General features: G+C 39.4%; 106 protein-coding genes, 8 tRNA genes, 1 other RNA gene and 1 pseudogene (2 of these 116 only partly in view). 72 read left to right on the forward strand and 44 right to left on the reverse strand.

Features of this window, described 5'->3' with window-relative positions:
* From ADA56_RS08060 to ADA56_RS08080, 5 genes are all read left to right on the forward strand, one after another.
* A protein-coding gene (locus ADA56_RS08060; RefSeq protein ID WP_192829123.1) for a helix-turn-helix transcriptional regulator crosses the window boundary here: on the forward strand, positions 1-597 show its 3' portion. The gene continues 360 nt to the left of window position 1, outside the view; the window shows 597 of its 957 coding nt (coding positions 361-957); the start codon falls outside the window, past its left edge; it ends in the stop codon at positions 595-597.
* A 58-nt stretch (positions 598-655) separates the two neighbouring features.
* Positions 656-1,546 (forward strand): 5' nucleotidase, NT5C type, encoded by an 891-nt coding sequence (locus ADA56_RS08065; protein ID WP_049370087.1) that lies wholly within the window; start codon positions 656-658, stop codon positions 1,544-1,546.
* Positions 1,547-1,549: 3 nt separating this feature from the next.
* On the forward strand, positions 1,550-2,260 hold the full coding sequence (locus ADA56_RS08070; protein WP_049370088.1) for an SIR2 family NAD-dependent protein deacylase: 711 nt from the start codon (positions 1,550-1,552) through the stop codon (positions 2,258-2,260).
* 77 nt (positions 2,261-2,337) lie between these two features.
* The gene (locus ADA56_RS08075; protein ID WP_049370089.1) at positions 2,338-2,832 is read left to right on the forward strand and encodes an opioid growth factor receptor-related protein; all 495 of its coding nucleotides are present in this window, start codon (positions 2,338-2,340) and stop codon (positions 2,830-2,832) included.
* Positions 2,833-2,846: 14 nt separating this feature from the next.
* Positions 2,847-3,563 carry a hypothetical protein gene (locus ADA56_RS08080; protein ID WP_049370090.1) on the forward strand — a complete coding sequence of 239 codons (717 nt, stop codon included), beginning with the start codon at positions 2,847-2,849 and terminating at the stop codon, positions 3,561-3,563.
* A 56-nt stretch (positions 3,564-3,619) separates the two neighbouring features.
* Here ADA56_RS08080 and rhuM read toward each other — a convergent pair whose 3' ends face one another.
* A complete protein-coding gene (rhuM, locus tag ADA56_RS08085; RefSeq protein ID WP_049370091.1) occupies positions 3,620-4,621 on the reverse strand; it encodes a virulence protein RhuM/Fic/DOC family protein in 1,002 nt (333 codons plus the stop codon).
* 223 nt (positions 4,622-4,844) lie between these two features.
* Here rhuM and ADA56_RS08090 point away from each other — a divergent pair, with 223 nt between their 5' ends.
* The 6 genes from ADA56_RS08090 (at position 4,845) to ADA56_RS08115 (ending at position 12,030) form a co-directional block, all read left to right on the forward strand.
* The gene (locus ADA56_RS08090) at positions 4,845-5,045 is read left to right on the forward strand and encodes a DNA translocase FtsK (protein WP_049370092.1); all 201 of its coding nucleotides are present in this window, start codon (positions 4,845-4,847) and stop codon (positions 5,043-5,045) included.
* Positions 5,042-5,887, forward strand: a complete 846-nt coding sequence (locus ADA56_RS08095; RefSeq protein ID WP_049370093.1) for an SIR2 family NAD-dependent protein deacylase — start codon at positions 5,042-5,044, stop codon at positions 5,885-5,887. The genes ADA56_RS08090 and ADA56_RS08095 overlap by 4 nt, the downstream gene beginning before the upstream one ends.
* Complete coding sequence (locus tag ADA56_RS08100) at positions 5,887-6,639, forward strand: PP2C family protein-serine/threonine phosphatase (protein ID WP_049370094.1); 753 nt, start codon at positions 5,887-5,889, stop codon at positions 6,637-6,639. The genes ADA56_RS08095 and ADA56_RS08100 overlap by 1 nt, the downstream gene beginning before the upstream one ends.
* 38 nt (positions 6,640-6,677) lie before the next feature.
* Positions 6,678-7,988, forward strand: coding sequence for a DUF262 domain-containing protein (locus ADA56_RS08105; protein ID WP_049370095.1), 1,311 nt, complete (start codon positions 6,678-6,680; stop codon positions 7,986-7,988).
* Entirely contained in the window at positions 7,975-9,909 is a 1,935-nt protein-coding gene (locus ADA56_RS08110) for a GmrSD restriction endonuclease domain-containing protein (RefSeq protein ID WP_049370096.1), read from the forward strand. The genes ADA56_RS08105 and ADA56_RS08110 overlap by 14 nt, the downstream gene beginning before the upstream one ends.
* Positions 9,910-9,972: 63 nt before the next feature.
* Positions 9,973-12,030, forward strand: coding sequence for an AAA family ATPase (locus ADA56_RS08115; RefSeq protein ID WP_049370097.1), 2,058 nt, complete (start codon positions 9,973-9,975; stop codon positions 12,028-12,030).
* 43 nt (positions 12,031-12,073) lie between these two features.
* Here ADA56_RS08115 and ADA56_RS08120 read toward each other — a convergent pair whose 3' ends face one another.
* Positions 12,074-12,307 (reverse strand): zinc ribbon domain-containing protein, encoded by a 234-nt coding sequence (locus ADA56_RS08120; protein WP_014065022.1) that lies wholly within the window; start codon positions 12,305-12,307, stop codon positions 12,074-12,076.
* Positions 12,308-12,510: 203 nt separating this feature from the next.
* Here ADA56_RS08120 and ADA56_RS08125 point away from each other — a divergent pair, with 203 nt between their 5' ends.
* From ADA56_RS08125 to ADA56_RS08215, 19 genes and pseudogenes are all read left to right on the forward strand, one after another.
* A complete protein-coding gene (locus ADA56_RS08125) occupies positions 12,511-14,085 on the forward strand; it encodes a carbon starvation CstA family protein (RefSeq protein WP_049370098.1) in 1,575 nt (524 codons plus the stop codon).
* Between the two features lie 209 nt (positions 14,086-14,294).
* The gene (gene mraZ / locus ADA56_RS08130; RefSeq protein ID WP_005696540.1) at positions 14,295-14,753 is read left to right on the forward strand and encodes a division/cell wall cluster transcriptional repressor MraZ; all 459 of its coding nucleotides are present in this window, start codon (positions 14,295-14,297) and stop codon (positions 14,751-14,753) included.
* Positions 14,754-14,837: 84 nt separating this feature from the next.
* The gene (rsmH, locus tag ADA56_RS08135) at positions 14,838-15,806 is read left to right on the forward strand and encodes a 16S rRNA (cytosine(1402)-N(4))-methyltransferase RsmH (protein ID WP_049370099.1); all 969 of its coding nucleotides are present in this window, start codon (positions 14,838-14,840) and stop codon (positions 15,804-15,806) included.
* 1 nt (position 15,807) lies between these two features.
* On the forward strand, positions 15,808-16,128 hold the full coding sequence (ftsL, locus tag ADA56_RS08140; RefSeq protein WP_005696538.1) for a cell division protein FtsL: 321 nt from the start codon (positions 15,808-15,810) through the stop codon (positions 16,126-16,128).
* A gap of 14 nt (positions 16,129-16,142) precedes the next feature.
* On the forward strand, positions 16,143-17,963 hold the full coding sequence (locus tag ADA56_RS08145; RefSeq protein ID WP_049366208.1) for a penicillin-binding transpeptidase domain-containing protein: 1,821 nt from the start codon (positions 16,143-16,145) through the stop codon (positions 17,961-17,963).
* 14 nt (positions 17,964-17,977) lie between these two features.
* Positions 17,978-19,447, forward strand: a complete 1,470-nt coding sequence (gene murE, locus ADA56_RS08150) for a UDP-N-acetylmuramoyl-L-alanyl-D-glutamate--2,6-diaminopimelate ligase (protein WP_049370100.1) — start codon at positions 17,978-17,980, stop codon at positions 19,445-19,447.
* Positions 19,448-19,452: 5 nt separating this feature from the next.
* The gene (gene murF, locus ADA56_RS08155) at positions 19,453-20,823 is read left to right on the forward strand and encodes a UDP-N-acetylmuramoyl-tripeptide--D-alanyl-D-alanine ligase (RefSeq protein ID WP_049370101.1); all 1,371 of its coding nucleotides are present in this window, start codon (positions 19,453-19,455) and stop codon (positions 20,821-20,823) included.
* Positions 20,817-21,899, forward strand: coding sequence for a phospho-N-acetylmuramoyl-pentapeptide-transferase (gene mraY / locus ADA56_RS08160; RefSeq protein ID WP_049370102.1), 1,083 nt, complete (start codon positions 20,817-20,819; stop codon positions 21,897-21,899). Before murF ends, mraY begins: the two co-directional genes overlap by 7 nt.
* A 62-nt stretch (positions 21,900-21,961) precedes the next feature.
* Complete coding sequence (murD, locus tag ADA56_RS08165) at positions 21,962-23,275, forward strand: UDP-N-acetylmuramoyl-L-alanine--D-glutamate ligase (protein WP_049370103.1); 1,314 nt, start codon at positions 21,962-21,964, stop codon at positions 23,273-23,275.
* 14 nt (positions 23,276-23,289) lie between these two features.
* Positions 23,290-24,474 (forward strand): putative lipid II flippase FtsW, encoded by a 1,185-nt coding sequence (ftsW, locus tag ADA56_RS08170; protein WP_049366214.1) that lies wholly within the window; start codon positions 23,290-23,292, stop codon positions 24,472-24,474.
* Positions 24,475-24,482: 8 nt separating this feature from the next.
* Positions 24,483-25,535, forward strand: coding sequence for an undecaprenyldiphospho-muramoylpentapeptide beta-N-acetylglucosaminyltransferase (gene murG, locus ADA56_RS08175; protein WP_049366215.1), 1,053 nt, complete (start codon positions 24,483-24,485; stop codon positions 25,533-25,535).
* Between the two features lie 72 nt (positions 25,536-25,607).
* A complete protein-coding gene (gene murC, locus ADA56_RS08180) occupies positions 25,608-27,035 on the forward strand; it encodes a UDP-N-acetylmuramate--L-alanine ligase (RefSeq protein ID WP_049366216.1) in 1,428 nt (475 codons plus the stop codon).
* A gap of 58 nt (positions 27,036-27,093) precedes the next feature.
* Positions 27,094-28,014 (forward strand): D-alanine--D-alanine ligase, encoded by a 921-nt coding sequence (locus ADA56_RS08185; RefSeq protein ID WP_049370104.1) that lies wholly within the window; start codon positions 27,094-27,096, stop codon positions 28,012-28,014.
* Positions 28,014-28,799 carry a cell division protein FtsQ/DivIB gene (locus ADA56_RS08190; protein ID WP_049366217.1) on the forward strand — a complete coding sequence of 262 codons (786 nt, stop codon included), beginning with the start codon at positions 28,014-28,016 and terminating at the stop codon, positions 28,797-28,799. Before ADA56_RS08185 ends, ADA56_RS08190 begins: the two co-directional genes overlap by 1 nt.
* Positions 28,800-28,826: 27 nt before the next feature.
* The gene (gene ftsA, locus ADA56_RS08195; RefSeq protein ID WP_005697680.1) at positions 28,827-30,101 is read left to right on the forward strand and encodes a cell division protein FtsA; all 1,275 of its coding nucleotides are present in this window, start codon (positions 28,827-28,829) and stop codon (positions 30,099-30,101) included.
* A gap of 86 nt (positions 30,102-30,187) precedes the next feature.
* A complete protein-coding gene (ftsZ, locus tag ADA56_RS08200; protein WP_005696524.1) occupies positions 30,188-31,495 on the forward strand; it encodes a cell division protein FtsZ in 1,308 nt (435 codons plus the stop codon).
* Between the two features lie 41 nt (positions 31,496-31,536).
* On the forward strand, positions 31,537-32,454 hold the full coding sequence (lpxC, locus tag ADA56_RS08205) for a UDP-3-O-acyl-N-acetylglucosamine deacetylase (protein WP_049370105.1): 918 nt from the start codon (positions 31,537-31,539) through the stop codon (positions 32,452-32,454).
* 120 nt (positions 32,455-32,574) lie between these two features.
* Positions 32,575-34,215 (forward strand): annotated as a pseudogene (gene ushA, locus ADA56_RS08210) (bifunctional UDP-sugar hydrolase/5'-nucleotidase UshA).
* Positions 34,216-34,223: 8 nt separating this feature from the next.
* Complete coding sequence (locus ADA56_RS08215) at positions 34,224-35,381, forward strand: chorismate mutase (RefSeq protein WP_049370106.1); 1,158 nt, start codon at positions 34,224-34,226, stop codon at positions 35,379-35,381.
* A 67-nt stretch (positions 35,382-35,448) separates the two neighbouring features.
* Here the strand turns inward: ADA56_RS08215 and ADA56_RS08220 are convergent, their stop codons facing one another.
* Positions 35,449-35,775 (reverse strand): zinc ribbon domain-containing protein YjdM, encoded by a 327-nt coding sequence (locus tag ADA56_RS08220; protein ID WP_049370107.1) that lies wholly within the window; start codon positions 35,773-35,775, stop codon positions 35,449-35,451.
* A gap of 110 nt (positions 35,776-35,885) precedes the next feature.
* Between ADA56_RS08220 and ADA56_RS08225 the strand changes: the two genes are divergently transcribed.
* Positions 35,886-36,446, forward strand: a complete 561-nt coding sequence (locus ADA56_RS08225) for a YtfJ family protein (protein ID WP_049366223.1) — start codon at positions 35,886-35,888, stop codon at positions 36,444-36,446.
* Between the two features lie 33 nt (positions 36,447-36,479).
* On the opposite strand, the gene ADA56_RS08230 is transcribed toward ADA56_RS08225, so the two are convergent.
* Together ADA56_RS08230 and ADA56_RS08235 are read right to left on the reverse strand one after the other, a co-directional pair.
* Positions 36,480-36,647, reverse strand: a complete 168-nt coding sequence (locus ADA56_RS08230; RefSeq protein WP_049366225.1) for a zf-HC2 domain-containing protein — start codon at positions 36,645-36,647, stop codon at positions 36,480-36,482.
* An 11-nt stretch (positions 36,648-36,658) separates the two neighbouring features.
* Positions 36,659-37,207, reverse strand: a complete 549-nt coding sequence (locus ADA56_RS08235) for a sigma-70 family RNA polymerase sigma factor (RefSeq protein WP_049370108.1) — start codon at positions 37,205-37,207, stop codon at positions 36,659-36,661.
* Positions 37,208-37,319: 112 nt separating this feature from the next.
* Here ADA56_RS08235 and ADA56_RS08240 point away from each other — a divergent pair, with 112 nt between their 5' ends.
* Positions 37,320-37,661, forward strand: a complete 342-nt coding sequence (locus ADA56_RS08240) for a hypothetical protein (protein ID WP_049370109.1) — start codon at positions 37,320-37,322, stop codon at positions 37,659-37,661.
* Between the two features lie 62 nt (positions 37,662-37,723).
* Here ADA56_RS08240 and cysS read toward each other — a convergent pair whose 3' ends face one another.
* Entirely contained in the window at positions 37,724-39,103 is a 1,380-nt protein-coding gene (gene cysS, locus ADA56_RS08245; RefSeq protein ID WP_049366230.1) for a cysteine--tRNA ligase, read from the reverse strand.
* A 111-nt stretch (positions 39,104-39,214) separates the two neighbouring features.
* Between cysS and ADA56_RS08250 the strand changes: the two genes are divergently transcribed.
* Together ADA56_RS08250 and ADA56_RS08255 are read left to right on the forward strand one after the other, a co-directional pair.
* A complete protein-coding gene (locus ADA56_RS08250; RefSeq protein WP_005699853.1) occupies positions 39,215-39,724 on the forward strand; it encodes a peptidylprolyl isomerase in 510 nt (169 codons plus the stop codon).
* Between the two features lie 57 nt (positions 39,725-39,781).
* Positions 39,782-40,570 carry a TatD family hydrolase gene (locus tag ADA56_RS08255; RefSeq protein ID WP_049370110.1) on the forward strand — a complete coding sequence of 263 codons (789 nt, stop codon included), beginning with the start codon at positions 39,782-39,784 and terminating at the stop codon, positions 40,568-40,570.
* Here ADA56_RS08255 and nrdG read toward each other — a convergent pair.
* Positions 40,567-41,034, reverse strand: coding sequence for an anaerobic ribonucleoside-triphosphate reductase-activating protein (gene nrdG / locus ADA56_RS08260; RefSeq protein WP_049370111.1), 468 nt, complete (start codon positions 41,032-41,034; stop codon positions 40,567-40,569). The two genes, ADA56_RS08255 and nrdG, sit on opposite strands and share 4 nt — an antisense overlap.
* A gap of 127 nt (positions 41,035-41,161) precedes the next feature.
* Between nrdG and ffs the strand changes: the two genes are divergently transcribed.
* Positions 41,162-41,260: signal recognition particle sRNA small type (gene ffs / locus ADA56_RS09640), an RNA gene on the forward strand.
* A gap of 26 nt (positions 41,261-41,286) precedes the next feature.
* Here ffs and cydC read toward each other — a convergent pair.
* The 9 genes from cydC to grpE form a co-directional block, all read right to left on the reverse strand.
* Positions 41,287-43,017, reverse strand: a complete 1,731-nt coding sequence (cydC, locus tag ADA56_RS08265) for a heme ABC transporter ATP-binding protein/permease CydC (RefSeq protein WP_049370112.1) — start codon at positions 43,015-43,017, stop codon at positions 41,287-41,289.
* The gene (cydD, locus tag ADA56_RS08270; protein WP_049370113.1) at positions 43,017-44,777 is read right to left on the reverse strand and encodes a heme ABC transporter permease/ATP-binding protein CydD; all 1,761 of its coding nucleotides are present in this window, start codon (positions 44,775-44,777) and stop codon (positions 43,017-43,019) included. Before cydD ends, cydC begins: the two co-directional genes overlap by 1 nt.
* A gap of 140 nt (positions 44,778-44,917) precedes the next feature.
* The gene (gene trxB, locus ADA56_RS08275; protein ID WP_005699879.1) at positions 44,918-45,871 is read right to left on the reverse strand and encodes a thioredoxin-disulfide reductase; all 954 of its coding nucleotides are present in this window, start codon (positions 45,869-45,871) and stop codon (positions 44,918-44,920) included.
* A 90-nt stretch (positions 45,872-45,961) separates the two neighbouring features.
* Positions 45,962-46,819: a co-chaperone YbbN gene (locus ADA56_RS08280; protein ID WP_049370114.1), complete on the reverse strand. Its 858-nt coding sequence runs from the start codon at positions 46,817-46,819 to the stop codon at positions 45,962-45,964.
* 113 nt (positions 46,820-46,932) lie between these two features.
* Complete coding sequence (locus ADA56_RS08285; RefSeq protein WP_049370115.1) at positions 46,933-48,249, reverse strand: nucleobase:cation symporter-2 family protein; 1,317 nt, start codon at positions 48,247-48,249, stop codon at positions 46,933-46,935.
* 134 nt (positions 48,250-48,383) lie between these two features.
* Positions 48,384-49,781 carry a DASS family sodium-coupled anion symporter gene (locus ADA56_RS08290; RefSeq protein WP_049370116.1) on the reverse strand — a complete coding sequence of 466 codons (1,398 nt, stop codon included), beginning with the start codon at positions 49,779-49,781 and terminating at the stop codon, positions 48,384-48,386.
* Positions 49,782-49,947: 166 nt separating this feature from the next.
* On the reverse strand, positions 49,948-50,529 hold the full coding sequence (locus ADA56_RS08295) for a uracil-DNA glycosylase family protein (protein WP_049370117.1): 582 nt from the start codon (positions 50,527-50,529) through the stop codon (positions 49,948-49,950).
* 74 nt (positions 50,530-50,603) lie between these two features.
* On the reverse strand, positions 50,604-52,730 hold the full coding sequence (gene nrdD, locus ADA56_RS08300; protein ID WP_049370118.1) for an anaerobic ribonucleoside-triphosphate reductase: 2,127 nt from the start codon (positions 52,728-52,730) through the stop codon (positions 50,604-50,606).
* A 268-nt stretch (positions 52,731-52,998) separates the two neighbouring features.
* Entirely contained in the window at positions 52,999-53,574 is a 576-nt protein-coding gene (gene grpE / locus ADA56_RS08305; RefSeq protein WP_014065056.1) for a nucleotide exchange factor GrpE, read from the reverse strand.
* A gap of 130 nt (positions 53,575-53,704) precedes the next feature.
* Here grpE and ADA56_RS08310 point away from each other — a divergent pair, with 130 nt between their 5' ends.
* The 8 genes from ADA56_RS08310 (at position 53,705) to ADA56_RS08345 (ending at position 61,165) form a co-directional block, all read left to right on the forward strand.
* Entirely contained in the window at positions 53,705-54,595 is an 891-nt protein-coding gene (locus tag ADA56_RS08310) for an NAD(+) kinase (RefSeq protein ID WP_049370119.1), read from the forward strand.
* 77 nt (positions 54,596-54,672) lie between these two features.
* Positions 54,673-56,349: a DNA repair protein RecN gene (gene recN / locus ADA56_RS08315; protein WP_049370120.1), complete on the forward strand. Its 1,677-nt coding sequence runs from the start codon at positions 54,673-54,675 to the stop codon at positions 56,347-56,349.
* A gap of 179 nt (positions 56,350-56,528) precedes the next feature.
* Positions 56,529-57,683, forward strand: coding sequence for a methionine adenosyltransferase (gene metK, locus ADA56_RS08320; RefSeq protein ID WP_005696483.1), 1,155 nt, complete (start codon positions 56,529-56,531; stop codon positions 57,681-57,683).
* A gap of 56 nt (positions 57,684-57,739) precedes the next feature.
* Positions 57,740-58,255: a SprT family zinc-dependent metalloprotease gene (locus tag ADA56_RS08325; protein ID WP_049370121.1), complete on the forward strand. Its 516-nt coding sequence runs from the start codon at positions 57,740-57,742 to the stop codon at positions 58,253-58,255.
* Between the two features lie 50 nt (positions 58,256-58,305).
* Positions 58,306-58,824 (forward strand): opacity family porin, encoded by a 519-nt coding sequence (locus ADA56_RS08330; RefSeq protein ID WP_005696480.1) that lies wholly within the window; start codon positions 58,306-58,308, stop codon positions 58,822-58,824.
* Positions 58,825-58,978: 154 nt separating this feature from the next.
* Positions 58,979-59,323 carry an ArsC family reductase gene (locus ADA56_RS08335; RefSeq protein WP_049370122.1) on the forward strand — a complete coding sequence of 115 codons (345 nt, stop codon included), beginning with the start codon at positions 58,979-58,981 and terminating at the stop codon, positions 59,321-59,323.
* Positions 59,324-59,349: 26 nt separating this feature from the next.
* Positions 59,350-60,483 carry a succinyl-diaminopimelate desuccinylase gene (dapE, locus tag ADA56_RS08340; protein ID WP_049370123.1) on the forward strand — a complete coding sequence of 378 codons (1,134 nt, stop codon included), beginning with the start codon at positions 59,350-59,352 and terminating at the stop codon, positions 60,481-60,483.
* Between the two features lies 1 nt (position 60,484).
* Positions 60,485-61,165 (forward strand): M15 family metallopeptidase, encoded by a 681-nt coding sequence (locus tag ADA56_RS08345; protein WP_049370124.1) that lies wholly within the window; start codon positions 60,485-60,487, stop codon positions 61,163-61,165.
* A 40-nt stretch (positions 61,166-61,205) separates the two neighbouring features.
* Here the strand turns inward: ADA56_RS08345 and rapZ are convergent, their stop codons facing one another.
* The 6 genes from rapZ to yjgA all read right to left on the reverse strand — a co-directional run bounded on the left by rapZ (position 61,206) and on the right by yjgA (position 65,071).
* The gene (gene rapZ / locus ADA56_RS08350) at positions 61,206-62,063 is read right to left on the reverse strand and encodes an RNase adapter RapZ (protein WP_014065069.1); all 858 of its coding nucleotides are present in this window, start codon (positions 62,061-62,063) and stop codon (positions 61,206-61,208) included.
* 31 nt (positions 62,064-62,094) lie between these two features.
* Positions 62,095-62,613: a PTS IIA-like nitrogen regulatory protein PtsN gene (gene ptsN / locus ADA56_RS08355; RefSeq protein ID WP_049370125.1), complete on the reverse strand. Its 519-nt coding sequence runs from the start codon at positions 62,611-62,613 to the stop codon at positions 62,095-62,097.
* Between the two features lie 3 nt (positions 62,614-62,616).
* Entirely contained in the window at positions 62,617-63,342 is a 726-nt protein-coding gene (gene lptB, locus ADA56_RS08360) for an LPS export ABC transporter ATP-binding protein (protein WP_049364392.1), read from the reverse strand.
* A gap of 3 nt (positions 63,343-63,345) precedes the next feature.
* Positions 63,346-63,864 (reverse strand): lipopolysaccharide transport periplasmic protein LptA, encoded by a 519-nt coding sequence (gene lptA, locus ADA56_RS08365; RefSeq protein WP_049370126.1) that lies wholly within the window; start codon positions 63,862-63,864, stop codon positions 63,346-63,348.
* Complete coding sequence (lptC, locus tag ADA56_RS08370; protein ID WP_005699894.1) at positions 63,845-64,453, reverse strand: LPS export ABC transporter periplasmic protein LptC; 609 nt, start codon at positions 64,451-64,453, stop codon at positions 63,845-63,847. Before lptC ends, lptA begins: the two co-directional genes overlap by 20 nt.
* Positions 64,454-64,534: 81 nt before the next feature.
* Entirely contained in the window at positions 64,535-65,071 is a 537-nt protein-coding gene (yjgA, locus tag ADA56_RS08375; RefSeq protein ID WP_005697713.1) for a ribosome biogenesis factor YjgA, read from the reverse strand.
* A gap of 88 nt (positions 65,072-65,159) precedes the next feature.
* On the opposite strand from yjgA, the gene pmbA reads away from it, so the two are divergent.
* On the forward strand, positions 65,160-66,515 hold the full coding sequence (gene pmbA / locus ADA56_RS08380; RefSeq protein WP_049370127.1) for a metalloprotease PmbA: 1,356 nt from the start codon (positions 65,160-65,162) through the stop codon (positions 66,513-66,515).
* Positions 66,516-66,717: 202 nt separating this feature from the next.
* Positions 66,718-67,257, forward strand: a complete 540-nt coding sequence (gene hpt, locus ADA56_RS08385) for a hypoxanthine phosphoribosyltransferase (RefSeq protein ID WP_049370128.1) — start codon at positions 66,718-66,720, stop codon at positions 67,255-67,257.
* A 67-nt stretch (positions 67,258-67,324) separates the two neighbouring features.
* Here the strand turns inward: hpt and der are convergent, their stop codons facing one another.
* The 6 genes from der to dnaQ form a co-directional block, all read right to left on the reverse strand.
* Entirely contained in the window at positions 67,325-68,845 is a 1,521-nt protein-coding gene (gene der / locus ADA56_RS08390; RefSeq protein ID WP_049370129.1) for a ribosome biogenesis GTPase Der, read from the reverse strand.
* Between the two features lie 111 nt (positions 68,846-68,956).
* Positions 68,957-69,033 (reverse strand) — tRNA-Asp (locus ADA56_RS08395).
* Positions 69,034-69,060: 27 nt separating this feature from the next.
* Positions 69,061-69,137: transfer RNA gene (locus ADA56_RS08400), tRNA-Asp, on the reverse strand.
* Between the two features lie 27 nt (positions 69,138-69,164).
* Positions 69,165-69,241: transfer RNA gene (locus ADA56_RS08405), tRNA-Asp, on the reverse strand.
* A gap of 27 nt (positions 69,242-69,268) precedes the next feature.
* A tRNA-Asp gene (locus ADA56_RS08410) sits at positions 69,269-69,345 on the reverse strand.
* Positions 69,346-69,432: 87 nt separating this feature from the next.
* Positions 69,433-70,194, reverse strand: a complete 762-nt coding sequence (dnaQ, locus tag ADA56_RS08415; protein WP_049370130.1) for a DNA polymerase III subunit epsilon — start codon at positions 70,192-70,194, stop codon at positions 69,433-69,435.
* A 59-nt stretch (positions 70,195-70,253) separates the two neighbouring features.
* Between dnaQ and rnhA the strand changes: the two genes are divergently transcribed.
* Positions 70,254-70,715: a ribonuclease HI gene (gene rnhA / locus ADA56_RS08420; protein WP_005699219.1), complete on the forward strand. Its 462-nt coding sequence runs from the start codon at positions 70,254-70,256 to the stop codon at positions 70,713-70,715.
* Between the two features lie 24 nt (positions 70,716-70,739).
* Here rnhA and tesB read toward each other — a convergent pair whose 3' ends face one another.
* From tesB to ADA56_RS08440, 4 genes are all read right to left on the reverse strand, one after another.
* Positions 70,740-71,600: an acyl-CoA thioesterase II gene (gene tesB / locus ADA56_RS08425; protein WP_049370131.1), complete on the reverse strand. Its 861-nt coding sequence runs from the start codon at positions 71,598-71,600 to the stop codon at positions 70,740-70,742.
* A 57-nt stretch (positions 71,601-71,657) separates the two neighbouring features.
* Positions 71,658-72,749: a redox-regulated ATPase YchF gene (gene ychF, locus ADA56_RS08430; protein ID WP_049370132.1), complete on the reverse strand. Its 1,092-nt coding sequence runs from the start codon at positions 72,747-72,749 to the stop codon at positions 71,658-71,660.
* 66 nt (positions 72,750-72,815) lie between these two features.
* Positions 72,816-73,400, reverse strand: a complete 585-nt coding sequence (pth, locus tag ADA56_RS08435; RefSeq protein ID WP_014065080.1) for an aminoacyl-tRNA hydrolase — start codon at positions 73,398-73,400, stop codon at positions 72,816-72,818.
* Between the two features lie 60 nt (positions 73,401-73,460).
* Complete coding sequence (locus tag ADA56_RS08440) at positions 73,461-73,877, reverse strand: EamA family transporter (RefSeq protein WP_049370133.1); 417 nt, start codon at positions 73,875-73,877, stop codon at positions 73,461-73,463.
* Between the two features lie 81 nt (positions 73,878-73,958).
* Between ADA56_RS08440 and ADA56_RS08445 the strand changes: the two genes are divergently transcribed.
* From ADA56_RS08445 to miaB, 6 genes are all read left to right on the forward strand, one after another.
* A complete protein-coding gene (locus tag ADA56_RS08445; RefSeq protein WP_005696455.1) occupies positions 73,959-74,285 on the forward strand; it encodes an RnfH family protein in 327 nt (108 codons plus the stop codon).
* Positions 74,286-74,289: 4 nt separating this feature from the next.
* Complete coding sequence (locus ADA56_RS08450; protein ID WP_049370134.1) at positions 74,290-75,501, forward strand: cupin domain-containing protein; 1,212 nt, start codon at positions 74,290-74,292, stop codon at positions 75,499-75,501.
* Entirely contained in the window at positions 75,501-76,820 is a 1,320-nt protein-coding gene (gene xseA, locus ADA56_RS08455; RefSeq protein WP_049370135.1) for an exodeoxyribonuclease VII large subunit, read from the forward strand. Before ADA56_RS08450 ends, xseA begins: the two co-directional genes overlap by 1 nt.
* Before the next feature lie 159 nt (positions 76,821-76,979).
* Positions 76,980-77,603 carry an ADP-ribose diphosphatase gene (nudF, locus tag ADA56_RS08460; RefSeq protein WP_049370136.1) on the forward strand — a complete coding sequence of 208 codons (624 nt, stop codon included), beginning with the start codon at positions 76,980-76,982 and terminating at the stop codon, positions 77,601-77,603.
* A gap of 7 nt (positions 77,604-77,610) precedes the next feature.
* Positions 77,611-78,435 (forward strand): 3',5'-cyclic-AMP phosphodiesterase, encoded by an 825-nt coding sequence (gene cpdA, locus ADA56_RS08465; protein ID WP_049370137.1) that lies wholly within the window; start codon positions 77,611-77,613, stop codon positions 78,433-78,435.
* A 150-nt stretch (positions 78,436-78,585) separates the two neighbouring features.
* On the forward strand, positions 78,586-80,010 hold the full coding sequence (gene miaB / locus ADA56_RS08470) for a tRNA (N6-isopentenyl adenosine(37)-C2)-methylthiotransferase MiaB (RefSeq protein ID WP_049370138.1): 1,425 nt from the start codon (positions 78,586-78,588) through the stop codon (positions 80,008-80,010).
* Between the two features lie 143 nt (positions 80,011-80,153).
* Here miaB and ADA56_RS08475 read toward each other — a convergent pair.
* From ADA56_RS08475 to ADA56_RS08495, 5 genes are all read right to left on the reverse strand, one after another.
* Positions 80,154-80,229, reverse strand: a tRNA-Lys gene (locus tag ADA56_RS08475).
* 18 nt (positions 80,230-80,247) lie between these two features.
* Positions 80,248-80,334: transfer RNA gene (locus ADA56_RS08480), tRNA-Leu, on the reverse strand.
* Positions 80,335-80,338: 4 nt separating this feature from the next.
* Positions 80,339-80,414, reverse strand: a tRNA-Gly gene (locus ADA56_RS08485).
* A 155-nt stretch (positions 80,415-80,569) separates the two neighbouring features.
* Complete coding sequence (pgsA, locus tag ADA56_RS08490) at positions 80,570-81,127, reverse strand: CDP-diacylglycerol--glycerol-3-phosphate 3-phosphatidyltransferase (protein WP_049370139.1); 558 nt, start codon at positions 81,125-81,127, stop codon at positions 80,570-80,572.
* A 90-nt stretch (positions 81,128-81,217) separates the two neighbouring features.
* A complete protein-coding gene (locus ADA56_RS08495; protein ID WP_049370140.1) occupies positions 81,218-81,820 on the reverse strand; it encodes a peroxiredoxin C in 603 nt (200 codons plus the stop codon).
* A 140-nt stretch (positions 81,821-81,960) separates the two neighbouring features.
* Here ADA56_RS08495 and metC point away from each other — a divergent pair, with 140 nt between their 5' ends.
* The 3 genes from metC to ADA56_RS08510 all read left to right on the forward strand — a co-directional run bounded on the left by metC (position 81,961) and on the right by ADA56_RS08510 (position 85,179).
* A complete protein-coding gene (gene metC, locus ADA56_RS08500) occupies positions 81,961-83,151 on the forward strand; it encodes a cystathionine beta-lyase (protein ID WP_049370141.1) in 1,191 nt (396 codons plus the stop codon).
* Between the two features lie 91 nt (positions 83,152-83,242).
* On the forward strand, positions 83,243-84,598 hold the full coding sequence (gene mpl, locus ADA56_RS08505; RefSeq protein ID WP_049370142.1) for a UDP-N-acetylmuramate:L-alanyl-gamma-D-glutamyl-meso-diaminopimelate ligase: 1,356 nt from the start codon (positions 83,243-83,245) through the stop codon (positions 84,596-84,598).
* 74 nt (positions 84,599-84,672) lie between these two features.
* Positions 84,673-85,179: a DUF2301 domain-containing membrane protein gene (locus tag ADA56_RS08510; RefSeq protein WP_049370143.1), complete on the forward strand. Its 507-nt coding sequence runs from the start codon at positions 84,673-84,675 to the stop codon at positions 85,177-85,179.
* A 111-nt stretch (positions 85,180-85,290) separates the two neighbouring features.
* Here ADA56_RS08510 and ADA56_RS08515 read toward each other — a convergent pair.
* A tRNA-Met gene (locus ADA56_RS08515) sits at positions 85,291-85,367 on the reverse strand.
* Between the two features lie 191 nt (positions 85,368-85,558).
* On the opposite strand from ADA56_RS08515, the gene mltA reads away from it, so the two are divergent.
* From mltA to rlmKL, 4 genes are all read left to right on the forward strand, one after another.
* Positions 85,559-86,686 carry a murein transglycosylase A gene (gene mltA / locus ADA56_RS08520; RefSeq protein WP_049370144.1) on the forward strand — a complete coding sequence of 376 codons (1,128 nt, stop codon included), beginning with the start codon at positions 85,559-85,561 and terminating at the stop codon, positions 86,684-86,686.
* A complete protein-coding gene (gene tcdA, locus ADA56_RS08525; RefSeq protein ID WP_049370145.1) occupies positions 86,686-87,447 on the forward strand; it encodes a tRNA cyclic N6-threonylcarbamoyladenosine(37) synthase TcdA in 762 nt (253 codons plus the stop codon). Before mltA ends, tcdA begins: the two co-directional genes overlap by 1 nt.
* A gap of 168 nt (positions 87,448-87,615) precedes the next feature.
* Positions 87,616-88,596, forward strand: coding sequence for a zinc ABC transporter substrate-binding protein ZnuA (gene znuA / locus ADA56_RS08530; protein ID WP_049370146.1), 981 nt, complete (start codon positions 87,616-87,618; stop codon positions 88,594-88,596).
* Positions 88,597-88,715: 119 nt separating this feature from the next.
* Entirely contained in the window at positions 88,716-90,851 is a 2,136-nt protein-coding gene (gene rlmKL, locus ADA56_RS08535) for a bifunctional 23S rRNA (guanine(2069)-N(7))-methyltransferase RlmK/23S rRNA (guanine(2445)-N(2))-methyltransferase RlmL (RefSeq protein ID WP_049370147.1), read from the forward strand.
* A 35-nt stretch (positions 90,852-90,886) separates the two neighbouring features.
* On the opposite strand, the gene ADA56_RS08540 is transcribed toward rlmKL, so the two are convergent.
* The gene (locus ADA56_RS08540; RefSeq protein ID WP_049370148.1) at positions 90,887-92,791 is read right to left on the reverse strand and encodes a monovalent cation:proton antiporter-2 (CPA2) family protein; all 1,905 of its coding nucleotides are present in this window, start codon (positions 92,789-92,791) and stop codon (positions 90,887-90,889) included.
* Positions 92,792-92,958: 167 nt separating this feature from the next.
* Here ADA56_RS08540 and ADA56_RS08545 point away from each other — a divergent pair, with 167 nt between their 5' ends.
* From ADA56_RS08545 to dcuC, 6 genes are all read left to right on the forward strand, one after another.
* Complete coding sequence (locus ADA56_RS08545) at positions 92,959-93,411, forward strand: DUF441 domain-containing protein (RefSeq protein ID WP_049370149.1); 453 nt, start codon at positions 92,959-92,961, stop codon at positions 93,409-93,411.
* On the forward strand, positions 93,412-93,795 hold the full coding sequence (locus tag ADA56_RS08550; protein ID WP_049370150.1) for a DUF423 domain-containing protein: 384 nt from the start codon (positions 93,412-93,414) through the stop codon (positions 93,793-93,795).
* Between the two features lie 2 nt (positions 93,796-93,797).
* The gene (gene hrpA, locus ADA56_RS08555) at positions 93,798-97,709 is read left to right on the forward strand and encodes an ATP-dependent RNA helicase HrpA (RefSeq protein WP_049370151.1); all 3,912 of its coding nucleotides are present in this window, start codon (positions 93,798-93,800) and stop codon (positions 97,707-97,709) included.
* A gap of 11 nt (positions 97,710-97,720) precedes the next feature.
* Complete coding sequence (locus tag ADA56_RS09935; RefSeq protein ID WP_239658994.1) at positions 97,721-98,707, forward strand: KAP family P-loop NTPase fold protein; 987 nt, start codon at positions 97,721-97,723, stop codon at positions 98,705-98,707.
* 237 nt (positions 98,708-98,944) lie between these two features.
* The gene (locus tag ADA56_RS09940; RefSeq protein WP_239658995.1) at positions 98,945-99,715 is read left to right on the forward strand and encodes a hypothetical protein; all 771 of its coding nucleotides are present in this window, start codon (positions 98,945-98,947) and stop codon (positions 99,713-99,715) included.
* A 235-nt stretch (positions 99,716-99,950) separates the two neighbouring features.
* A complete protein-coding gene (dcuC, locus tag ADA56_RS08565; RefSeq protein ID WP_049370152.1) occupies positions 99,951-101,309 on the forward strand; it encodes an anaerobic C4-dicarboxylate transporter DcuC in 1,359 nt (452 codons plus the stop codon).
* Positions 101,310-101,362: 53 nt separating this feature from the next.
* Here the strand turns inward: dcuC and folK are convergent, their stop codons facing one another.
* The 3 genes from folK to dksA form a co-directional block, all read right to left on the reverse strand.
* A complete protein-coding gene (gene folK, locus ADA56_RS08570) occupies positions 101,363-101,866 on the reverse strand; it encodes a 2-amino-4-hydroxy-6-hydroxymethyldihydropteridine diphosphokinase (RefSeq protein ID WP_014065105.1) in 504 nt (167 codons plus the stop codon).
* Positions 101,866-103,224: a polynucleotide adenylyltransferase PcnB gene (gene pcnB / locus ADA56_RS08575; RefSeq protein ID WP_075874938.1), complete on the reverse strand. Its 1,359-nt coding sequence runs from the start codon at positions 103,222-103,224 to the stop codon at positions 101,866-101,868. Before pcnB ends, folK begins: the two co-directional genes overlap by 1 nt.
* A 235-nt stretch (positions 103,225-103,459) precedes the next feature.
* Complete coding sequence (gene dksA, locus ADA56_RS08580; protein WP_049370154.1) at positions 103,460-103,897, reverse strand: RNA polymerase-binding protein DksA; 438 nt, start codon at positions 103,895-103,897, stop codon at positions 103,460-103,462.
* Positions 103,898-104,159: 262 nt separating this feature from the next.
* Here dksA and ADA56_RS08585 point away from each other — a divergent pair, with 262 nt between their 5' ends.
* From ADA56_RS08585 to ADA56_RS08615, 7 genes are all read left to right on the forward strand, one after another.
* Positions 104,160-106,562, forward strand: coding sequence for a DNA internalization-related competence protein ComEC/Rec2 (locus ADA56_RS08585; RefSeq protein WP_049370155.1), 2,403 nt, complete (start codon positions 104,160-104,162; stop codon positions 106,560-106,562).
* A gap of 52 nt (positions 106,563-106,614) precedes the next feature.
* Positions 106,615-108,363, forward strand: coding sequence for a lipid A ABC transporter ATP-binding protein/permease MsbA (gene msbA, locus ADA56_RS08590; RefSeq protein ID WP_049370156.1), 1,749 nt, complete (start codon positions 106,615-106,617; stop codon positions 108,361-108,363).
* A 53-nt stretch (positions 108,364-108,416) separates the two neighbouring features.
* A complete protein-coding gene (lpxK, locus tag ADA56_RS08595) occupies positions 108,417-109,397 on the forward strand; it encodes a tetraacyldisaccharide 4'-kinase (protein ID WP_049370157.1) in 981 nt (326 codons plus the stop codon).
* A 17-nt stretch (positions 109,398-109,414) separates the two neighbouring features.
* On the forward strand, positions 109,415-109,594 hold the full coding sequence (locus tag ADA56_RS08600; RefSeq protein ID WP_005696424.1) for a Trm112 family protein: 180 nt from the start codon (positions 109,415-109,417) through the stop codon (positions 109,592-109,594).
* Positions 109,595-109,603: 9 nt separating this feature from the next.
* Positions 109,604-110,362 carry a 3-deoxy-manno-octulosonate cytidylyltransferase gene (gene kdsB, locus ADA56_RS08605; protein ID WP_049370158.1) on the forward strand — a complete coding sequence of 253 codons (759 nt, stop codon included), beginning with the start codon at positions 109,604-109,606 and terminating at the stop codon, positions 110,360-110,362.
* 9 nt (positions 110,363-110,371) lie between these two features.
* Positions 110,372-112,198, forward strand: coding sequence for an excinuclease ABC subunit UvrC (gene uvrC, locus ADA56_RS08610; RefSeq protein ID WP_049370159.1), 1,827 nt, complete (start codon positions 110,372-110,374; stop codon positions 112,196-112,198).
* A gap of 69 nt (positions 112,199-112,267) precedes the next feature.
* Entirely contained in the window at positions 112,268-112,987 is a 720-nt protein-coding gene (locus ADA56_RS08615; protein WP_049365379.1) for a TerC family protein, read from the forward strand.
* Between the two features lie 38 nt (positions 112,988-113,025).
* Here the strand turns inward: ADA56_RS08615 and ADA56_RS08620 are convergent, their stop codons facing one another.
* Together ADA56_RS08620 and ADA56_RS08625 are read right to left on the reverse strand one after the other, a co-directional pair.
* Complete coding sequence (locus ADA56_RS08620; protein ID WP_049370160.1) at positions 113,026-114,078, reverse strand: ABC transporter ATP-binding protein; 1,053 nt, start codon at positions 114,076-114,078, stop codon at positions 113,026-113,028.
* 13 nt (positions 114,079-114,091) lie between these two features.
* Positions 114,092-115,343 carry the 3' portion of an ABC transporter permease gene (locus ADA56_RS08625; protein WP_049370161.1) on the reverse strand. 269 nt of this gene lie beyond the right edge of the window, so 1,252 of the gene's 1,521 nt are visible here — the last part of the coding sequence; its start codon lies beyond the right edge, outside the window; it ends in the stop codon at positions 114,092-114,094.

The raw sequence follows: 115,343 nt of genomic DNA on the forward strand, positions 1-115,343 counted from the left end.
TTGGCTTATGGCAAAAATCAGAAAAAGGAAGCCTCTGAGTGGTTGAATAAAGCCGGGATAGCTCCAACTAGCCAGCCATTATTACCTGCAAAGATTGATCCTGAAGTATTCAATAAAGTAAGTATTGCTCTTTATCATAATAAATACATTAACATGAGCTATCGTAAGAATGATGGAGATATACGTGATGCTCAAGTTAAACCCCTTGCATTAGTGCAGCAAGGTCCAAGTACTTATTTAGTGGTTCAATATGAGAGTGGAGCGATTAGACATCTTGCATTACATCGATTTATTTCAGTTAATGTCAGTACGATGCAATTTGAGCGCCCGAAATTTAGTCTAAAAGCGCATATCGAAAGTCAAAACTTTGGCTTTAGTTCAGGTAGAAAGATTCGTTTAACTTTCCGTATTGATAAACAAACAGGAGGCTTTTTGACAGAAACCCCGCTATCAGCGGATCAACGCGTAAAAGATTGCGGTGATGAATATGAAATTTCAGCCACCGTGATTGAGAGTGCCATGCTAGAGTGGTGGATTGCCCATTTTGGTGAAGATTACCAAGAAATTGACCGCACTTATTTAGACGAAAATGCTTAACGACATGAATTGTCGCTTCATCTTTTATCATTAAGCCATCAACAGAGAGGGCATTAAAATGAAGAAAATTGTTTATATTGATATGGATAATGTGATGGTTGATTTTCCGTCTGGTATTGCAAAATTAGATGAGAAAACCAAGCAAGAGTATGAAGGGCGATATGATGAAGTTGAGGGCATTTTTAGCTTAATGGACCCCATGCCGAATGCGATTACTGCCGTTCATAAATTGATTAAAAAATACCATATTTACGCACTTTCTACCGCTCCTTGGCATAATCCATCAGCTTGGAGTGATAAAGTAAAATGGATTCAACGTTATTTCGGCGAAGAAAAAGGCTCGGCATTATACAAGCGGTTAATTTTATCTCACCATAAAAACCTGAACCAAGGCGATTATTTAATTGATGATCGCACTAAAAATGGAGCAGATAAATTCGAAGGCAAACACTTACATTTTGGTACTGAACAATTTGCTAACTGGAACTGTGTACTATCTTACTTAGATTGTGGCCCTTTTACGCCAAGTGATATTTTGCAAGATTGCTTGAAGAAATCAGCCGCACTTGTGCAAGTTGAAAATGAGGAGCAAAGCCGAATCATTGGTGCTTTTGCAGATCGCTATAAATGGCAAGTGTTTAATTTGGCATGTGTTTATGCGGATGAAACAACAACCGAACACAAAACGGTCTATTTAATAATCAGCCCTTATCTCAGTGATGAATTTAAAATACGTATTGAAGCAATGAGTGCCCATATTCAAGCTGAATATGACGTGTTATTACGCTCAAAATCACAGCTAAAACAATATTTCCAACGCCTTTCAGAGAAGCCATTCTTGCATATTGAAAGCTATGCTTATCAACTGCTTTATAAAGCGGGGAATATATTTGGCATGATGGCTAGAGATAGACAGATTGATGAAATTTTACGACAAAAAGGAGCCTGAAAAATGACTTTGGAAAATAAACCAATTTGCGTGGTATTAACGGGCGCTGGAATTAGTGCCGAAAGTGGTATTCCTACTTTTAGAGCAGAAGATGGCTTGTGGGCTGGGCATAAAGTAGAAGAAGTTTGTACACCCGAAGCCTTAAAGAAAAACCGTGCAAAAGTATTGGCGTTTTATAATGAACGACGTCGTAATGCTCAAGCTGCAGAGCCTAATGCTGCACACTTGGCGTTGGTTGAATTGGAAGAGTTTTATGAAGTTCATATAATCACTCAAAATGTAGATGATTTACATGAGCGAGCGGGGAGTACTAACGTACTCCATTTACATGGTGAATTGAATAAAGCTCGTAGCAGTTTTAATACCGATTACATTGTTCCATGTTTTGGGGATCAACTATTAGAGGATAAGGATAATCACGGTCATCCAATGCGTCCACATATAGTCTTTTTTGGGGAAAATGTACCCATGTTTCCTAAAGCAGAAAAGTTAGTGAAAAAGGCAGATATTGTGATTGTTATTGGCACTTCATTACAAGTTTATCCAGCTAATGGATTGGTAAATCTCGCTCCATATGGTTCACTTATCTATTTGATCGATCCTAATCCCAATACAGGGTTTGTTCGTAAGAAAGTGATTGCAATCAAAGAAAAAGCGGGTGAGGGCGTACCGAAGGTAGTAGCAGAGTTATTGGAGAAAATTAAAAAATCATAGAAAACAGCCGCACTTTTTAAATAGATAGCGAGTTTTATATCGCTATACTGTATGACTGATGAATTAACGGGAAACGCATGCATCCAGTAATTGAATTTTATTTAGAACAAAGAAAAAGCCAACATAATTTATCTTTGCAAGATATGTGGGCAATGCCAAAAAGAATGGTTGGTGATGCTTATTTATATATTCCTTGGCTTTTACCCGTTACTGAAAGTTCCAAATGGAATCGTTCAGTGCCAGTTTTTAATGAGGAAGACCGAATATTTTTTATTGAAAATGAAGCTATTCAAAAGAAATTTTTACATTCTATTGATTTTATTCTGGATTACTTCTGTTTATATCGTGAAGATAATAAAATATTCCCAAAACCTGAATTGAGTGAACGTAAAGTTTGGCTACGTAATATCGGGCATGAAAGTAAGAAGATTTCTCGCATCATTCGTAGTTTAAATTATTGTGGTCATCCTGAGTTGGCTAAAAGTTTACAGCAACTGGCAATAAAATTAGGTCAAGAAAAAGGCGTAATTCAAGAAGAAACCATAGAGATTTGGACAAATCTACTTAAATAATGAGGATAAGAATAATGGTAACAGAAGAATTTAAAAAAATAGCGGTATCTTTCGCAGGAGGCGATGGTGGAAATCCTAAATCAGAAGTATGGTTTTGTGGATTAGAATGGGGAATAGGTGATGAAAGCTCGCCAGATGATTTTTATGAGAAATTTAGTTTAAGTCCTAAATTAATACCGCATTCTTGGGTAGAGGATGATTTTGATGGTAGTTGGACTACTCAATATAATAGAAAAATATGTTGGTTTTTGTGGTACTACTACAATTTAGATTGGAAAAATGGAGAAAGTGCGGAGCATTTTGTTAAAAAATACGATGTGTTTTACCCACAAGGTATTGGTTTCAAATTAAATATGCTACCAATCAATTTTAAAAATAGATCATCAATTAAATGGAATGATCAATTCATTAAGATGACAGGATTTGAAACATTCAATGAATATAGAGAGTGGTGCGTTGAAAATCGAGGTGCTTTTTATCGTCAACTTATAGATGAATGTCATCCTAAAGTTATTATTTGTACGGGAGTCACTGAAAAAGATAACTTCTTTAAGTTTTTTACTGGAGATACTGTATATGAAACTAAAGCATTAAAAGAATTTAATATCTTCTATCGCAAGTACAATGATACCTTAATTTGTGTTTGCCCATTTTTTGGTGGCCCAAATGGCATTAATTCTTACGACAAAATGGAAGTATTAGTAGAGTCAGTAAAAGAATTATGTAAATAATTTTTTATTAAGTTTAACGTTGATAGATAAATAGCGACTTCGGTCGCTATTTATCATTACTTATCTTGCTTATGTTTAAGCATATGCATAATAAGCCTAATAAGCGTTTCTTTTTGTTTCGGATCAGATTCAGCAACTAATAAAGTGAGTGCTGCAAGCCCCGTATCATTGATAACAGGGTGTCCATCATGATCAAACAAACGCCCATTTCTATGTAAGAAATCCACAAATAAAAATGCGCCACTACGTTTATTACCATCTGAAAAAGGATGGTTCTTAACGACAAAATAAAGTAAATGTGCCGCTTTTGCTTCAATGCTTGGATAAGCAGGTTCACCAAATACACTTTGATCTAAATTGCCTAGAATCGCAGATAAGCCATTATCTCGTTCACGTCCAAACAGATCACTTGCTTCACCTTTTGCCATCAGCTGTGATTTTAACTCTGCTAGTGCAGAACAGGCTTCGGCATAAGTTGGTAACGTACCGCCTTGCTGTGTTTGTGGTTCGGCAAGTAAACCCTCATCATATTGTTGTAGCCATAAAAAGGTATGCGTATAACGGCTGACAATATCCACTAATCCTCGACCACTTTCTAGCGTTAATTCCGATGAATTTGCCGTTTTTTGAATAAGTGCAAGTGCTTGCTCTAATTCGTGAGCATTTTGCTGTAAACGTTTTTGGTTAATGGTATAGCCTTGAGTCAGATATTCTTTTAAACGTGCAGTTGCCCAACGGCGGAAACTAATGCCTTGTTTAGATTTTACTCTATACCCAACAGAGATAATCATATCTAAATCATAATGCTCAATTTCACGATTGACTTGGCGTTTACCTTCTTGGCGAACTATCCGGAATTTCCGGATAGTTGAGTCTTTCTCAAGTTCTTCGTCATCAAATATATTGGTAATGTGCTCATTGATGGTGCGAATATCTTTACCAAATAACATTGCCATCTGCGCCTGAGAAAGCCAAACGGTATCATTTTCAAATCTCACTTCCACTTGCGTTGTGCCATCTTGAGCTTGGTAAATTTCAATTGGATTTTGATGATTCATATTCTTTTCCCTAATAAATTACATGTATATATAAACAGATAAATATGTATATTGCAATACAGATAATCTTATTTGCAAAAAATCTCCTAAAAATAACCGCTTGTAATATTTGCTAATGACACGAATTGTCGCCTCCTTCCATATAATTTTTCCATAAAAGAGAGTTTTTTACCTCTTACAACACGCTTAAGCCCTTTTATAGAAACAACACAGGAGAAAAATTATGGCAATGAAAGTCACTTTTAAACGAGATCCGCTTTTTGAGGATGTAAAAAAATTCGTGCAACAAGAAAAATTTACATCTGGTTCACGGATTCAACGCAAATTTAGTTTAGGCTTTAATCGAGCTGCGAGAATTGTAGAACAACTAGAAGAAGCAGGCGTTATTTCATCAATGAAAAATGGACAGAGAAAAGTATTATGAAAAATGATTTAAATTATGCAGTGGAACTTATCCGAAAGGCCGATGGCATTTTAATTACTGCTGGGGCAGGAATGAGCGTGGATTCAGGTTTGCCGGATTTTAGAAGTGTCGGCGGGTTTTGGAATGCTTACCCAATGTTTAAAGGCCGCAATATCAATTTTGAAGATATTGCGACACCATTGGCTTATGAAACCCATCAAGAGTTAGCTTATTGGTTTTATGGGCATCGCTTATCGCAATATCGCGCAACAATCCCGCATGAGGGCTACCAAATTTTAAAACGTTGGGCAGATAGCAAACCGCATGGTTATTTTGTTTTTACAAGTAATGTGGATGGGCATTTTCAGAAAGCGGGATTTGAAGAAGGGCGTATTTATGAAGTGCATGGCACACTAGAGCGTTTGCAGTGTGCGCATAATTGCCGTGATTTAAGTTGGTCTGCAAAAGAATTTCAACCTGTTGTGGATAACGAAAACTTGCGCTTATTGAGTGAGCCACCTCGTTGCCCTTATTGTCAGCGTTTAGCAAGACAGAATGTACTTATGTTTGACGATTATTTTTACAGCAGTAATTATCAAAATTTAAAACGAAATAAGCTCGATTTATGGTTAAAAGAAGTGCAAAATCTCGTCGTCATCGAACTGGGGGCGGGGAAAGCCATTCCAACTGTGCGTCGCTTTTCTGAACGTACGGCGAAAGCAAAAAAAGGTGGATTTATCCGTATTAACCCACAAGATGCAGGCGTGCCAAAAATGCACTTTTTAAGTCTCGAGATGAAGGCGTTAGATGCGCTAAAAGCGATTGATTGCCTGCTAAATCCTTCTCAACAAGCGGTTGAATAATGGAAAATTTTTGTGAAATAACCTTCTGCCAACAAATTGGCAGCAACAAGCGACACAACCAAGATGCCCTTTTTAATGGCGAGGCGGTGTTTCAATATAAACTCAAAACGGCTGAAAAACGCCTTGAAAACCGACCGCACTTTATTGCGGGCGTGGCAGATGGTATTTCCAATAGCAACCGACCTGAAAAAGCGAGCAAGTTGGCAATGCAATTATTAAGCCAAATGGAAAGCATAAGTCGTCAAACGATCTACGATTTACAATCCAGTTTATCAGCAGAATTGGGTGAAGATTATTTTGGCTCAGCAACCACTTTTGTGGCGGCTGAAATTGATCAAATAACTCGTAAAGCCAAAATTCTCAGCGTAGGCGATAGCCGTGCTTATTTAATTGACGCTCAAGGAAACTGGCAACAAATTACCCAAGATCATTCTATTCTGTCTGAATTATTAACTGATTTTCCCGATAAAAAAGAAGAAGACTTTGCCACAATTTATGGCGGAGTTTCTTCTTGTTTAGTCGCGGATTATTCCGAATTTCAAGATAAAATTTTTTATCAAGAAATTGAAATTAAACAAGGGGAAAGTTTATTACTGTGTTCTGATGGATTAACAGATGAGCTTTCTGCTGAAGTAAGAGAAAAGATTTGGAAACAATATGATAATGATAAATCTCGATTGACGGTGTATCGTAAATTAGTTGCAAAACAAGGGTTTTATGATGATTTATCGGTTATAATCTGTGCATTTTGATTTATATTATAAAAATATTCTAAGGAACCCAAATTATTATGAGTGAAGAAAAAGCAAAAATACTCAAGATTAAAGATGTATTTGATTTGAAGTTGAGCATTCCTGATTATCAAAGACCATACAAATGGACAGTTAAAAATGTTCAACAGCTTATTGATGATTTACTTACGCATTTCCGTGATAGCAAAGTTTATCGAATCGGTACAATTGTTTTATATAAAAATGATGGTAAGTCTGAAATAGTTGATGGACAACAGCGACTTACTACGCTATCGCTATTGCTTCATAAATTAGGTAGGAACGATATTTTATTTTTGCAGGAAAAGTTAAGTCATAGCATTAGTAAATTTAATATTATAGAGAATTATAAATTTATTAATAGTTATAATTTCCCTTTAGGATTTGAGGAGTACATCTTAAAAATATGCGAAATGGTTCGTATTGAACTTGATGATTTAGATGAGGCCTTCCAATTTTTTGACTCACAAAACTCAAGAGGGAAACCTTTAGAATCTTATGATTTGCTGAAAGCTTATCATTTACGAGAAATGAAAGATAAATCCAAAGAGATTATTCATCATTGTGTTGAACGTTGGGAGAAATCTGCACTTTCTCAAGAAATCAATAATTTAGATAAAATTATCAACTATATTCTTTTTAGATTACGCCGATGGCACTATCAAGAAAGCGGAGAAGTTTTTACATCGGACGAGCTAGAGACATTTAAAGGCGTATCAGAAAGTACTAACTATCCTTATCTTAGCCCTCTGTTTGCAACAAAGGTTGTAGAGAAATTAGCACAACAAAATCCTATGTTTTATCATCCAAGATTTGTGAAAACAAATTTTCAAACGATACAAACGTTAATAAATGGTGAGCAATTTTTTGATTATGTTCAGTATTATGCTGAAAGCTATGAAAAATTATTCAAAGAAGGAATTGGACTTGTTGATAAAGTGACAAAAATTAACGGTAAAGATCTAGGAAAAGGTGTAAATACTTTTCTCAATAATCAAGATTATTGCTATCGAGTAGGTGATAAGTATTTAAAAAATTTATTTGAATGTATAGTGTTATTCTATTTTGATAAGTTTGGTGAAATATATTTAGATGAATTTATAAATAAAGCATTTTTATGGGTTTATCGAATTCGTTTTGAATATCAGCGTATTACTTTCAAAACTATAGAAGATGAGACTCACTCAAAAAATGGATTATTTAATCATATAGAGAAATCTTCTACACCAATACAAGTGCTGAGATATACCTCAGCAATACGTGAAGATAAGTTTAGAAACATAGACAATAAAATAAAGGAAGTTTTTGAGGTAAAAGATGAGCAATGCTAAAGAATATGTAAAAACATTAACCATATCTGATTTATTTGATGATAAGAATAAATGTAACTATATTATTCCAATCTACCAACGTAATTATGCTTGGGGCGACGATGAAATTCGTTCATTGCTTCAAGATATAAAAAATGCTTGTGAAAAAACTAAAAAACAAGATAAAAATTATTATATTGGAAGCTTAGTTGTTTATCGCCGAGAAAATGGTGATTTTGAAGTAATTGATGGACAGCAAAGACTAACAACACTCACGTTAATAATGCATTATCTTGGTGAATTAAGTTTTAGAAATGTTTCTTTTGAACATCGAGATGAATCTGAACAAGCATTATCCAATCTTAATTCTAAAAAATTACCAAGTAATTTTTCACAAGCATTAGAAACAATTAAGAAAGTAATTGATGAATGGGGAAATAATAAAGATGAAATTGTAAAATTCCTTTTGGATAAAGTTGAAATTATCCGAACTGAAGTGCCAGAAGGTACAGATTTAAACCATTATTTTGAAATTATGAATACCCGTGGAGAGCAGCTTGAAAAGCATGAAATTCTAAAAGCCCGTTTGATGGAGAAATTATCTGAAGGTATTGAACAATTATTATTTGCCAAGATTTGGGATGCCTGTTCTGATATGAGTCGGTATGCTGTAATGGGGTTTGACTCTGAGTTAAGAGAAGTCATTTTTGGTAATGATTGGCAGAAAACACCTAGAGTTTTTAGGAAGGAAATTTTAAGAGTAGCCGATGAACTTAATAAAGGTAAAGGAAAGAAAGAAGAGGACGGAAAGAATGGAGAGAAAATCGTAGATCTTCTTAATAGCAAGAAAAAAATAGAACTAAAAGATGGACATTTAGAAGATAAATACGATGGTGCATTTACTTCAGTAATTGATTTCCCTAATTTCTTAATGCATGTTTTAAGAATTTATTTAGAAGGATCTTATGATGGTAGATTCCAAAATGTTCCATTAGATGAAAAAGAGCTGTTAAATGATTTTGGTGACCAATGGAATAAAGAAAAGGTGATTAAATTTATAGATGTTCTGTTATCTTGTAGATATTTATTTGATAAATACGTGATTAAATCAAGCACTCTACGTTCAGAAGATGAACATTGGTCTTTATGGTGTGTTTTCAAAGGAAATTCAAGTAATTATTACTATAAGAATACTTTTGGTAGTGATAAATCTGAATCAAATGATACAGATGCAAATGAACAAACAAAAAATGCAATAATGTTACTTTCTATGTTCCATGTTTCTAACCCATCTCGTATTTACAAAAACTGGTTGTATGCTGTATTACGTTGGTTATTTAAGAATAAGGATAATATAACTTTTGATAGCTATGTTGATTTTCTAAAAGAGCTTTGCGATAAATTCTATTTTGGTAATAACTGTCAAGGAAAAGATATTACAGCGATTATATTAGAAAAGGTGAAATTTGAATTAAATTCAGGAGATAAAAAAGATTGGGATGATGGAGTAAATGTTCCTAACTTTGTATTTAATCGACTAGATTATCAATTATGGAAACTGCCTGGTGAAAAAGTAAAAGATTTTCTAAAAAATGATGGGTGGTTAACTGAGAATACTAAAGATGCTATTTGGAAAAAATTTAGATTTACCTTTAGAAGTTCGGTAGAACATCATTATCCACAACATCCTATAGATGGTCATACAATTAAAGAAATTGATATGTTCGGCAATTTGTATTTATTATCTCAAAGTAAAAATTCTCGTTTAAGTAATTTAACTCCTGTAGCAAAGCGCGATATTATTAAAACATGGAAGAATTGCGATAGTCTAAAACAAGTCATAATGATGAGTCATGATAAATGGGGGGAAGACGAGATAAAAGTGCATGGAGAAAAAATGCTCACAATTCTAAATCAACCTTTATCCAAAACTGATTCTTAACGACACCTTTTGTCGCACCCATCACTAAAATACTCCTTACCAACCCAGTAAGGAGTATTTTTTATGTCTGAATATAAATTAAACCCACCTACAGTGTCTTCTTATACTGAAAATATGATGCTTAAAGTTTTATTTGAGCATAAAGGTTTTTCTGAAGTGTTTCGGGAGAGTAGTTGGCGAAGTGATGAAATTGCCAGTGCGTTTGGGCTGCCTGAAGAATTAGAGAATGATAAAAATCTACGCACAGTTGCTCGTCGGCTTTTAAAAGAGCGGTATAAAACACTCCAAAAATCCACCGCACTTTTACCGGAGTTATGGAAACAGGCGTATGAAAATTTGGCAACGTTGGCAGAATTTTTGCAGCTGAATCCCGTTGAACAGGAACTTCTTCGCTTTGCCATGCATTTACGCAGTGAAGGAGCTATGCGAGATTTGTTTGGCTACTTGCCGAAATCGGATTTGCAAAGAACGGCTGCGATCATGGCGGATTTACTGAAGCAGCCGAAAAATCAGATTCTATCCGCCTTAAAGAAAGGCAGTAAACTCGATGCTTATGGTTTGATTGATCGCGATTATCGCCCCGATAGTGTGCATGATTATTTAGATTGGGGCGAAACCTTAGATTTTGATGAATTTGTGACACAACCATTAAACGAAAACGTCCTATTAAAATCTTGTACGGAAGTCGCTCAAGTGCCAAGTTTGGAACTGGATGATTTTGCCCATATTGCCGGCATGAAAGAGATGATGTTGACCTATTTACAACAGGCAATAAAACATCATCGGAAAGGCGTGAATCTTTTAATTTATGGCGTGCCCGGCACCGGTAAAACCGAATTTGCCGGGTTGCTTGCACAGGCATTAGGGATTTCGGCGTATAACATTACTTATATGGATTCTGACGGAGATGTTGTGAAGGCGGAGCAACGCCTGAACTATAGTCGTCTTGCTCAAACGCTATTGAACGGGAAGCAGGCGCTTTTAATTTTTGATGAAATTGAAGATGTGTTTAACGGCTCGTTTATGGAGCGTTCTGTTGCGCAAAAAAATAAAGCGTGGACAAATCAGTTGTTGGAAAACAATAACGTGCCGATGATTTGGTTATCCAATTCGGTACACAGCATAGATGCGGCTTTTTTGCGTCGTTTTGATTTTGTGTTTGAAATGCCGGATTTGCCGTTGAAAAATAAATCGGCGTTAATTTCGCAGTTGGCAGGCGGTAAATTAACGGCGGAATATGTGCAACATTTTGCCAAAGTGCGGTCACTTTCTCCGGCTATTTTAACGCGTGTGTTCAATGTGGCAAATGCGGTTGATAACGGCAAAAAAACTTTTTCTGAGATCTTGCTTACGCTATTTAATGAAACCTTACAGGCACAAGGTAAAAAGAAAATTGAGCCGTTGGTGGAAAGTAAACTGAGTTATCAGCTTGAGTGGGTTTCCTGCAATGAAAATATTCATAAAATCACCGAAGGATTAATGCGAACCAAAAAAGGCAGAATTTGTTGCTATGGTCCGCCTGGAACAGGAAAAACCGCTTGGGCAGCGTGGCTTGCGGAACAGTTGGACATGCCGCTGTTGCTAAGACAAGGCTCTGATTTGCTCGATCCTTATGTAGGTGGAACGGAACGAAATATTGCTGAGGCATTTGAATCAGCAAAGCGTGATAATTGTTTGTTAGTGCTGGACGAAGTGGATACCTTCTTATTTTCTCGAGAAGGAGCAGACCGAAGCTGGGAACGTTCACAAGTGAATGAAATGTTGACACAAATTGAACGTTTTGAGGGATTAATGGTGGTTTCAACAAACCTGATTGAAGTGCTTGATCCTGCAGCCTTACGTCGTTTTGATTTGAAATTGAAGTTTGATTATTTAACACTGCCACAACGTTTAGATTTTGCTAAACAACAAGCAGAAATTTTAGGGCTGCCGTTGTTATCGGAAGAGGATTTAAGTCAGATTGAATCGCTTAATTTGCTGACGCCTGGTGATTTTGCCGCAGTAGCTCGCCGTCATCAATTTTCTCCTTTTCAAAAGGTGCAAGATTGGCTGAGCGCATTACAAGGTGAATGTGAAGTGAAACCAGCGTTTTCTGCAACGACACGACGGATTGGGTTCTAATTAAAGTGCGGTCAAAATTTTCATTATTTTTTGACCGCACTTTTTATTCTCCTGTCAGCCAACTTGCGAGCAAAATAACGATGGTGAAAATAGCGAACCAAATAAGGTGAAGTTTAGTGCTTTTTCGATTAATTTCGGCATTATGTTGGCGTCGTTCTTCGAGTTTTTGTTTGTAAATTTCAAGATCTTCTTCTTTAAAAGAAAAACCACAATTCGGACAAAATTGAGCGGATTCGCTGATTTTTTTACGACATTCAGGGCAGCGAGTAAGAGCCATTTATGATCCTTTTTTAATTATTTGAATTTATGAGCTTATTGTAAGTGAAAAAAGCGTAATGATAAACGTGATATAGATCACAAATTTGAAACATTGTAAAAATTAAAATTTTTGATTTTGAGAATTTTAACTTAGAATACCGCCGACGAAGTCTAGTATATGGCTAGATTTCGGTATTCATTTATTCCTGAGGAGTATTTTTTATGTTGTGGTTTTTCTTCTGCGTGGCGTTATTGCTTGCAGGTTATTTCTTTTATAGTCGAGTGATTGAGCGCATTTTTGTGATCAATCCAAATCGTCAAACGCCAGCGTATACCATGAATGATGGCGTTGACTATATGCCAATGTCTAAAACCAAGATTTGGTTAATTCAATTATTAAACATTGCTGGTACAGGCCCAATCTTTGGTCCGATTCTTGGTGCGTTATACGGACCAGTTGCTATGCTTTGGATCGTAGTTGGTTGTATCTTTGCTGGTGCGGTACACGATTATTTCTGCGGAATGTTAAGTGTGCGTAATGGCGGGGCATCTATGCCAAACCTTGCAGGTAAATACTTAGGTCGTCCAGTTAAAGCATTCATTAACGTATTAGCTGTTGTACTTTTATTATTAGTGGGTGTGGTATTCGTAGCAAGTCCTGCTCAATTAATGGGTACGATTACAATGGATGTGTTCGGTGCTGCATCAGGTAGCATTTCTATTAGCAATGCGGAAGAAATCCATCAGGTAGCTGAAGCAGGTGGTATTACCGTTTGGGGTATGGATAAAGCGACTGTTATCAGTGTTTGGACTGCTATCATCTTCATTTACTATATTCTTGCGACATTACTTCCAGTTGATAAAATCATTGGCCGTATCTATCCGTTCTTCGGCGCATTATTGCTCTTTATGTCTGTGGGTATGGTATATGGTTTAGTCAGTGCAGATCTAAGCTCAGCGGATCCAATTTCTTTCTATCGTTCTGTGGACGGTATGTCTTTTGAGAAATTCTTCCAAAACTTTGAAACCCGTGCAGATTTACCATTATGGCCACTCTTGTTCTTAACAATCTCTTGTGGTGCATTATCTGGTTTCCACGCAACACAAAGTCCGTTAATGGCTCGTTGTACTGAAAACGAAAAAGAAGCTCGTTTCATTTTCTACGGAGCGATGATCGGTGAAGGTGTGATTGCATTAATATGGTGTGCGGTTGGTTTAAGTTTCTATGATTCTTTACCAGATTTATTAGCAGCGATTAAAGCGGGTTCTCCTTCTAAAGTGGTTTATGATTCTTCTATCCACTTCTTAGGTCTTGTTGGTGGTATTTTTGCAGTATTAGGTGTGGTTGTTCTTCCGATTACATCAGGCGATACAGCATTCCGTGCGGCACGTCTTGTTATTGCAGAATTCTTCAACTTAGAGCAAAAAACCTTAGCTAAACGTTTAATGATTGCTGTGCCATTATTCGTGGTTGGTTATATCGTATCAAAAGTGGATTTCTCTATCTTATGGCGTTACTTCACTTGGGCGAACCAAACTACTGCGATGGTTATGTTATGGACTGCAGCAGCGTACTTATATCGCTATAATAAATTCCACTGGGTATGTACAATCCCTGCGGCATTTATCAGTACTGTATGTTTCACTTACCTTGCATACAACAAAATCGGTTTCGGTTTAGACTATCAATTATCTGTTTATATTGGCTTAGGCTTAACTGTTCTTTGCTTGGTATTATTCTTCACACAGCTTAAACCATTAGGTGATCGTGACGAAGAAGCGTATGTAAATAACTAATTAAATTGAGTTAAAAATTAAAAAACCGTTTGAGGGAAACCTTAGACGGTTTTTTTGTTTATTTTATTGCCAAAATTTACCAATCTTTACGTTTTAATTGCTTGCAAGTTAAGGCTACAACCGATAAACTTACGCAAAGTGGTGAAAAGTGGAATTTTGTGGAAAATTCTGCCAAATTTTTCTAAAAATAAACGTTTAAAGGTAGAGAAATGTTTCGTGGTGCAGCAGCGGTAAATTTAGATGCGAAGGGTCGTGTAGCGATTCCTACTCGTTATCGTGCTGAAATCATGGAAAAGAACCAAGGTCAAATGGTTTGTACCGTTGATATTCGTCAACCTTGTTTATTACTTTATCCTTTAGATGAATGGGAAAAAATCGAACAAAAGCTACTTTCACTTTCCAACTTTGACCCAAATCAACGTCGCTTACAACGTGTAATGCTCGGTTATGCCACAGAATGTGAAATGGATGCGCAAGGTCGTATCTTATTAAGTGGTCCATTACGTCAACACGCAAAATTAGAAAAAGGCTTAATGTTGGTAGGGCAGTTGAATAAATTTGAAATTTGGAGCGATACTGAATGGTACGCACAAATTGATGAAGATATCGAAATTGGCTCAAGTGCTGAATTCGGTGCTTCTGAAGAACTAAAAATGCTGTCATTATAGAACAGCAGCACTAGCAGGATAAGCGGTGCTTGCGCCGCTCTATCTTTTCTTTATCGATTTTGATTTAACTTTTACTTTTTATTTATGACTACACAAAATTCCTTTTCTGCACCTGAACATATCACGGTTTTGCTTCACGAAGCGGTGAATGGTTTGGCGTTGAAAGAAAATGGAATTTATATTGATGGTACCTTTGGTCGTGGTGGTCATTCTCGTCTAATTCTTTCCCAACTTTCTGAACATGGTCGTTTAATTGCCGTTGATCGTGATCCACGTGCAATTGCTGAAGCTGAAAAAATTCAAGACCCTCGTTTTCATATTGAACATAATAGCTTTTCACACATTCCAGATATCTGTCAAAAACTCGATTTAGTTGGTAAAATTGACGGTATTTTGCTGGATTTAGGCGTATCATCTCCACAGCTTGATGAAGCCGAACGAGGTTTCAGTTTTATGAAAGATGGCCCGTTAGATATGCGTATGGATACTACTCAAGGTTTATCTGCGGCAGAGTGGCTAAAACAAGTATCTGTTGATGATTTAACTTGGGTGTTAAAAACCTTTGGTGAAGAGCGTTTTGCAAAACGAATTGCGACTGCTATCGTTGAATTCAATAAAAGTGCGGTCAAAAATGGCACTGAATGTTTAAGTCGTACTTCTCAGCTTGCTGAATTAATTGCTCAAGCCATACCTTTTAAAGATAAACATAAGCATCCGGCGACGCGTAGTTTCCAAGCCATTCGAATTTATATTAATGCGGAATTAGATGAGTTAGAAAGTGTATTAAATTCTGCATTAGATATGTTGGCGCCAGAAGGGCGTTTATCGATTATCAGTTTCCATTCACTTGAAGACAGAATGGTAAAACATTTCATGCGTAAACAAAGTAAAGGTGAGGATATTCCGAGAGGCTTACCATTACGTGAAGATCAAATCCAACGTAATCAAAAATTAAAAATCATTGGTAAAGCAATTCAGCCAAGTGAGGCAGAAATTTCAGCGAATCCACGTTCAAGAAGCGCGGTATTACGTATTGCGGAAAGGGTGAAATAAGATGTTAGAAAATAGCGAACGTTATCCTTTACAACATATTCTCGTTGAAGATATTTTTTCTTCTAATAAATTAATTGTCGTCTTACTTTTATTAATTTTAGCTTCTGCAATGGGCACAATTTGGATGACCCACCAAACAAGAGGCTTGATTTCTGAAAACGGGCAGTTGGTATTACAACACCAAGCCCTTGAAAACGAATATCGCAATTTGCAATTACAAGAAGCAACCGAAAGTGATAATACAAGAGTTGAATCCATTGCAATCGGTACATTAAAAATGCAACGTGTTCAAAGTGAACAAGAAGTGGTTATTTTTGAATAGGGATTTTGAATAAAATGGTTAGATTTAATTCCTCTAAGAAACCAGGAAAGCCAAAGAAAACAATTAGAAAATTGGCTCAACCTGCGTCAGTAAAACCAAATAAACCGAAGATGGTGTTTGAGAAATGCTTCCTTCGTGGTCGTTATCTTATTGCGACAAGTTTTATTTTCTTAGGATTAGGCGCATTAGTGGCTCGTGCTGCTTATGTGCAATCTGTTAATTCTGAAACCCTTTCTGGCGAAGCGGACAAACGTTCATTACGTAAAGATGACGTTCTTTCTGTTCGCGGTTCAATTTTAGATCGTAACGGCCAATTGTTATCGGTCAGTGTACCGATGAGCGCAATTGTGGCTGAACCTCGTTTAATGCTAAAAGAAAATGCATTAGATGATAAAGAACGCATTAAAGCCCTTGCTAACGAATTAAATATGACACCAGCAGAGTTGGTGAAAAAAATTGAGAAAAATGCAAAATCAGGCTTCTTGTATTTAGCGCGTCAAGTAGAAGCGAGCAAGGCAAATTATATTCGTGAACTCAAAATTAAAGGTATCTCATTAGAGACAGAACCACGTCGTTTTTATCCTCGCGTAGAAGAAGCGGCTCAATTGATCGGCTTTACTAACATTGATGGTAAAGGGATTGAAGGGGTTGAGGCAAGCTTCAACTCTATGTTAGTGGGGAAAGACGGTGCTCGTGTTGTTCGTAAAGATAAACGTGGTAACGTGGTTGAACATATTGCCGATGAGAAAAAATACGATGCACAAGATGTCACCTTAAGTATTGATGAAAAGTTACAATCCATGGTGTATCGTGAAATCAAAAAAGCGGTAACAGAAAACAAAGCTGAATCAGGCACAGCCGTATTGGTGGATGTACGTACGGGTGAAGTATTAGCCATGGCAACCGCACCTTCCTACAATCCGAATAACTTAGCCAATGTAAAAGACGAGTTAAAACGTAACCGAGCGATTACCGATACCTTTGAACCTGGTTCAACCGTAAAACCTTTCGTTGTGTTGACCGCACTTCAACGTGGCGCAGTGAGACGTGATGAGGTAATTAATACCGGTTCATTTACCGTAAGCGGTAAAGAAATTGTCGACGTGGCACCTCGCCCACAACAAACCTTAGATGAAATTTTGATTAACTCCAGTAACCGTGGTGTGAGCCGTCTTGCGTTACGTATGCCACCTTCAGCATTAATGGAAACTTACCAAAATGCAGGTTTAGGTAAAGATACTGAGTTAGGTTTAATCGGTGAGCAACGTGGGGTATTAAATGCAAACCGTAAACGTTGGGCAGATATCGAACGTGCAACAGTGGCTTATGGTTATGGTATTACTTCAACACCATTACAAATTGCGCGTGCTTATGCCACTTTAGGGAGCTTCGGGATTTATCGTCCACTTTCTATCACTAAAGTTGATCCGCCGGTTATTGGTCAACGTGTTTTCTCTGAAAAAATCACGAAAGACGTTGTAGGTATGTTGGAGAAAGTGGCAATCAAAAATAAACGTGCGATGGTTGAAGGTTATCGTGTTGGTGTGAAAACCGGTACAGCTCGTAAAATTGAAAATGGTCACTATGTTAATAAATATGTGGCATTTACAGCGGGTATTGCACCAATTAGCGATCCACGTTATGCATTAGTTATTTTGATTAACGATCCGAAAGCAGGGCAGTACTATGGTGGTGCGGTATCTGCGCCAGTATTCTCAAGCATTATGGGCTATGCATTACGCGCTAATGGTATTGCGCCAGATGCAGAACCAACAGAAAAAACAGCAAGACGCACTGTTCGCTTAAGCGATCAAAAACTTGAAAAAATGAATTAAGAAAAGGCAAAACAATGAAAAAATTGACCGCACTTTTTGATCTTCCGGTGCTTTCAGACATTAATGTGAAGGCGATGGTGTTAGATAGCCGCAAAGTAACTCAAGGTGATCTATTTGTGGCAGTAAAAGGGCATCGTTTTGATGCGAGTCAATTTGTTCCTCAAGCTATTTCTTCAGGTGCAAGTGCGGTCGTTTTAGAGACAGATTTAGAAAACGAGAATTTAAACATCCAATGGCAAAATAATGTGCCAGTGATTCACTACTATCATTTATCAGCCCATCTTTCAGCATTGGCTGGTCAATTTTATGATAATCCTTCCGAAAAATTGACTTTAGTTGGTGTGACTGGAACAAACGGTAAAACTACAGTTTCTCAATTATTAGCTCAATGGGCAACCTTATTAGGACATAAAGCAGCCGTCATGGGTACCATTGGCAATGGTTTATTAGGTCAAGTCAAGGAAGCCAAAAATACCACAGGTTCAGCCGTTGAAGTCCAAGAAAATCTTGCTGATTTTGTAAAAAAAGGCGCAGATTTTGCTTCTATCGAAGTGTCTTCACATGGGTTAGTTCAACATCGTGTTGAAGCACTCAAATTTAAAGCTGCTATTTTTACTAATTTAAGTCGCGATCATTTGGATTATCACGAGACAATGGAAAAGTATGCCGAAGCTAAAAAACGCTTTTTCGTTGATTTAGCCCCCGAATTACAAATTCTTAATGCTGACGATCCAATTGGAGCCGCGTGGTTAAGCGAATTACCAAATGGTATTGCTGTCAGCTGTCGCCCAGATTTTAAACCAACTTCTAAACAATGGCTTTATGCCACACAGATTCGTTTTACTCACGAAGGTGCGGTGATTGATGTTGCTTCAAGTTGGGGTAATGGCACATTACATAGCCCATTAATTGGCGCTTTTAACGTGAGTAATCTGCTGTTAGCCACGGCTGTTTTATTGGCTTTAGGTTATTCTTTCGATGAACTTATCCGTACTGTTTCACAGCTAAAAGGGGTAAATGGAAGAATGGAATTGATTAAGAAAGCTGGCAAACCAACGTTTATCGTTGATTATGCCCATACTCCGGATGCATTAGAAAAAGCCTTAAATGCAGCCCGTGAACATTGTAAAGGTAAACTTTGGTGCATCTTTGGCTGTGGCGGAGATCGTGATGCAGGCAAGCGTCCGCTGATGGCAAAAGCCGCAGAGCAGTATGCAGATTTAGTGATCGTAACCCAAGATAATCCACGTACAGAAGATCCAAATAAAATCGAAGCGGATATTCTCACTGGTTTTAGCCGAATGGAAGATGTTGGTGTGATTCCAGATCGTGAAGAGGCCATCAAATTTACCATTGAGAATGCCGTTGAAAATGACGTGATTGTGATTGCCGGTAAAGGTCATGAAAACTATCAAATCATTGGTGATAAAACACTTCATTTCTCCGATCAAGAAGTGGCTGAAGCCTATTTAACGAAAAAATAAACATAATGATTAAACTTACTACCCAACAGCTTGCCCAAATTTTAAATGCTAATCTTATTGGTGATGGTCAGGCCGTTGTTGAAAATATCAATACTGATACGCGCAAAGCGGTATCCAACTCGCTTTTCTTTGCATTAAAAGGCGAGCATTTTGATGCACATCAATACTTAGATAAAGCCGTTGAGCAAGGTGCGACAGCCTTAGTAGTTCAACAAGCCAACACCGAAATTGCAACACCACAATTGGTTGTAGCAGATACGCGCTTAGCTCTTGGTCAATTAGCAAAATGGTTACGAGAAAAAATTAATCCACGTACGGTGGCGATGACAGGTTCATCAGGTAAAACCACTGTGAAAGAGATGACAGCATCGATTTTGCAACAAACAGCGGGCAATCCTGAAGCTGTGTTATTCACCAATGGTAATTTCAACAACGATATTGGCGTACCACTCACATTATTACGCTTAACAGAACAACATAAATTTGCTGTTATTGAATTAGGCGCAAATCATCAAGGTGAAATTGATTACACGACGCATCTTGCACGGCCTGAAGCCGCATTAGTGAATAATGTAGCAGCTGCCCATTTAGAAGGTTTTGGTTCAATTGAAGGTGTAGTTCGTGCGAAAGGTGAAATCTATCGTGGTTTAACCCCAAATGGTGTAGCCATTATTAACAGTGAACATAATTATATTGAATTGTGGCAAAAAGAAATTGGTTCGCATGCTATTCAATATTTTAATGGTGGCGATTACAAAGCTGAAAATGTCAAACATTCACCTAATGGCTCAACGTTTTCGTTAGTTTCACCAAAAGGTCGCATTGAAATTAATTTGCCTTATTTAGGTGAACATAATGTAAAAAATGCGTTGGCAGCGACCGCACTTTCCATGAATGTGGGCGCGAGTCTTGCTGATGTTAAAGCAGGTCTTGAACATCGTTCTCAAGTAAAAGGACGCTTATTCCCGATTCAAGTGAATGAAAATCTGCTGTTATTAGATGATACTTACAATGCAAACGTTGATTCTTTACAAGCCGCGATTGATGTTTTAAAAAGTTACGATGCTTTCCGCATTTTACTGGTGGGTGATATGAAAGAATTAGGCGAGGATAGCCTAAAATGTCATCAACAAGTGGGCGAGCACGCAAAACAAGCTAAATTAGATTTAGTGCTTTCTTACGGAACGGAAAGTGCGGTCATTTCAGAGGCTGTTTTGGGAAAACATTTTACAGATAAAGCTGAATTGACAGCTTATGCGTTAGATATTATTAAACAGAAATTACAAGAAAACCAAAAAGTCGTCGTACTAGCGAAAGGTTCGCGCTCAATGAAAATGGAAGAGACGATTTATTCATTAAAGGATAGCTTATGTTAGTTTGGCTTGCTGAATATTTAGTTCGCTATGAAACGGCATTTAATGCCATTTCCTATATTACCGTACGTGCGATTTTGGCATTATTAACCGCACTTTTTATTTCTTTATGGATTGGTCCGAAAGTGATCAAACGCCTTCAAATCTTAAAATTTGGGCAAGAAGTGCGTAATGACGGTCCTGAAAGTCACTTTGCGAAAAAAGGCACGCCAACCATGGGCGGTGTGATGATTTTATTCTCCATCGGTGTGAGTACATTATTATGGGCTAACTTAACGAATCCTTATGTTTGGATTTGCTTATTTGTGCTGTTTGGCTACGGGGCTATTGGCTTTGTGGATGATTTCCGTAAAATCACACGTAAAAATACCGATGGTTTAATTGCGCGTTGGAAATATTTCTGGATGTCTGTTGTAGCATTAGTGGCAATCATTTGGTTATATTGGTTAGGTCATGATACCGATGCAACTCGTTTAGTGATTCCATTCTTCAAAGATATCATGCCGCAATTAGGTCTATTCTATATTGTGTTGTCTTACTTTGTGATTGTGGGCACAGGTAATGCGGTAAACTTAACCGACGGTTTAGATGGGCTTGCTATCATGCCAACAGCGTTAGTCGCAGGTGCATTTGCTTTAATCGCATGGGCGACTGGTAACGTTAATTTCGCAGAATACTTACATATTCCTTACATCAAACATAGTTCTGAAGTGGTGGTGTTCTGTACTGCAATCGTAGGCGCAGGCTTAGGTTTCTTATGGTTTAATACTTATCCGGCTCAAGTCTTTATGGGCGATGTCGGCTCTTTAGCACTTGGTGGAGCACTTGGTGTTGTTGCCATCCTTGTTCGTCAAGAATTCTTATTAGTGATTATGGGCGGTGTATTTGTTGTTGAAGCCTTGTCTGTGATTTTGCAAGTGGGTTCTTACAAATTAAGAAAACAACGTATTTTCAGAATGGCACCAATTCATCACCACTTTGAATTAAAAGGCTGGCCAGAACCAAGAGTGATTATTCGGTTTTGGATTATCTCCTTGATGTTGGTGTTGATGGGGCTTGTAACGCTCAAACTAAGATAATTTTTGTAGGGTGCACTTGTTGCACCCTGCGTGATCCCAGAATACGAGAGAAGAAAAACAACATGACAACTCTATATCAAAATAAAACTATCACCATCATAGGCCTTGGAAAAACAGGCCTTTCTTGCGTTGAATATCTTCAATCTCAACAAGCTAATATCCGTGTGATTGATACACGCCAACATCCAGCAGGTGCGGACAAATTACCTAAAAATGTTCCCTTACATACAGGTAGCCTAAATCAACAATGGTTACTTGAAAGCGATATTATTGTCATTAGCCCAGGACTTGCGGTAAAAACACCTGAAATTCAGACCGCACTTTCGGCAGGCGTAGAAGTGATTGGAGATATTGAATTATTCTGCCGAGCTGCCACCAAGCCAATTGTTGGGATTACAGGCTCTAACGGTAAAAGCACCGTGACAACATTAGTCTATGAAATGGCAAAAGCGGCGGGAATAAAAGTGGGCATGGGCGGAAACATTGGCATCCCTGCGTTGTCATTATTAAATGAAGATTGCGATCTTTATGTATTAGAGCTTTCCAGTTTCCAACTTGAAACCACTTACAGTTTGAAAGCGGCTGCAGCGACTGTGCTTAATGTGACTGAAGATCACATGGATCGCTATGTAGATTTAGAAGATTATCGCCAAGCCAAATTACGCATTTACCACAATGCGGAAACAGCAGTAGTGAATTTAGAAGATAAACTCACTTTTGGTGAAGGTGAAAATCAAGCTAAAAAGGTTGTGTCTTTTGCTGAAAATCAAGCGGATTACTGGTTGAAAACCGAAAACGGTAAACAGTACTTAATGGCGAAAGAGGAAGTCATTTTACCTTGTGATGAAGCAACCTTAGTTGGTCGTCATAATTACATGAATATTTTAGCGGCGACAGCGTTAGCGCAAGCAGTCGGCATAAATTTAGAGGCAATTCGTACCGCACTTCGTCAATTTAAAGGCCTAGATCATCGTTTCCAATTAGCGCATCAGGCAAATGGTGTCCGTTGGATTAATGATTCTAAAGCCACTAATGTAGGCAGCACTGTTGCAGCATTGGCTGGTTTATATGTTGAAGGAACATTACATCTTTTATTAGGCGGTGATGGTAAAGGCGCAGATTTTTCTGAATTAAAGGATTTAATCAATCAGCCTCATATTTCAACCTATTGCTTTGGTCGAGATGGGAAACAACTTGCGGCACTTTCAGCTCAAAGCCATTTATTTGAAACCATGGAACAAGCCATTTCATTTTTACGTCCGCATTTAAAATCAGGCGATATGGTGTTATTATCTCCTGCTTGTGCAAGTTTAGATCAGTTTGCCTCTTTTGAGAAACGTGGCGAAGAGTTTACTCGTTTAGCAAAATTAGCTTAAAAATTAGGGTAGTAATGGAATTTATCAATAAAATTAAACAAAATTATGAGCAATGGGCGAGAGTAACTCCTCAGGGATTACTTTACGATCGCGCATTGTTTTGGCTTTTTGTCGTGCTATTGCTGATTGGTTTGGTAGCAGTAACTTCTGCCTCGATGCCTTACAGTGCACGTGTATTTAATGATACATTCTATTTTGCTAAACGTGATGCTGTTTATGTCTTGCTTTCTTTAGCAACTTGCTATTTAACTCTCCAAATTTCTTCTTCCCAATGGGAAAAGTGGCACGCAAAAGTTTTCTTATTAGCTATTGTTTTACTCATACTGGTTTTAGGTATAGGGACTTCTGTCAATGGTGCTAAACGTTGGATTTCTTTAGGGATTTTAAATTTCCAACCTGCAGAATTTGCCAAGCTAGCGTTAACCTGTTTCCTCGCGAGCTATTTTACGCGTCGTTATGATGAAGTACGTGGTAAAAAATTCAGTGCTGCTAAGCCTTTCATTGTGATGGGCGTATTAGGGATATTCTTATTAGCTCAGCCTGACTTAGGGAGTACCGTTGTACTTTTCGTTATTACCTTTGGCATGCTTTTTATTGTCGGTGCAAATTTTTGGCAATTTATTTTGCTAATTGGTACAGGCATACTTCTCTTTGTATGGTTAGTTCTTTCTGCCTCTTATCGTTTAAAACGTTTTACCGGTTTCTTAGAGCCGTTTAAAGATCCTTACGGAACAGGTTTCCAGCTGACTAACTCTTTGATGGCCTTTGGTCGTGGTGAAATTAGTGGGGAAGGACTCGGTAACTCCATTCAAAAACTTGATTATCTTCCTGAAGCGCATACTGACTTTATCATGGCGATTATTGGTGAAGAGTTCGGTTTTATTGGTATTTTGGTTGTTGTGATCCTATTGGGTTTATTGATTTTCCGAGCGATGAAAATTGGACGTGAATCACTCATGTTAGAACAACGTTTCCGTGGCTTTTTTGCTTTAGGTATTAGTTTCTGGATTTTCTTCCAAGGTTTTGTCAATCTAGGCATGGCCTTAGGGATGTTACCAACAAAAGGTTTAACTTTCCCATTAGTGAGTTACGGTGGTTCAAGTATCATTATTATGTCGGCAACCGTAGGGATTTTATTGCGTATTGACCATGAGAATAGATTACAACGTGGCGGCCAAGCGCGTTTGAGAGATGATTAGGAATATTTATGAGTAAAAAATTATTAGTTATGGCGGGTGGTACTGGTGGACATGTTTTCCCCGCCATCGCGGTTGCTCAAGCCTTACAAAAAGAAGGTTGGGAAATTTGCTGGTTAGGCACAAAAGATCGAATGGAAGCACAGCTTGTACCAAAACATGGTATTCCGATTCGTTTCATTCAAATTTCAGGGTTACGTGGTAAAGGCATTAAAGCATTATTTAGTGCCCCTTTTGCTATTTTAAGAGCGGTATTGCAAGCTCGTAAAATTATCAAAGAATATCAACCTAATGCGGTATTAGGTATGGGCGGTTATGTATCTGGCCCAGGTGGCATCGCTGCAAAACTTTGTGGCGTGCCGGTTATTTTACATGAACAAAATGCCGTAGCGGGCTTAACCAATGAATGGTTAGCAAAAATTGCGACACGTGTATTACAAGCTTTTCCAACTGCATTCAAAGATACCGAAGTGGTAGGAAACCCGGTTCGCCAAGATTTATTTGAAATGCCATCACCACAAGCGCGTTTTTCAGAAAGAAGTGGAAAATTGAGAGTGCTCGTCGTGGGGGGAAGCCAAGGGGCTAGAGTGCTCAATCAGACCCTCCCACAAGTTGTTGCTCGTTTGGCAGATAAACTAGAAGTGCGTCATCAAGTGGGTAAAGGTTCTGTTGAAAGTGTGACCGCACTTTATGGTGAGCATGCAGATTCGGTCAAAATTACAGAATTTATTGATAACATGGCAGAAGCTTACGCGTGGGCAGATGTAGTAATTTGTCGTTCTGGTGCGTTAACGGTATGTGAATTAGCTGCAGTGGGGGCACCAGCAATTTTTGTGCCATTCCAGCATAAAGATCAACAACAATATTTAAATGCGAAATACCTTGCCGATGTTGGTGCAGCAAAAATCGTTCAGCAAAATGAATTAAATGCGGATGTGTTAGTCGATTTCTTAGAAAAAACAGATCGTGAAACTTTGTTAGCGATGGCGATTAAGGCAAAAGAAATGTCAGCACCATTGGCGGCTAAACGTGTAGCTAATGTCATTGTAGAAAACGCGAAATAAGAACAGAGAAATTAAGGGAAAGTAAATAGACCCTTAATCTAAAAGTGCGGTTAAAAATAAAGGTGAAATAATATGAAACATATTTCGGATGAAATTAGAAAGATTATTCCTGAGATGCGTCGAGTTCAACAAATTCATTTCATTGGTATCGGTGGTGCCGGTATGAGTGGAATTGCCGAAATTTTATTAAATGAAGGTTATGATATCTCTGGTTCGGATATTGCCGATGGTGTCGTGACTCAGCGTCTTGCTCAAGCAGGCGCAAAAATTTTCATTGGTCACCAAGCGGAAAATGTGCAAGGGGCAAGTGTGGTTGTGGTATCAAGCGCGATCCATGAAGATAACCCTGAATTAATCGCCGCAAAACAAAATCGTATTCCCGTGATTCAGCGAGCACAAATGTTAGCTGAAATCATGCGTTTCCGTCATGGTATTGCGGTAGCAGGTACCCATGGTAAAACCACTACTACAGCCATGATTTCGATGATTTATACTCAAGCGAAACTGGATCCAACTTTCGTTAATGGTGGTTTAGTTAAATCAGCCGGTAAAAACGCACATTTAGGTGCAAGTCGTTATTTAATCGCAGAAGCGGATGAAAGCGATGCCTCTTTCTTACATTTACAACCGATGGTTTCTGTGGTGACCAATATTGAACCGGATCATATGGATACCTATGAAGGTGACTTTGAGAAAATGAAAGCCACTTATGTAAAATTCTTACATAACTTGCCGTTCTATGGCTTAGCGGTGATGTGTGCGGATGATGCTGTGTTAATGGAGCTTGTTCCTCAAGTTGGTCGCCAAGTATTAACCTATGGCTTCAGTGAACATGCTGACTATCGTATCGAAGATTATGAACAAACCGGTTTCCAAGGTCATTACACTGTAGTTTGTCCAAGTGGTGAACGCATTAATGTATTATTGAATGTACCGGGTAAACACAATGCGCTAAATGCAACCGCGGCACTAGCAGTCGCAAAAGAAGAAGGCATTGGCAATGAAGCAATTCTAGCAGCGCTTGCTGATTTCCAAGGGGCAGGCAGACGTTTCGACCAATTAGGTGAGTTTATTCGTCCAAATGGTAAAGTACGCTTAGTGGATGATTATGGTCATCACCCAACAGAAGTTGGCGTGACCATCAAAGCAGCACGTGAAGGCTGGGGAGATAAACGTATTGTGATGATTTTCCAACCTCACCGTTATTCACGTACTCGTGATTTATTTGATGATTTCGTGCAAGTATTATCCCAAGTGGATGCATTGATTATGTTAGATGTTTATGCGGCAGGGGAAACGCCAATCGTTGGTGCAGATAGTAAAGCACTTTGTCGTTCTATTCGTAATCTAGGAAAAGTTGATCCAATTTTAGTTTCAGATACGGAACAACTCGGTGATGTGTTAGATCAAATTATTCAAGATGGCGATTTAATTCTTGCCCAAGGTGCGGGAAGTGTAAGCAAAATTTCTCGTGGTTTAGCAGAGCGTTGGAAAGCATAAATACATCGAAAAATAACCGCACTTTTAATGAAAAATAAAAAGAAAACAGGATAAAACAATGACTTTAAAACAAGAAAAAATTGCCGTGTTGTTAGGCGGCACATCAGCTGAACGTGAAGTGTCTCTTAATTCTGGTGCAGCTGTGTTAAACGCCTTAGTAAGCCAAGGTTATAATGCACACGGTATCGATCCTAAAGAATATAATGTGGCGAATTTAAAAGCAGATGGTTTTGATCGCGTCTTTAACATTTTACATGGTCGCGGTGGTGAAGATGGCACTATGCAAGGTTTATTAGAACAAATCGGTTTACCTTACACCGGTTGTGGTGTGATGGCTTCAGCGTTAACCATGGATAAAATGCGCACTAAAATGTTATGGAAAGCCTTTGGTTTACCTGTTGCCGATATGGAGATTGTGACGAAAGAAAACGCTCACGAACTAAACCCACAAGCTGTGGTCGAAAAATTAGGTTTACCTTTGATGGTTAAGCCATCTCTTGAAGGTTCAAGTGTGGGTTTAACGAAAGTAAAAGCAGTCGAAGAATTAAAAAGTGCGGTCGATTATGCACTCAAATTTGATAACACCATTTTGATTGAAGAATGGTTAGCGGGTGATGAACTAACTGTGCCTGTTTTAGGTGGCGAAGTATTGCCGGCTGTTCGCATTGTGCCAGAAGGTGAGTTTTATGATTACGATGCGAAATATATTTCAGATAACACTCAATATTTTTGCCCTGCCGGTCTTTCAGCTGAACGTGAGCAAGAATTAGCGAAATTAGTTAAACGTGCTTATGACGTTGTGGGTTGTCGTGGCTGGAGCCGTATTGATGTAATGACCGATGCACAAGGCAATTTCCGTTTAGTCGAAGTAAACACAAATCCTGGCATGACAAGTCACAGTTTGTTCCCTAAATCTGCGTCAACAGTCGGCATTTCATTTGAACAACTCGTCGTGAAAATTTTGGAGTTGAGTGCGTAATGAATGTAATTAAGCGCAAAAATACACCGCCAACGCAATTTGGTCGTTCATCTAACGGAGAGGGTAAATTCCGTTTTATGCTGCAGATTAAACTTGCTTTGGTGTTACTTTGTGCGGGGCTAGGGTATTTCGTTTATTCAAACTGGCAAAGTTGGCTCGAAAGCTTAGACGGTGATAGAAAAATTACTGCCTATGCCTTAGTAGGTCAAAATGAATTTACCACTTATCCGGATGTGCAAGACGTATTACTCAAAATGGGTTCACTTAAGGGCTTCTGGGGACAGGACGTTAAGCAAATTCAAGAGCAGCTTGAAACGATTCCTTGGGTAAAAGGTGCGGTGGTTCGTAAAATTTGGCCAAATCGTTTAAGTATCTGGTTATCAGAATATCAGCCAGTCGCCATTTGGAACAAAACAGAGTTTGTTACAAAAGAGGGAACAGTTTTCCAATTGCCGATGGATAAGTTAAAAGAAAAGGCTTTACCTTATTTAGGTGGTCCGGATTATCAAAGTTTGAAGGTCTTAGAGGCTTGGAATCAAATTTTTGCTGATTTTAAAGCGAAAAATTTGGTGGTTAAAGGTGTGGCAATTGATGATCGTGGTGCGTGGCAAGTTACGCTAGATAATGATATAGTATTGAAACTTGGGCGTGGAGATTGGAAACCAAAATTAGATCGATTTGTAACGATTTATCCACAAATTGAAGTGCCTGAAGGTAAACGAATTGATTATGTAGATTTGCGCTATGCATCTGCATCAGCAGCGGTTGGATTGACAGAGAAATAAAAATAATTCATTGGGTGTAATAAGAAAATGGCAAAAGAGTTGGAACCGAAAGTAATTGTAGGTCTTGAAGTTGGTACATCAAAAGTTGTTGCTGTCGTTGGGGAAGTGCTTCCTGATGGCGTAGTAAATGTACTTGGCGTGGGCAGTTGTCCATCGAAGGGGATTGATCGAGGCAGTATTACTGATTTAGATGCCGTTGTTAATTCTATCCAACGAGCCATTGAAGCAGCTGAATCAATGGCCGATTGCCAAATTATGAGCGTTACTCTTGCGATTACCGGTGAACATATTCAAAGCCTGAATGAGAGCGGCTTTGTTGCTATTTCTGAAAATGAAGTGACTCAAGATGAAATCGATGATGCTTTGCATACAGCGAGCTCAGTGAAATTACCTGAGGGGCTTTCTTTATTACACATCATTCCACAAGAATACGCAGTAGATAAGCAAGTTAATATTAAAAATCCATTAGGTTTACAAGGTGTTCGTTTAAAAGCAAACGTACACTTAATTGCGTGTCACCAAGACTGGCAGAATAACTTGAAAAAAGCAGTTGAGCGTTGTGGGTTACAAGTTGATAAAGTTGTGTTCTCCGGCTTTGCAGCAACACATTCTGTTTTAACTGAAGATGAAAAAGATCTTGGTGTTTGCTTAGTTGATTTCGGTGCAGGCACCATGAATATGATGGTTTACACCAATGGCTCATTGCGTTTCAGCAAGGTTATTCCTTACGCAGGAAATATTGTAACGAACGATATTGCTCATGCATGTACCGTTTCTCGTGCAGAGGCAGAGCGCATTAAAGTGAATTATGCGAGTGCATTATATCCGGCACGTTTACATGGTGATAAGAAAATTGAAGTGGCAAGTATTGGTGGTCGAGCACCACGTGCTTTAACAAAAAGTGATTTATCTTTAATCACTTCAGCAAGATATATTGAACTATTAGGCGTTGTTAAGGACGAATTAGATAAGCTTAAAGCAGATTTAGAAACCAAACATATTAAATTTGAATTAATTGCAGGTGTCGTTATCACTGGTGGTGGCGCACAGATTGAAGATTTAAAAGATTGTGCATCAAGTGTGTTTGGTTGCCAGGTACGTATTGGTAGTCCATTAAATATTACGGGTTTAACAGATTATGTAAATCGCCCACAATATTCAACCGTAGTGGGATTATTACAATACCATCATCAAAATAGTGATAATGATCCTGTGGATAGTAACTATGGTGATGAAGCATTAGGCAAAAAATTCTGGAAAGGCCTTAAAAATATTTTCAATAAAGTGAAATCAGAATTTTGATCATTTTGGCTTTTTCATTTACAATAGAAAAAATTTAACTTTTATTAATGTGCTAGCAGAGTATTAGCAGTAACGGAGAACAGCAAATGTTATACCCAGAGTATGGTGATTTTGAAGAGCAAACAGGTGCACTGATTAAGGTTGTCGGTGTCGGTGGAGGCGGCGGTAACGCAGTTAACCACATGGTTGCTAACATGGTGCAACAAGAATTCAATGGTAATTTCTTGGGCGAAAGTGCAATTGATAGCGAAGAACACGGTAAAATCGTATTCTATGCGGTGAATACCGATGCGCAAGCATTACGCAAAAGCCAAGTTCAACAAACTGTACAAATCGGTGGGGCAACAACGAAAGGTCTTGGAGCTGGGGCTAACCCAAATGTAGGTCGTAAAGCGGCTGAAGATGACCAAGAAGAAATCCGTAAAATGCTTGAAGGTGCAGACATGGTCTTTATCGCTGCCGGTATGGGTGGTGGTACAGGTACTGGTGCCGCACCAATCGTCGCTAAAGTTGCAAAAGAATTAGGCATTTTAACTGTTGCTGTTGTTACTAAGCCATTTAGCTTTGAAGGCAAAAAACGTATGCAATTTGCTGAATTAGGGATTAAAGATCTTTCACAATACGTGGATTCAATGATCATTATTCCTAACCAACAAATCCAAAAAGTTCTCCCGAAAAATGCAACGTTAATTGATGCTTTTGCTGCTGCAAATGACGTATTACGTAACTCTGTTATGGGCATCTCCGATATGATTACCTCTCCTGGTTTAATCAACGTGGACTTTGCAGACGTAAGAACCGTTATGTCGGAAATGGGCCAAGCAATGATTGGTTTCGGTTCAGCTCAAAGTGAACCAGGTGCAGGTCGTGCAGAAGAAGCGGCGCGTCTTGCGATTAAAAATGATTTATTAGAGAAAGTCGATCTTTCTAATGCTAAAGGTATTCTTGTTAATATTACCTCAGGTATGGATCTCGGCTTTGACGAATTTAACGTGGTGGGTGACACAGTAGGTAGCTTTGCATCAGAAGACGCAACTATCGTTGTGGGTACCAGTTTAGTTCCTGAAATGAGCAATGAAATTCGTGTCACGATCGTTGCAACAGGTTTAGGTGATGTTGTTGCGGCTGAGCCAGTTGTTATTGCTCGTCCTCAAGCAGCAGTACAACAAGCGCCAGTTCAACAACCAGTAGCACAAGAAACTATTCAGCCACAACCGCCAGTTGGTTTACATGGTTTAGATGCATTAAGACATAATCCACAGCCAGAACCAGCACAGGAGCAAAATCCACAATACGGTAACTTAAATAAACCGCTTGATCCAAGCCGTTTAGAACAGTTAAGAAATAATCCTAATTTCTTTAATCCGGCATCATTTGGTCGTGATGAGAAATAAGAGTAGAAGTAATCTTGTTGTGAAGCAATAAGGTAAAAGAGATGATTAAACAAAGAACATTAAAACAAAGCATTAAAGTCACAGGTGTAGGCTTACATAGCGGCAAAAAAGTAACGTTAACGTTGCGTCCGGCTATGCCAAATACTGGTGTGATTTACTGCCGTACTGATCTTAATCCGCCGGTGACTTTCCCTGCGAATGCAGATTCAGTGCGCGACACAATGCTTTGTACTGCACTTGTAAATGAACAAGGTGTGCGTGTTTCAACCGTAGAACACTTAAACGCAGCATTGGCTGGTTTAGGTATTGATAATATTATTATCGAGGTTGATGCACCTGAAATTCCAATTATGGACGGTAGTGCGAGCCCATTCATTTACTTGCTTTTAGATGCAGGTATTGAAGAACAAAATGCACCGAAGAAATTTATTCGTATTAAGAAAAAAGTACGAGTAGAAGACGGTGATAAATGGGCAGAATTCAAACCTTATAATGGTTTCCGTTTAGATTTCACCATCGACTTTGATCATCCAGCGATTAGTAAAAATGTACGTAATTATGTGATGGATTTTTCTGCACAAGCATTTGTACATCAAATTAGTCGTGCAAGAACCTTTGGTTTCATGAAAGATATTGAGTATCTTCAATCTCAAGGTCTTGCGTTAGGTGGTAGCTTAGATAATGCCATCGTATTAGATGATTATCGTATCTTAAATGAAGATGGGTTACGCTTCAGAGATGAATTGGTTCGTCACAAGATGCTTGATGCGATTGGCGATCTTTATATGTGTGGCTATAACATCATCGGTGATTTCAAAGCTTATAAATCTGGTCACGGTTTAAATAACAAGCTACTCCGTGCTGTACTTGCCGATCAGGAAGCGTGGGAATTTGTTACCTTTGAAGATAAGAAACAAGTTCCGCAAGGTTATGTTGCGCCTGCGCAGGTACTCATCTAACAATGTTTTGTTGAAAAGCTATACTTCTTTCGGGAGTATAGCTTTTTTATTTCCCATCTTGCTCTATTATTTTTGTTTTCTGCGAAGGTAAAGAGCGGTCAAAAATAGAGGTATTTTTATATGAAAAAATTATTTACCGTGCTTCCTCTTGTGCTAGCAACTTCTGCGGCAATGGCATATGAATAGCACAAAACCTATCAATTTACCATATTGCACACTAATGATACGCACGGACATTTTTGGCCGAATGCAAAAGGTGAATATGGTTTTCCAGCGCACAAAACAATTGTTAATCGCGTAAAAGCTGAAGTCGAGCAAAAAGGTGGCTCACTCATTTTATTAAATGCAGGTGATTTTAATACAGGTGTACCTGAGTCAGATATGCAAACGGCAGAACCTGACATTAAAGCAATGAATGCGATGGGATATGAAGCAACTGTATTAGGTAACCACGAGTTTGATAATCCACTACAAATTCTTGATATGCAAGAAAAATGGGCAAACTTCCCATTCTTATCTGCAAACGTGATTAATACGAAAACAGGTAAAACCTTAGTTAAGCCTTATACTATTTTAAATAAACACGATCTTAAAATTGCCGTGGTGGGTTTAACCACAGAGGATACTGCAAAATTAGGTAACCCAGAATATCTTCACAATGTGAAGTTTGAAGACCCAACAACAGTAGCAAAAGCCACATTAAAAGAGCTAAATGAAAAAGTTAAGCCCGATGTAAAAATTGCTTTAACACATATGGGCTATTACTATGATGCTAAACATGGTTCAAATGCGCCGGGTGATGTGAGTCTTGCACGTAATTTAGATAAAGGCGCATTCGATATGATTATCGGTGGCCACAGTCATGATCCGATTTGTGTGGATGATAAAGGCGTATGGATTAAAGATTATCAACCAACTCAGCCATGTAAACCAGATTTCCAAAATGGTACTTGGATTATGCAGGCCTTTGAATGGGGTAAATATGTTGGTCGTGCTGACTTTGAGTTCAAAAATGGTGAATTAAAATTAGTGAATTATCAATTAATTCCAGTGAACTTGAAGAAAAAAGTGAAAAAAGAAGATGGTAAAACAGAGTATGTGAACTATGCCGAAGAGATTCCACAAGATCCAGAAATGGAAAAACTTTTAAAAACTTACCAAGATAAAGGTGATGCTTTATTAAGCCAAAAAGTGGGTAAACTAAACGGTAAGTTAGAAGGAGACCGTACTATCATCCGTTTTGAACAAACTAACCTTGGTCACTTAATTGCAGAAGCACAACGCCAAAAAGCGAAAGCAGACATTGGTATCATGAACTCAGGTGGTATTCGTGATTCTATCCAAGAAGGTGATGTGACTTATAAAGACATTTTAAAAATCCATCCATTTGGTAATATTGTGAGCTATTTTGAATTAACCGGTAAAGAATTATTGGATTATTTAAATGTAGTCGCATTGAAAGAAGTGGATTCTGGTGCCTATGCACAATATTCAGGTATCAGCATGACAGTAAATCGTGCGGATAAGAAAGTTGAAAATGTGAAAATTCAAGGCAAACCATTGGATTTAAATAAAATTTACCGTATTTCTGTACCAAGTTATAATGCTGCAGGTGGAGATGGTTATCCGGTTATGACCAAAAATCCAACTTTTGTTAATACAGGTTTTATTGATGCGGATGTTTTAAAAGAATTTTTTGAGAAAAATTCACCTATTAATGTGGAGAAATACATCCCTCACAATGAAGTAACCTTTAAATAAGGAATGAAATGGCATTAGATTTATCAGAAATTCGTCAGCAAATTACGCAAATTGATCGCAGCTTGTTAAAGCTGCTTTCAGAGCGTCATCGTCTGGCATATGATGTAGTTAGAAGCAAAGAAGTTACGCAAAAAGCATTGCGCGATTTAGAGCGTGAGCAACAACTCTTACAAGAGCTTGTGCAATTTTCTGAAAGCCAAAATTATCAGCTTGAACCACAGTATATTACGTCAGTCTTCCAAAAGATTATTGAAGATTCTGTGCTCACACAGCAAGTGTATTTGCAGAAAAAACTCAATGAGCAACGAGAAGAAACGTTACATATTGCTTTCTTAGGTAAGAGAGGTTCTTACTCTAATTTGGCTGCCCGTAACTATGCGGCTCGTTATAACCAGCAGTTTGCTGAAATCAGTTGTGATTCCTTTGCTCAAATTTTTGAAAAGGTCGAAAGTGGAGAAGCTGATTATGGTGTACTGCCTTTAGAAAACACCACGTCAGGTGCAATTAATGAAGTTTATGATCTGCTTCAACATACTACCTTATCTTTGGTGGGCGAGTTGGCTTATCTTATCAAGCACTGTGTTTTAGTGAATGAGCAAGATGATTTAAGCAAAATTGATACGCTTTATAGCCATCCACAAGTGATCCAGCAGTGTAGTCAATTTATTCAAAGTCTTGAGCGTGTGCATATTGAATTCTGCGAAAGTAGCTCTCATGCAATGCAGCTCGTGGCAAGCTTGAATAAACCGAATATTGCGGCATTAGGTAATGAAGATGGCGGCAAGCTTTACGGCTTACATGTGTTAAAACATAATATTGCTAACCAAGAAAATAACATTACGCGTTTCATCGTAGTGGCAAAACAAGCTCGTGAAGTTTCACCACAAATCCACACGAAAACCTTATTGTTGATGACTACATCGCAACAAGCGGGTTCTTTAGTGGACGCCTTACTTGTGTTTAAAAAGCACGGTATTAATATGACCAAGCTTGAATCTCGTCCTATTTATGGCAAACCTTGGGAAGAAATGTTCTATTTAGAAATTGAAGGAAATATTCATCATCCAGATACCCAAATTGCCTTGGAAGAGCTTAAGCAATTCAGTAATTATCTGAAAGTGCTTGGTTGTTATCCAAGTGAAATAGTGAAACCTGCGAAGGTATAATGAAAATAAAAAAGAGCGGTCGATTTAAAACAACGTTAAAATCGACCGCTCTTTTTATTGGGAATTCTTAAGCTTTTTTCAAGAACTCTGATTTCAACATGATTTTGCCACAATCGACGTTGTGATCACCGTTGACTAAACGGATGTTTTTGAATTTAGTGCCTTTCTTCAACACTTCAGATGAACCTTTTAATTTTAAATCTTTAATTAAAAGCACATCATCACCATCGGCTAATAAATTACCGTTGCTGTCTTTGACAATCAGTTGATCTTCATCGGCTTCAACTGCTTCGTTACCATTCCACTCATTGCCACAATCAGGGCAAATAAAATTCACAGAATCATGATAAACATATTCACCTTTACATTTTGGGCAAGCTGGCATTTGATCCATTTCTTTTTCCTTCTTTATCTGATTTAAGCAAAGTATAATGCGCACGGAGTATAACAAAAAAGTGACTATTCGCCAAAAAATGGGCATTTCACGGAATTTATGAGGTATTTATGAAAAAAATCATGCTTTTGAGCGCTGTGATGGGGAGTTTAATCTCAGCCAATACATTCGCTCACAATATTCAACCTAATCAACTTTTAGCCAATGTAACGGTTTCGGATAAAGGCGAAATCACTTTAAATGGCAATGATGTAGCGTATAAATCGTGGAGCTCAACGGCATTACCTGGCAAAGTCCGTGTGATTCAGCATATTGCAGGCAGAAGTGCGGCAAAAGAGAAAAATCAAGCGATGATCGAAGCCATCAAAGCAGCTCATTTTAACCAAGCCAAATATCAAACCACGACCATTATTAATGCTGATGATGCCGTTGTGGGCACGGGTATGTTTGTGAAAAGTAGCGCAGAAAAAGGCAAAAAAGAAAATGCCCATAGCCAAGTGATTTTAGATGATAAAAGTGCGGTTAAAAATGCGTGGGGATTACGTGAAAAAGACAGCGTGATTATTTTGCTTGATAAAACCGGCAAGGTGCAATTTGTGAAAGAAGGTAAATTGACGGATGATGAAGTCAAAGAAGTGATTTCACGTGCAACAGCATTAATGGCGAAGTAATAGAGTAATAAGCGGAAGTTCTCTTCCGCTTTTTTATCCTTTGAAATCCTTCATTAATTTTCTCAATGTGCCACAATTTCGTTGAAATTTACGGCAATGTGTACAGATGGCAAGATGCAAATTGAGCCCAATTTTTTCTTTAGTCATTAATGAGCGTTCTTGCGCATCTGAAATGAGTCGAGTCGCTTGGCGACATTTCATAAAATCACTCCTTAAAGTTTATGAGATAAGCAGTTTTGAAGTTGTAAGCGAGCACGATAGAGTGTCGTGTGCAAGTTACTTATGCTTAGTTGATTTTCTTGGCAAATTTCTTCGGAAGATAATTCCAAAAACTCTCTCATCATAAAAATCTTGGCTTGTTTGGCTGGCAGGCAAGTTAAGCAAGTTTCAAAAATCAGCCAGAATTCTTCAGAATAGACCGCACTTTCGCTCAGTTCGAGATCGAGTGGAGAATGTTCAGCTTTCCAGTGGCCCCCTTCATCAAAGAAATGATTAGTTTGTTCTTCATCTTCAATTTCGGTTTCTAGCACTAATTTGCCTTTCTGGCGAAGAAAATCAATGATTTTATTTTTTAAGATAGCAAAGACCCAGGTCTTAAATGCCGCTTGTCGTTTAAATTGCTCAAGATGGTTAAATGCACTTAAAAAACTCTCTTGCACCAAATCTTCAGCTAATACAGAATCGCCCACCTGTAATGTGGCAAATTTCAGCATTTGCTCTCTAATTTGAGCCAAGTCTTTATTGGAAATTCCAGTTTTCATATTTTTTCCTTGAAAAAAGTGTAAGAAATAGATTTCTCATTCGTCTAATGATAATGAAAGGGGAAACCTTTCCATCCAATGCTAATTATTCACAAATTAAGGAAGATTCAAAATGAAAAATATTACTTCAAAAACAACCTTTACTGCTATTGCTGCACTTTTCTTCGCAACCAGTCTTTATGCGACCGATATGAAATCTAATGAAATGTCGATGGCAAAAGATTCCATGCCGATGACAAAAGATTCCATGCCGATGACAAAAGACGCTATGCCAATGCAAAATGACAAAATGGCATCTGATGGGATGATGAAATCTCATGATATGAAATCTCACGACATGAAAATGGATAATATGAAATCAGAAGGAATGAAATCTGATGATATGAAAACAAAAGAAATGAAAGCAAAAGAAATGAAGAAAAAAGCAAAAACAATGGAAAAACCGAAAATGTAATGCTTTCTTCTTAAAAGAAAAACTGCGGTCAATTTGACCGCAGTTTTTGTATCAAAGTGAGATTATTGTTTACGCCACGTCGTGCCGTTAGGGCCGTCTTCTAACACAATTCCCATTGCAGTGAGTTCATTACGAGCCGCATCTGCAGCAGCCCAATCTTTAGCAGCACGCGCTTCGTTGCGTTGTTTGATGAGCGCTTCAATTTTTGCGACTTCATCATCGTCAGAGCCCGCTTGTAAGAATTTTTCTGGATCTTGTTGAAGTAAACCTAAGATACCCGCTAATTCACGTAAACGAGCAGCAAGACCATTGGCTTTTTCTGTATCTTCAGTTTTCAATTTATTGATTTCACGAGCCATTTCAAATAAGACAGAAAGGGCATTCGGTGTATTGAAATCATCATCCATTGCCTCACGGAAGGCTTCCACAAAATTTTCACCACCAAAAGCAACCGCACTTTGATCGGTGCCACGTAAAGCGGTGTACAAACGTTCTAATGCACCTTGTGCTAAATTCAGGTTTTCTTCACTGTAGTTGAGCTGGCTGCGATAGTGTGCTGTTAGTAAGAAATAACGCACCGCTTCTGCATTGTAGTGGTTTAATACATCACGAATAGTGAAGAAGTTGCCGAGGGATTTCGACATTTTTTCTTTATCTACCATGATCATGCCAGAATGGATCCAATAATTCACATATTGACCACCATGAGCACAGCAAGATTGCGCAATTTCATTTTCGTGGTGCGGGAACATTAAATCAGAACCACCGCCGTGAATATCAAAATGTTCACCAAGTTGTTTACAGTTCATCGCTGAACATTCAATGTGCCAACCTGGACGACCAGCACCCCATGGCGATGGCCAGCTTGGTTCGTTTTCTTTCGACATTTTCCAAAGCACGAAATCCATTGGATTTTTCTTGATTTCATTAATTTCAATACGTGCACCGGCTTGTAATTGGTCAAGATCTTGGCGCGATAATTTGCCGTATTCTTTAAAGCTTTCCACGTCAAACATGACATCACCATTGTCTGCAACATAAGCATGACCACGTGCAATCAGTTTTTCCACAATCTCAATAATTTCAGGGATATGATGCGTCGCACGAGGCTCAAAATCTGGACGTAGTACGTTTAACGCATCAAAATCTTTATACATTTCTTGCACCATGCGATCTACAAGTTGATCGCAGGTTTCTTTGTTTTCTAATGCACGTTTAATGATTTTATCGTCCACATCAGTGATATTACGCACATAAGTTAAATCGTAACCTAAAGAACGTAAATAGCGGGCAATCACATCAAAACATACAAAGGTACGACCATGGCCAATATGGCATAAATCGTAAACGGTCACGCCGCACACATACATACCCACTTTTCCTTTATGGATAGGTTTGAACACTTCTTTTTCACGAGTGAGGGTATTAAAAATCTTTAACATATTTTTTCTCTTAAAACTAGTTGGAAAACGACCGTACTTTTTCTGCTCCTTGTGGCACTTTCTCGCCATTTGTGGAATAATGAATGCCTTAATTTTCAAGAGGAAAACAAAATGGTTACATTACACACAAATTTTGGCGATATTAAAATTAAACTTGATTTTGATAAAGCGCCAATCACTGCAGAAAACTTTTTAAACTATTGTAAAAACGGTTTCTATAATAACACAATTTTTCATCGTGTTATTGATGGATTTATGATTCAAGGCGGTGGTATGGAAAGCGGAATGCGTGAAAAAGCAACAAACGCACCGATCCAAAATGAAGCTAACAATCGTTTAAGTAACAAACGTGGCACAATCGCCATGGCGCGTACCTCTGATCCACATTCTGCAACGGCACAATTCTTCATTAACGTGGCAGATAATGACTTCTTAAACTACCGTTCAAAAGAGATGTTTGGCCGTGAAGTGGTACAAGAATGGGGCTATGCCGTATTCGGTGAAGTGGTTGAAGGCATGGATGTGGTTGATAAAATCAAAAAAGTAAAAACCGGTAATAAAGGTTTCCACCAAGATGTTCCAACAGAAGATGTCGTGATTACATCGGTGTCTGTCGAATAATTAATTCGGTGTGTGGATGCGTAATCTACACACTTTTTTCTTAAGTGAAATAACGCAATGCCTTTCTTCGATACTCATACCCACCTTGATTATCTTCATCATGACACTGGTGAGCCATTAGCTCAGCTCGTGGAGAACGCTAAGCAAGCTGATGTGCAAAAAATTTTGATTGTGGCGGTAAAAGAATCGGATTTTAAAACAATCCAAAATATGACCGCACTTTTCCCTGAGCATCTTTATTGTGGGCTTGGGTTGCATCCTCTTTATATTAAAGAACATCAAGAGCATGATTTAGAGAAATTGGATACGGCATTATCTGTTCGTAATCAAAATTGTACAGCCGTAGCAGAAATAGGCTTAGAATGTGCAATTCCTGATTTATTGACTGATGAATTATGGCAAAAGCAACAGCACTTTTTAGAGAGTCAGCTTCATTTAGCTAAGAAATACAATCTGTCGATCAATTTACATAGTCGTAAATCCCATGAGCAATTATCCCGTTTTTTAAAACAGGCTAATTTACCTAAATGTGGTGTGGTGCATGGTTTTTCAGGAAGTTATGATCAAGCAAAACGATTTGTGGATTTAGGCTATAAAATTGGCGTAGGCGGTACCATTACTTATGAACGAGCGAATAAAACGCGTCAAGCGATTGCGAAGTTGCCATTAGAGGCGTTGGTACTAGAAACGGATACACCAGATATGCCAGTGTTTGGCTTTCAAGGGCAACCTAATCGACCAGAGCGAATAGTTCACACCTTTGAGGTGTTATGCCGTTTAAGAAGTGAAAATGCTGAAGTAATTAAAGAAACGGCTTGGCAGAATAGCTTAACCTTATTCGGTTAAACCTTAAAACGATAAATCACTTGATTGGCTGAACCACGCCAAACCAAGCTTGGGTCAGCCTGTTCTTGTATAAATTTTCCATCAATGAGCACGTCAATATAAGGCAACATTTGACGTTGATAATCATCAAGTTCATCCAGTTTATAACCCGTCCACACCCAAATGTCCTTATCTGGACATTCTTTTTTTACACGCTGTACAAAAGGAAGTAAGGCTTCAATATTACGAGGATGCATCGGATCTCCACCGGAAAGGGTGAGCCCTTGACGTTTAATGCGCGTATCTTTTAAATCATTGATGATTTGTTGTTCCATCGCTTCATCAAATAATACGCCATTATCAAAAGACCAGCTCTTTTGATTGTAGCAACCACGGCAACCATGCGTACAACCGCTAACGAAAAGGGTACAACGGGTGCCTTCGCCATTTACAACATCGGTAGGGTAGTATTGGAGATAGTTCATGGTTTTACCTTAAAAGTGCGGTTGATTTTCTCGTCAAATTTACCGAATTGATAAATTAACCTTTACAATGCAGGGGTAATTCTTGCATAATAGCCCACCTAATCGCATTGCGATATCAATGGGAATCTTCTCGGTCTCTCGCAACGGTGTCCGGTTTACTCGGTCAGGTTCGGAAGAAAGCAGCCAAAGTCGGAATTTCTGTGTGCCGAGAATAAGCTGGGAAGATTTCCACCCAACTTATCCTTTCTTATTTTACACTCGCTCCACTAATTGTTTGAAGAATCCTTTTTCTAATTGCAATAATTCTGCATAAGTGCCTTTTTCAATTAGCTTCGCTTCATCAATCACACAAAGCTCATCAAATTGCTCAATCGCCGTTAAGCGGTGAGTTACCATAATTAAGGTTTTATTTTCAGCGTGGGCAAGAATCAAACGCAGAATTTGGCGTTCAGTTTCGCGGTCTAAACCTTCAGTTGGCTCATCTAATAATAAAATTGGCGCATCATTAAGCAGAATTCGAGCCAAGCCTAAACGGCGTTGTTCTCCACCCGAAAGTGGACGGCCGCCATCACCTAACCAAATATCTAAGCCTTGTTCTTGTTCCAACAATTTGCCTAAACCGACTTGATTTAATACCTCGATCATTTTTTCATCTGAAATATTGACCGCACTTGCGAATTGCAGATTTTGACGAAGTGTATCGCTAAATACATGAATACGTTGTGTTAAAAAGCAGAATTGGCTACGTAATGTGTCTTCTGCATAATCAGCAATTGGCTTGCCAGCAAGGAATAATTCTCCTTGGTTGGCATCATAATTACGCACTAAAAGCTGTAATAACGTGGATTTCCCGCTACCTGTTTTACCTAAAATTGCGACTTTTTTGCCTTTTTGAATGGTTAAATTCAGGTTTTCTAAGGCACGATTTTGACGTTCAGGATAAGTGAAAGAAAGATCTTTCGCTTCAATTAATGTAGTAGCGTTGTGATCGAACTCCGCTTTGCCATTAAAAGTCACTAATGGTTGCTGTTCGATAATGTCAGTTACACGTTCAGCTGAAGCAATCACTTGCCCGATATGTAAGAACGCTGAACCTAATGGCATTAAGATTTCAAACGATGCAAGGGCGGCAAAAGTGAAGAGCGCAATAAACGCCATACGATATTCATCGTTACCAAACTCCGCTTGTGAGCTAAACCATAACATTGCGGCGATAATCAAACCATTTAAAAAGAGTGAAAGGGCGGTTGAAAATCCGCTTAAATTGGCTTCTTTTTGCTGGTCTGCTTGCCAATTTGCTTCGGTTTTAGCCATGTTATCTTTCAATTTATCTTCGGCATTAAAAAGCAATAATTCAGCTTGCGCTTGGATAAATTCTAAGAATTGAGTGCGGTAAAGTGCACGTGAATGCACGAGTTTATCACCGAATTTTTTACCAAGTTGGTAGAAAACGGTTGGAATAACCAATACCAATAAAAGCAGGCTCACACCTAGACCTAAGGCTAAAGGTGCATTGACGAAGCTTAGACCAATGCACATAGCTAGAATCACAAAAATAGCCGTAATAAAAGGCGCAATTAAGCGAAGATATAGGCTATCGAGGGTATCCACATCAGACACTAAGCGGTTTAGCAAATCGCTGTTACGGTAGCGATTTAACACCGCAGGGCTTAATGGAATAATTTTCTCAAAAACTTGTACCCGTAATTTAGCCAAAATGCGGAAAGTCGCATCGTGCGTCACCAACTTTTCAAAATAGCGGAAAAGAGTGCGGCTAATAGCAAGCCCACGCACAGAAGCAGATGGATAGAAGAAATTAAATAACGTGCCAAGACCAGCAATAGCTGTTGCGGCTAAAAACCAACCCGATGTGGTCAGCAAGCCAATGCTAGATGCAAGGCCTGTAATCATTAAAACCAAGCCTAAAAATAAAGGCAACTTGGCAAATTTAAATAAACGTAAAAAGGGAAGTAAAGCACGCATTATTGAATATCCTCTTTTCGTTGAGCCAATAATTCGGCAAAGAAGCCTTGATCTTTTAATTGGTTGAAATGTCCTTGTTGAACAATTTCACCTTCTTGCATCACTAAAATGTTGTCGCATTGTTTCAGATCTTCAATACGGTGTGTGATCATTAAGGTCGTTTGGTTATGGCTCATTTCTGCAAGGGCAGCAAGTACCAGATTTTCAGACTGAGCATCAAGGCTAGCCGTTGGCTCATCGAGTAATAATAAATTGCCTTTGCGTAGTAAAGCACGAGCGATCGCTAAGCGTTGAGCTTGGCCTACAGATACACCAATGCCACCATCTTTAATTTCGCTATCCAAACCTAATTTATCGGTAAACTCTTTCGCTTGAGCAGAAATCAAGGCTTGCTCAATTTGCTCATCAGTTGCTTGAATATCGCCTAAAAGTAGATTTTCTTTGATACTACCTTGTAGCAGTAATGGATTTTGTCCGACCCAAGCAATTTGTTTTCGCCAGTCGCTTAAACGGCTTTGATTCAGTTCCACACCGTTAATTTTTAAGCTGCCTTCATAAGGTAAGAAACCGAGTAATACATTGATTAAAGAGGTTTTTCCTGCACCACTTTGGCCCACAAGGGCAATATGGCTTTCTTTCGGAATATGGAATGAAAGTGGCTTCGTTAATGGTTGACCTTGTGGAGAAAGCGCCACTAAATTTTCAGCCTGAATTTCGACCGCACTTTGTGCTGGAATTTGTTCATTGCCTTGATGGGCAATTAAATAATCCGCTTCTAAGAAATCGACAATGGCATCAGCAGCACCAATACCTGCTGCACGATCGTGGTAGTAAGTCCCGAGATCACGTAATGGTTGATAAAACTCTGGTGCCAAAATTAAGCAGAAAAAGCCGGTAAATAAGGTCAGTGTGGTGCCATAAGTACCAAATTCGACTTGGCCTAAATAGCTAAAACCAAAGTACACTGCCATTAAAGCAATGGAAATGGAGGTGAAAAACTCTAACACAGCAGAAGAGAGAAACGCCATTTTAAGTACTGTCATGGTCGTTTCACGGAAGTCTTCCGTTGTGTTTTCAATATGTTGTGTTTGTTCTGAAGTGCGGTTGAAAAGACGCAAGGTTTCTAAACCACGTAAGCGATCCAAGAATTGAGCACTTAAGCGAGAAAGGGTTGCCATATTTTTTTGGCTGCTATCTGCTGCTGCAATCCCTACCAGAATCATAAAAATTGGCACAAGTGGTGCGGTCACCATCAAAATCAGTCCAGCAGCCCAGTTGAGTGGGAATACGGCAATTAAAATCACCATTGGTACAATGGCAGACAAACTTTGTTGTGGTAAGAAACGCGCATAGAAGTTATGCAGATTTTCCACTTGTTCAAGCATGATACTTGCCCAGCTTCCGGCGGGGTTGTTATTGATGGTGGCCGGCCCAACTTGATGGATTTTATCTAAGATCTTTTGACGCATATGATTGCGCAGTAATCGACCTGCTTTAAAGCCAATTTTTTCGCGTAGCCATAAAATGACCGCACGCAAAGCAAAAGTAATGATTAATGCAATAAAATATGGAACCAGTTCAGCGCGATCGACATTTTGCATAATCAGCTGGTCGAGCAATGTCGCAAGAAAATAGGTTTGAGCCACAAGAATTAAGGAAGAAAGTGTGGCAAGGGCAATATTGGTGCGCATTAATTTTTTTACAGGTTGTTGCTGCGCACGAAGCCATTTTTGTAAATATTTTTGGCGAAGTTTGTCCATAGATTTGTAGAGTTAGTATTTAAAAAGTTCTCCCTCTCTATTGAGAGGGAGCTTGAAGGGCGAGTTTTGATACAAAATTGATTCTTTAAAATCTCCCTTAACCCCTCTTGGCTAAAGAGGGGGAAAATAAATAAGGAAATTTATTCTTGTGCATCTAAATAACGTTCAGCATCTAATGCTGCCATACAGCCTGTACCTGCTGAAGTAATGGCTTGGCGATAGTTGTGATCCATTACATCACCCGCAGCAAATACGCCTTCCACTGACGTTGCTGTTGCATTGCCTTCAAGACCAGATTTCACCACAATATAACCGTTATTAAGTTCAAGCTGACCTTGGAAGATTTCAGTATTTGGCGCATGACCGATGGCAATAAATAAACCGTCTAATTTCACGTCTTCTTTTTCGCCGGTTTTCACGTTTTCTAAACGTACACCGGTTACGCCCATATTATCGCCTAACACTTCATTCAAAGTGCGGTCAGTATGAAGCACGATTTTGCCTTCTTCGACTTTTTTGTATAAGCGATCGATTAAGATTTTTTCTGCACGGAAGCTATCGCGACGGTGGATTAAGTGCACTTCAGAAGCAATGTTAGCTAAGTAAAGTGCTTCTTCCACTGCGGTATTTCCGCCACCGACAACCGCAACGGGTTTATTGCGATAGAAGAAACCATCACAGGTTGCACAAGCTGAAACGCCACGGCCTTTATAAGCGGTTTCAGATTCTAATCCGATATAACGTGCTGATGCCCCTGTTGCGATGATTAATGCATCACATGTGAAGGTTTGCATATCGCCATAAAGCTTGAACGGACGAGAAGATAAATCGACTTTGTTAATATGATCAAACACGATTTCCGTTTCAAATTTTTCAGCGTGTTGCAACATACGCTGCATTAAACCTGGGCCAGTGGTCATTTCAAAATCACCTGGCCAGTTTTCAATTTCATCCGTGGTAGTAAGTTGCCCGCCTTGTTGAAGACCTGTCACTAAAACAGGTTTTAAGTTTGCACGTGCGGCATAAATAGCGGCAGTATAACCTGCAGGGCCTGAACCTAAAATTAATAATTTGCTGTGTTTAACGTCTGACATAAAGAATCCTTTGTTATATAAAATAAAGCATGAGGCTTTTGGAATTCGTTCATTATAAAGCCTTCATGCATAAAAAAATAGTTGATCGTATTAGTAAAGCAATGAATACAGCAATCGGCGATATTTATTGGTGATAGGATCTGCGTTACCAATGGCTGATAAAATAGATAAAAACTGTTGTTTCACTTCACCATTTTCCGCAGAAAGATCTTGTTTAAGAATGCTAAATAATAAATCCAATGCTTCTTCGTTTCGATTGGCTTGATGTAGCTGAACTGCCAATTTCAACGCAATTTCAGGCGTTGGATTTTTCGCATAATCTGCTTGTAATTGCTGAATTTCTGGCGTATCAGCCGCTTTAATTAAAAGCTCAATCTGCGCTTGTAATCCATGCCAACGGCTGTCGCGATCCTGAATAGGGATTTGCGCTAAAATATCTGCCGCCGGCTCCGTTTTCTTCATCGCAATATAGGTTTCCGCATAAAGTAATGCCACATCGCTGTTTTTCTTATCTGAAAGCTCCCAAGCCTCTTTCAGTAATGGAAGGGCGGAGTTGTAATCTTCCACTTGTAAAAAATCTAAAGCTTTTTGGAATTTTAAATCTTCTTCTTTTGGCAAAATCGTACTCAAACGTTGCAATAAGCTGGCTTCATCTAATGCACCAGGGAACGCATCTATTGCTTGAGCTTCTTTGAAAAGATAGGTCGTAGGCAATGCTTGAATACGAAATTGAGCAGCAATCATTTGCTCTGTTTCACAATTGACTAAGCCGAGGATAAATTGTCCTTGATGTTGTTCTGCAACACGTTGTAGGACTGTTGCAAAATCAGCTGATTCTTTATGGCTTGGCGCATAAAAGTTAATGACAAGTGGCGTTTCAACAGAACGTTGCAACGTTTCAGTAAGATTTTGTTCGTTGAGCTCAACGAAGAAAGGTAAATCTGCCATTTTTATTCCTTGATAAATGGAAAATGATGCCTGATTTTAACAAAGTGCGGTCCGTTTTAGAAATGTTTTACAGGAAAAGAAAAGGGCAGTGTTAATCTGCCCTTATTCGCTATCTATTTTAATTCTTTTGTTTCTTCCACTTTATCTTCTGGAAGGACAAGGTTAAGAATTAAGGCAAGTAATGAGCCTACGGTAATGCCTGAACCGAGCACTTCTTTGAAGAAGTGCGGTAATTTATCAAGCAATTCTGGACGAGTCGTCACCGCTAAGCCACAGCCAATGGAAATGGCAATAATTAAACCATTACGTTTGCTACGCGCCACTTTATCTAACATTTGGATACCCGCGGCGATAATCATCGCGAACATCATTAAGCCTGCACCACCTAATACTGGTAATGGAATTGATACAATTAATGCACCGAATACAGGGAATAAACCGGCTAAAGCGAGAAGCACACCGGTTAGCGCAACCACGTGACGGCTTGCCACGCCAGTTAGAGAAATGACACCAATGTTTTGTGAGAATGATGAGAATGGCGTGGTGGACATAATGGCGGCTAAGGCTGATCCTAAACCATCGGCTAAAACCCCGCCTCGTAAATGTCTGCCAGTAATTTCGGTTTTGGTGGCATTACCTAGTGCTAAGAAGTTACCGCTTGATTCAACGATTGTCACTAAATAGGCAATGGACATGCCGATAATGCCTGAAATAGGGAAAGCTAAGCCAAAGTGCAGTGGTTGCGGAATCGCGAAAGTTTGTGCTTGTTTTACACCTTCAAAGCTTACCCATCCCATGGCTAAACACACAAGATAGCCTGTCATCATCCCAATAACGATCGCGGCTGCAGAGAAAATGCCTTTACCCCATTGCACGAGAGCTACCACGATCACTAAGACAAAGCTCGCCATCATTAAATTTTCTGGCGTCGCATAATTCGCATCACCACGTTGACCACCTGCAAACCAGTCAACGGCAACTGGAATCAGGCTTAAGCCGATCATCATAACGACAGTTCCCGTCACAAGTGGTGGGAATAATTTACGAATATACGGCATGAAAAAGCTGCCGATAATCATCACTAAGGAACCAATGAGAGAAGAACCTAATATACCAGCGATGCCATATTCACTGAAACCAATGGCAAGTGCAGCAGCAACGAAAGTAAAACTGGTCCCCATCACACTTGGTAAACGAATACCAATAGGCCCCAAGCCTTTACATTGGATAACGGTTACTACACCAGAAATTAAAAGTGCTGCATTAACTAATGTAATGGTATCTTCAGTCGGTAATTTTAAGACGTTACCAATGACCAATGGTACGGCAATAATTCCCCCGAGTGCGGCAAGTAAATGCTGTGCGGCAAGGAGTAAACTCAATCCGAAAGGTGGTTTGTCTTCCACTGTATAAAGCAGGTTGTTATTCATTTGGTTTCCCTAAGTAAAAAAATTGTGCGAATTATACGTTAATTTTCATTTACCGCAAACGTTTGCGTAAAGAAAATAAAAAAGTGCGGTTAAAAATCATCTTGTTTTTAACCGCACTTATTCGATTTTAAAGGTTACATCCAGAAGAGATAAGCAATTGTCCCGATAATTAGCATACAGGTTAAATCAATAAATTTACCCACGCGGATCATTTCGGATTGTTTCACAAAACCTGTCGAGTACACAATCGCATTCGGTGGGGTACCAACCGGCATCATAAAGGCACAGGATGCCCCTAGACCGATAATCATTGCAAAACCAAGTGGTGGCATATTCAGTGCATTTGCAATAGAAATAAAGATTGGAACCAGTAAAGCAGCACTTGCTGTGTTTGAGGTAAACTCAGTTAAACAGACAATAAAGGCTGCAACAATTAATGCCATCACATAGTAGTGACCGCCTTCAATAATGAAGACAATACCATCTGCCATGATTTTACTTGCACCAGACTGAGTCAATACAGAGCTTAAGGTTAAACCGCCACCGAAGAGGAACAGCACGCCCCATTCTGTATTTTCTTGTACTTGTTTCCAACTTGCGATCCCCGTTACACAAATGACAATCGCTGCGGAGAGTGCAACCATACTGTCAAAACTACCAATTGGTTTTGGTAAGCCTAATAATTGCGAAATAATAGGGTTAAGGTATCCACCAAAAATCCAAAGAATCGCTACGGTGATAAAAATGACCAAGGTTAAAACACGTTGTTTAGTCATATGAATTTTTTCAAATTCAGCAGCAAAATGAAGGCCTAATTTTGGTTTAAATACAATATATAACCAACCAATAATAAGCGGGAATAAAATTAACATCACTGGCGTGCCATACATTAACCAGTCAGCAAAATCTAAATGGAGCTGTGAAGCGGCAATGGCATTAGGCGGGCTTCCCACAAGCGTTCCCATTCCACCGATGGTCGCACTATAAGCGATCCCTAAAAGTACGAAGACATAAGTATTATGTTCTTCTTTTTGATCTAATTGACTGAGAATGGTCATTGAAAGCGGAATCATCATCGCTGCAGTCGCTGTATTACTCATCCACATAGATAAAAATGCGGTTGCTAAGAAAAGGTAAAGCACCGCAACAAAGAGACGACCTTTTGCTAATTGCATGATTTTATTAGAAATCATTTTGTCGATCTTTTGCACATTTAATGCGGTAGCAATCGCAAAACCACCAAAGAATAAGAAAATGGTAGGATCAGCAAAGGCAACAAGCGCCTCACGACTATTTACCAATCCGAGTAATACCGACAAAATAGGAACAAATAGCGCCGTGATAGTCACGTTTACCGCTTCTGTTAACCATAAAATAGCCACGAATGCCAATAATGCTAAGCCTTTATTGGCAGCAGGCTCAAAAGGAAGAATGTTTAATAAAACAAAAAAGAGAATCACATCAGCAAGGAATACCACTGCATTTTTATTCCAAGCTTTAGATTGCGAGTCCGTAATGGGAGTTTGTTGCATATATTTTTTCCTATATATTTTTTTCTATATATTTTAAGAAGTTGGCGATTCTAGCATAAGTGTGTTTAATCAGAAAATAGGGAGGTACTAAAAATTGATTAGTATTAAAGCAAAGAGCGGTCAAAATCAGATATTTTTGACCGCTCTTTATTCGTGGAATATTTGTTTAACGGGATAAAATCGCTTTCACTTGTTTTTGTAATGTTGGTACTATTTCTTGTTCAAACCACGGATTCTTCTTGAGCCAAATTTGGTTGCGTGGAGAAGGGTGAACAAGCGGAAGAAAGTGAGGAAGAAAATCACGAAAATGGTGAACCGTCTCAGTGACATTAAGGTTATTTTCTGGCAAATAGTATTTTTGTGCATATTGTCCAATAAGAATCGTCAGCTCAATATTAGGCAAATTAGCGAGAATTAGCGGATGCCATTTTTCTGCGAAGCCTTTGCGCGGTGGTAAATCACCGGATTTACCTTTTCCAGGGTAATAAAAGTCCATCGGGATGACAGCAAACAAACCAGAATGATAGAAGGTATCGCGATCCACACCGAGCCATTCACGTAGGCGATCACCGCTTTTATCATTCCAATATAAACGACTTTCTTGGGCTTTAATTCCGGGAGCTTGTCCGACAATGTTAATGCGAGCTGTCGTTGGTGCAGCAAAAAGCGGTTCAATGCCTTGTAACGTAAAAGATTGATTGTCGGGGTCTTGCATAATGGATTGTGTGATTTGACTAAGTGTTGGCATGATTCTTCCTTATTTATTGAAATAAAAATAGCTCATTTCTGATGAGCTATTTTATCATAATAACGAAACGACCATTATAGATGTTTTACACGGCGTTTTACTTCTTCCTGTTTACCCGCATTGAATGGGCGAGCATCAGGACTGCCGAGATAACCGCAAACTCGTCGGGTTACAGAGACTTTTGCACTGTCATGGTTGCCACATTTCGGACAAACAAAGCCTTTACTTGTGCAATTAAATTCTCCTGTGAAGCCACATTCGTAACATTCATCTATTGGCGTATTAGTGCCATAATAAGGCACGCGATCGTAGCTATAATCCCACACATCTTCGAGTGCTTTTAGGTTATGTTGAATATTTGGATATTCGCCATAACAAATGAAGCCCCCGCTTGCTAATTCAGGATAAGGCATTTCAAAGTCTAATTTATCGTATGGATTCACTTTTTTCTCTACATCTAAGTGATAGCTATTAGTGTAGTAGCCTTTATCGGTAACGCCTTCAATCACACCAAATTGTTTGGTATCTAAACGACAGAAGCGATCGCACAAGTTTTCACTTGGTGTGGAATAAAGGCTAAATGCATAGCCGGTTTCTTTCTGCCATTGTTTGACTGCTTCACTTAAACGACGCACAATTGCGATGCCTTTTTCGCGTAGTTGTTCATCGTCAAAAATATGTCCTTTTTTATACAGTGCATTGATGGTTTCGTGAATGCCAATATAGCCTAAAGAAATTGATGCTCGGCCATTTTTGAAAATATCGGCAACGTTATCATCAGCTTTTAATCGAACGCCGCAAGCACCTTCCATATAAAGAATTGGCGCGACACGGGCTTTGGTATTTTCTAAGCGAGCAATACGTGTAAGCAAGGCTTTCTTGGCTAGGGCTAAGCGTTCATCTAAAGTGCGGTAGAATTTTTCTTCGTTTCCTTGTGCTTCAAGAGCAATACGAGGTAGATTCAAACTCACCACACCTAAATTATTGCGACCATCATGCACTTCATGACCGTTTTCTTCATAAGCACCCAAGAAGCTACGACAACCCATTGGAGCTTTGAATGAGCCAGTGACTTTGATTACTTGATCATAGTTTAAAATATCTGGATACATGCGTTTTGATGCGCATTCTAATGCCAGTTTTTTAATATCATAGTTTGGATCTTGTTCGTTTTGGTTCACACCTTTTTTAATGGTAAAGACCAGTTTAGGGAAGACTGGCGTTTTGTGATTTTTACCCAAGCCACGAATACGGTTTTTCAAGATTGATTGCTGAATTAAACGTTCTTGCCAACTTGTGCCTAAGCCAAAACCAAAGGTAACAAACGGCGTTTGGCCATTGGACGTATGGAGCGTGTTAACTTCATATTCAAGGGATTGAAACGCATCAAAACATTCTTTTTCAATTAGCGCTTTTGCATAACCTTCAGCATCTGGAATTTGCCATTGGTCGGCATTTTTCAAATGTTTTTCAAAGCTGAGTTGAACATAAGGTGCAAGCACTTCATCAATACGATTAATGGTTGTACCGCCATAAATATGGCTGGCTACTTGAGCAATAATTTGTGCGGTAACTGCTGTTGCTGTGCCGATAGATTTAGGCGGTTCAATTTCGGCATTACCCATTTTAAAACCATGTGAAAGCATGCCTTTTAGATCAACGAGCATGCAGTTAAACATTGGGAAAAATGGCGCGTAGTCTAAGTCGTGATAATGGATTTCGCCTTTTTCGTGAGCTTCCACGACATCTCTTGGCAGAATGTGATGTTTAGCATAATGTTTGGCCACAATACCTGCCAGTAAATCCCGCTGGGTCGGGATCACTTTCGCATCTTTATTCGCATTTTCGTTAAGCAATTCGACGTTGCTTTGTTCAATCAGCCCTTCAATTTCTTTGGTTAATTGGCTGCGTTTTTCACGAGCAAGATCACGATCGTGACGATATTCAATATAAGCACGTGCAATTTGTGGATACTTGCTTGTCATTAAGTGATCTTCAACGATTTTTTGAATCTGGTTGATATCAATTTCATGCTGATAGTGACTAAAAATCTCGGTATTAATTCGCTGGCTCAGATCATGGATATAAATTTCATCAACAATATTGACCGCACTTGCCGCTTTTCTGATTGCATTAGTAATACGTTGTAGGTCAAACCCAATTCGTGAACCATCACGCTTAATCACGAAGAAAGCATTCATTTTATGACTCCTATATAGGCTAACTTTAAAAAAAAACGAAAGCACTATATATAGTTTTATTTAATAGATCAACACACAATATGTAGTGTTGTTTTATGTTTTTTGATGCTTGAAATTGTGGAGGAACCTTGCTAAATCTGGAAATCAAGAGAGTTTTTATTGAGAATTATTCTCAAATTATTTTTTAATAAATTTGATCTATGTCAAGATTTTTGGCAATAAAAAAACGGACGAAAAATCGTCCGCTCTTTAAGTCATAGAAAAGAAATTAAGCTGCAACCATTACCATGGCTGGGCGAATCACTCGACCATTTAAGGTATAACCTTTTTGTAAAACGGTGGTGATTTGATTAGTTGTAAAGCCTTCTGCTGGTTGCATAGAGATAGCTTGGTGAAGATCCGGATTAAAGGTATCGCCTACTGCACCAACAGGCTCGACACCAAAGCGAGAAACCGTTGAGAGTAACTCTTTTAAAGTCAGCTCGACACCATCGAATAGGGCTTTGATGTTTTCATCTTCCTTATTGGCTGGTGTGGCAAGCGCACGCTCTAAGTTATCAATGGTATTTAAAATGTCTTTTGAGAATTTTTCGAGCGCAAATTTATGTGCTTTTTCGATGTCTTGTTCGCTACGACGACGCATATTATCAATTTCTGCACGCGTACGGAGCAATAAATCTTGCTCTTTTTTAGAGGTTTCTTCTACTTGTGCTTTTAATTGTTCTTCAAGTTCTTGTACACGGGCAATCGCTTCTTCTAACGGATCTTCCGTTGCGGTGGTTTCCTGCTGAACTTCTTCAACAAGTTCTTCATTTTCATTTAAGTTTTGTGCTTGTTCTGACATCTTTTTCTCCATTTATCAAAAATTAGTGCTATTTTAGCAAAACTGAATTGCTATGTAATATAATGGCTAAAATTTTAAATTCAAGTGCGGTCAAAAATCAGTAAGTCTGTACTTGGGAGCAATCATAGTTATGGATGAATTAGTCAAATCATTTAAAACCATCGCCTTGATGGGAAAACCACGTCGCGATATTAATTTGCAAATGCATAAAAACTTGTATCAATGGCTGAAAGAGCGAGGATATCAAGTTTTAGTTGAAAAAGAGGTGGGTGAAAAATTCGGTTTACCGGAAGAGGTGTTAGCAACGGTTGAAGAAATTGGAGAGCAAGCTCAACTCGTGATTGTAATCGGTGGTGATGGCAATATGCTAGGGCGTGCTCGCATTTTGGCTAAATATAATATTCCAATGATTGGGATTAACCGAGGCAACTTAGGCTTTTTGACCGATATTGACCCGAAAAATGCTTATGCACAGCTCGAAGCGTGTTTAGAACATGGTGAATTTTTTGTAGAAGAGCGTTTTTTATTGGAAGCTAAAATTGAACGAAACGGAGAAATTATCTCCAGTAGCAATGCTGTAAATGAGGCGGTGATTCACCCCGCTAAAATTGCGCACATGATTGATTTCCATGTTTATATCAATGATAAATTTGCCTTTTCTCAACGTTCAGACGGCTTGATTGTTTCCACTCCCACAGGTTCAACCGCTTATTCGCTTTCCGCAGGCGGCCCAATTTTAACACCAAATTTAAATGCGATTGCCCTTGTGCCGATGTTCCCACATACACTTTCTTCTCGACCATTAGTAATTGATGGCGACAGTAAGATTTCAATTCGTTTTGCGGAACATAATACTTCACAGTTGGAATTAGGCTGTGATAGTCAAATTGCACTAGATTTTTGCCCAGATGATGTGGTGCATATTGAAAAAAGCCCTCACAAGCTACGTTTATTACATCTTAAAAATTATAATTATTACAATGTATTAAGTACAAAATTAGGTTGGCTTAAAAATTTCTAATCCCAAAAGTTAAAAATCTCTTTACTGTATATTGTGACAGTTATAATATATGAATATACAGTTAAGGAGATTTTTTTATGTTAACCCAACTTACCATCAATAATTTTGCGATTGTTCGTCAATTAGAGATTGAATTAGCGAAAGGAATGTCTGTGATCACGGGGGAAACCGGCGCAGGGAAATCCATTGCTATTGATGCGTTGGGGTTATGCTTAGGGCAACGTATTGAAACGTCTATGGTTCGAGAAGGGCAGGAAAGAGCTGAAATCTGCGCCTCCTTTTCTATTGAACCAACGAACCCCGCTTATCAATGGTTGCAAGAACAAGAATTGCTAGATCCTGATAATCCCTCCGATTGTATTTTACGCCGTGTCATCAATGCAGATGGGCGTTCTAAAGCCTTTATTAATAGCACGCCTGTATCGGCTTCTCAATTAAAAGAAATTGGTCAATATCTTATTCATATTAATGGGCAGCACGCTTCACAATTATTATTGAAAAATGACTACCAACTTCAGTTGGTGGATACATTTGCACATCATCATGATTTGCTCGCACAAATGCGAGAAGATTATCGCGCGTGGAAAAATCTCCAAACACAAGTTAAAACCTTCCAACAAAAAGTTACTGAAAATGAAGCGAAGAAACAGCTTTTACAATATCAGGTAGAAGAGTTGGATGAGTTTGCACTTCGTCCAAATGAATATTTAGAATTGGAAGAGGATCAACGTCGTCTATCAAATAGCGAACAGCTGACACAGTTATCACAATCAGCCTTACAGTTACTCAGTGAAAATGAGACCGTGAGTATCGATTCGATGCTTTATCGTGCGACACAGTATATTGATGAATTAAGTGAGTTAGATCCTCGCTATGCTTCTGTTCAAACAATGTTGAATGATGCACTTATTCAAGTGCAAGAGGCGACAAGTGAAGTGCAGCATCTTGCTTCTCATATTGAGCAAGATCCGATGTTATTACAAGAGATTGAACAACGTCTAGGTCAAGCTTTACAACTCGCTCGCAAGCATAATGTGAAACCTGAAGAGTTGGTGGAATGGCATCAAAAATTAAAAGCAGAATTGACCGCACTTTTAGATTTTTCAGAAAGTGAAGAACGCCTGATTCTAGAAGAAAAAGCTGCCTTTGAGAAAATGCAACGTACGGCAAAACAATTACATGAAAGCCGTTGCCAAGCTGCAGAGAAATTAGCCCAACAGGTTACACATTCTATCAAAGGACTTGCAATGGAAAATGCCGAGTTTTTTATTGAAGTGAATTCGGATTTAACTAAAGTTGCGTCAAATGGGGCAGATAATATCGTCTTTACTTTACGTAGTAATTTAGGACAACAAGCACAACCATTAGCAAAAGTGGCATCTGGTGGTGAGCTTTCTCGTATTTCATTAGCTATTCAAGTCTTAACATCAGATCAATCGGCGATTCCAACGCTGATCTTTGACGAAGTCGATGTTGGTATTAGCGGTAAAACCGCGAGTGTAGTGGGTAAATTATTACGTCAATTAGGCGATAAATGCCAAGTGCTTTGTGTGACTCATTTACCACAAGTCGCATGCCATGGACATCATCAATTTAATGTTGAGAAATTTACCGTTGATGATAAAACAGAAACTAAAATGACCGCACTTTCTCAAGAAGAGAGAGTTCCAGCTCTTGCAAGATTACTCGGCGGCAGTGAAATTACAGAGCTTGCCTTGGCGAATGCACAAGAAATGTTGGATTTAGTGAAGTAAAATCTGGTAAATAAATGGGCGTTTGTCGCCCATTTTATGCATTAATGAGCTGAATTCTGTCGTAAAGCTTAGGTTCTTCTTGTCACATTTCAAAAATACTTGATAGGAATGCTTGCTTATTAGTCAAAAAAGCGTATTATAGCCGTCTATACGTCAATACATCCAAAAGAAGAGAACTTATGTCTAGCTATTTATTTACTTCTGAATCGGTTTCAGAAGGACATCCAGATAAGATTGCCGATCAAATTTCTGATGCGGTACTTGATGAAATTTTAAAACAAGATCCTAAAGCTCGTGTGGCTTGCGAAACCTATGTAAAAACAGGGATGGCGTTAGTTGGTGGTGAAATTACTACATCAGCATGGGTTGATATTGAAAATCTCACTCGACAAGTCATTTGTGATATTGGTTACAAACACTCAGAGATGGGTTTTGATGGCAATTCTTGTGCGGTATTAAATGCGATTGGTAAGCAATCATCTGATATTAACCAAGGTGTGGATCGTGAGAATCCATTAGATCAAGGTGCGGGTGATCAAGGGATTATGTTTGGTTATGCGACAAATGAAACAGAAGTCTTGATGCCTGCGGCGATTACTTATGCGCATCGTTTAATGGAAAAACAAGCAGAAGTGCGTAAAAGCGGAAAATTAGCATGGTTACGCCCTGATGCGAAAAGCCAAGTGACCTTAAAATACGAAGATAATAAAATCGTGGGTGTGGATGCGGTTGTTCTTTCTACACAACATAGTGAAGAAGTGTCACAAAAAGAAATTTACGAAGGTGTGATGGAAGAAATCATCAAGCCAATTTTGCCAAGCGAATGGTTATCTCAACAAACAAAATATTTCATTAACCCAACTGGTCGTTTTGTGATTGGCGGGCCTATGGGTGATTGTGGCTTAACAGGTCGTAAAATCATTGTCGATACATACGGCGGCGCAGCTCGTCATGGTGGTGGTGCATTTTCTGGTAAAGATCCATCAAAAGTAGACCGTTCAGCTGCTTATGCTGCGCGTTATGTGGCAAAAAATATCGTTGCGGCAGGCCTTGCAGATCGTTGTGAAATTCAACTTTCTTATGCAATTGGTGTGGCAGAGCCAACTTCTATCATGGTAGAAACCTTTGGTACAGGAAAAGTATCAAACGAAGTATTGGTTAAGTTAGTGCGTGAATTCTTTGATTTACGTCCTTATGGTTTAATTAAAATGTTAAATTTAATTCAACCAATTTATCGCCAAACTGCTGCGTATGGACACTTCGGTCGTGAACAGTTCCCATGGGAAAAAGTAGATCGCGCTGAAGAATTACGTGCGGCAGCAGGTCTAAAATAAGTAAATTAAATGTATATGATAAAAACCGCTAATTTAGCGGTTTTTGTTTACTTAGTATGATGATGTCATCTCAAACTCAGTTTCGGCATTTAAAAATGCAGGTGCAACGCAAGCTTGCAGAAATATTACAACTCGCTGAAAATCACTTTCAAAGGAAGTTTTCAGTCCCGACAATCAGTTATGACTTGCGAGGTGTAAAGGCAGGCGTCGCATACTTGCAGAAAAATGAGATTAAATTTAACCGCACTTTGCTACTTGAGAACTCAGATGAATTTATTCGTCAGGTTGTTCCCCATGAATTAGCCCATCTTATTGTGTATCAAGTATTTGGTCGAGTGAAACCGCATGGACAGGAATGGCAAGCGGTGATGACACAGTTATTTAATCTTCCGGCTGATACTTGTCATCAATTTGATGTAGAGAATGTGCAAGGCAAAATGTTTGCTTATCAATGTGAATGTCAGACCCATTACTTAACGATTCGTCGGCATAATCGTATTCAACGCGATAAAATTGCCTATTTATGCCGAAAATGTCAGGGAAAATTGGTTTTTCATAGTGAAAATTCATAAGCAGTGTGGTATATTTCTAGTGTTTTCAATCAAATAACAGGGGTTATCCAATGAAAAAATCATTATTAGCTATCGTTGTCGGTGCATTAGCGGTTGCTTCAACTGCAAATGCAGGTTTATATGCAGAAGGTGATCTTGGTCTTTCAAGAACTAAATTAACCAATGGGGGTTCAAGCAAAACTAAAATTGAGCCACGTGTTGCAGTAGGTTATAAATTAGGTAATGTACGTGTAGCAGGTGATTATACTCATCATGGTAACTTCCAAGGCACTAAAGTTCAAGGTTTAGGTGCGACAGTATTCTATGACTTCGATACCAATTCTCAAATTGAACCTTATGTTGGTGCTCGTCTTGCGGCTAACCGTTTCAAATTTGAAGACCGCGCAGAACAACGTTATAAAAGCTCTTCTGAAACCAAAGTGGGTTATGGTGTAGTTGCGGGTGCTAAATATAAATTAGCAGACAAAGTGTATGCAAACGGTGGTTTAGAATATAACCGTTTAGGTAGCTTTGACGATACTAAAGTGAATAACTATGGCGCTAAAGTGGGCGTAGGTTACGAATTCTAATTTCCCTTTTGAAAAGTGCGGTTGATTTTTACCGCACTTTTTCTTTTGGATGCATAAGTTATATAGGGTTAATCTATTTGTGATTAATTCATGTAGCAGTTAAAATCCTCGTTCTAAATGAAATCGAGGATTTTTTATTTTTAGAGGTGAGAATATGATTATCGTTTATGGTATTAAAAACTGCGATACGGTGAAAAAAGCGTTGAAGTGGTTAACTGAACATAATATTGAACATAAATTGCATGATTACCGTGTTGATGGATTAGATACTCAATTCTTACAACAAGCAGAAGCACAATTTGGTTGGGAAAATTTAGTCAATAAACGCAGCACAACGTGGCGTAATCTTGATGAAAATGTGAAAAAGTCACTCTCAAAATCCACCGCACTTTCCGTTTTAGCCGAAAATCCAACGTTAATTAAACGCCCGATTATTTTGCAAGATGGTAAAGCTTTAATTGGCTTCAATGAAAAAGAATATAGTGCAGTATTTGCTTAAAAGAACAGGATTTCTTAGGAGTTTTTATGAAAGAAAAAGTGGTTTCTTTGGCACAAGACCTCATTCGTCGCCCCTCTATTAGCCCAAATGATGAAGGCTGTCAGCAACTAGTTGCGGAGCGTTTAGAAAAACTCGGCTTTCAAATTGAATGGATGCCTTTCAACGATACGTTAAATTTATGGGCGAAGCATGGTAGTGGTGGGCCCGTTATCGCTTTTGCAGGGCATACCGATGTGGTGCCAACGGGCGATGAAACACAATGGACTTATCCGCCGTTTTCTGCCGAAATTGTGGATGATATGCTTTATGGTCGTGGTGCGGCAGATATGAAAGGCTCATTGGCGACAATGATTGTGGCGGCAGAAGAATATGTGAAAGCTAATCCAAATCATAAAGGAACGATTGCTTTGTTGATTACTTCTGACGAAGAGGCTGCCGCGAAAGATGGCACGGTACGTGTTGTCGAAACCTTAATGGCGCGCGGTGAGAAAATCACTTATTGCATGGTAGGCGAGCCATCTAGTTCAAAAACATTAGGCGATGTAGTCAAAAATGGCCGTCGTGGTTCGATTACGGGCAACCTCTATATTCAAGGTATTCAAGGTCATGTAGCTTACCCTCATTTAGCAGAAAACCCAATTCACAAAGCAGCGCCGTTCTTACAGGAATTAACCACATATCAATGGGATAACGGCAACGAATTTTTCCCGCCAACCAGTTTGCAAATTGCGAATATTCATGCAGGCACAGGGAGTAATAATGTCATTCCTGGTGAGCTTTATGTGCAATTCAATTTACGTTATTGTACAGAAGTGACTGATGAAAGCATTAAGCAGAAAGTGGCGGAAATGCTTGAAAAACATGGTTTGAAATACCGTATTGATTGGAATTTATCGGGTAAACCATTTTTGACGAAACCAGGCAAATTATTAGATGCATTAACGACGGCTATTGAGCAAACAACCAGTATTACACCACAGGCAGAAACAGGCGGTGGCACCTCTGATGGGCGTTTTATTGCGTTAATGGGCACTGAAGTGGTGGAATTTGGACCACTTAATGCGACGATTCATAAAGTGAATGAATGTGTGAGTGTAGATGATCTAGCCAAGTGCGGTCAGATTTATCATCAAATGTTAGTGAATTTATTGGACAAGTAAGATGAAATTAACGCCAGAAATGTTAACCGGCAAATCTCGTGAACATTTGATCAATTTGCCTGCCCCTCATTCTCCGAATCATTTTTTGCAAGCAGAGGCAATGATAGCATTTCAAGGATTGCAACAAAGTGCGGCCAAAAATGGCTTTAATTTGCAGCCCGCGAGTAGCTTTCGTGATTTTGAACGTCAACAACTCATTTGGAACGGTAAATTTAACGGCGAACGCAAAGTGCATGATGATGCGGGAAATCCATTAGATTTAACGTCGTTCGATGATTGGCAAAAAGCACAAGCCATTTTACGTTGGTCAGCGCTTCCTGGGGGAAGTCGTCATCATTGGGGAACAGAAATCGATATTTTTGATCCTGATCTTTTGCCGCAAGGTCAATCTTTACAACTTGAACCTTGGGAATATGAAAGCGGTGGCTATTTTTTTGAGCTAAGTGAATTTCTCACTGAAAATCTACCGCACTTTGATTTTGTTTTGCCATTTATAAGCCAACCAGAAGGTAAAAAAGTGGGTCGAGAGCCTTGGCATATTAGCTATTTACCTTTAGCAGAACAGGCATCACGATTATTTACGCCAGACGTGCTATTGCAAGTTTGGCAGCATGAAACCGTAGCAGGAAAAGAAACGTTAATTGCGCATTTACCCGAGATTTTTGAGCAATATGTGGTTTAACAAAAAACGCAGCAAGCCGCTGCGTTTTTTTATGGTTTGATTAATTCTTTTTATTCTTTTCCAAGGATTTATGTTGAATTTTTACATTCTTGCCTTTGGCTTGGAAATATTCACCAATTTGTTGAGCGATGTAAACAGAACGATGTTTACCTCCTGTACAGCCGATAGCAATGGTGAGATAGCTTCGGTTATTTTGCTCTAACATCGGTAACCATGTTTCGATGTAATTACGCGTTTGGTAGATAAAATTATTCACTTCATCATGCGCAAGTAAAAATTGTGCAACAGGTTCATCAAGCCCCGTCATTGGACGAAGTTCTGGGTTCCAGTGTGGATTAGGTAGAAAACGTACATCAAAGACATAATCGGCATCAAGCGGAATGCCGTATTTAAAGCCAAACGACTCAACCACGATTTTAAGTTCTTTATCCGTATTACCACGTAAAACTTCTCTTAAACGTTCAGATAACGAATGAGTAGAAAGTGGTGCGGTATCAATAATAAAATTAGCATGCTGAATTAAAGGCTCAAGCTGTTGATATTCTAAATCAATCGCTGATTCAAGTGGGAGATCTTGAGCCGAAAGTGGATGAAGACGACGTGAATCGCTGTAACGGCGAATAAGTGTACTGCGATCGCTATCTAGAAAGATGATTTTGACGGAATAAGTGGCTTGAATATCTGTCAGAATTTTGTCTAAATCAGCACTTGAATGGGGAAGATTTCGAATATCGAGACTGATGGCAACAGCCGTTTGAGTTTTGGCGAGAATATTGGTGAGTTGAGGAAGTAAATCGAGAGGGAGATTATCCACGCAATAATAGCCCATATCTTCCAAAGCTCGTAATGCGACAGATTTCCCCGCGCCGGAGCGACCGCTGATAATAATAATTTCCATCTGCGTGATTCCTTATGGTTAGTTGGTTAGGTTATACCTCTTGAGGTTCAATATTATCTAAATTTGTGTCGTCTTCAGATTCCTCTGAATGATCAGCACATTCAAAAATTTGCCAAATTTCATCCGCACTTTGTGCTGAACGAAGTTGTTTAATTAAGTTTTTATCAGTTAATTTTTCATTGAGTTCTGCCAAAACAGGAATATATTCTTGGCAGTGATTTTCGGGTACGAGCACAGCAAAAACGATATCTACCGGCTTATTATCGGCGGCATCGTATTCGACAGGCGTTTCTAATTGCATAAATACCGTTAGTATTTTATCTGACACGGTAGTAGGTAACTTGGCTTTAGGCATAGCGACACCATTACCTAATCCTGAATTACCTAATTTTTCCCGCTCAAATAAACATTCAAAACAAGCCTGTTCACCATTTTCGCAGTGAAGTTTTTCCACAACGAAAGCGGCAATAGATTCAAATAATCGTTTCTTGCTAGAAAAAGCAACCCCCTGACGAATATCATCAGGGGAGAGCAATGTCGTAAATTTCATCGGTTATAGTTTAAATTGTTCGCCTAAATAGACACGTTTAACGTGCTCATCATTCATGACTTCTTCCGGTGTGCCGGTCGCGATAATTTTCCCTTCACCAACAATATAAGCGCGTTCACAAACATCAAGGGTTTCGCGTACGTTATGGTCGGTAATTAACACACCTAAGCCACGATTACGGAGATCTGTGATGATTTTCTTAATATCCGTGACCGAAATAGGATCCACACCCGCAAAAGGTTCATCTAATAAAATAAATTTTGGATTTGCTGCTAAGGCGCGCGCAATTTCCACACGACGACGTTCACCACCAGAAAGAGATTGTCCCAGGCTATCACGAATATGGCTAATATTGAACTCATCAATTAACTCATCCGCTCTCTCTCGGCGTTGTTCTGCAGTGAGATCTTTACGAATTTCTAATACCGCCATAAGGTTTTCATACACCGTTAAACGACGGAAAATAGAGGCTTCTTGTGGTAAATAGCCAATTCCTCGACGTGCACGTTCATGCATAGGTAACACGCTAATATCATCGCCATCAATGGTGATTTTTCCCTGATCGTGACGCACTAAACCGACGACCATGTAGAAAGTAGTGGTTTTACCCGCACCATTTGGACCAAGTAGACCAACAATTTCATTGGAGTTTACGGTTAAACTCACATCAGAAACCACTTTTCGGCTTTTATAGCTTTTTGCGAGGAATTCAGCTTGTAATACAGACATCGGTTATTTTTTACCTTTTTGTTGTAATTGAGTTGGGATTAAGACGGTTTGAACTCGTGTTTTCCCATTACCATTGGCTTTTAACTGTTGTTTTTTCACATCATAAGTGATGCGTTCACCGTTAATTTTGCTATCTAATTGTTTTAATTCGGCATTACCAGTTAATGTTAAGAATTCAGTGCCTAAATCGTAGTGAACTTTATTGGCTTTACCATCAACAGGCTTACCATCATCAAGTTGTTGGTGGAAAGTAACAGGGCTACCAAATGCTTCAACAGTTTCTTTTTTACCTGAATTTTCTGGTGGACGAGTAATAACCACTTTATTGGCTTTAATCAAAATGGAACCTTGTGTAATCACAACGTTATCCGTAAAGGTTACCACGCTGTTTTCCATATCTAAAGATTGATTATCTGAGACAATATTAATCGGTTTGTTGGTATCGTCTTTTAACGCAAAAGCAGATAAAGAAGTCATCATTAACGCCGTTAAAAGCAGAATTTTATTGTTTGTTGATTTCATAATATGTTTTTACCTGTTCCTTTAGAGTTGCAACTTGCTGACGTAAATTTCCGACGAGCTTCAATCCACTCGAGTTAAAGTTTAATCCGTTAATTTTTACTTGCGTGTCGGAAGTAATGTCTTGTGTTTTTAAATTAATCACTGCGGCTTCTGTCTCAACGCGTTGTAGGCGAGATAAAGGATCAAGACTTTCTGCAACCACACCGCCTTCAAGATAGAGCATTTGATCTTTTGTTAATTTTGCCTTTTTCGCGCTAAGCTTCCAATTTTGTTTTTCTAATTGAATTTTATCGGTTTTCGCTTCTTTGTCTTTATTATCTAAAGAGACATCAAAAAGATAGACTAACGGCGAAATAAAATCCGTATGACCGTCTTGTGTGTAATATTCCACTTTGTCGGAAATCGCGAGATACTGTTTTTTACCTTCAGGCGAGAATACTGTAGTTTCCATTTTATTACCGACGTATTCCGGGCTATCAGGCTTTTTAATGAGGCTTTGTAAATCGCTATGATCTTGATTAAGCGAATAATACCAGCCCAATAAAGCAAGAGCGATGACACCTAAAATAATATTCCAACGAATATTCATAAATAACGTTTTTTCCTTATAAAAAGGGTAGTCAATCATAGCACTTTTTTGACACAAAGTGCGGTCAAAAATAGCGGTATTTTAGTCTTCTAAAATAAGTGTTTTTAAGATCTGATAAATCTCTCTATAAGCTTTTGACGGCTTATTTTGTTCCTTCTCTTTTTGTGCTGCACGAATCAAATTTCGTAAGTGTTGGCGGTCTGCAGAAGGATGTTCATTTAACAAATCAGTCAGAGCCGCATCACCTTTTGCAATCAATTCATCACGTAAGATTTCCAACTTATGTAGCATAGCTTGTTGCTGATTATGTTTGTTTTCAATTTTTTCTAAAGCTTCACGAATAGGCTCTGCATCAATTGAGCGTAAGAGCTTACCGATGTATTGCAATTGGCGACGACGAGCCTCTTTTTGCAGGCGTTGCGCTAATTCAATGGCATCTTTTAAGCTATCGTCTAGTGGAACCTTAGTCAGATTTGCTTTGGTTAAGTTCACCAATTTCTCGCCGAGCTGTTTTAAATCCTCAGCGTCGCGTTTGATTTCACTTTTACTTACCCAAATAATCTCTTCTTGGTCTTCATCTTCCCAATCAAAGGCTTCTTTTTTCTTACGTTTTGCCATTCTGTTACCTTATGAAAAATTTGGTGCATTTTAGCATAAACTTTCAAAATAAGATAAAATGGCGCAAATTTTTAATAGGATTATCACCATGAAAACAGCAGAAAATTTAACCGCACTTTTAAAATCTCAAGAGCAAACATTGCGAGATGCAGTCAGTTTTGCTATTGAAACCGCCCAGAAAGCGGGCGCCACCGCTGAAGTAGGTGTGACAAAAGTGAGTGGTTTATCGGTTTCAACCCGTCTGCAAGAGATTGAAAATGTTGAATTTACTAACGATGGGGCATTAGGTATTTCTGTTTATTTAGGCCAACAAAAAGGCAATGCGTCCACCTCAGATTTAAGTGAAGATGCGATTAAAAACACCGTCGAAGCCGCGCTCGCTATTGCAAAATATACTTCGCCAGATGATTGCACAGGGCTAGCAGATAAAGAACTAATGGCTTTTGAAGCCCCCGATTTAGAACTTTATCATGAGGCAAGTGTTGATGTTGAACAGGCTACAAAATTAGCTTTAGAGGCTGAAAAATCAGCGTTGGAATACGATGCTAAAATCGTGAATAGTAATGGAGCAAGCTTTAATTCACATACAGGCGTGCGTGTTTATGGCAATACACACGGCATGCTACAAAGTTACTTATCTAGCCGTTATTCTTTATCTTGTTCGGTGATTGGTGGCGAGCTAGATCAACTGGAAAATGACTACGAATACACGGTTTCACGTGAGTTTGAAGCGCTTTCTTCCGCGGATTGGGTAGGGCAGAATTGTGCTAAAAAAGTGATTGCGCGTTTAAATCCACAAAAATTAACAACACGTGAAGTGCCCGTGATTTTCTTAAATGATGTGGCAACAGGATTAATTTCTCATTTAACAGGGGCGATTAGTGGCGGCAGCTTATATCGTAAATCCAGTTTCTTGCTCGATCATCTTGGAAAACAAGTATTGCCAGATTGGTTCCAAATCAGTGAGCGTCCGCATTTGTTAAAACGTTTAGCCTCTACACCTTTTGACAGCGAAGGAGTGCGAACACAAGATCTTGAAATTATTCAAGATGGCGTGTTGCAAACCTATTTACTTACGAGCTACAGCGGTAGAAAAATGGGCATGCAAAGTACTGGGCATGCAGGCGGTATTCACAACTGGCTCGTGAAACCAAATTTAACGGGCGGATTGACCGCACTTTTACGTCAAATGGGCACCGGTTTATTGGTTACCGATGTCATGGGGCAAGGCGTAAATATTGTGACAGGGGATTATTCTCGTGGCGCAGCCGGTTTCTGGGTGGAAAATGGCGAGATCCAATATCCGGTTGCCGAAATTACCATTGCAGGTCAATTACAAGATATGTTGAAAAATATTGTGGCAGTAGCAGATGATGTTGAACATCGATCCAATATCCAAACTGGTTCAATCCTACTCGACAAGATGAAAATCTCAGGGAATTAATAAATTTATAAAAATGATAATAATTCTTATTGACAGATATTTTCTTTCTGCTACTATACACACATCTGTTTCGTAGCGATTGCAGGTTGCTTCAACAGGTAGAGTAGAAAGTAAATTCGTTAGGGTTAAAAAGGCTGAAGGTTTAAACTTCAGCCTTTTTTATTGTAGAATACGCAAACGATTAAATTAAAAAGGAAAGACCATGAAAAAACACCACGTCGATATTATGATTTCAGAAGCGGATGTCCGTAGTTGCATAGCTGAACTTGGCGCGGAAATTACGCATTTTTATCAACAAAAAGCCATTGATAAACTGATTGTTGTCGGGCTTTTACGTGGTTCATTTATGTTCATGGCCGATCTGGTGCGTGAATTAAAATTACCGGTAGAAGTGGAGTTTATGACCACTTCAAGCTATGGTAGCGGAATGACAAGTAATCACGATGTGAAAATTACGAAAGATCTTGAAGGCGATATTCGTAATGAACACGTGCTAATTGTTGAGGACATTATTGATACGGGTTACACCCTTGAAAAAGTGCGTGGTATTTTAAATTTACGCGATCCTGCAAGCTTAGCGATTTGTACCTTGTTAGATAAACCTTCTCGCCGAGAAGTGGAAGTACCTGTTGAATGGATTGGTTTTTCTATTCCGGATGAATTTGTTGTCGGCTATGGTATTGATTATGCTCAACGTTATCGTAATCTAGGCTATATTGGTAAAGTAGTCATAGACGAATAATTTATTTTTCAATAAAAAGAGCGGTCAAAATTCACAGTGATTTTTGACCGCTCTTTGTTTATTAAGATTAGCGTTTAGCTTTTTTGATAAACTTCATTAAGCGTTTACGTTTACGTAATTGGTTTGGGGTGAGTTTATTTTTTCTACCCGCGAATGGGTTTGAACCTTCTTGGAATAGCAAGCGAATTGGCGAACCAATAATTTTCAAACTCTTACGATAATAATTAGATAAATAACGTTTGTATGAATCCGGTAATTTATCCATTTGGTTACCATGCACCACGATAATTGGTGGATTATAGCCGCCTGGGTGAGCGTATTTTAATTTAATGCGACGACCGCCAATCATTGGTGGTTGATGCTCATCCGTTGCCATTTGTAAAATGCGGGTGAGAAGAGACGTCGTCATTTTTTGCGTCGCGCAAGCATAAGCTTCTTTAATCGAATCAAAAAGATTACCCACGCCACTGCCGTGTAAGGCAGAAATAAAATGCACACGAGCAAAGTCGATGAAATCAAGACGGCGATCTAATTCGGATTTGACGCGATCTTTCACATCTTGATCTAAGCCATCCCATTTATTTACGACGATCACCAGTGAGCGACCCGCATTTAAGATAAAGCCAAGTAGAGAGAGATCTTGATCTGAAATGTTTTCACGCGCATCAATTGTGAGTAATACCACGTTTGCATCTTGAATCGCCTGTAATGTTTTGATGACAGAGAATTTCTCAACGGCTAAATGTACTTTACCACGTTTACGTACACCTGCTGTATCAATCAAGGTGTATTGCTGACCATCACGTTCCATTGGAATGTAGATACTGTCACGTGTTGTGCCTGGCATGTCGTAAACGACCACGCGATCTTCACCTAAAATACGATTGGTTAATGTAGATTTACCGACGTTTGGACGGCCTACAATCGCGATTTTGATATTTTTATCTTGTTCTTCTTCAAGCTCTTCGTCTAATGCGTCATCAATTAATGAAGTATCTTCTTCTGAATCGAAGTCGAATTCCTGATCCCATTCATCTTTTTCTTCTTCATCAGAAGTGCGGTCATTTTCCGCTTCATTTTCTTGTAATTTTTCCGCCAAAGGTGCAAGTACTTGCTCCATTAACTGGGTTACGCCACGACCTTGTGATGCGGCAATTTGTTCTATTTCACCTAAGCCTAACTGATAGAATTCCGCACAGTGTGAATCTGCATCAATACCGTCAGTTTTATTTGCTACAACCACGGTTGTTTTATTAGTACGTTGGCGTAAGTAATTGGCAATACCAATGTCTGCAGCCGTTAAACCTGCGCGCGCATCCACTAAGAAAAGCACGACATCGGCTTCTTCAATCGCTAATAAGGATTGTTCTGCCATTTTTTCTTCAACGCCTTCTTCTGTGCCATCAATACCGCCGGTATCGATCACAATGAAATCATAGCCAGAAATATTGGCATGGCCGTATTTACGATCTCGGGTTAAACCAGGGAAGTCAGCTACAAGCGCATCGCGAGTACGAGTTAAACGATTGAATAGGGTGGATTTGCCTACGTTTGGGCGACCCACTAAGGCAACGACAGGAGTTGTCATAAAAATATCTCTGTAAAGTGTAAATTTGGTTAATTATAGCGAATGTTGGCTGGTAGGTAAAATTCGGGCATAAAAAAAGCACCTTCTGGTGCTTCATTATCTCGGCCTAATTGGCGGAATGGACGGGACTCGAACCCGCGACCCCCTGCGTGACAGGCAGGTATTCTAACCAGCTGAACTACCACTCCGTGAGTATATTAAGACAAGTTTTAAATTGGCGGAATGGACGGGACTCGAACCCGCGACCCCCTGCGTGACAGGCAGGTATTCTAACCAGCTGAACTACCACTCCGTGAGTATATTAAGACAAGTTTTAAATTGGCGGAATGGACGGGACTCGAACCCGCGACCCCCTGCGTGACAGGCAGGTATTCTAACCAGCTGAACTACCACTCCGTGAGTATATTAAGACAAGTTTTAAATTGGCGGAATGGACGGGACTCGAACCCGCGACCCCCTGCGTGACAGGCAGGTATTCTAACCAGCTGAACTACCACTCCGCTAAGTGCTGGGTATAATAATGATGAACGTTAAAACCGTCAATCTTTTTTTTCTTTTTTATGTTTATCTGATTAATAGATAACCGATTAATGTGAGGTTTCATCCCCCGTACGAATAGACCAAAAACATTTGCCATCGCTTTTTTTATTGACCAATTTAATGAAATCTAAATGGGCTTGGAGTTCATCATCAGTGGGTTGTAACACTTTTAAATTTTGCGAAAAATTGACCGCACTTTGAAGATCTTGAACATTGGCTGTCGTTTGGATAATCGAACTATCTGCATGCTCTTCATCAAATAAGCTGGTTTGACCGCCTGTCATGGACAAATAAACGTCGGCTAAAATCTCCGCATCCAGTAAGGCCCCGTGGAGCGTGCGTTTGCTGTTATCAATGCCTAAACGATCACACAACGCATCTAAGCTATTCCGTTTTCCAGGATACATTTGGCGTGCCATTTGCAACGTATCGGTAACAAGGCAAATATCGTTCGTTTTGATATCTAACCCGAGTTTACGGAATTCATAGTCCATAAAGCCCACATCGAAGGGCGCGTTGTGAATCAGCAGTTCAGCACCGCGAATGTATTCAATAAAATCTTGTGCAATTGTTTTGAAATCTGGTTTATCTGCCAGCATTTCATCCGTAATACCGTGAACTTTAATGGCATCGGGATCAACCAAACGATCTGGCTTAATATAAATATGGAAATTATTGCCCGTATATTTGCGATTGATCATTTCCACCGCGCCAATTTCAATAATGCAATGTCCTTCGTAATGTGCACCAATTTGGTTCATACCGGTGGTTTCAGTATCCAGTACAATTTGGCGATCCGGATTTATCATTGTTCTACCTATCTGTTTCCTTTAAAATACTGCCTATTTTACACAAGCTCGAATTAGTTATGCAAAAACAGATTGAAATTTTTACGGATGGATCTTGCCTAGGCAATCCGGGAGCCGGTGGCATAGGGATTGTCCTGCGCTATAAACAGCATGAAAAACATATTTCAAAAGGGTATTTCAAAACTACCAATAATCGCATGGAATTACGAGCAGTGATTGAGGCTTTAAATAGCTTAAAAGAGCCTTGCCATGTGACGCTTTATAGCGATAGCCAATATATGAAAAATGGCATCACACAATGGATTTACAATTGGAAGAAAAACAATTGGAAAGCGAGCACGGGCAAAGCGGTAAAAAATCAGGATTTATGGATTGCGTTAGATCAGGCGATTCAAACCCATAACATTGATTGGCAGTGGGTAAAAGGCCATTCTGGCCACCGTGAAAATGAAATTTGTGATGAATTAGCCAAACAAGGTGCAGAAAATCCAACTTTCGAAGATATTGGTTACGAAGGCTAGTCTGCACCTGGTTTTAAAGTGCGGCTATTCTTGATAACGAATTAAACCTTCCTGCTGTGTGGTGGCAATTAGTGTGCCATCTGCAGCAAAAATTTGTCCTCTCGCTAAACCACGTCCGGCAAAAGCATTGTTACTTTCAATGGCATGTAAGTGCCAATTATTTAAATTGAAAGGGCGGTGGAACCAAATACTGTGGTCGATCGTGGCTACTTTCATCCCTTTCTGTAAAAAGCCTTTCCCATGTGGGTGAAGTGCGGTCAAAATACAGTGGAAATCAGAAAAATAGGCCAAGAGACATTGTTGAGTTTGCAAATCTAATGGTGCCTCTCCATTGGTTTTAAACCAAGCATATTGTTCAGGCGGCAGTTCACGACCATCAAATGGATTGTTCAAATATCGGCTATGAATCTGAAATGGTCGTTCTTGAGCAAATTTTTCACTCAAGCTTTCAGGCAAAGTCTGCGCTACTTTTAACATGATTTCGTGTTCATCAATACATTGCTCAGGGCCTGGTACTTGTGGCATAGCGGATTGATGATCGAAACCTTCTTCAGGTACTTGAAATGAGGCGGTGACGTGGCAAATCACATTTTTATGCTGAATGGCTTTTACGCGTAATGCAGAAAAGTTACGTCCTTCACGTAAAGTTTCCACGTCATAAATAATCGGGTATTGACTGTCGCCAGGTGCTAAAAAGTAAGCATGACAAGAATGGAGTACGCGCTCTGGTGGGGCAACCTGCATTGCAGCAGACAGAGATTGAGCGACTACTTGACCGCCAAACACTTGACGAAAACCTAAGTCTTCACTCGCACCGCGAAAGATAAGATCATCAATTTTTTCTAGTTTTAACAATTCGATGAGTTGATTTAATTTATCCGACATTGTTTTTTCCTTTTATAAATACAAAAAGACCGCATAGTTATGCGGTCTGAAGCGTTTTTATACGTTAAAGCGGAAGTGCATAACATCACCATCTTGGACGATGTAGTCTTTACCTTCTAAGCGCCATTTACCGGCTTCTTTTGCACCATTTTCACCTTTGAATTGGATGAAGTCATCGTAAGCAATTACTTCTGCACGGATGAAGCCTTTTTCAAAGTCTGTGTGGATTACAGCCGCTGCTTTAGGGGCGGTTGCACCAACAGAAACCGTCCATGCGCGTACTTCTTTCACACCCGCAGTGAAGTAGGTTTGAAGATTTAATAAGGCATAACCTGCACGAATTACACGGTTTAAGCCAGGTTCTTCAATACCAAGATCTTGTAAGAATTCGATTTTTTCATCGTCATCAAGCTCAGCAATTTCTGCTTCAATCGCTGCACATACAGGCACCACAACAGAGCCTTCTTTTTCTGCAAACTCACGCACTTTATCTAAATATGGGTTATTTTCAAAACCGTCTTCATTCACGTTAGCAATGTACATGGTTGGTTTTAATGTGAGGAAGTTATAGTTTTTAATTGCTAATAACTCATCTTTATCTAAAGGAACAGAACGAATCATGCCTGCTTCAGAAAGTACAGGAAGGATTTTCTCCATCACAGAAAGCTCAAATTTTGCGTCTTTATCGCCACCTTTTGCACGTTTTTGTAAACGTTGGATGGCACGTTCACAGCTGTCTAAGTCAGCAAGGGCTAATTCGGTATTGATGGTTTCGATATCGCTTAATGGGTCGATTTTACCCGCAACGTGCACGATGTCATCATTTTCAAAACAACGAACAACATGACCAATTGCATCAGTTTCACGGATATTAGCTAGGAATTTATTCCCTAAGCCTTCACCTTTACTTGCACCCGCAACCAAACCAGCGATATCCACAAACTCCATGGTGGTTGGCAACACACGTTCAGGTTTAACAATTTCCGCTAACGCATCTAAACGCGGATCTGGCATTGGTACCACGCCAGTATTTGGCTCGATTGTACAGAACGGATAGTTTGCCGCTTCGATACCGGCTTTGGTTAATGCATTAAAAAGAGTCGATTTACCGACGTTTGGCAAACCAACGATACCACATTTAAATCCCATGATGTTTTCCTTATTGTGAGCGTAAGTGCGGTTAAAAGTTATGGTGTTTTTTACCGCACTTTTGAGTTAAATTTTAAAACTGTTTAAGCGATTGGTGGCTTTCACCATGCCTTCTTTGAAAAGCAATTCAATGCAATCGGTGGCTTCGTCTAACGCTTTATCGAGTGCTTCTCTTTCTGCTGGTGCGGGTTTGTTAAGCACAAAACCTGAAACTAAATCACGGTGTCCAGGATGGCCAATGCCAATGCGTAAACGATAGAAATTGTTGCTGTTACCAAGCTGAGCCACGATATCTTTTAAACCATTGTGTCCGCCATGTCCGCCACCTTGTTTTAATTTTACGGTGCCCGGCGGTAAGTCTAATTCATCGTGTAGCACTAAAATTTCTTCTGGTTTGATGCGATAAAAATTAGCAAGTGCCCCCACGGCTTTTCCGCTTAAATTCATAAACGTCGTTGGCACTAAAAAACGGACTTCTTTGCCATTAATCAGTGTTTTTCCTACATAACCGAAGAATTTATTTTCTGCATTAAGCGAAACATTAAAGCGACGAGCCAAACGCTCAATCAGCCATTCACCTGCATTGTGGCGGGTTTCCGCATATTTATCGCCAGGGTTTCCCAGCCCCACGATGAGTTTAATTTCAGACATAGTTTTCTGCTTGAATAAAAATAGTGGCGTATTGTAGCGAAAAAGGGCTAATTTCTCAATCTATAAGGCTAAGACTAAAACGCCTGAGAGAATTAATAGACTTCCCATAACTAATTTTATACTTAAAGGTTCGCCTAGTAATACTACGCCTAAAATAATGGCAATCACGACACTGAGTTTATCTATAGGGGCAACCCAAGAGGCGGGCGCCATTTGCAACGCACGATAATAACAAAGCCAAGATAGACCCGTAGCAACACCTGAAAGAATTAAAAAGGTGAGTGGTTTTGCTGCAATATGTTGTGGTAGCTGCCATTCATTGCGGGCGCTAATGATGCCCGCTGTAACGAGTAACACCACAATTGTGCGGATAAAGGTCGCGAGATTGCTGTTAATGCCTTCAACCCCTAATTTTCCTAAAATAGCGGTAAGCCCAGCGAAAAAGGCTGAGCCAATGGCAAAAAATACCCAATTCATGATGAACTCCTGATTTTATCGTTAATATTGACCGCACTTTTCCGCTATAATAACGGAAAACTCATCAAGACAGAATAAGACATGAACCAAATTAATATTGAAATCGCCTATGCCTTGCCGGATCGTTATTATTTGAAGTCCTTCAAAGTGGATGAAGGCACGATGATCCAAACGGCTATTTTGCAATCAGGCATTTTACAACAGTTTACTGAGATTGATTTGCGCGAGAATAAAGTCGGGATTTATTCCCGTCCTGCAAAATTAACCGATCAATTAAAAGATGGCGATCGTATTGAGATTTACCGTCCATTATTAGCCGATCCTAAAGAAATTCGTCGTAAACGTGCAGCAGAGCAAGCCAAAGCCGCACAAGAAAAAGCCCAACAAGAAAAACAGGAAAAGGAGTAAAAAAATGACCGCACTTTCCAACCAATATTGTCTGCCTGATGGCATTACCCCTGAAATTTTCTTGCGTGATTATTGGCAGAAAAAACCATTGATTATTCGTAATGGTTTGCCTGAAATTGTTGGACAATTTGAGCCTGACGATATTATCGAATTAGCACAAGGCGAAGATGTGACCGCGCGTTTAGTGAAAACCTTTTCAGATGATAATTGGAAAGTGTTTTTCAGTCCGCTATCCGAAGAAGATTTTGCAGATGTACCCGAGAAATGGTCTGTGCTTGTACAAAATCTAGAACAATGGAGTACAGAACTCGGTCAGCTTTGGAATAAATTTGGCTTTATCCCACAATGGCAACGCGACGATATTATGGTGTCCTATGCACCTAAGGGTGGTTCTGTTGGTAAGCATTATGACGAATATGATGTATTCTTAGTTCAAGGCTATGGCCATCGTCGTTGGCAGTTAGGTAAATGGTGCGATTCTTCCACTGAATTTAAACCAAATCAGCCGATTCGTATTTTTGATGATATGGGCGAATTGGTAATTGATGAAGTGATGAATCCAGGCGATATTCTTTATATTCCGGCTCGTATGTCACATTATGGTGTGGCAGAAGATGATTGTTTGACCTTTTCTTTTGGCTTGCGTTACCCGAATTTAGCTGACATTTTTGATAACGTGAATAAAGCGTTTTGTCATCAGGATCCTGAATTGAATTTAAGCGAATTCCAATTACCGTTACGCTTAACGCAATCAGAGCAAAGTACGGGCAAATTGGCAGATGAAAATATTCAAGCAATGAAAAAGCAATTCTTAGCGAAATTGGCAGAGTCTGAAGCCTTTGATACATTATTCAAACAAGCAGTAGCAGGCACAGTGAGCTCACGTCGCTATGAAATATTGGTATCCGATGAGATGTCCGATCCTGACGAAGTGCGGTCAATTTTAGAAGAGGAACAAGGTGTATTAATGCAGGACAATAACTGCAAATTACTTTACACCGAAAATCCGCTCCGCATTTATGCGAATGGAGAATGGTTGGATGAAGTGAATGTTATTGAAGCGGAAGTGTTGAAACGCCTTTCTGATGGTGAAGCGCTAGATTGGGCATTCTTAAATAATTTAGTGAATGATACAGAAGATCCTGAAAGTACACTGGAATTATTGCTCGATTCGATTTGTAACTGGTTAGATGACGGTTGGGTGTTGATTGAATAATGTCTGAAAACATTTACTCCGTTTCCCAATTAAACAGCGCAGCCCGGCAAATGCTGGAAGGGCATTTTTCACAAATTTGGCTCACCGGTGAAATTTCCAATTTCACCCAACCGGTGTCGGGACATTGGTATTTGACCTTAAAAGATGAGAATGCCCAAGTGCGTGGCGCGATGTTCCGCATGAAAAATTTGCGCGTGGGATTTCGTCCGCAAAATGGTATGCAGGTGTTGGTGCGGGCGAATGTCAGTTTATATGAGCCTCGCGGTGATTATCAGCTGATTATCGAATCTATGCACCCTGCGGGTGAAGGCTTGTTGCAACAGCAATTTGAAGCGTTAAAAATGAAATTGGCGGCTGAAGGGTTGTTTGCACAAAATTTGAAGAAAAGCTTACCGGACTTTGCTAAAGCGGTGGGGATTGTTACCTCTTCGACTGGTGCCGCGTTGCAAGATATTCTGCATATTTTGGCTCGCCGAGATCCAAGTTTAAAAGTGGTGATTTACCCAACGGCAGTGCAAGGAAAAGAAGCAACGGCTGAAATCGTCCAAATGATTGAACTCGCTAATGCGCGTCAAGAAGTGGATGTATTGATCGTCGGTCGAGGTGGTGGTTCCTTAGAAGATCTTTGGTGCTTTAATGAAGAAGAAGTGGCGCGTGCGATTTTCCGTTCCAATTTACCGATTATTAGTGCGGTTGGTCACGAAACGGATGTCACCATTGCCGATTTTGTGGCTGATTTACGTGCGCCGACACCGTCTGCAGCGGCGGAGTTAGTGAGTCGCAATCAGCAGGAATTACTTCAACAGTTATCCTATAAACAACAGCGTTTAGAGATGGCGTTGGATCGTATTTTTAGTCATCAACAACAACGTTTACAACAGTTACGTTTACGCTTGCAAAATCAACATCCGCAAAATCAATTATTAATGCAGAAAGCCCGAACGGCGCAATTACATCATCGTCTCGTGTTAGCGATGCAGCGCCAAATGGATAAAACGCAGCAAAAATTGACCGCACTTTCCGCGCGCTTAAAACAAAATCCGTTGCCTTATCGCTTGCAAAAACAATCTCAATATTTAGCCCAGTTACAAGTGCGGTTAAATTTAGGGGCGAATCGTCAAGTCACGGAACGTCAAAATAAATTAGCAACATTGTGTGGTAAGCTAGATGGATTAAGCCCATTGAAAGTGTTAGCACGAGGGTATTCCATTGCAGAAGACGCCAAAGGACATGCCATTGTGAGTGTGAAACAAGTCAAAACAGGCGACACCATTAAAACGAAGGTGGCTGATGGGGTAATTACCAGCCGCGTTTGTTAATTCAATAGATTCTTAATGTAAACCTATGATGAATAAGAAATCATCATAGGTTTTCTTTTTTTGTGACCAGCTTCAAAGTTTCGACAAAAAAATAGAGGGTTCAGTTTTTTTTATTTTTTTATGGGAGTATTATGCGACCTCGATACTAGGAGAGTAATGATGTCAGAAATTCAACAGTTTAGTCAGCATGATATAGAAGTTCTTAATGAAGAAACTGTTTATAAAGGTTTTTTTACACTTAAGAAAGTACAGTTTAAACATAAGCTTTTTGCCGGTGGAGAAAGTGGTGTCGTGACAAGGGAGTTGTTGGTCAAAGGTGCTGCTTCTGCAGTGATTGCTTACGATCCGGAAGAAGATGCAGTGGTTTTAGTTGAGCAAGTACGTATTGGTGCATATCAGCCTGAAGCAGCTCGTTCCCCTTGGTTATTAGAATTGATCGCCGGGATGGTAGAAGAGGGTGAACAACCTGAAGAAGTCGCTTTGCGTGAAAGTGAAGAGGAAGCAGGCGTATGCGTTCAAGATCTCACACATTGTTTAAGCGTGTGGGATAGCCCGGGCGGTGTCGTCGAACGTATTCATTTGTTTGTCGGACGAGTAGATAGCTCGCAAGCCAAGGGACTTCATGGTTTAGCTGAAGAAAATGAAGACATCCGTGTTCATGTGGTGAAACGTGAGCAAGCCTATCAATGGATGTGTGATGGCAAAATTGATAATGGCATTGCAGTAATGGGCTTGCAATGGCTTCAATTAAATTACGCCCAATTGCAGCAACGCTGGCAATAGGAGTCTCATGAGCAATACATTTGAATACGAACCCGCGAGTGAAGTTGTTAAATTATTACAAATTACCGATCCTCATTTGTTTAAAGATACAAGCAAAGACTTATTAGGTATCAACACGCACGAAAGTTTTTCTCAGGTGTTAAAAGAAATTCAATTGGAGTCTTTTGAGTACGATGTCGTGCTTGCAACAGGGGATTTGGTACAAGATAGTAGCGACGAAGGCTATCTGCGATTTGTTAAAATGGTTAAACCGTTAAATAAGTCAGTATTTTGGCTTCCGGGTAACCATGATTTTCAACCCAAAATGGTCGAGCATTTAAGCCAATCGCCTATTAATGCGTCAAAACATTTACTTCTAGGCAAACATTGGCAAGTGATTTTGTTAGATAGCCAAGTATCCGGTGTGCCTCATGGTGAATTGAGCGCTTATCAGTTAGATTGGTTAAAAACAAAATTAGCTGAAAATCCAGCGCGTCATAGCTTAGTCGTCTTACACCACCACCTATTGCCAACGAATTCAGCATGGCTTGATCAGCATAATTTGCGTAATGCGCATGATTTTTCAACCGTTCTTGCTCAATTCAACAATGTAAAAGGGATCTTATACGGGCATATTCATCAGCAGGTTGATGGCTATTGGCAAGGTTATCAAACCATGGCAACACCCGCGACTTGTATTCAATTTCAGCCGGATAGCAATCATTTTGCGTTAGATACCTTACAACCAGGCTGGCGTGAAATTGAGCTACACCCAGATGGACGAATTGAAACAAGGGTGAAGAGAATCAAACAAAAAACATTCCTACCCAATACGGAAGAAGAAGGATACTAAACAAAGTGCGGTTAAAATTCAGGTGATTTTAACCGCACTTTTTCTATACCGAAATAGGTAAAAGTCCATTTTACACTAGCCAGAATTGCCACAAATCTGTACAATAGCCGACCGATTTTATCTTTTTACTAATCTTTATTTTTAAGCAATATGACGCAAAAATTACATATTAAAACATGGGGCTGTCAGATGAATGAGTATGATTCATCAAAAATGGCCGATCTTCTCTTAAATACACATGGTTTGGAATTAACTGATATTCCAGAAGAAGCAGATGTATTGCTTCTTAACACCTGTTCTATCCGTGAAAAAGCACAAGAAAAAGTATTCCACCAATTAGGTCGTTGGAAAGAATTAAAAAAACAAAATCCAAACTTAGTGATTGGTGTGGGCGGTTGTGTGGCCTCACAAGAAGGGGAACATATTCGCCATCGTGCGCCTTATGTGGATATCGTATTTGGTCCACAAACTTTACATCGCTTACCAGAAATGATTAACCAAATTCGTGGCGGTAAAAGTTCGGTGGTGGATGTCAGTTTCCCAGAAATTGAGAAATTTGACCGCTTACCGGAACCTCGCGCAGAAGGACCAACCGCGTTTGTGTCTATTATGGAAGGCTGTAATAAATATTGTACTTACTGCGTGGTGCCTTATACCCGAGGTGAAGAAGTGAGCCGTCCTGTTGATGATGTATTATTTGAAATTGCACAGTTGGCCGATCAAGGTGTACGTGAAATCAATTTATTAGGCCAAAACGTAAACGCATATCGTGGCCCGACATTTGATGGTGGTATCTGTACATTTGCCGAATTATTGCGTTTAGTGGCGTCGATTGACGGTATCGACCGTTTACGCTTTACCACGAGCCATCCAATCGAATTTACTGACGATATTATTGATGTGTATCGTGATACACCAGAATTAGTGGACTTCGTACACTTGCCGGTACAAGCCGGTTCAGACCGTATTTTAACCATGATGAAACGTGGTCATACCGCGTTAGAATATAAATCGATCATTCGTAAATTACGTGCAGTTCGTCCAAATATTCAAATCAGCTCCGATTTCATTGTTGGCTTCCCAGGTGAAACGAAGGAAGAGTTTGAACAAACCATGAACCTGATCGCACAAGTGAATTTTGATATGAGCTTTAGCTTTATCTATTCCGCGCGTCCAGGTACACCCGCAGCAGACATGCCAGATGATGTAACCGAAGAAGAGAAGAAACAACGTCTTTATCTTTTACAAGAGCGTATTAACCAACAAGCGGCACAATATAGCCGTCGTATGCTTGGCACAGAGCAACGTGTATTGGTAGAAGGGCCGTCTAAGAAAGATATTATGGAATTAACAGGACGTACTGAGAATAACCGTATTGTGAATTTCCAAGGCTCACCAGATATGATTGGTAAGTTTGTCGATATAAAAATTACCGATGTTTATACTAATTCTCTACGTGGCGAGGTGGTGCGTACTGAAGATCAAATGGGATTACGTATTGCACAATCACCGCAAGAAGTGATGAACCGTACTCGTAAAGAAGATGAATTAGGCGTAGGGCGTTATCACGGCTAATCATTTAAAATGAACATGAATAAGTAACCGTACGAAAGTGCGGTTATTTTTTTATGTGTTTTTTAGAAAAAAAAGAGAGTAGGAAAGTCTTTATCCTAAATTTTAGGCATAAAAAAAACACCCGTTAAGGTGCTGATTTAGAGTGGTGGGTCGTGAAGGATTCGAACCTTCGACCAACGGATTAAAAGTCCGCTGCTCTACCGACTGAGCTAACGACCCACTGGTATCATTTCGAAATGGTGCCCGAAGCCAGACTTGAACTGGCACGCCTCGAAAGGCGAGGGATTTTAAATCCCTTGTGTCTACCGATTCCACCACTCGGGCAAATTGGAGCGGGAAACGAGGCTCGAACTCGCGACCCCGACCTTGGCAAGGTCGTGCTCTACCAACTGAGCTATTCCCGCGTTTGCTTGTTGCCAAACAACGGGGCGTATTTTACGGATTTATCTTATTGTGTCAAATAAAATTCGTAAAAAAATTTTTTGATTGGTTAAAAATAATTCAAAAACAAAAGGTGCGATTAAAATAACCGCACCTTTTATTTAAAATTTAGCCAATTCTATAATTCAATGTTATCTAACAAGCTGCCTTTTGCTGCTTTCAAGTATTGGAGCATTGACCAAACGGTCAAAATTGCCGCTAAATAGAGTAGTACAATTGCTAGTGTTTCCATATAGACATTATACCGCCAGAGTAATCCACCTAAAGCTAGCATTTGAGAGGTGGTTTTTACTTTTCCCATCCATGAAACGGCCACTTTATTACGTTCACCTAATTCAGCCATCCATTCACGTAAAGCAGAGATAATGATTTCACGTGAAATCATAATAATAGCGGGGATAGTAATCCAGAAAGAATGTTGATATTCCACGATTAACACAAGGGCAGTAATAACCATCACTTTATCAGCTACAGGATCAAGGAACGCACCGAAGCGAGTTGTTTGTTTTAATTTTCGAGCAAGATAGCCATCAAACCAGTCGGTGACACCCGCGATAAAGAAAATAAGAGTGGTAATGAAAGGCGCAGAAGGGATAGGCAAATAAAACGCCAAGACGAAGAATGGAATTAAAATCACTCGGAGAATCGTCAGGAAAATGGGAATATTATATTTCATAAAAATAACCGCACTTTGGTTAAAGATACGTTCATTTTAAAGGATCTACAAAAATAAAAAAAGCCACTTAATGTGGCTTTTTCTTAAAAATTAAAGTTTGTCAGCGTTTTGTTTCAAGTATTTAGCAACACCTTCAGGGCTGTCCTTCATACCTTCTTTGCCTTTTTCCCATTGAGCTGGGCAAACTTCACCGTGTTCTTCGTGGAATTGTAACGCATCAACCATACGTAACATTTCATCGATGTTACGACCTAATGGTAAGTCGTTTACGATTTGGTGACGAACAACACCGTTTTTGTCGATTAAGAATGAAGCACGTAATGCCACACCTTCTTCTGGATGTTCGATACCGTATGCTTTAGCAATTTCGTGTTTAACGTCAGCTGCTAATGCATATTTAACTGCACCGATACCGCCGTTTTCAGTTGGGGTATTACGCCATGCATTGTGAGTGAATTCTGAGTCGATAGAAACACCAACCACTTCAACACCACGTTTTTTGAACTCTTCATAACGGTGGTCGAATGCGATTAATTCAGATGGGCAAACGAAAGTAAAGTCTAATGGGTAGAAGAATAATACCGCAGCTTTACCATTAACGTGTTTTTTGAAATTGAAGTTGTTAACGATTTCACCATTGCCTAAAACTGCAGAAGAAGTAAAATCTGGAGCTTGACGAGTTACTAATACCATAGTCATAATTCCTATATAAATGTTAATAAAAATTTTGCTAACGCAAAAACTCGGTAGTATTCTAAAAAAATTGACCGCACTTTAACAGCTGTTTTTATCTATTGAATTAATTAATATTGTCTAAGTTACAGGTGAAATATATGTCAGAACATCATACTTTATCAACCACACTGGTTCATGCCGGACGTAAAAAACGTTTTACCCAAGGGGCGGTAAACCCGGTAGTCCAACGTGCTTCTTCTTTAGTGTTTGACACTATTGCTGATAAAAAACATTGTACAAAAAATCGTTACAAGGGAGAGCTTTTCTATGGACGCCGTGGCACGTTAACGCACTTTGCACTTCAAGATTTAATGTGTGAAATGGAAGGCGGAGCGGGTTGCTATCTTTATCCTTGTGGTGCCGCAGCGGTAACCAATGCTATTTTATCATTTGTAGAAACGGGCGATCACGTTTTAATGACCGGTGCGGCTTATGAGCCAACACAAGATTTTTGCAATGTGATTTTGAAAAAAATGCATATTGATACAACCTATTATGATCCCATGATAGGTGCTGATGTTGCCAAACTCGTGCAACCAAACACGAAAGTCTTATTTTTAGAGTCGCCAAGCTCTTTAACGATGGAAGTGCCTGATATCCCCGCGATTGTTAAAGCGGTTAGAGCTGTAAGCCCAGAAATTGTCATTATGATCGATAATACATGGGCGGGAGGCGTACTATTCAAAGCGTTAGAACACGGTATTGATATCTCTATTCAAGCTGGGACTAAATATTTAGTCGGACATTCTGATATTATGATCGGTACTGCTGTGGCTAATGCACGTACTTGGGATAAATTGCGCGAACATTCCTATTTAATGGGGCAAATGGTCGATGCCGATTCCGCTTATACGACGGCTCGTGGCATTCGCACTTTAGGTGTACGATTAAAACAACATCATGAAAGTAGTTTAAAAGTGGCCAAATGGTTAAGTGAACAACCAGAAGTGAAAGCAGTTTATCATCCAGCATTACCAAGCTGCCCAGGTCATGAAAACTTTAAACGTGATTTTACGGGTGCAAGCGGTTTATTCTCTTTTGAATTACATAAGCGTTTAAATGACGAAGAGCTTGCTGCCTTTATGGATCACTTTGAACTTTTCACGATGGCTTATTCTTGGGGTGGCTTTGAATCGCTCATTTTATGCAATCAACCAGAAGAAATTGCGAAAATTCGCCCAGGTATTGAGCGTAAATTAACGGGCTCATTAATTCGTCTGCATATTGGATTTGAAGACACAGATGAATTAATTGCCGATCTTCAAGCGGGCTTTGACCGAATCAAATAATAAAGAGGGCTGTTTATGTAAACAGCCCTTATTTACTCAATCTTTGAGTTGATTTATCATAGTCAGCATTTTTAGCAACTAGAGAAGAACAATGAAACATATTCATATTTTAGGCATCTGCGGGACCTTTATGGGCGGCGTCGCGATGATTGCCAAACAATTGGGTTATAAAGTCACAGGCTCCGATACCAATGTTTACCCACCAATGAGCACTTTTTTGCAAGAGCAGGGCATTGAAATTATTCCTAATTATGATGTGGCTCAACTTCAACCTGCACCCGATATGGTGATTGTTGGCAATGCCATGAAACGTGGTAATCCTTGCGTAGAATATGTTTTGGATAATGCCTTGCCTTATACATCCGGCCCGCAATGGTTGCACGACCATTTATTGCGTAATCGCTGGGTGTTAGCGGTTTCAGGTACACATGGTAAAACCACAACCACCGGTATGTTAACTTGGATTTTAGAACAAAATGGGCTAAAACCCGGTTTTCTAATCGGTGGTATTGCGGGAAATTTTGGTACCTCTGCTCGTTTAGGGGAAAGTGAGTTCTTCGTGATTGAAGCGGATGAGTACGATACGGCGTTCTTTGATAAACGTTCTAAATTTGTACATTACAATCCGAAAACCTTGATTATAAACAATATCAGCTTCGATCATGCTGACATCTTCGATGATCTTCACGCGATCCAGCGTCAATTCCATCATATGATCCGCACTATTCCTTCTACAGGACGCGTTCTTTCTTTTGCAGATGAACAGAGCGTGAAAGAAACCCTCAATATGGGATGTTGGTCAGAACAGCAATTTATCGGTAAAGATAAGGAATGGTTTGCGGAACGTATTACCAATGATTGCTCTGAATTTGCCGTATTTCATCACGGCCAAAAAGTTGCAGAAGTGAAATGGAATATTGTTGGGCAGCACAATATGCACAATGCTTTAATGGCGATTGCGGCGGCTTACCATGCGGGTGTTAAAATTGAAGATGCATGTCAGGCATTAGGCAGCTTTATCAATGCAAAACGTCGTTTAGAAGTGAAAGGGGAAGTAAACGGTATTACGGTTTATGATGACTTCGCTCACCATCCAGAAGCAATTCTTGCGACACTTACTGCGTTGCGTGACAAAGTAGGTGGTGGTGTACGTATTCTTGCGGTATTAGAACCACGTTCAAATACTATGAAAATGGGCGTACATAAAGATGAAATTGCCCCAGCACTTGGGCGAGCTGATGCGGTATTTATGCTACAACCAGATAATATTCCATGGGATGTGGCTGAAATTGCAGGACAATGTGTGCAACCGGCACATTACACAGGAAATGTTGATAAATTAGTCGATATGATTGTGGCGGAAGCAAAACCAACAGATCACATTCTTGTGATGTCAAATGGTAGCTTTGGCGGCATTCATCAAAAGATTTTAGATCGATTAAAATAATCTCAATGTAAAGTGCGGTCAAAAATGAGAGTGTTTTTGACCGCACTTTTTATCATCAAAAATAAGGAAATAGCATGGCTGATCCACATATTCAATCTCCAATGGATGTTTGGGATAAACTCACCGTCATTATTTATCGCACAGGCTTTGTCATTGCGGCATTTAGCATCTTGGCTTTAACTTGGTATCCTCAACAGGCTCAAATTGCCGTGTTGGTTGCGGCAACTTGTTGTGCATCATCCCTTCATATTTATTTAAAACATTTCCGCTTAACATTCCAATTTGCCACGTGGCTCGCACTCTTATGTGCGCTTTTAGGTTGGCATGAATTTGCGTTAGGTGGTGCATTGGTCACACTGGGCGGTTTATGTTTTAAAGAATACTTCTGTTTTAGAGTACCGCTATTAAATTTACAACCTGCATTTGTCGCTGCACTTTGGTTTGCTTGGGTATTTGAAGGAGGTTGGATTGCCCGAATTTTGTCGGTGATCGTTGGGGGATTATTATTGATTCTTGCGGTTCAAAAATGGCGAATGCCATTGCATTTTGATATTGGCGATAAAACAAAGTATCAAATCTAATAAGATTGATAGATAAAGGCATAATGTTTCAGGACATGTGCCTTTTTATTTTGATTAAAGTTACCTTTATCTAAAAACGAAAAGGCACCGAAATTTCGGTGCTTTGTAATTTGGTTGCGGGGGCCGGATTTGAACCGACGGCCTTCGGGTTATGAGCCCGACGAGCTACCAAGCTGCTCCACCCCGCGTCTGATGGCGCGTAATATACTCGTTTCAAAAATTATTGCAAGATTTAAACTGAATTTGACTTTCTGTTTGTTAAGAAAATAAACAATGTGAATATTAATTAATCATTTTATGAAATAGTGCTAGTCCTAAAAGGGAATTTTTGATAGCGTATGCAACTTTGTATTAGTTAGTTTAATTTAGGAAAATAAGAATGAAATTTCGTCAAAATCTCGCCGTAAAAATGCTCTCTGTGATGGCGGCTGTTTCAGTACTTGCATCATGTGGATCGGCTCCAAGTAAAGTCTCTTCAAAAAATAATTCTAGTTTGCCGCGTACTGCGACAGGCGACGATCCACAAAAATTCGGGGCAAAGTATAGTGGACGTACTTATCAACAAGCTATTTTGAGCCCAGTAGCTTCCGTGGAGAACAAAAGTGCGGTCGTTAACCAAGGTGATTTTTTAACGCAGTTGACGAATGTTCGTGATTATTCAAATTCATTAACAAATCGCTTTGCGGCGAATTATGGCAAAATCACTAACTGGGTGCTTGCAGGAGCAAATGTAAATGAATTAGCACAATACGGCATTAATCCTCAGATTATGAAAGGTTTTGATGGTTATCAAAATGTGCTGATGACAGGTTATTATTCGCCAGTGATTCATGCACGTCGTACTGCACAAGGTCAATATCAACATCCAATTTATGCAATGCCAAGCTATAAACGTTATAGCCGTGCAGAAATTTATAATGGTGCATTGGCAGGACAAGGCTTAGAGCTCGCTTACAGTGATTCAATGATGGATAACTTCCTATTAGGCGTGCAGGGGAGTGGCTATGTTGATTACGGTGATGGCAATTTAAATTATTTAGCCTATGCGGGTCAAAATGGCTATAAATATCAAGCGGTTGGTCGTTTGTTAGTTGAAGATGGTGAAATTCCAAAAGAAAAAATGTCTATTCAAGCGATTCGTGAATGGGGGAAAGCAAACCCATCTCGCGTACGAGAATTGTTAGAACGTAATCCATCTTATGTTTTCTTTAAAAACGATCCAACAGGCGAAGTGAAAGGTTCTGCAGGTGTGCCTTTAGTACCAATGGCGGCCGTTGCCTCTGACCGTAATGTGATTCCTTCTGGAACCGTATTATTGGTTGAAGTACCGGATATTGATAATGAGGGTAACTGGATGGGCACACACAAATTACACTTAATGGTGGCACTTGATGTGGGCGGAGCGGTAAATGGTCACCACTTCGACTTATATCGTGGTATTGGTGATCAGGCAGGTCATATCGCAGGTTTATCAAAACACTATGGACGCGTTTGGGTTCTACAATAATGGCTCGAGTCGATAACTACGAACAACGTTTTGGCGGCATTGGCCGCCTTTACACACCAGAAGGCTTGACGCGTTTGCGTCAGGCTCATGTGTGCGTCATTGGTATTGGCGGTGTAGGTTCGTGGGTAGTGGAAGCACTTGCGCGAAGTGGCGTAGGGCAGATCACTATGATTGATATGGATGATATTTGTGTCACTAATATTAATCGTCAGCTTCCTGCATTAAGCGGCAATATTGGCAAGCTTAAAACGGAAGTGATGGCCGAGCGCGTTAAGCTGATTAATCCAGAATGTGTGGTGAATATTATTGATGATTTCATCTCACCGGATAATCAAGCGGAATACTTAAATCGTGGCTATGATTATGTGATTGATGCCATTGATAGCGTGAAAACGAAAGCCGCCATGATTGCTTATTGCAAGCGTAATAAAATCAAGATTATTACCATTGGTGGTGCAGGTGGTCAGACTGATCCTTCGAAAATCCAAATTGCTGATTTAAGTAAAACGATCCAAGATCCATTATTGGCGAAAGTGCGGTCAGTTTTGCGTAAGGATTTTAATTTTACCCAAAATCCACAACGTAAGTTCGCAGTTGATGCGGTGTTTTCCACACAGCCTCTGATTTTCCCTAAAATGGACGAAGGCTGTGAGATATCTGCCACCATGAATTGTGCAAATGGCTTTGGTGCAGCAACCATGATAACCGCAACCTTTGGATTTTTTGCCGTTTCTAGGGTAATCGATAAGTTATTAAAATAAAGAAATGAAGCAACGTGAAAACGTTGCTTTTTCTTTATGAATGAAAGTATTTAATAAGATGAAGAAATATCACTTCATTTTTTTTATTTGGAATGTTGCAATTTTATCAAAAAGGCGTAGTCTATATTGGCTTTGAGAATAATTCCCAATAAAAGTAAGGAAACAAACATGAAACAAGTATTAAAAATGAGTGCAATTTCTACCGCACTTTTAACCCTTCCAATGATGGCAAATGCAGATGTATTGGCTTCCGTGAAACCGCTCGGTTTTATTACATCGTCTATTGCAAACGGTGTGACGGATACACAGGTTTTAGTACCAGCTGGTGCTTCTCCACATGATTACAGCTTAAGACTTTCAGATGTGCAAAAAGTGAAATCTGCAGATTTAGTGCTTTGGGTTGGTGAAGATATTGATGCTTTCTTAGCAAAACCAATTAGCCAAATTGATAGTAAAAAAGTCATCAATATTTCTGATATTCCAGAAATTAAACCGCTTTTAAGCAAAGTCCATCATGAACATTATCATGAAGGCGATGAACACGAGCACGGTCATGATCATAAACATGGACACGATCATAAGCACGAACACGGTCATGACCATCACGACCACGATGTGGATGAAAATGGGTTAAGTGTGAACTGGCATTTATGGTATTCACCAGCGATTAGCCAAATTGTGGCACAGAAAGTCGCGGATAAATTAACAGAACAACACCCGGATAAAAAAGAGCTCATCGCGAAAAACTTAGCCGATTTTAACCGCACTTTGACCGAGCAAAGCGATAAAATCAAAGCACAATTAGCCCCACTTAAAGATAAAGGCTTCTTTGTGTTCCATGATGCTTATAGCTATTTCAATGATGCTTATGGTTTAAATCAAACCGGTTATTTCACCATTAATCCATTAGTGGCACCAGGTGCAAAAACCATTGCTCACATCAAAGAAGAAATTGAAGAACATCGTGTAAATTGTCTTTTTGCTGAGCCTCAATTCACACCAAAAGTGATTGATACTCTTGCGCAAAGTACAAAAGTGAATGTTGGTCGTTTAGATCCTATTGGCGATAACGTACAGCTTGGTCCAAATTCTTATGCGAATTTCCTTCAAGCTACCGCTGATAGCTATGCTCAATGTTTAAGTAAATAATCAAAAATCTCCCCCTTACCCCCTCTTTATAAAAGAGGGGGAATATTCTTGAAATATCCCCAAATTTAACCGCACTTTCGTGCTATAATTCGCCCAATTTTTCCCTATCGAGAAAACACATGAAACAACTATTTGCCACAACTGCCCGTGGTTTTGAAGAACTATTAAAAGTCGAACTCACAGAGCTTGGTGCAACGGAATGTAAAATTGCACAAGGCGGCGTACATTTTCAGGCTGATGATGAAACACTTTATCGCAGCTTATTATGGTCACGTTTGTCTTCGCGTATTTTGTTACCGATTGTAAATGGAAAGGTATATAGTGATTTAGACTTGTATTCAATTGTGACAGGGCAGGATTGGTTAAGTTATTTTGATGAGAAAGCCACATTTTTTGTTGATTTCAATGGGACAAACCAAGAAATTCGTCACACCCAATTTGGTGCGATGCGAGTGAAAGATGCCATTGTGGATTATTTTGAACGCCAAGGGAAAGCGCGTCCAAATGTGGATAAAGACTATCCAGATGTGCGAATTCATGCTTATTTAAATAAAGAAGAACTCGTCGTTTCACTCGATTTAAGTGGCGAAGCATTGCATTTACGTGGCTATCGTGAAGATACAGGCCAAGCGCCTTTACGTGAAACCTTAGCCGCTGCGATAGTGCTTCGTTCAGGTTGGAAAAAAGGGACACCATTAGTGGATCCAATGTGCGGTTCGGGTACTTTGTTAATCGAAGCTGCACAAATGGAAGCACAAATTGCACCGCAATTACATCGTTTACATTGGGGCTTTGATTGCTGGAAAGGGCATAATCAAGATGCTTGGGATGAGGTGAAAGCAGAAGCGGTACAGCAAGCTGAAGCTTATTTTAATCAAAATCTAAAACCGCATTTTTATGGCTTCGATCTCGATCATCGCGTTCTGAAAAAAGCGCAAAAGAACGCACAAAATGCAGGCGTAGCACACTTAATTCACTGGAAACAAGGTGATGTCGCCGCATTAAAAAATCCAAGTCCAGATGAAGTGGGAACAGTGATTTGTAACCCACCTTACGGTGAGCGTTTAGGTACAACTCCTGCTTTGATTGCACTATATTCAGTCTTTGGGCAACGTCTTAAAAATGAATTTGGTGGTTGGAATGCGTCGATTTTCAGTAGTGAATCTACGTTGCTTGATTGTTTGCGTATGCGTTCACATCGTCAATTTAAAGCAAAAAACGGTCCGTTAGATTGTGTTCAGAAGAATTATCAAATTTCAGAACGTAAAGAAAGTGTGGCTGAAAATCCGCTTGAATTTGACCGCACTTCAACGGTAGCGGTGGATTTTGCGAATCGTTTGCAGAAAAATATCAAGAAAATTGAAAAATGGGCGAAGCAGCAAGGTCTTGATGCGTATCGTTTATATGATGCCGATTTACCGGAATATAACGTGGCAGTGGATCGTTATGGTGATCATATTGTGGTGCAAGAGTATGCCGCACCCAAAAATATTGATGAAAATAAAGCGCGTCAACGTTTATTAGATGCAGTGACTGCAACCTTGCAAGTCACTGGTATTGAAACCAATAAACTGATTTTGAAAGTGCGTCAAAAACAAAAAGGTACGAATCAATATGAAAAATTGGCCAATAAAGGCGAATATTTCTATGTGAATGAATACGGCGCTCAGCTTTGGGTGAATTTGACGGATTACTTGGATACAGGATTATTTTTAGATCATCGCTTAACCCGTAAAATGCTTGGCGAAATGGCAAAAGGCAAAGATTTCCTCAATCTTTTTGCTTATACTGGTTCCGCAACAGTGCATGCTGCATTAGGTGGGGCAAAATCAACGACGACCGTGGATATGTCTAACACCTATTTAAACTGGGCAGAACAAAACCTGATTTTAAATGATATCGAAGGCAAACAGCACAAACTCATCCAAGCAGATTGCTTACAATGGTTAGAAAAATGTGATCGTCAGTTTGATCTGATTTTCGTGGATCCGCCAACATTCTCGAATTCTAAACGTATGGAAGACAGTTGGGATGTACAACGTGATCACATCAAATTGATGCGTAATCTCAAACGTATTTTAAGCCCTAACGGCACCATCGTGTTCTCAAATAATAAACGTGGTTTTAAAATGGATTTTAAGGCGTTAGATGAATTGGGATTAAGTGCGGTTGAAATTTCAGCTAAAACCTTGCCACTTGATTTTGAGCGGAATAAGCAAATCCACAATTGCTGGATTGTGACAATGAAAGCCTAATAAAAAGCCCGATAATGATTTATCGGGCTTTTTTATTATTCGACTTCTTTTTGTTTTTCGGCTTCAGAATCATCATGAAGAAGGGTTTCAACTGCTGCTTCGTCATTGGTGTCATCTTCTTTTTCTAAAATCTCAGCCGTTTCTTCATTTAGAGCTTCAGCATCAGAATGTGGTTTAATGAAAGGTTTTGGCATCCAATATTTTCGGATGATATCCGTAGAAAAACCATGTAAAACTTCTTCATTCAATCGTTCTTGATCTAAGTAACGAACTTCTGCAATGACCTCATCTGCTTCAATTTTATTGATACCTAATTGCATCAATGCGGCATGACTGAGGGTAAGCGCAGATTCAAAGGTTTCACGCACAATAAAGTCCACATCTTTCTTAATAAGACTCACAGTTGTTTGGCGGTCATAAGTTCGCGCCAAAATTGGGAGTTTAGGATAAGCATCTTTCAAATTCTGAACAATGCTTTCAATACGATCTGTATCGTTAATCCCGATGACGACACATTTCGCTTTTTCGATACCTGCAGCACGTAATACATCAAGGCGAATACCATCACCGTAATAAACTTTAAAACCAAATTTGGCTGCCGCACGGATGTTTTCGATGTTACGGTCAATCACCGATACGTTAATGCCACGAACAAGAAGCGATTGACAGACGATTTGACTGAAACGACCAAAACCAATCACGAGTACGCTATCTTCTAAATCCACAATTGGATCAAGATCGCTCGTATCGACTTTTTCCTCTTGATTTGTTGATTTACGTTGGTTGATTTTACGCATCAATAAACCAATCAATGGGGAGAATAGCATCGAAATAATGACAGCAGCAGTAAAAGTTGCATTTTGATCTTTTGTCATTACACCTGCCGTAGTTGCAGCAGAGAAGAGTACGAATGCAAATTCACCACCGTGTGCCATAATGGTCATTCGTCCAACGGATTCTTTTCGATCAAGTTTCGTAATACGAGCAACAGTGTAAACGGCTAAGGCTTTGCCAATGATATAAAGGCACACGATACCTAATAACCAAAGTGCATTGTCGAACACCAAGGTTAAATCAAGTGACATCCCTACGCCCATAAAGAAAAGACCGAGCAATAGACCACGGAACGGTTCAATATCCGCTTCAAGTTGGTGACGGAATGCAGATTCTGAAAGCATCACACCAGCAACGAATGCGCCCATCGCCATTGAAAGGCCACTTGCTTCCATGGCTAATGCCGCACCTAATACCACAAGCAAGGCGGCTGCTGTCATCATTTCACGAATGTGAGCTTTTGAAATTAAGCGGAAAATAGGGTTCATTAACCATTTACCCGCAACCACTAAACCGACAACGGCACCGAGTGCAATAGCAATAGATGTCCAGTTGGTTTGATGTTCAATGTGTTTGGTTTCTGGCGTTAAAAAGGCAATAGAAGCCAATAATGGCACAATGGATAAATCTTCAAAAATTAAGGTAGAAATTACCCGTTGGCCTTTTGGTGTATTCGTAATCCCGCGTTCTTCTAATACCTGCATGACAATAGCAGTAGAGGAGAGAGTAAAGCCCATCCCCGCAATAAACGCCACTTCTTTAGGAAGATTTAAAATATAGATACCGGCAAAGGTAAGCAGTGCACCACATAGCCCGACTTGTAGAAAACCTCGTCCGAAGATTGCTTTTCTCATTGCCCATAAGCGTTCTGGATGCATCTCCAAACCGATGATGAATAAGAACATCACCACGCCCAGTTCCGCCATATGGAGAACCGATTCTGCATCTTTTACTACGCCGAACACCGAAGGACCAATTAAACATCCCGCCACTAAATAACCTAATACGCTACCTAAGCCAATACGCTTAAAAAGTGGCACGATAGTGACACTGGTAGCAAGTAGAACAACAGTTTTAATTAATTCAGGGCTGACGGCATTCGACATAGGGCAAAAAACCTTAGTAAAAACAGGGAGTATGAGAAGAAAGTTCTCTTGTATTCTAGCCTTTTTTAGGTAAATAAAAAACACAGAAAAGCAAGAAATTGGTATAATTTACAAAAACTTTACATGCCAAAAAATGGTCATCTTTCTGACCGCACTTTAGAGGTCTTATGTCATTACAATTCAATATGATAGCGTTATTATTGGTTTTCTTAATCGTTTTAGGCTTAATGAGTCAAAATAGCGCAATCACCATCTCCGCTGCAGTGCTATTAATCATGCAGCAAACCTTATTATCCAAATATATTCCCATACTCGAACAATATGGGATAAAAATTGGGATCATTATTTTAACGATTGGTGTGCTTGCGCCGTTAGTCTCAGGAAAAATCCAACTGCCCGATCTAAGTTCATTTTTAAACTGGAAAATGGGTGTCTCTATTTTAATTGGGGCATTAGTGGCATGGCTTGCCGGGAAAGGGGTGCCATTAATGGGAGAACAACCTGTTTTAGTCACTGGATTATTAATTGGTACGATTATTGGGGTTTCTTTCTTAGGCGGCATTCCTGTAGGACCACTTATCGCCGCGGGGATTTTAGCGCTATTACTAGGAAAATTTTAAATGAAAAACAAATGGTTATTTATCGCTGGATTGAGCGGTTTTTTATGTGTGGCGATTGGCGCGTTTGCCGCCCACGGATTAAGCAAAGTTTTAGAGCCTAAAGAGTTAGCCTGGATTGAAACCGGTGTGAGATATCAAATGTTCCACACCATTGCGATTTTAGCGATTGGCATTTTGCAATTGTGCCGAGAGTCATTGGCCTCCAACAAAATGGCTAATATTGCTGCAGGGAGTTGGGCGTACGGTATTCTTCTTTTTAGCGGTAGTCTTTATGCACTTGCCCTTGGCGCAGGCAAATTCCTTGTGTGGGTAACACCAATTGGCGGAACGTTATTTTTAATTGGTTGGCTTTGCTTGGCTTACGGTGGTTTTAAAAGTAAATAGATATGAAGAATAAATCAGTCAAACGTGAATTAAACCCGATACAACAATCTCTCTTTGCGAAACTCAACGGCATCATGCTGGTGGATCAACGTCGTTTATCCGCTCGTATCCATGGTATTGGAAAAATTAAAAGCCAAGAGGCTCAACAAGCCGTTGCCGCAGAAATCCAACAGCAAATTGAACAGGCGCAATTACGTGTAGAAAATCGTAAAAGAGCGGTGCAAAATCCGATTGTTTTTCCAGAGAGTTTGCCTGTTAGCCAACGTAAAGTAGAAATTCAAAAATTGCTTTCTGAACATCAGGTCATTGTGGTGGCAGGGGAAACTGGTTCTGGTAAAACCACCCAATTGCCAAAAATGTGTTTGGAATTAGGTTTCGGCAATTTGGGCATGATTGGTCATACTCAGCCAAGACGTATTGCTGCTCGTTCGGTGGCGGCGCGTATTGCAGAAGAGCTGGAAACAGATCTTGGCGGTTTAGTAGGTTATAAGGTTCGTTTTAACGATCAAATCAGTGATGATACGCAAATCAAGTTGATGACTGATGGGATCCTATTAGCAGAAATTCAAAACGATCGTTTCCTCAATCAATATTCTTGCTTGATTATTGACGAAGCCCACGAACGTAGCCTAAATAACGATTTTATTCTCGGTTATCTGAAACAGCTTTTACCACGTCGTCGTGATTTAAAACTTATTATCACTTCCGCGACCATTGATGTGGAACGCTTTTCCAAACATTTCAACAATGCCCCGATTATCGAAGTCTCGGGTAGAACCTATCCCGTTGAAGTGCGTTATCGTCCGGTAGTAGAGGAAGACGATCAAGATCAGCTACAAGGCATTCTTAATGCGGTGGATGAACTGCAGGCGGAAGGTCGTGGCGATATTTTGATCTTTATGAACGGTGAGCGAGAAATCCGCGATACCGCAGAAGCCTTACAAAAACAGAATCTAAAACACACGGAAATTCTACCGCTCTTTGCACGTCTTTCTGTACAAGAACAAAATAAAATTTTCCATCCAAGCGGATTAAATCGCATTGTATTAGCGACCAACGTCGCGGAAACCTCATTGACCGTGCCGGGCATTAAATATGTGATTGACCCTGGTACCGCGCGCATTTCCCGTTATAGCTATCGCACCAAAGTACAACGTTTACCGATTGAACCCATTTCACAGGCTTCAGCAAATCAACGTAAAGGCCGTTGTGGTCGTGTGAGCGAGGGGATTTGTATTCGTTTATATTCGGAAGAGGATTTTAATTCTCGTCCGGAGTTTACCGATCCTGAAATTCTACGCACCAATTTAGCCTCTGTTATTTTGCAAATGACGGCATTGGGCTTAGATGATATTGAAGCGTTCCCGTTTGTTGATGCGCCAGATAAACGCCATATTCAAGATGGGATAAAACTGTTGGAAGAATTAGGTGCGTTTGAAATGGTTCGCACCAAAGCGGGTGAGAAACGTCAATTAACGGCTACAGGTCGTCAATTATCGCAACTCCCAGTGGATCCTCGTTTGGCGAAAATGTTGCTAAGTGCTGTTTCACAAGGTGCATTGCATGAAGTGATGATTATTGTCGCCGCATTATCTATTCAAGATCCGCGCGAGCGCCCACAAGAAAAACAGCAAGCTTCCGATGAAAAACATCGTCGTTTTGCCGATAAAAAATCAGATTTCTTGGCTTTCCTCAATCTTTGGCGTTATCTGCAAGAACAACAAAAAGAATTGAGCAAAAACCAATTCCGCCGTCAGTGCCAAAAGGATTTCTTAAATTATTTACGTATTCGTGAATGGCAGGATATTTATCATCAAATTCGTCTAACAGTGCGTGAAATGGGCTTACCGATTAATTCTGAAAAAGCAGAATATCAGCAAATTCATACCGCACTTTTAAGCGGCTTGCTTTCTCATATTGGTTTAAAAGAAGCGGAGAAACAACAATATCTTGGCGCGCGTAATGCCCATTTTGCAATTTTCCCCAATTCTGTGCTTTTCAAGAAACAACCTAAATGGGTGATGGCGGCAGAGTTAGTAGAAACCTCCAAACTTTGGGGGCGTATGGTGGCGGAAATCGAGCCAGAATGGATCGAACCACTTGCCGAGCATTTAATTAAAAAATCCTATTCCGAACCGCATTGGTCGAAATCCCGTGGGGCGGTGATTGCCGATGAAAAAGTCACGCTTTACGGTGTGCCGATTGTGGCTGCTCGACCAGTGAATTACGGTTCTATTGATCCGACGGTAAGCCGTGAGATCTTTATTCAATCTGCCTTAGTGGAAGGGGATTGGAATACTAAACATAAATTCTTCAAAGAAAATCAACGACTTGTTCGAGAAGTAGAGGAGTTGGAACACAAAAGCCGCCGCCGCGATATTTTGGTGGATGACCGCACGCTTTTTGAATTTTACGATCAGCGTATTGGCACGGAAGTGGTTTCCCAAAAACATTTTGATACCTGGTGGAAAAAGGCGCAGCAAAAAGATCCCGAATTGCTTAATTTTGAACGTTCATTCTTGATTAATGATGATGCGGAACAAGTGAGCAAACTGGATTTCCCGAATTTCTGGCATCAAGGTAATTTGAAACTCAAACTGACGTATCAATTTGAACCAGGTACTGATGCGGACGGCGTGACGGTTCATATTCCGTTGCCGTTGCTCAATCAAGTGGAAATGACCGGCTTTGATTGGCAAATTCCAGGTTTGCGTGAAGAATTGGTGATTGCGCTGATTAAATCTCTGCCGAAATCTTATCGTCGTAACTTCGTGCCAGCACCTAATTATGCCCAAGCTTTTTTTAGTCGTGCCGTACCGTTGGAAAAGCCATTATTAGATACGCTAATTTATGAATTACGTCGTATGACAGGCGTCACCGTAGAAGCGGAACATTGGAATTGGGAACAAATTCCAAGCCATTTGAAAATGACGTTCCGTGTGGTAGATGAAAACGGCAAGAAAATTGCCGAATCTATGAATTTGGATGAGCTGAAATTCAACTTAAAAGATCGCGTACAGGAAAGTATTTCTGCTGTGGCAGATGATGGTATTGAACAAAGCGGGCTGCATATTTGGAGCTTTGCAGATTTACCACAATGCTACGAACAAAAACAACGTGGTTTCAGCGTCAAAGCTTTCCCAGCCATCGTAGATGAAAAAGATGCGGTTGGTATTAAACTGTTTGAAACAGAGTTTGAGCAATCGGTGGCTATGCAACAAGGTTTGCGTCGATTGTTGTTACTCAATGTTCCGTCACCGATTAAATATCTGCATGAAAAATTGCCGAATAAAGCCAAATTAGGGCTGTATTTTACCCCGTTTGGTCGCGTGTTGGATTTGATTGATGACTGTATCGCTTGTGCGGTGGATAAACTGATTGCCGATTTTGGCGGTTTTGTGTGGGATGAAGCAGGCTTTGAAAAATTGCGTGATTTCGTGCGGGAAAACCTTAACGAAGTGACCGTGGATATTGCGCAGAAAGTGGAGCAGATCCTATCCCTCAACCATGCCTTAAACCAACGTTTAAAAGGTAAAATGGATTTCACCATGGCCTTTGCCTTTTCCGATATTAAAGCGCAGTTAAGCGGATTGATTTATCCAGGCTTTGTGCAAAAGAGCGGTTATGATCGCTTACCGGATTTACAGCGTTATTTGCAAGCAGTAGATAAACGTATCGATAAACTGGCTCAAGATGTGAATCGTGACCGTGCGGCTATGCTACGCGTGGAACAAGTGCAACAAGCTTACCAACAATTACTGGCTAAACTACCAAAATCCAAACCAATTTCCGATGAAATTGCAGAAATTCGCTATATGATTGAGGAATTGCGTGTGAGCTTATTTGCGCAGCAATTAGGCACGAAGTATCAGGTATCGGATAAGCGGATTTTGAATTTGATTAAAGAATTATAAAGGGAGAATATATGAAGATAATTAGTGATAACCCTATAAAAGATTCAAAGAATGATTTATTAGATAGAACTCGTAGTGCGGAATTATTTGCTCAGCATCTCTTTTCTTTGGATTATAAAGAGGGGTTGGTTGTTAGTGTTTGTGGTGAATGGGGGGGAGGTAAAACATCGTATATTAATTTGATGAGAACGGAGCTTAAAAAAAATTCAGTTGTTATTGACTTTAATCCCTGGATGTTTAGCGATACTAACAACCTGATTCAATTGTTTTTTTCTGAAATGTCAGAGCAATTGAGTAATTATAATGATAATTCTGATTTAAAAGAAAAAATAAGTGATTTTGGCGAGGTCGTATCTTCTATAAATTTTATTCCTTTTATGGATGTTTTAGGTAAACTACTAAAATTCTTTTTTAAAACTAAAAATTCTTTTCAGATTAAAAGAAATGAATTAATAGAGGCTTTAAAAAAAGCTGATAAACCTATAACAGTAATTCTAGATGATATAGATCGATTATCTAGTGCTGAATTACAATCTATTTTGAAGTTAGTAAGAATTATAGGGAATTTTCCTAATATTATTTATATATTGTCTTTTGATAAAATTAGGGTTACTAAGATATTAGATTCAAATAATATTGATGGGAAATCTTATTTGGAAAAAATAATTCAAGTTCCATTTGATATCCCTAAAGTTTCAGATCAAATTTTATTAGAATGTTTAATTGATTCATTAAACAAAATTTTTGGTAATATTTACATAGATGAAATTAGATGGAGTGATGCCTATTGGGCTATCGTTAAACCGACTATAAAAAATATAAGAGATGTTAGAAGATATATATCATCTTTATCAGAAACAGTTAAACAGGTTGGTGCTTTTATTGATTCGGTAGATCTTATTATTATGGAAGTAATAAGAGTTTTTTATCCTGAGAAATTTGAAGATATTTTTAAAAATAGAGATTGTTTCTTATCAAATAAAGGAAAGAATGAATGAAAGAAAGGATAAGATTGTAAATGATTTATTGGTGATGATATAATTTTTGAGGAGGTTTTAGGTTTATTATTTGATATAAATAAGAATACTTTTAAACTTGATAATTATATTTACTCTAATAGTGGTTGTGTAAAAGACAAGAGGATTTCTAAACCTACTTTTTTTAATTTGTATTTTAATAAAATAATTGGATCTGATGTAAATGATTTTATTTTAGCTAATGATCTATTTTTTAAAATGCCTTTTAAAGATAAGTTTGGTCAGGCATTATATAATATAGAGTTAAGGTCATTAGAAAATGTTATAAAAAATCTAATGGATTATAAAAGTGATTTTAAAGAAGAATATGCATTAAATACTATACCTGTATTATATAAATATCTACCTCTTGTTCATTATAAAAAAAATAGAGGGATGTTTGATTTTGGACCAGATGTTGTTTGGAGTAGCTTGACATATAATCTATTACAAAGCATTCCTAAAGAGAATATATATAATACCATTTCACAGTTGCTAAGTAATTGTGATTTATTTGCTCAGTTAGAAATTGTGAGAATTATAGGGTATGGAGAAAGAGGGCATCGTTTAGTTTCTGAATATGAAGCTCAAGAATTTGAAAATATATTAGTCGATAATATTAAAAATTCACAACTTCAAACTTTAATTGAAACTTATAAATTGACTCATGTACTTAATTTTTATGTTTCTTTAGGTAATACCTTAGATAATTCACTATTGGAATCAGAAGATATTCTATATTCATTATTGAAATCATCTATAGTGGAGAGTAAAAAACAGAAAGGAAATGATCCAACTATTTATATAGAAGAATGGCTTGTGTGGGATTGGTTAATAAAGATTTACGGTGATGAAGAAAAATTACATTCTTTAATTGATTCGATTTCTTTAAATGAGAAATATAAAGATGAGCCTGTTATTTCATTGGCAGTCAAATATAGAAATGGCTGGAGACCACCTGAAGAAATATTTGGTACTGATTCTCTTTGATGTTTTTTATTTTCTATTTTTAGGACTACAAATTAGGAGAATATTTTTATTTACCATGAGTATACAGTTGGTTTGAGGAACATTTTTGAAGTTAAAAAACACCTCCAAAACCAACCGCACTTTCTCCCCAAAACTCTTTTTGTGATCTACCTCAAGTTTTCGTATTGAACTGATTTACAACTGTCAATTCAATCGCTATCTTGCTGATATTATTATTTTAATAAAGAGGTAAATTATGGATCTGATTATAGGTTTGATTGCCATTGTTTTGGTGGCATATTATATCGTGAAAGGCTACTCAGCGACCGGTGTGTTGATGTTCGGTGGCTTGGTCTTGTTATTCATTTCAGTGCTGATGGGACATTCGATTTTACCGGAAGGCGTGAAAAGCACCGGTTCCACCTATTTTGATATTTTAGAATATGTGAAATATCTACTCGGTAATCGTGGCGGTGGTTTAGGCTTGATGATTATGGTGTTATGTGGTTTCTCTGTGTACATGACCCATCTTGGCGCGAACGATGTGGTGGTGAAATTGGTGTCAAAACCACTGAAAAATATCCGTTCACCTTATATTTTAATGGTGTTTGCTTACTTCCTTGCATGTTTAATGTCTTTTGCAGTGGCATCCGCAACGGGCTTGGGCGTGTTATTAATGGCAACATTATTCCCTGTCATGGTAAACGTCGGAATTTCACGTGGGGCTGCTGCTGCAATTTGTGCATCTCCAATTTCTATTATTCTTTCTCCAACATCAGGCGACGTGGTGCTTTCTGCTGAAATTTCAAAAATTCCTTTAGGTGAGTTTGCCTTTGGCACCGCATTGCCAGTTTCGATTTTTGCGATTCTAGGGATTGCTGTCGCGCACTTCTTCTGGCAGCGTTATTTAGATAAAAAAGAAGGCGTGCAAGTAGAACGTTTGAATGCAGATGAAATTAAAACCACTGCACCAAACTATTATGCGATTTTGCCATTATTACCCATTATTGGCGTGTTGATTTTTGATGGTAAATGGGGCTTGCCAAATTTACACATTGTTACCGTGATGGTGCTTTGCTTTATCATTACTGCTGCGGTAGATTTCTTACGTAGCTTTAACGCAAAACAAACGTTTGATAATCTTGTGGTGGCATATCGCGGTATGGCAGATGCCTTTGCAGGCGTAGTGATGCTTTTAGTGGCGGCAGGTGTATTTGCACAAAGTTTAAGTACAATCGGCTTTATCACTAATTTAATCGACTCAGCACAATCCTTCGGCGGTTCAGCATTCTTTATGATGTTAGTGCTTGCGGTGATTACCATTTTAGCTACCATGGCGACAGGTTCTGGTAACGCGGCGTTCTATGCTTTTGCAGAATTAATTCCAAAATTAGCCACTCAAATGGGCGTTAATCCAGCGTTCTTAACCATTCCAATGTTACAAGCCTCTAACTTAGGTCGTGGTTTATCACCAGTTTCTGGCGTGGTTGTGGCTGTGTCAGGGATGGGAAAAATCTCACCATTTGAAATCGTAAAACGTATGTCTGTCCCAATGTTGGTTGGTTTTATTTGTGTGATTATCGGCACAGAAATCTTTGTTTCCGTTGCTGCCTAATTTGATAGGCAAAAAAGAAGGGCTGATAGTGAATATCAGCCCTTTGTTTTAAGTTAAGTGCGGTCAATTTTCTCGCTGTTTTTGATTTTATGCATTTGATGATTTTCAAAGGCTTTCACCAAATCTGCGACTTTTTCGCCTTCCGGTAAAACCAAATCTTGTGCGATATCATTAAGCGGCACAATCACGAATTCGCGATTTTTCATATCGTAATGAGGCACGGTTAAGCGTTCATTTTGAATGATTTGATCGCCATAAAGCAGAATATCCAAATCTAGTGTACGCTCCCCCCAACGACGTAAACGCACGCGACCTTGTTCATTTTCAATGCGTTGTAATTCATCGAGTAAGGCTAAAGGTGGGCGAGTGGTTTCGATCATCGCCACCGCGTTCACATAATCAGGTTGATCCTGCGGGCCTAATGGTTTGCTTTGATAAAATCCGCTCACCGATTTTAATTCGGTATTAGGTAGCGCAGAAATTGCCTCTAATGCGGAATTTAATTGTTCTGTCGGCGTATTTAAATTGCTGCCAAGGGCGATATACACTTGAACCATTAGTTAGCCGCCTTAGGTTTACGTCTTCGATAATATTTTTTCTTCGGTGCAGGATGCAATTTTTGTTGTTCTTGAACCAACTGGCGACGTTGTTCTTGATTGCTCAGTTGGTACTCATGCCACCATTTTGCCAATTCAACGGTTTCACCACCTTCCACTTCGGCACGCATCGCCAATAAATCAAAGGCCGCACGGAATTTTTGATGTTCCATCGTGCGAGCAGGGTGAGAACCAGTGCGTTTAAGCAATTGTAATTGCAACATCCAAATATCACGAATGACGGATGTATGACGGCGAGGTGCAGCTAATGATCTGCATAATTGATCAAGCACTTCATTTCCCGCAAGAGCATAAGCATCGTGATTGTTTAAGCCACCTTCATTTTTCAGTACATCCACTTTTTCGCGCAATGGATACCAGAAGAATGCCGCAAATAAAAAGGCTGGATTGATACGCAATTTATCGGCAATGCGTTCATCAGTTGAATTTAACGAAGTTAAAATCATGCGCTCCGCAAGGCTGTCTTCTTTTTCGGTAAAATAAGGCGTTAAGCTTGGGAAAAGCTGTTCAAATAAGCCATATTGACGAAGTAATTTATAGGTTTTTACACCATTGCCAGACTGCAATAATTTTAAGCTTTCATCGAATAAACGCGCTGGTGGAATATTTTTCAGCAATGGTGCAAGCTCACGAATTGGCTGTTCACTTGGTTTTTCCAAGAACATATCCAATTTCGCCATAAAGCGCACAGAGCGTAGCATACGCACAGGATCTTCTTGATAACGGGTAACGGGATCGCCAATCAGACGTAATTTTCCGTTTTTCAGGTCATCAATTCCGTTGAAATAATCACGCAACGTATTATCTTGCGGATTGTAGTAAAGGGCGTTTACGGTAAAGTCACGACGCTCCGCATCTTGTTCAATGGTGCCGTACACGTTATCACGTAATAACATCCCTTCATCACTTTGTTTCGCTTGATTTTCGCTGCGCGCATCCGAATGGCTCGCACGGAATGTGGCCACTTCGATCACATCGCGTCCAAACATAATATGCGCAAGGCGGAAACGACGACCAACTAAACGGCATTGACGTTGGAATACCGCTTGAATTTGGTCGGGACGTGCATTGGTTGCCACATCAAAATCTTTTGGGTGTTTACCTAACAATAAATCACGCAAACAACCACCAACGATGTAAGCGTCATAACCTTGACGTTGCAATTTTTCTACCACAGTAATGGCATTACGACTAAACATACGTGGATTAATGCCGAAATGAGAGGCTTTAACGATATGTTTGTCGTGACGATGCGCTTGGGTGTTCGTTTTTTTGTGGTGAGAAGAGGACGGGGCGATCTTGGGTTGTGAACGCTCTGTTTTTGAAACGTTTGGTTTTTCAGTTTTTGGCGCTGTTTTTGGGACAGGCGAATTTATATTGGTTTCAGTTTCTTTTTTAGTTTTTTTACCAAATAAATTTTTTATATAAGTAAGAATAATTTACTCCATTCTCTGTGTTAAATGCACATTTGATAAAAACACGAAAAGTGCGGTTGTTTTTGACCGCACTTTTTCATTGGGTTATTTGAATCAATTAACCTGCGACTTGTTTTTCACGAATTTCAGCAAGGGTTTTGCAATCGATACAAAGATCAGCAGTAGGACGTGCTTCTAAGCGACGAATGCCAATTTCTTCCCCACAAGAATCGCAGTAACCGAAATCATCGGTGTCCAATTTTTTCAATGTGTATTCAATCTTTTTCATTAATTTACGCTCGCGATCGCGGTTACGTAATTCAAGACTGAATTCTTCTTCTTGGGTCGCACGGTCTGCTGGATCTGGGAAGTTTGAAGCTTCATCTTGCATATGAGCAACAGTTCTTGATGCCTCTTCCACAATTTGCTCATGCCATGCAGTTAAAATTTTTCTGAAATGAAGAATTTGATCTTCATTCATGTATTCTTCACCTTTCTTTGGTTGATAAGGTGTAACACCGGCTAAATCCAGCAAACTTAGAGATGCCTTAGACATTGATAACTCCTAATGTAGTAAAGATTTTAACGACTTCCTGTCTTGTTGTTTTGATTGATTCTTATCGGCTAAAAAATAGCTGACATAAGAACCCTGTTTTTTAAGGGCGATATAAATAGCAGAACTTCACCTATTTAGCAAATAAATTTAGCTTAGAAATTTCAAATTTGCGATCGTGATCGCAAAAAACAGTATGTTTATTTGCTTATCTATGAGGTTAAGGCTAGTTTGCCTTACTTTCTCGCTATAAATCACACTTAAAATGAAAATCACGCTATTTCAACTGTGCATGATGCTCATTGTCTCAGCCTTATCCTTGCTTGTCGTGCCAGATTTTTTACTGCTCACTTGGCAACAGGCTGGGCTGAGCATTTTAATGTTGGTTATGACCGCACTTTGTTTCCATTGGTTCAATTATTTTAAAGCCAGAAATTTTTGCATAAGTAGTATCTTGTTTTTACTTACTTTGGCTTATGCACATTCACCAGCTTTATCGTTATTGGGACAAGCAGAGAAAATTTCAAGTTTACCGAATAAAATTACCTTAGATCTCCACATCTCAGAAATTCTTCATCAGCAAGATTATCAAACGTTGGTTGCGACAAGCTCTTTATTTGATGGAAAAGAACAACGGATTTTTATTAATTGGAAAGCGCCGGAAAAGCCACAACTCGGCGAAGTTTGGCGGGGTGATGTAAAACTTCGACCTGTTTCTGCAAGACTTAATCATGGGGGATTTGATCGACAACAATGGTATTTTTCAAAAAGGATTATTGCCGTTGGAAATGTGAAAAGTGCGGTCAAAATTGGTGATGATTTTTCTTACCGCACATATTTTCTACAGACTAGCCTCAAGCAAACAGAGGGGCTTTCTTTACAAGGTTTACTTATAGCATTGGCATTTGGTGAGCGAGCTTGGCTGGATAATAAAACGTGGCTGATTTATCAACAAACGAATACAGCACATTTAATTGCGATTTCAGGGCTCCATATTGGTTTAGCAATGGGGATAGGCTTTTTCTTTGCTCGATTGTTGCAACTCGCACTGCCTACACGCTTTATTTCGCCCTGGTTTCCACTTTACTTTGGTGTGTTGATTGCTTTAGGTTATGCCTATTTAGCCGGATTTAGTTTACCAACCTTCCGTGCAATGATGGCACTGCTTTTTATTGTAATCCTTCAATTTTCGCGACGATATTACACGCCTTCGCAAATGCTGTGTTTAGTCGTGGCATTTTTGTTGTTTTGCGATCCGCTTATGCCGCTTTCGGTGAGCTTTTGGCTTTCAATTGGTGCCGTTACCTGTCTGATTGTGTGGTACAGATATGTTCCCTTATCAATCATTGAATGGCGACATCAAAAATTATCCCGCAAAGTGCGGTGGATTTTAGGCTTGTTTCATTTGCAGTTAGGGCTGTTGATTTTATTTACGCCTATTCAGCTTTTCTTTTTTAATGGCTTGGCATTAAATGGGTTCTTAGCAAATTTAATTGCAGTGCCCTTGTATAGTTTTTTACTTGTGCCCTTGATTCTCTTTGCGGTGTTGACCCATGGTGCATTTTCTTCTTGGCATCTTTCAAATACGATTGCTCAAGGTATTACACAATGCCTCAGTCTTTTCCAAGGTTCGTATATGCCAATTTCGATGAATTTATCCCTCGTTTTGACTGCACTTTTAAGCTTTGTTTTTGGCAGCATGTTATGTGGATTGTATTTTGCATCTCAAGCTCAAACAAAAAATACAACGTTAAAATCGAGTCGATTTTTCACGTTAAATAGTACAAAAATCTTATCGTCAGAAGATTATAAAAAAGCTCTATTGGGCATAATTCTTATTTTTAGTATTTGTATGAGTACTCTAGGATATCGATATTTCACGAACCCCAAATGGCAGTTAGATACGTTAGATGTTGGTCAAGGTTTAGCAACCTTAATTGTGAAAGAGGGGAAAGGGGTGTTGTATGACTCGGGGCCTGCTTGGCAGGGTGGAATAGGGGCTTCTTCCATGGCGGAATTAGAGATATTACCTTATCTTCAACGGGAAGGTATTGAACTTGAAACCTTGATTTTAAGCCATGATGATAACGATCATTCAGGTGGTGCTAAAGCGATTTTAGCCGCATACCGAGACATTGAACTGATTACACCTTCTCGTAAAAACTACGGCGAAACGCACCGCACTTTTTGTCTTCAGGGGAAACAATGGCTGTGGCGAGGACTTGATTTTAAAGTTCTTTCACCCACGCAAATAACAGATAGAGCGGAGAATCCGCAATCTTGCGTAATTTTACTAACAGATGGACAGTACAAGATCCTTTTAACCGGTGATGCGGATGTGGCGACAGAAAGAGCATTTGCTGAAAACATAGGCAAAATTAATGTGTTACAAGTGGGGCATCATGGTAGTAAAACTTCAACAGGCGAGTTTTTATTGGCTCTGACGAAACCTGATCTTGCCTTAATTTCAAGTGGACGATGGAATGCGTGGAATTTTCCTCATCCAACCGTGATTGAACGGTTAAATCGTTATCAAAGTGCGGTCGAAAATACCGCTATTTCAGGTCATATAAGGTTAAATTTTACTGAAAAGGGCATTGAAATTGAAAAGGCGAGAGGAGATTTTTCACCTTGGTTTGCCCGTGTAATTGGATTATCCCCGAAATAACAGGTACAATGCAGCCAATTTTTATTAAGACAATGTGATGTAAGAACAAACTATGCAAGATAAAGATTTCTCAACCACACAAACTTTTAAGCGTTTATGGCCGATGATTTCACCGTTTAAATCAGGCTTATTAGTCGCCGCTTTTGCTTTAATTTTTAATGCTTTAGCAGATTCAGGTTTGATTTATATGCTTAAGCCTTTGCTTGATGATGGTTTCGGAAAAGCCGATCATTCTTTCTTGAAAATGATGGCATTTGTTGTGGTTGGCATGATTATATTGCGTGGGGTGACCAACTTTGTCTCTACTTATTGCCTAGCGTGGGTATCCGGTAAAGTAGTGATGATTATGCGCCGCCGTTTGTTTAAACATTTAATGTTTATGCCAGTGAGCTTTTTTGATCGTAATTCAACAGGAAAATTACTTTCTCGTATTACTTACGACTCAGAAATGATTGCTAACTCTTCATCTAGTTCATTAGTGACGATTGTTCGCGAAGGAGCCTATTTAATTTCGTTGCTTGTTGTGATGTTCTATACCAGTTGGGAATTAACACTTGTGCTTTTTGTGATTGGCCCGATTATTGCAGTACTGATTCGCATGGTATCTAAGATTTTCCGTAAGCTCAGTAAAAATATGCAAGATTCCATGGGGGAATTAACCTCTGCGACGGAACAAATGCTGAAAGGGCATAAGGTAGTGCTTTCTTTTGGTGGGCAATTAGTGGAGGAAGAGCGTTTCGATAAAGTCAGTAACGATATGCGTCGTAAAGGTATGAAGATGGTAACTGCTGATGCCATTTCAGATCCAGTTGTGCAAGTGATTGCTTCTTTGGCGTTGGCAGCAGTGCTTTATTTAGCAACGACACCATTAATTGCTGATGATAATTTAACTGCGGGTTCTTTCACGGTAGTTTTTTCTTCTATGTTAGCGATGATGCGTCCGTTAAAATCCTTGACGAATGTAAACTCACAATTCCAACGAGGCATGGCGGCTTGTCAGACATTGTTTGCGATCTTAGATTTAGAGACTGAAAAAGATAATGGTACGTATAAAGCCGAACCCGCAAAAGGTGATTTAGAATTTAAAAATGTGAGTTTTGCCTATGAGGGTAAAGAAGAGAAAGCCTTAAATAATATCTCTTTCTATGTGCCTGCAGGCAAAACCGTGGCATTAGTGGGGCGTTCAGGTTCGGGTAAATCAACCATTGCCAATTTAGTGACGCGTTTCTACGATATTGATGAAGGTGAGATTTTATTAGATGGCGTGAGAATTCAAGATTATCGTTTATCTAATTTACGCGAAAATTGTTCAGTGGTTTCTCAACAAGTACATTTATTTAACGATACGATTGCCAATAATATTGCTTATGCGGCAGAAGATAAATACACGCGTGAAGAAATTATCGAAGCGGCGAAAGCAGCTTATGCACTTGAATTTATCGAGAAACTTCCACAAGGTTTTGATACCGTTATTGGTGAGAATGGCGCAAGTCTTTCTGGTGGTCAGCGTCAGCGTTTAGCCATTGCTCGTGCGTTATTACGTAATTCACCGGTTTTAATTTTAGATGAAGCGACGTCTGCTCTTGATACCGAATCTGAACGTGCGATTCAGTCTGCATTAGAAGAGCTGAAGAAAGATCGTACAGTATTGGTTATCGCGCATCGTTTATCAACCATTGAAAATGCCGATGAAATCTTAGTCATTGAACACGGTGAAATTAAAGAGCGTGGTACACATCAAGATTTATTAGCACTTGATGGTGCGTATAAACAATTACACAGTATGCAGTTTAGCGGATAAAATAATAAGGGCGAACCAATGTGTTCGCCCAAAATCAATATAGGATAAATGAAATGCCTTTTTGGTACTCTAATTCAAAGCTAGCTTGGTTGCTTCTTCCTTTTTCACTGCTATTTTGGTTGATTAGCCAAATTCGCCGAGCATTATTTTCCCTGAATATCTTATCCTCTTATAAATCTCCGAAACCGGTCATTATTGTCGGCAATCTTTCTGTTGGTGGAAATGGTAAAACCCCTGTCGTTGTCTGGTTAGTTGAAGAGTTACAAAAACAAGGATTACGTGTAGGCGTGATTTCTCGTGGCTATGGTAGCCAATCTAAAACCTATCCTTTACTTGTCACACCGGAAACAGACCCTGTTCAAGGTGGCGATGAACCTGTTTTAATCGCCAAAAGAACAGGTGTGCCTGTGGTGATTTCACCGAATCGTCAACAAGCTATCGAATTACTTTTGAATACACAGGATTGCGATCTGATTATTTCGGATGATGGATTACAACATTATAAGTTGCGACGTGATATTGAAATTGTAGTGATGGACGCAGAACGCGCTTTAGGGAACGGCTTTGTATTGCCTGCAGGCCCTTTGCGTGAATTGCCAAGTCGTTTAAAAAATGTGGACTTTGTGATTACTAATGGCGGAAAAAATGCTTATTCTGATGCCATTATGCAATTAGTTCCTCATTATGCCATTAATTTAGTGACGGCAGAAAAACGCTTGTTAAGTGAATTTACTCAAGGTTCAGCCATCGCGGGAATTGGCAATCCTCAACGTTTTTTCACGATGTTGGAAAATTTAAATATTCGTTTAGCCAATACGAAAGCTTTTCAAGATCATCAACATTTTGAGCCGCAATTATTAGAAAAACTCGCTGAAAACCAACCGCTCTTTATGACCGAAAAGGATGCCGTAAAATGCCAAGCTTTTGCTAAAGAGAACTGGTGGTATATTCCAGTTGATGCGGAGATTGTTGAGGCTGAAAACCAAGGCCAAAAACTTCCACAATTGTGGGAAAAAATCCGTCATTTAGTGTAACTCTATTCGAGTGAAATATGCGTGAGAAACTTAATCCTCGATTATTAGAAGTGATCGCTTGCCCGCGATGTTTGGCAAGATTGAAATACGATCAAGAAAATCAACGGCTCATTTGCCCTTTTGAGCAAGTGGCGTATCCTATTGAAAACGGCGTGCCGGTTTTGTTGGCAGAAAAAGCCGAAACACTGAAAGAATAAGGAATGATTATGTCATTTACAGTTATTATCCCTGCTCGTTTTGCATCGAGCCGCTTACCAGGTAAACCTTTAGCTGATATTGCCGGTAAACCCATGATTCAACATGTTTTTGAGAAAGCTCAACAATCAGGCGCTAGCCGAGTCATTATTGCGACAGATAACGAACAAGTTGAAAAGGCAGCAAAAGCTTTTGGAGCAGAAGTTTGTATGACATCAGAAGCTCATAATTCTGGTACTGAGCGTTTAGCGGAAGTGGTAAGTAAGCTTGGTATTGCTGATGATGAAATTATTGTAAACATCCAAGGGGATGAGCCGCTAATTCCCCCCGTTATTGTGAGCCAAGTAGCAGAGAATTTAGCGAAGTTTAACGTGAATATGGCGACACTTGCGGTAAAAATTCACGAAGCGGAAGAGTTATTTAACCCAAATGCGGTGAAAGTCGTTACGGATAAAGATGGCTACGTTTTATATTTTTCCCGTTCAGTGATTCCTTACGATCGTGATCAATTTATGCAATTAGAGGATACCTCAAAGGCACAACTGGCTGATGCGTATCTTCGTCATATTGGTATTTATGCTTATCGTGCAGGCTTTATTAAACAATATGTGCAATGGGCACCAACACAATTAGAAAACTTAGAGAAATTAGAGCAACTCCGTGTATTGTGGTACGGTGAGCGTATCCATGTGGAATTGGCGAAAGAAGTCCCTGCTGTTGGTGTGGATACGGCAGAAGATTTAGAAAAAGTGCGGTCAATTTTGGCATAGTTTTTACTGATGTTTGATTCCAAGAAGTTTCTCTCAGACGTTTCTCATGAACCTGGTGTTTATCGTATGTATGACGATAAAGATCAGGTTATTTATGTGGGCAAAGCGAAAGATCTAAAAAAGCGCCTTTCCAGCTACTTCCGAAAAAACTTAAGCAGCAAAAAAACAGAAGCCTTGGTGTCGTCAATTCATCATATTGATACGACGATTACTTCTTCAGAAACTGAAGCGTTATTGCTAGAGCACAACTTCATTAAGCTTTATCAACCTCGTTATAATGTGTTATTGCGAGATGATAAATCCTATCCTTTTATTTTATTGACAAAAGAACGCCATCCTCGCATTACTTCTTATCGCGGAACGAAAAAAATTGCAGGCGAGTATTTCGGGCCTTATCCTCATGCGGGTGCAGTGCGTGAAACCTTGTCGTTAATGCAAAAATTATTCCCTGTTCGTCAATGTGAAAATTCGGTTTATAACAATCGTTCCCGCCCTTGTTTGCAATATCAAATCGGGCGTTGCTCCGCACCTTGTGTGCCAGGCTATGTGACTGATGAGGAATATAACCAACAAGTTGAATTAGCACGACTATTTTTACAAGGAAAAGATCAGCAAGTATTAGATTATCTCATTGGCAAAATGGAGCAGGCGAGCCGAGACTTGGATTTTGAAGGCGCGGCACGTTATCGTGACCAAATTCAAGCGGTTCGTGCTGTTATCGAAAAACAATTTGTTTCCAATGAGCGTTTGGATGACATGGATATTATGTCCATTGCGTATCAGCACGGTTTAGCTTGTGTTCAGGTAATGTTTATTCGTCAAGGCAAAGTATTGGGCAATCGCAGTTATTTTCCGAAAGTGCCTGCTAATACAGATTTATCTGAACTCACAGCCACTTTTGTTGGGCAGTTCTATTTGCAAGGTCATCAGGGCAGAAGTATTCCTAATAGTATTATTGTGGATCATAAATTAGATGAAAAAGCGGAGCTTGAGGCCTTATTAACTGAACAAGCCGGCCGAAAAGTGGTGATACAAGAATCTGCTAAAGGCGATAAAGGCAAGTATTTGCAGTTGGCACAAATTAATGCCAAAGCGGCCTTAGCGACTCAACTTAAACAATCTTCCCGAATGTACGAACGTTATCAAGCGCTTTGTGAATTGCTCGATATGCCTGAAATTAAACGCATGGAATGTTTTGATATTAGTCATACGATGGGTAATCAAACCGTGGCATCTTGCGTGGTATTTAATCAAGAAGGCCCACTGAAATCAGATTATCGCCGTTTTAATATTGAAGGTATTACGGGTGGTGATGATTATGCAGCGATGGAGCAAGCCTTAAAGAAACGTTACGACCGCGATCTTGATGAAGATAAAATTCCCGATATTATTTTTATTGATGGTGGTAAAGGGCAGCTTAATCGTGCCTTAGAGGTTTTTCATCACCTCAACGTAAAATGGGATAAAAACCGACCGCACTTAATTGGTGTTGCAAAAGGTGTAGATCGTCGAGCAGGACAAGAGGTGTTGATTATCAGCAAACAAGATCGTGAAATCCATTTGCCGGATGATAGTCTTGCGTTGCATTTAATCCAACATATTCGAGATGAAAGCCATAATCATGCGATTAGCGGTCATCGTCAAAAACGCCAAAAAGCCTTTACCCAAAGTGGATTGGAAACCATTGAAGGGGTAGGTGCTAAACGACGTCAAGCCTTGTTGAAATATTTAGGTGGATTGCAAGGTGTCAAAAATGCCACATTGGATGAAATCGCCTCTGTACCCGGTATTTCTAAAGCCTTAGCCGAAAAGATTTTCGAGACCTTAAAAAGTTAGGAAAAATCTTGATTTTCTACACGAACTGTCTATTATTTCAACCTTTCGGATTTTATATAGGAACATATTATGTTTGAATGGCTTGTTGATCCTGAAGCATGGATTTCATTGCTCACATTGACCGCACTTGAAATCGTCTTGGGTATCGATAACATTATTTTTATTAGTATTTTAGTGGGACGTTTACCTGCGAATCAACGTCAATCTGGTCGTATTATCGGCCTTGGATTAGCGATGATTACCCGTATTTTACTTCTTGTTTCCCTTTCTTGGATGATGAAATTAACGGAGCCACTATTCACTTTGGTTGGTCAGGAAATTTCGGGTCGCGATTTGATTTTATTCCTTGGGGGCTTATTCCTAATTGTGAAAAGTACAGGTGAAATTAAAGAGGCGATGCATCCTGAAGCACATCATGAAGAAGAGAATAACAAGAAGAAAGTCAGTTATTTGGGTGTATTAATCCAAATTGCGATTTTAGATATCGTATTTTCTTTAGACTCAGTAATTACCGCGGTAGGGATGGCAAACCACCTTCCAGTGATGATTTTGGCAATTATGATTGCAGTAGGTGTGATGATGTTTGCAGCGAAACCAATTGGTAATTTTGTTGATACCCATCCGACATTGAAGATTTTAGCCTTAGCATTCTTAATTTTAGTTGGAGTAAGTTTAATTGCTGAAAGTTTGGATATTCATATTCCAAAAGGCTACATTTACTTTGCAATGGGCTTCTCAACAGTAGTTGAAATGCTCAACATCAAAATGCGAAAATCACTTGGTCATTAAATCATATAAAAAGGCGGAACAATGTGTTCCGCCTTTTTTTAGTCATTATAGAATACCCCTTTCCCATACAAATACATGGTGACTTGTTCGTCAGTATGGTATTCGTTGATGAGATCTTCATTGATATTCAATTCATAACCGCAAACATCAATACAAATATTGATAGCTCGTCCTCTTGATTCAATTCGCTTAATCTCACCTTTAAAAGAAGCGGTCGGGTCTTGGATTTTTTTCGCAAGAGAGAATTGCTCAGGGCGGAATAACACTTTCCCTTGCGTATGGCCATTTCCTTTATTTTCGATGGCAATTTCACCTAATTGACAGGTCGCGATGCTATCGTTTTTTAATGTTGCAGGAAGAATAATGCTGTCCCCAATAAATTTAGCAATAGACAAATACTGAGGTGACCAATAGAGCGTTTTAGGTGTCGCAATTTGGAGAATTTTCCCTTCTTGAATCACTGCGATTTTGTCAGCATGACATAGTGCTTCATCGCGATCATGGGTTACAAATACGGCAGAGGAACCACTTTCTCTTAATACTTGTAACATATCGTAACGAATTTGATTTCTTAGATGTTCATCTAACGCACTAAATGGCTCATCAAACAGGATTAACTCAGGGCTTGGTGCAAGTGCTCGAGCAAGTGCAACACGTTGCTGTTGACCACCAGAAAGCTGATGAGGGAAACGGTCCGCTAAGCTGCTAATACCCGTGAGTTTCATCACTTCTTCGATGCGTTGTTTTTCCTCTTCCGTTTTCCCTTTGCCATCGCCTAAGCCATAAGCAATATTGCGGTAAACATTTAAATGAGGAAATAGCACGCCTTCTTGTACCACATAGCCTAATTTGCGTTGCTGGGTCGGCACATTGAGATTTTCTTTAAAAATAGGTTGATTCTTTAACCAAATCTCACCGCTTGTTGGTTGTTCAAAACCAGCAATACTACGCAATAAGGTGGTTTTTCCACAACCAGATGCGCCAAGAAGAAATAGAATTTCACCTTTCTCTAATTGCAGAGAGATATTGTGCAGAACCTGGTGTCCGTTAAAGGATTTATTCAAATTTTTAATGTCGAGTAATGTTGTCATTTTTATCTTCTCGTTATTTAAAACCGTATCGTTTCAGTAAAAATACAGGAATCCCTGAAAATAGCACTAACATAATGGCATAAGGCGTTGCAGCCGCATATTGTGCATCAGAGGTGTATTCCCACACCGCAGTTGAAAGCGTTTTAATGTCATTAGGGGTCAGTAATAAGGTTGCGGTGAGCTCTTTCATTAAGTTTAAAAATACTAAAGCAAAGGCAGCCGCAATCCCCGGTAACATAGCTGGAATGACTAAGGTACGGAAAATATAAAAGTTGCTACGGCCTAAGCTTTGCCCTACCTTTTCAATGTTACTAGACATTTGTTCAAGCGAGCTACGCAAGGTCGTTTGCGCCATTGGAAGATAAAGCATAAAGTAGGCAACGATAACCATGGCAAAGGTTTGATAAAGGGAATAGGCATAGTTGATGGTAAAGAAGACCAATGATAATGCGATAACAAGCCCTGGCACAGCGTGAAGTAGATAAGGGATTCGATCAAGCCAAATCGTCAATTTACTGCGATAGCGTACCGCAGCCCATACCAATGGTAGTGCACAAATAACGGTAAGTGTTGCACCCAGTGTTGATATAGTCAGTGAATTTGTGAAGGCGGTAAAAAATTCCCCAAAATCGACCGCACCTTCAATGGAACTTCCCACGGTTAGCCAATAAATCAGCATAGTAATCGGCACACCAATACTGAGCACAAAAATGGTCGTGAAAAAGCTTACGACTAAAATTTGTTTTCCTGCTGAGAGGGTTTTCAATGGATACGGACGTATTACGCCTTTGCCGCTTTGATAGAGTGTTTGTGTGCCTCTAAAACGAATTTCCCCCATCACAACAAAGATACAGATCACCATTAACACACCAGAAAGTAAGGCGGCGGTGTTGTTATTAAAGGCCATTTCATATTCTTGGAAAATTGCCGTAGTGAAGGTTTGGTAATTTAAAATAGACACGGCGCCAAAGTCTACCAACATATGAAGCGCAATTAATAATACGCTGCTACCGATGGCGGGTTTGAGTTGTGGAAAAATCGCATGCCAAAATGTGTAAGCATGGCTTTTAGCTAATGAAAGGCTCACTTCTTCTAAAGAGCGGTCGAGTCTTTTTAAGGTCGCCGCGACAGGGAGATAAGCAAGCGGGAAAGAACTCAGCGTCATAATGCCGATGGTTCCCCAGAAGCCTTCCACTCTGAAGGTAAGACTGATCCACGTAAAACAACTGACAAAAGCCGGAATACAAAGAGGGAGCGTCATCGCA

Origin of the sequence: Parahaemophilus parainfluenzae (assembly GCF_001055095.1) — a bacterium.
In the GTDB taxonomy this organism is placed as follows: domain Bacteria; phylum Pseudomonadota; class Gammaproteobacteria; order Enterobacterales; family Pasteurellaceae; genus Haemophilus_D; species Haemophilus_D parainfluenzae_Z.

Excerpts from the sequence above, each read along its gene's own strand:
- ADA56_RS08540 (WP_049370148.1), bottom strand. The coding sequence starts at position 92,791 with ATGTCGAATGCCGTCAGCCCTGAATTAATTAAAACTGTTGTTCTACTT.
- ptsN (WP_049370125.1), bottom strand. The coding sequence starts at position 62,613 with ATGAAATTTACGACATTGCTCTCCCCTGATGATATTCGTCAGGGGGTT.
- ADA56_RS08325 (WP_049370121.1), top strand. The coding sequence starts at position 57,740 with ATGATGATGTCATCTCAAACTCAGTTTCGGCATTTAAAAATGCAGGTG.
- dksA (WP_049370154.1), bottom strand. The coding sequence starts at position 103,897 with ATGTCTAAGGCATCTCTAAGTTTGCTGGATTTAGCCGGTGTTACACCT.
- znuA (WP_049370146.1), top strand. The coding sequence starts at position 87,616 with ATGAAACAAGTATTAAAAATGAGTGCAATTTCTACCGCACTTTTAACC.
- kdsB (WP_049370158.1), top strand. The coding sequence starts at position 109,604 with ATGTCATTTACAGTTATTATCCCTGCTCGTTTTGCATCGAGCCGCTTA.
- rlmKL (WP_049370147.1), top strand. The coding sequence starts at position 88,716 with ATGAAACAACTATTTGCCACAACTGCCCGTGGTTTTGAAGAACTATTA.
- pth (WP_014065080.1), bottom strand. The coding sequence starts at position 73,400 with ATGTCTGAAATTAAACTCATCGTGGGGCTGGGAAACCCTGGCGATAAA.
- ADA56_RS08615 (WP_049365379.1), top strand. The coding sequence starts at position 112,268 with ATGTTTGAATGGCTTGTTGATCCTGAAGCATGGATTTCATTGCTCACA.
- ADA56_RS08190 (WP_049366217.1), top strand. The coding sequence starts at position 28,014 with ATGAATGTAATTAAGCGCAAAAATACACCGCCAACGCAATTTGGTCGT.
- ADA56_RS08185 (WP_049370104.1), top strand. The coding sequence starts at position 27,094 with ATGACTTTAAAACAAGAAAAAATTGCCGTGTTGTTAGGCGGCACATCA.
- ADA56_RS08550 (WP_049370150.1), top strand. The coding sequence starts at position 93,412 with ATGAAAAACAAATGGTTATTTATCGCTGGATTGAGCGGTTTTTTATGT.
- lpxK (WP_049370157.1), top strand. The coding sequence starts at position 108,417 with ATGCCTTTTTGGTACTCTAATTCAAAGCTAGCTTGGTTGCTTCTTCCT.
- cysS (WP_049366230.1), bottom strand. The coding sequence starts at position 39,103 with ATGTTAAAGATTTTTAATACCCTCACTCGTGAAAAAGAAGTGTTCAAA.
- ADA56_RS08310 (WP_049370119.1), top strand. The coding sequence starts at position 53,705 with ATGGATGAATTAGTCAAATCATTTAAAACCATCGCCTTGATGGGAAAA.
- lpxC (WP_049370105.1), top strand. The coding sequence starts at position 31,537 with ATGATTAAACAAAGAACATTAAAACAAAGCATTAAAGTCACAGGTGTA.
- pmbA (WP_049370127.1), top strand. The coding sequence starts at position 65,160 with ATGAAAACAGCAGAAAATTTAACCGCACTTTTAAAATCTCAAGAGCAA.
- ADA56_RS08330 (WP_005696480.1), top strand. The coding sequence starts at position 58,306 with ATGAAAAAATCATTATTAGCTATCGTTGTCGGTGCATTAGCGGTTGCT.
- ftsZ (WP_005696524.1), top strand. The coding sequence starts at position 30,188 with ATGTTATACCCAGAGTATGGTGATTTTGAAGAGCAAACAGGTGCACTG.
- lptC (WP_005699894.1), bottom strand. The coding sequence starts at position 64,453 with ATGAATATTCGTTGGAATATTATTTTAGGTGTCATCGCTCTTGCTTTA.
- ADA56_RS08450 (WP_049370134.1), top strand. The coding sequence starts at position 74,290 with ATGACCGCACTTTCCAACCAATATTGTCTGCCTGATGGCATTACCCCT.
- ftsA (WP_005697680.1), top strand. The coding sequence starts at position 28,827 with ATGGCAAAAGAGTTGGAACCGAAAGTAATTGTAGGTCTTGAAGTTGGT.
- ADA56_RS08295 (WP_049370117.1), bottom strand. The coding sequence starts at position 50,529 with ATGCCAACACTTAGTCAAATCACACAATCCATTATGCAAGACCCCGAC.
- ADA56_RS08510 (WP_049370143.1), top strand. The coding sequence starts at position 84,673 with ATGGCTGATCCACATATTCAATCTCCAATGGATGTTTGGGATAAACTC.
- rapZ (WP_014065069.1), bottom strand. The coding sequence starts at position 62,063 with ATGGAAATTATTATTATCAGCGGTCGCTCCGGCGCGGGGAAATCTGTC.
- ADA56_RS08105 (WP_049370095.1), top strand. The coding sequence starts at position 6,678 with ATGAGTGAAGAAAAAGCAAAAATACTCAAGATTAAAGATGTATTTGAT.
- uvrC (WP_049370159.1), top strand. The coding sequence starts at position 110,372 with ATGTTTGATTCCAAGAAGTTTCTCTCAGACGTTTCTCATGAACCTGGT.
- ADA56_RS08125 (WP_049370098.1), top strand. The coding sequence starts at position 12,511 with ATGTTGTGGTTTTTCTTCTGCGTGGCGTTATTGCTTGCAGGTTATTTC.
- ADA56_RS08495 (WP_049370140.1), bottom strand. The coding sequence starts at position 81,820 with ATGGTATTAGTAACTCGTCAAGCTCCAGATTTTACTTCTTCTGCAGTT.
- folK (WP_014065105.1), bottom strand. The coding sequence starts at position 101,866 with ATGGTTCAAGTGTATATCGCCCTTGGCAGCAATTTAAATACGCCGACA.
- miaB (WP_049370138.1), top strand. The coding sequence starts at position 78,586 with ATGACGCAAAAATTACATATTAAAACATGGGGCTGTCAGATGAATGAG.
- ADA56_RS08220 (WP_049370107.1), bottom strand. The coding sequence starts at position 35,775 with ATGGATCAAATGCCAGCTTGCCCAAAATGTAAAGGTGAATATGTTTAT.
- recN (WP_049370120.1), top strand. The coding sequence starts at position 54,673 with ATGTTAACCCAACTTACCATCAATAATTTTGCGATTGTTCGTCAATTA.
- ADA56_RS08095 (WP_049370093.1), top strand. The coding sequence starts at position 5,042 with ATGAAAAATGATTTAAATTATGCAGTGGAACTTATCCGAAAGGCCGAT.
- lptB (WP_049364392.1), bottom strand. The coding sequence starts at position 63,342 with ATGTCTGTATTACAAGCTGAATTCCTCGCAAAAAGCTATAAAAGCCGA.
- lptA (WP_049370126.1), bottom strand. The coding sequence starts at position 63,864 with ATGAAATCAACAAACAATAAAATTCTGCTTTTAACGGCGTTAATGATG.
- ADA56_RS08230 (WP_049366225.1), bottom strand. The coding sequence starts at position 36,647 with ATGAAATGTCGCCAAGCGACTCGACTCATTTCAGATGCGCAAGAACGC.
- ADA56_RS08445 (WP_005696455.1), top strand. The coding sequence starts at position 73,959 with ATGAACCAAATTAATATTGAAATCGCCTATGCCTTGCCGGATCGTTAT.
- ADA56_RS08070 (WP_049370088.1), top strand. The coding sequence starts at position 1,550 with ATGACTTTGGAAAATAAACCAATTTGCGTGGTATTAACGGGCGCTGGA.
- ADA56_RS08075 (WP_049370089.1), top strand. The coding sequence starts at position 2,338 with ATGCATCCAGTAATTGAATTTTATTTAGAACAAAGAAAAAGCCAACAT.
- metK (WP_005696483.1), top strand. The coding sequence starts at position 56,529 with ATGTCTAGCTATTTATTTACTTCTGAATCGGTTTCAGAAGGACATCCA.
- xseA (WP_049370135.1), top strand. The coding sequence starts at position 75,501 with ATGTCTGAAAACATTTACTCCGTTTCCCAATTAAACAGCGCAGCCCGG.
- grpE (WP_014065056.1), bottom strand. The coding sequence starts at position 53,574 with ATGTCAGAACAAGCACAAAACTTAAATGAAAATGAAGAACTTGTTGAA.
- rsmH (WP_049370099.1), top strand. The coding sequence starts at position 14,838 with ATGACTACACAAAATTCCTTTTCTGCACCTGAACATATCACGGTTTTG.
- mltA (WP_049370144.1), top strand. The coding sequence starts at position 85,559 with ATGAAATTTCGTCAAAATCTCGCCGTAAAAATGCTCTCTGTGATGGCG.
- ADA56_RS08585 (WP_049370155.1), top strand. The coding sequence starts at position 104,160 with ATGAAAATCACGCTATTTCAACTGTGCATGATGCTCATTGTCTCAGCC.
- ADA56_RS08280 (WP_049370114.1), bottom strand. The coding sequence starts at position 46,819 with ATGGCAGATTTACCTTTCTTCGTTGAGCTCAACGAACAAAATCTTACT.
- ADA56_RS08110 (WP_049370096.1), top strand. The coding sequence starts at position 7,975 with ATGAGCAATGCTAAAGAATATGTAAAAACATTAACCATATCTGATTTA.
- murF (WP_049370101.1), top strand. The coding sequence starts at position 19,453 with ATGATTAAACTTACTACCCAACAGCTTGCCCAAATTTTAAATGCTAAT.
- trxB (WP_005699879.1), bottom strand. The coding sequence starts at position 45,871 with ATGTCAGACGTTAAACACAGCAAATTATTAATTTTAGGTTCAGGCCCT.
- nrdG (WP_049370111.1), bottom strand. The coding sequence starts at position 41,034 with ATGAACTATCTCCAATACTACCCTACCGATGTTGTAAATGGCGAAGGC.
- tesB (WP_049370131.1), bottom strand. The coding sequence starts at position 71,600 with ATGTCGGATAAATTAAATCAACTCATCGAATTGTTAAAACTAGAAAAA.
- ADA56_RS08225 (WP_049366223.1), top strand. The coding sequence starts at position 35,886 with ATGAAAAAAATCATGCTTTTGAGCGCTGTGATGGGGAGTTTAATCTCA.
- ychF (WP_049370132.1), bottom strand. The coding sequence starts at position 72,749 with ATGGGATTTAAATGTGGTATCGTTGGTTTGCCAAACGTCGGTAAATCG.
- mraZ (WP_005696540.1), top strand. The coding sequence starts at position 14,295 with ATGTTTCGTGGTGCAGCAGCGGTAAATTTAGATGCGAAGGGTCGTGTA.
- dcuC (WP_049370152.1), top strand. The coding sequence starts at position 99,951 with ATGGATCTGATTATAGGTTTGATTGCCATTGTTTTGGTGGCATATTAT.
- metC (WP_049370141.1), top strand. The coding sequence starts at position 81,961 with ATGTCAGAACATCATACTTTATCAACCACACTGGTTCATGCCGGACGT.
- dapE (WP_049370123.1), top strand. The coding sequence starts at position 59,350 with ATGAAAGAAAAAGTGGTTTCTTTGGCACAAGACCTCATTCGTCGCCCC.
- dnaQ (WP_049370130.1), bottom strand. The coding sequence starts at position 70,194 with ATGATAAATCCGGATCGCCAAATTGTACTGGATACTGAAACCACCGGT.
- ftsL (WP_005696538.1), top strand. The coding sequence starts at position 15,808 with ATGTTAGAAAATAGCGAACGTTATCCTTTACAACATATTCTCGTTGAA.
- cydC (WP_049370112.1), bottom strand. The coding sequence starts at position 43,017 with ATGCGTGCTTTACTTCCCTTTTTACGTTTATTTAAATTTGCCAAGTTG.
- ftsW (WP_049366214.1), top strand. The coding sequence starts at position 23,290 with ATGGAATTTATCAATAAAATTAAACAAAATTATGAGCAATGGGCGAGA.
- yjgA (WP_005697713.1), bottom strand. The coding sequence starts at position 65,071 with ATGGCAAAACGTAAGAAAAAAGAAGCCTTTGATTGGGAAGATGAAGAC.
- cydD (WP_049370113.1), bottom strand. The coding sequence starts at position 44,777 with ATGGACAAACTTCGCCAAAAATATTTACAAAAATGGCTTCGTGCGCAG.
- murD (WP_049370103.1), top strand. The coding sequence starts at position 21,962 with ATGACAACTCTATATCAAAATAAAACTATCACCATCATAGGCCTTGGA.
- ADA56_RS08250 (WP_005699853.1), top strand. The coding sequence starts at position 39,215 with ATGGTTACATTACACACAAATTTTGGCGATATTAAAATTAAACTTGAT.
- ADA56_RS08255 (WP_049370110.1), top strand. The coding sequence starts at position 39,782 with ATGCCTTTCTTCGATACTCATACCCACCTTGATTATCTTCATCATGAC.
- murG (WP_049366215.1), top strand. The coding sequence starts at position 24,483 with ATGAGTAAAAAATTATTAGTTATGGCGGGTGGTACTGGTGGACATGTT.
- ADA56_RS08115 (WP_049370097.1), top strand. The coding sequence starts at position 9,973 with ATGTCTGAATATAAATTAAACCCACCTACAGTGTCTTCTTATACTGAA.
- hpt (WP_049370128.1), top strand. The coding sequence starts at position 66,718 with ATGAAAAAACACCACGTCGATATTATGATTTCAGAAGCGGATGTCCGT.
- cpdA (WP_049370137.1), top strand. The coding sequence starts at position 77,611 with ATGAGCAATACATTTGAATACGAACCCGCGAGTGAAGTTGTTAAATTA.
- rhuM (WP_049370091.1), bottom strand. The coding sequence starts at position 4,621 with ATGAATCATCAAAATCCAATTGAAATTTACCAAGCTCAAGATGGCACA.
- ADA56_RS08145 (WP_049366208.1), top strand. The coding sequence starts at position 16,143 with ATGGTTAGATTTAATTCCTCTAAGAAACCAGGAAAGCCAAAGAAAACA.
- pgsA (WP_049370139.1), bottom strand. The coding sequence starts at position 81,127 with ATGAAATATAATATTCCCATTTTCCTGACGATTCTCCGAGTGATTTTA.
- ADA56_RS08545 (WP_049370149.1), top strand. The coding sequence starts at position 92,959 with ATGTCATTACAATTCAATATGATAGCGTTATTATTGGTTTTCTTAATC.
- ADA56_RS08335 (WP_049370122.1), top strand. The coding sequence starts at position 58,979 with ATGATTATCGTTTATGGTATTAAAAACTGCGATACGGTGAAAAAAGCG.
- der (WP_049370129.1), bottom strand. The coding sequence starts at position 68,845 with ATGACAACTCCTGTCGTTGCCTTAGTGGGTCGCCCAAACGTAGGCAAA.
- ADA56_RS08080 (WP_049370090.1), top strand. The coding sequence starts at position 2,847 with ATGGTAACAGAAGAATTTAAAAAAATAGCGGTATCTTTCGCAGGAGGC.
- ADA56_RS08090 (WP_049370092.1), top strand. The coding sequence starts at position 4,845 with ATGGCAATGAAAGTCACTTTTAAACGAGATCCGCTTTTTGAGGATGTA.
- rnhA (WP_005699219.1), top strand. The coding sequence starts at position 70,254 with ATGCAAAAACAGATTGAAATTTTTACGGATGGATCTTGCCTAGGCAAT.
- murC (WP_049366216.1), top strand. The coding sequence starts at position 25,608 with ATGAAACATATTTCGGATGAAATTAGAAAGATTATTCCTGAGATGCGT.
- ADA56_RS08065 (WP_049370087.1), top strand. The coding sequence starts at position 656 with ATGAAGAAAATTGTTTATATTGATATGGATAATGTGATGGTTGATTTT.
- tcdA (WP_049370145.1), top strand. The coding sequence starts at position 86,686 with ATGGCTCGAGTCGATAACTACGAACAACGTTTTGGCGGCATTGGCCGC.
- mraY (WP_049370102.1), top strand. The coding sequence starts at position 20,817 with ATGTTAGTTTGGCTTGCTGAATATTTAGTTCGCTATGAAACGGCATTT.
- ADA56_RS08285 (WP_049370115.1), bottom strand. The coding sequence starts at position 48,249 with ATGAATAACAACCTGCTTTATACAGTGGAAGACAAACCACCTTTCGGA.
- ADA56_RS09935 (WP_239658994.1), top strand. The coding sequence starts at position 97,721 with ATGAAGATAATTAGTGATAACCCTATAAAAGATTCAAAGAATGATTTA.
- ADA56_RS08240 (WP_049370109.1), top strand. The coding sequence starts at position 37,320 with ATGAAAAATATTACTTCAAAAACAACCTTTACTGCTATTGCTGCACTT.
- mpl (WP_049370142.1), top strand. The coding sequence starts at position 83,243 with ATGAAACATATTCATATTTTAGGCATCTGCGGGACCTTTATGGGCGGC.
- hrpA (WP_049370151.1), top strand. The coding sequence starts at position 93,798 with ATGAAGAATAAATCAGTCAAACGTGAATTAAACCCGATACAACAATCT.
- ADA56_RS08600 (WP_005696424.1), top strand. The coding sequence starts at position 109,415 with ATGCGTGAGAAACTTAATCCTCGATTATTAGAAGTGATCGCTTGCCCG.
- ADA56_RS08215 (WP_049370106.1), top strand. The coding sequence starts at position 34,224 with ATGGCATTAGATTTATCAGAAATTCGTCAGCAAATTACGCAAATTGAT.
- nudF (WP_049370136.1), top strand. The coding sequence starts at position 76,980 with ATGTCAGAAATTCAACAGTTTAGTCAGCATGATATAGAAGTTCTTAAT.
- ADA56_RS08120 (WP_014065022.1), bottom strand. The coding sequence starts at position 12,307 with ATGGCTCTTACTCGCTGCCCTGAATGTCGTAAAAAAATCAGCGAATCC.
- ADA56_RS08100 (WP_049370094.1), top strand. The coding sequence starts at position 5,887 with ATGGAAAATTTTTGTGAAATAACCTTCTGCCAACAAATTGGCAGCAAC.
- ADA56_RS08620 (WP_049370160.1), bottom strand. The coding sequence starts at position 114,078 with ATGACAACATTACTCGACATTAAAAATTTGAATAAATCCTTTAACGGA.
- msbA (WP_049370156.1), top strand. The coding sequence starts at position 106,615 with ATGCAAGATAAAGATTTCTCAACCACACAAACTTTTAAGCGTTTATGG.
- murE (WP_049370100.1), top strand. The coding sequence starts at position 17,978 with ATGAAAAAATTGACCGCACTTTTTGATCTTCCGGTGCTTTCAGACATT.
- ADA56_RS08440 (WP_049370133.1), bottom strand. The coding sequence starts at position 73,877 with ATGAATTGGGTATTTTTTGCCATTGGCTCAGCCTTTTTCGCTGGGCTT.
- ADA56_RS08345 (WP_049370124.1), top strand. The coding sequence starts at position 60,485 with ATGAAATTAACGCCAGAAATGTTAACCGGCAAATCTCGTGAACATTTG.
- ADA56_RS08290 (WP_049370116.1), bottom strand. The coding sequence starts at position 49,781 with ATGCAACAAACTCCCATTACGGACTCGCAATCTAAAGCTTGGAATAAA.
- ADA56_RS09940 (WP_239658995.1), top strand. The coding sequence starts at position 98,945 with ATGCCTTTTAAAGATAAGTTTGGTCAGGCATTATATAATATAGAGTTA.
- ADA56_RS08235 (WP_049370108.1), bottom strand. The coding sequence starts at position 37,207 with ATGAAAACTGGAATTTCCAATAAAGACTTGGCTCAAATTAGAGAGCAA.
- nrdD (WP_049370118.1), bottom strand. The coding sequence starts at position 52,730 with ATGAATGCTTTCTTCGTGATTAAGCGTGATGGTTCACGAATTGGGTTT.